Annotated in this window: 82 protein-coding genes and 1 tRNA gene (2 of these 83 running past the window's edge); 37 read left to right on the top strand and 46 right to left on the bottom strand. The window is 45.4% G+C overall.

Annotation, left to right across the window (positions count from 1 at the left end; genetic code table 11):
• Positions 1-2,757, bottom strand: partial view of a TonB-dependent receptor gene (locus KDM92_RS05615; RefSeq protein ID WP_212683394.1) — the 5' portion only. The gene continues 255 nt to the left of window position 1, outside the view; only the first 2,757 of its 3,012 coding nucleotides appear in the window; it begins with the start codon at positions 2,755-2,757; its stop codon lies beyond the left edge, outside the window.
• A 1,131-nt stretch (positions 2,758-3,888) separates the two neighbouring features.
• Between KDM92_RS05615 and KDM92_RS05610 the strand changes: the two genes are divergently transcribed.
• From KDM92_RS05610 to KDM92_RS05590, 5 genes are all read left to right on the top strand, one after another.
• Positions 3,889-6,765, top strand: coding sequence for a TonB-dependent receptor domain-containing protein (locus KDM92_RS05610; RefSeq protein ID WP_212683393.1), 2,877 nt, complete (start codon positions 3,889-3,891; stop codon positions 6,763-6,765).
• A 160-nt stretch (positions 6,766-6,925) separates the two neighbouring features.
• Entirely contained in the window at positions 6,926-8,890 is a 1,965-nt protein-coding gene (locus KDM92_RS05605) for a S9 family peptidase (RefSeq protein ID WP_212683392.1), read from the top strand.
• Positions 8,891-9,124: 234 nt separating this feature from the next.
• Entirely contained in the window at positions 9,125-10,720 is a 1,596-nt protein-coding gene (locus KDM92_RS05600; protein ID WP_212683391.1) for an amidohydrolase family protein, read from the top strand.
• A 122-nt stretch (positions 10,721-10,842) separates the two neighbouring features.
• On the top strand, positions 10,843-12,153 hold the full coding sequence (locus KDM92_RS05595; protein ID WP_212683390.1) for an HD-GYP domain-containing protein: 1,311 nt from the start codon (positions 10,843-10,845) through the stop codon (positions 12,151-12,153).
• Positions 12,150-14,048 (top strand): PAS domain S-box protein, encoded by a 1,899-nt coding sequence (locus KDM92_RS05590; RefSeq protein ID WP_212683389.1) that lies wholly within the window; start codon positions 12,150-12,152, stop codon positions 14,046-14,048. Before KDM92_RS05595 ends, KDM92_RS05590 begins: the two co-directional genes overlap by 4 nt.
• 72 nt (positions 14,049-14,120) lie before the next feature.
• On the opposite strand, the gene KDM92_RS05585 is transcribed toward KDM92_RS05590, so the two are convergent.
• From KDM92_RS05585 to KDM92_RS05575, 3 genes are read right to left on the bottom strand one after another with little or no spacing between them, the layout of a single operon-like run.
• Complete coding sequence (locus tag KDM92_RS05585) at positions 14,121-14,765, bottom strand: CAP domain-containing protein (protein ID WP_212683388.1); 645 nt, start codon at positions 14,763-14,765, stop codon at positions 14,121-14,123.
• 10 nt (positions 14,766-14,775) lie between these two features.
• A complete protein-coding gene (locus KDM92_RS05580) occupies positions 14,776-15,240 on the bottom strand; it encodes a nuclear transport factor 2 family protein (RefSeq protein WP_212683387.1) in 465 nt (154 codons plus the stop codon).
• A gap of 53 nt (positions 15,241-15,293) precedes the next feature.
• Complete coding sequence (locus tag KDM92_RS05575) at positions 15,294-15,641, bottom strand: hypothetical protein (protein ID WP_212683386.1); 348 nt, start codon at positions 15,639-15,641, stop codon at positions 15,294-15,296.
• 341 nt (positions 15,642-15,982) lie between these two features.
• On the opposite strand from KDM92_RS05575, the gene KDM92_RS05570 reads away from it, so the two are divergent.
• Together KDM92_RS05570 and dinB are read left to right on the top strand one after the other, a co-directional pair.
• Positions 15,983-16,753, top strand: a complete 771-nt coding sequence (locus KDM92_RS05570) for a DUF481 domain-containing protein (protein WP_212683385.1) — start codon at positions 15,983-15,985, stop codon at positions 16,751-16,753.
• A gap of 56 nt (positions 16,754-16,809) precedes the next feature.
• Positions 16,810-17,868: a DNA polymerase IV gene (dinB, locus tag KDM92_RS05565; RefSeq protein ID WP_212683384.1), complete on the top strand. Its 1,059-nt coding sequence runs from the start codon at positions 16,810-16,812 to the stop codon at positions 17,866-17,868.
• Between the two features lie 80 nt (positions 17,869-17,948).
• Here the strand turns inward: dinB and KDM92_RS05560 are convergent, their stop codons facing one another.
• The 3 genes from KDM92_RS05560 to KDM92_RS05550 all read right to left on the bottom strand — a co-directional run bounded on the left by KDM92_RS05560 (position 17,949) and on the right by KDM92_RS05550 (position 20,558).
• Entirely contained in the window at positions 17,949-19,403 is a 1,455-nt protein-coding gene (locus KDM92_RS05560; protein ID WP_230408181.1) for a pyridoxal phosphate-dependent decarboxylase family protein, read from the bottom strand.
• Between the two features lie 426 nt (positions 19,404-19,829).
• The gene (locus KDM92_RS05555; RefSeq protein WP_212683383.1) at positions 19,830-20,210 is read right to left on the bottom strand and encodes a flagellar protein FlaG; all 381 of its coding nucleotides are present in this window, start codon (positions 20,208-20,210) and stop codon (positions 19,830-19,832) included.
• A 271-nt stretch (positions 20,211-20,481) separates the two neighbouring features.
• A tRNA-Arg gene (locus KDM92_RS05550) sits at positions 20,482-20,558 on the bottom strand.
• Between the two features lie 230 nt (positions 20,559-20,788).
• On the opposite strand from KDM92_RS05550, the gene KDM92_RS05545 reads away from it, so the two are divergent.
• Positions 20,789-21,328 (top strand): c-type cytochrome, encoded by a 540-nt coding sequence (locus tag KDM92_RS05545; RefSeq protein WP_212683382.1) that lies wholly within the window; start codon positions 20,789-20,791, stop codon positions 21,326-21,328.
• A gap of 77 nt (positions 21,329-21,405) precedes the next feature.
• Here KDM92_RS05545 and KDM92_RS05540 read toward each other — a convergent pair whose 3' ends face one another.
• Positions 21,406-23,439: an NADPH-dependent 2,4-dienoyl-CoA reductase gene (locus KDM92_RS05540; protein ID WP_212683381.1), complete on the bottom strand. Its 2,034-nt coding sequence runs from the start codon at positions 23,437-23,439 to the stop codon at positions 21,406-21,408.
• Positions 23,440-23,681: 242 nt separating this feature from the next.
• Here KDM92_RS05540 and KDM92_RS05535 point away from each other — a divergent pair, with 242 nt between their 5' ends.
• The gene (locus KDM92_RS05535; RefSeq protein WP_212683380.1) at positions 23,682-24,350 is read left to right on the top strand and encodes a hypothetical protein; all 669 of its coding nucleotides are present in this window, start codon (positions 23,682-23,684) and stop codon (positions 24,348-24,350) included.
• Between the two features lie 32 nt (positions 24,351-24,382).
• Here KDM92_RS05535 and KDM92_RS05530 read toward each other — a convergent pair whose 3' ends face one another.
• Together KDM92_RS05530 and KDM92_RS05525 are read right to left on the bottom strand one after the other, a co-directional pair.
• Entirely contained in the window at positions 24,383-24,784 is a 402-nt protein-coding gene (locus tag KDM92_RS05530) for a BLUF domain-containing protein (RefSeq protein WP_212683379.1), read from the bottom strand.
• A gap of 89 nt (positions 24,785-24,873) precedes the next feature.
• The gene (locus KDM92_RS05525; protein ID WP_230408180.1) at positions 24,874-27,372 is read right to left on the bottom strand and encodes a zinc-dependent metalloprotease; all 2,499 of its coding nucleotides are present in this window, start codon (positions 27,370-27,372) and stop codon (positions 24,874-24,876) included.
• 333 nt (positions 27,373-27,705) lie between these two features.
• Here KDM92_RS05525 and KDM92_RS05520 point away from each other — a divergent pair, with 333 nt between their 5' ends.
• The 3 genes from KDM92_RS05520 to KDM92_RS05510 all read left to right on the top strand — a co-directional run bounded on the left by KDM92_RS05520 (position 27,706) and on the right by KDM92_RS05510 (position 31,795).
• Positions 27,706-28,494 carry a substrate-binding periplasmic protein gene (locus KDM92_RS05520; RefSeq protein WP_212683378.1) on the top strand — a complete coding sequence of 263 codons (789 nt, stop codon included), beginning with the start codon at positions 27,706-27,708 and terminating at the stop codon, positions 28,492-28,494.
• A 43-nt stretch (positions 28,495-28,537) separates the two neighbouring features.
• A complete protein-coding gene (locus tag KDM92_RS05515) occupies positions 28,538-29,890 on the top strand; it encodes an MATE family efflux transporter (protein WP_212683377.1) in 1,353 nt (450 codons plus the stop codon).
• Positions 29,891-30,286: 396 nt separating this feature from the next.
• Positions 30,287-31,795: a peptide MFS transporter gene (locus KDM92_RS05510; RefSeq protein WP_212683376.1), complete on the top strand. Its 1,509-nt coding sequence runs from the start codon at positions 30,287-30,289 to the stop codon at positions 31,793-31,795.
• 215 nt (positions 31,796-32,010) lie between these two features.
• On the opposite strand, the gene KDM92_RS05505 is transcribed toward KDM92_RS05510, so the two are convergent.
• From KDM92_RS05505 to KDM92_RS05495, 3 genes are all read right to left on the bottom strand, one after another.
• Entirely contained in the window at positions 32,011-33,525 is a 1,515-nt protein-coding gene (locus KDM92_RS05505; RefSeq protein WP_212683375.1) for a YdgA family protein, read from the bottom strand.
• A gap of 270 nt (positions 33,526-33,795) precedes the next feature.
• Positions 33,796-36,231, bottom strand: a complete 2,436-nt coding sequence (locus KDM92_RS05500) for a sensor domain-containing protein (protein WP_212683374.1) — start codon at positions 36,229-36,231, stop codon at positions 33,796-33,798.
• Positions 36,228-37,526, bottom strand: coding sequence for an HD-GYP domain-containing protein (locus tag KDM92_RS05495; RefSeq protein ID WP_212683427.1), 1,299 nt, complete (start codon positions 37,524-37,526; stop codon positions 36,228-36,230). Before KDM92_RS05495 ends, KDM92_RS05500 begins: the two co-directional genes overlap by 4 nt.
• Before the next feature lie 259 nt (positions 37,527-37,785).
• On the opposite strand from KDM92_RS05495, the gene KDM92_RS05490 reads away from it, so the two are divergent.
• From KDM92_RS05490 to KDM92_RS05470, 5 genes are all read left to right on the top strand, one after another.
• Positions 37,786-38,529, top strand: coding sequence for a metallophosphoesterase family protein (locus tag KDM92_RS05490; RefSeq protein ID WP_212683373.1), 744 nt, complete (start codon positions 37,786-37,788; stop codon positions 38,527-38,529).
• Positions 38,530-38,533: 4 nt separating this feature from the next.
• Positions 38,534-40,033 carry a bifunctional serine/threonine-protein kinase/universal stress protein gene (locus tag KDM92_RS05485; RefSeq protein ID WP_230408179.1) on the top strand — a complete coding sequence of 500 codons (1,500 nt, stop codon included), beginning with the start codon at positions 38,534-38,536 and terminating at the stop codon, positions 40,031-40,033.
• 133 nt (positions 40,034-40,166) lie between these two features.
• Entirely contained in the window at positions 40,167-43,487 is a 3,321-nt protein-coding gene (locus tag KDM92_RS05480; protein ID WP_212683372.1) for a ligand-binding sensor domain-containing protein, read from the top strand.
• Between the two features lie 217 nt (positions 43,488-43,704).
• Positions 43,705-45,351, top strand: a complete 1,647-nt coding sequence (locus tag KDM92_RS05475) for a M28 family peptidase (protein WP_212683371.1) — start codon at positions 43,705-43,707, stop codon at positions 45,349-45,351.
• Positions 45,352-45,487: 136 nt separating this feature from the next.
• Complete coding sequence (locus tag KDM92_RS05470) at positions 45,488-45,901, top strand: hypothetical protein (RefSeq protein ID WP_212683370.1); 414 nt, start codon at positions 45,488-45,490, stop codon at positions 45,899-45,901.
• Positions 45,902-46,011: 110 nt separating this feature from the next.
• Here KDM92_RS05470 and KDM92_RS05465 read toward each other — a convergent pair whose 3' ends face one another.
• From KDM92_RS05465 to creB, 5 genes are all read right to left on the bottom strand, one after another.
• Complete coding sequence (locus tag KDM92_RS05465) at positions 46,012-46,491, bottom strand: hypothetical protein (protein WP_212683369.1); 480 nt, start codon at positions 46,489-46,491, stop codon at positions 46,012-46,014.
• Between the two features lie 827 nt (positions 46,492-47,318).
• Positions 47,319-47,825 carry a hypothetical protein gene (locus KDM92_RS05460; protein ID WP_212683368.1) on the bottom strand — a complete coding sequence of 169 codons (507 nt, stop codon included), beginning with the start codon at positions 47,823-47,825 and terminating at the stop codon, positions 47,319-47,321.
• A gap of 389 nt (positions 47,826-48,214) precedes the next feature.
• Positions 48,215-48,685 (bottom strand): TFIIB-type zinc ribbon-containing protein, encoded by a 471-nt coding sequence (locus KDM92_RS05455; RefSeq protein ID WP_212683367.1) that lies wholly within the window; start codon positions 48,683-48,685, stop codon positions 48,215-48,217.
• Positions 48,686-48,905: 220 nt separating this feature from the next.
• On the bottom strand, positions 48,906-50,345 hold the full coding sequence (gene creC / locus KDM92_RS05450; protein WP_212683366.1) for a two-component system sensor histidine kinase CreC: 1,440 nt from the start codon (positions 50,343-50,345) through the stop codon (positions 48,906-48,908).
• Between the two features lie 8 nt (positions 50,346-50,353).
• Complete coding sequence (gene creB / locus KDM92_RS05445) at positions 50,354-51,064, bottom strand: two-component system response regulator CreB (protein ID WP_230408178.1); 711 nt, start codon at positions 51,062-51,064, stop codon at positions 50,354-50,356.
• A gap of 152 nt (positions 51,065-51,216) precedes the next feature.
• Here creB and KDM92_RS05440 point away from each other — a divergent pair, with 152 nt between their 5' ends.
• Positions 51,217-51,846 (top strand): hypothetical protein, encoded by a 630-nt coding sequence (locus KDM92_RS05440; RefSeq protein WP_212683365.1) that lies wholly within the window; start codon positions 51,217-51,219, stop codon positions 51,844-51,846.
• A gap of 15 nt (positions 51,847-51,861) precedes the next feature.
• On the opposite strand, the gene KDM92_RS05435 is transcribed toward KDM92_RS05440, so the two are convergent.
• On the bottom strand, positions 51,862-53,052 hold the full coding sequence (locus KDM92_RS05435) for a serine hydrolase domain-containing protein (protein ID WP_212683364.1): 1,191 nt from the start codon (positions 53,050-53,052) through the stop codon (positions 51,862-51,864).
• A gap of 80 nt (positions 53,053-53,132) precedes the next feature.
• On the opposite strand from KDM92_RS05435, the gene KDM92_RS05430 reads away from it, so the two are divergent.
• Entirely contained in the window at positions 53,133-54,473 is a 1,341-nt protein-coding gene (locus KDM92_RS05430) for a glycerate kinase type-2 family protein (protein WP_212683363.1), read from the top strand.
• 118 nt (positions 54,474-54,591) lie between these two features.
• On the opposite strand, the gene KDM92_RS05425 is transcribed toward KDM92_RS05430, so the two are convergent.
• The 3 genes from KDM92_RS05425 to KDM92_RS05415 are packed head-to-tail and all read right to left on the bottom strand — an operon-like array spanning position 54,592 to position 56,023.
• Positions 54,592-54,828 carry a hypothetical protein gene (locus tag KDM92_RS05425; RefSeq protein ID WP_212683362.1) on the bottom strand — a complete coding sequence of 79 codons (237 nt, stop codon included), beginning with the start codon at positions 54,826-54,828 and terminating at the stop codon, positions 54,592-54,594.
• Between the two features lie 56 nt (positions 54,829-54,884).
• A complete protein-coding gene (locus tag KDM92_RS05420; protein ID WP_212683361.1) occupies positions 54,885-55,628 on the bottom strand; it encodes a tetratricopeptide repeat protein in 744 nt (247 codons plus the stop codon).
• A gap of 29 nt (positions 55,629-55,657) precedes the next feature.
• A complete protein-coding gene (locus tag KDM92_RS05415) occupies positions 55,658-56,023 on the bottom strand; it encodes a VOC family protein (protein ID WP_212683360.1) in 366 nt (121 codons plus the stop codon).
• 216 nt (positions 56,024-56,239) lie between these two features.
• Here KDM92_RS05415 and KDM92_RS05410 point away from each other — a divergent pair, with 216 nt between their 5' ends.
• Positions 56,240-56,836, top strand: a complete 597-nt coding sequence (locus KDM92_RS05410) for a methyl-accepting chemotaxis protein (protein WP_212683359.1) — start codon at positions 56,240-56,242, stop codon at positions 56,834-56,836.
• 52 nt (positions 56,837-56,888) lie between these two features.
• Complete coding sequence (locus KDM92_RS05405) at positions 56,889-57,632, top strand: oxygen-binding di-iron domain-containing protein (protein WP_212683358.1); 744 nt, start codon at positions 56,889-56,891, stop codon at positions 57,630-57,632.
• Between the two features lie 115 nt (positions 57,633-57,747).
• On the opposite strand, the gene KDM92_RS05400 is transcribed toward KDM92_RS05405, so the two are convergent.
• The 4 genes from KDM92_RS05400 to KDM92_RS05385 form a co-directional block, all read right to left on the bottom strand.
• Complete coding sequence (locus tag KDM92_RS05400; protein WP_212683357.1) at positions 57,748-58,515, bottom strand: class II glutamine amidotransferase; 768 nt, start codon at positions 58,513-58,515, stop codon at positions 57,748-57,750.
• Between the two features lie 234 nt (positions 58,516-58,749).
• A complete protein-coding gene (locus tag KDM92_RS05395) occupies positions 58,750-60,363 on the bottom strand; it encodes a M20/M25/M40 family metallo-hydrolase (RefSeq protein ID WP_212683356.1) in 1,614 nt (537 codons plus the stop codon).
• Positions 60,364-60,571: 208 nt separating this feature from the next.
• Positions 60,572-62,719, bottom strand: a complete 2,148-nt coding sequence (locus KDM92_RS05390) for a TonB-dependent receptor (protein WP_212683355.1) — start codon at positions 62,717-62,719, stop codon at positions 60,572-60,574.
• A 361-nt stretch (positions 62,720-63,080) separates the two neighbouring features.
• Positions 63,081-63,944, bottom strand: coding sequence for a D-hexose-6-phosphate mutarotase (locus tag KDM92_RS05385; protein ID WP_212683354.1), 864 nt, complete (start codon positions 63,942-63,944; stop codon positions 63,081-63,083).
• Between the two features lie 287 nt (positions 63,945-64,231).
• On the opposite strand from KDM92_RS05385, the gene KDM92_RS05380 reads away from it, so the two are divergent.
• Complete coding sequence (locus KDM92_RS05380; RefSeq protein WP_212683353.1) at positions 64,232-65,485, top strand: head GIN domain-containing protein; 1,254 nt, start codon at positions 64,232-64,234, stop codon at positions 65,483-65,485.
• A gap of 161 nt (positions 65,486-65,646) precedes the next feature.
• On the opposite strand, the gene KDM92_RS05375 is transcribed toward KDM92_RS05380, so the two are convergent.
• On the bottom strand, positions 65,647-66,051 hold the full coding sequence (locus tag KDM92_RS05375; protein WP_212683352.1) for a hypothetical protein: 405 nt from the start codon (positions 66,049-66,051) through the stop codon (positions 65,647-65,649).
• Positions 66,051-67,055, bottom strand: a complete 1,005-nt coding sequence (locus KDM92_RS05370) for a TraB/GumN family protein (RefSeq protein WP_212683351.1) — start codon at positions 67,053-67,055, stop codon at positions 66,051-66,053. The genes KDM92_RS05375 and KDM92_RS05370 overlap by 1 nt, the downstream gene beginning before the upstream one ends.
• A gap of 578 nt (positions 67,056-67,633) precedes the next feature.
• Here KDM92_RS05370 and KDM92_RS05365 point away from each other — a divergent pair.
• Entirely contained in the window at positions 67,634-69,082 is a 1,449-nt protein-coding gene (locus KDM92_RS05365; protein ID WP_212683350.1) for an amino acid permease, read from the top strand.
• Between the two features lie 148 nt (positions 69,083-69,230).
• Here the strand turns inward: KDM92_RS05365 and KDM92_RS05360 are convergent, their stop codons facing one another.
• The 6 genes from KDM92_RS05360 to KDM92_RS05335 all read right to left on the bottom strand — a co-directional run bounded on the left by KDM92_RS05360 (position 69,231) and on the right by KDM92_RS05335 (position 76,096).
• Positions 69,231-69,836, bottom strand: coding sequence for a response regulator transcription factor (locus KDM92_RS05360; RefSeq protein WP_212683349.1), 606 nt, complete (start codon positions 69,834-69,836; stop codon positions 69,231-69,233).
• A gap of 2 nt (positions 69,837-69,838) precedes the next feature.
• Positions 69,839-70,987 carry a sensor histidine kinase gene (locus KDM92_RS05355; protein ID WP_230408176.1) on the bottom strand — a complete coding sequence of 383 codons (1,149 nt, stop codon included), beginning with the start codon at positions 70,985-70,987 and terminating at the stop codon, positions 69,839-69,841.
• Positions 70,988-71,152: 165 nt separating this feature from the next.
• Positions 71,153-72,079, bottom strand: a complete 927-nt coding sequence (xerC, locus tag KDM92_RS05350; RefSeq protein WP_212683348.1) for a tyrosine recombinase XerC — start codon at positions 72,077-72,079, stop codon at positions 71,153-71,155.
• 18 nt (positions 72,080-72,097) lie between these two features.
• Positions 72,098-72,757: a DUF484 family protein gene (locus tag KDM92_RS05345; protein ID WP_212683347.1), complete on the bottom strand. Its 660-nt coding sequence runs from the start codon at positions 72,755-72,757 to the stop codon at positions 72,098-72,100.
• 85 nt (positions 72,758-72,842) lie between these two features.
• On the bottom strand, positions 72,843-73,712 hold the full coding sequence (dapF, locus tag KDM92_RS05340; protein ID WP_212683346.1) for a diaminopimelate epimerase: 870 nt from the start codon (positions 73,710-73,712) through the stop codon (positions 72,843-72,845).
• 26 nt (positions 73,713-73,738) lie between these two features.
• A complete protein-coding gene (locus KDM92_RS05335) occupies positions 73,739-76,096 on the bottom strand; it encodes a methyl-accepting chemotaxis protein (RefSeq protein ID WP_212683345.1) in 2,358 nt (785 codons plus the stop codon).
• 494 nt (positions 76,097-76,590) lie between these two features.
• Here KDM92_RS05335 and KDM92_RS05330 point away from each other — a divergent pair, with 494 nt between their 5' ends.
• From KDM92_RS05330 to KDM92_RS05315, 4 genes are all read left to right on the top strand, one after another.
• The gene (locus tag KDM92_RS05330) at positions 76,591-80,196 is read left to right on the top strand and encodes an indolepyruvate ferredoxin oxidoreductase family protein (protein ID WP_212683344.1); all 3,606 of its coding nucleotides are present in this window, start codon (positions 76,591-76,593) and stop codon (positions 80,194-80,196) included.
• Positions 80,197-80,360: 164 nt separating this feature from the next.
• Entirely contained in the window at positions 80,361-80,741 is a 381-nt protein-coding gene (locus tag KDM92_RS05325) for a DUF423 domain-containing protein (RefSeq protein WP_212683343.1), read from the top strand.
• 100 nt (positions 80,742-80,841) lie between these two features.
• Entirely contained in the window at positions 80,842-81,324 is a 483-nt protein-coding gene (locus KDM92_RS05320; RefSeq protein WP_212683342.1) for an SRPBCC family protein, read from the top strand.
• Between the two features lie 26 nt (positions 81,325-81,350).
• Positions 81,351-82,400 carry a polymer-forming cytoskeletal protein gene (locus KDM92_RS05315; protein ID WP_189345209.1) on the top strand — a complete coding sequence of 350 codons (1,050 nt, stop codon included), beginning with the start codon at positions 81,351-81,353 and terminating at the stop codon, positions 82,398-82,400.
• Between the two features lie 133 nt (positions 82,401-82,533).
• On the opposite strand, the gene KDM92_RS05310 is transcribed toward KDM92_RS05315, so the two are convergent.
• Positions 82,534-83,094, bottom strand: coding sequence for a GNAT family N-acetyltransferase (locus tag KDM92_RS05310; RefSeq protein ID WP_212683341.1), 561 nt, complete (start codon positions 83,092-83,094; stop codon positions 82,534-82,536).
• A gap of 168 nt (positions 83,095-83,262) precedes the next feature.
• Between KDM92_RS05310 and KDM92_RS05305 the strand changes: the two genes are divergently transcribed.
• Entirely contained in the window at positions 83,263-83,949 is a 687-nt protein-coding gene (locus KDM92_RS05305) for an HAD family hydrolase (protein ID WP_212683340.1), read from the top strand.
• Between the two features lie 63 nt (positions 83,950-84,012).
• Here the strand turns inward: KDM92_RS05305 and KDM92_RS05300 are convergent, their stop codons facing one another.
• Both KDM92_RS05300 and KDM92_RS05295 read right to left on the bottom strand, forming a co-directional pair.
• A complete protein-coding gene (locus tag KDM92_RS05300) occupies positions 84,013-85,116 on the bottom strand; it encodes a proline iminopeptidase-family hydrolase (RefSeq protein ID WP_212683339.1) in 1,104 nt (367 codons plus the stop codon).
• Position 85,117: 1 nt separating this feature from the next.
• Entirely contained in the window at positions 85,118-85,699 is a 582-nt protein-coding gene (locus KDM92_RS05295; protein ID WP_212683338.1) for a TMEM175 family protein, read from the bottom strand.
• Between the two features lie 113 nt (positions 85,700-85,812).
• Here KDM92_RS05295 and chrA point away from each other — a divergent pair, with 113 nt between their 5' ends.
• The gene (gene chrA / locus KDM92_RS05290) at positions 85,813-87,177 is read left to right on the top strand and encodes a chromate efflux transporter (protein WP_212683337.1); all 1,365 of its coding nucleotides are present in this window, start codon (positions 85,813-85,815) and stop codon (positions 87,175-87,177) included.
• Between the two features lie 74 nt (positions 87,178-87,251).
• Here chrA and KDM92_RS05285 read toward each other — a convergent pair whose 3' ends face one another.
• The 3 genes from KDM92_RS05285 to KDM92_RS05275 form a co-directional block, all read right to left on the bottom strand.
• Positions 87,252-89,507 (bottom strand): PhoX family protein, encoded by a 2,256-nt coding sequence (locus KDM92_RS05285; RefSeq protein WP_212683336.1) that lies wholly within the window; start codon positions 89,505-89,507, stop codon positions 87,252-87,254.
• A gap of 272 nt (positions 89,508-89,779) precedes the next feature.
• Positions 89,780-92,995, bottom strand: a complete 3,216-nt coding sequence (locus tag KDM92_RS05280) for an efflux RND transporter permease subunit (protein WP_212683335.1) — start codon at positions 92,993-92,995, stop codon at positions 89,780-89,782.
• A gap of 2 nt (positions 92,996-92,997) precedes the next feature.
• On the bottom strand, positions 92,998-94,194 hold the full coding sequence (locus tag KDM92_RS05275) for an efflux RND transporter periplasmic adaptor subunit (protein ID WP_212683334.1): 1,197 nt from the start codon (positions 94,192-94,194) through the stop codon (positions 92,998-93,000).
• 395 nt (positions 94,195-94,589) lie between these two features.
• On the opposite strand from KDM92_RS05275, the gene KDM92_RS05270 reads away from it, so the two are divergent.
• The 4 genes from KDM92_RS05270 to KDM92_RS05255 all read left to right on the top strand — a co-directional run bounded on the left by KDM92_RS05270 (position 94,590) and on the right by KDM92_RS05255 (position 98,466).
• Positions 94,590-95,123: a GNAT family N-acetyltransferase gene (locus KDM92_RS05270; RefSeq protein WP_212683333.1), complete on the top strand. Its 534-nt coding sequence runs from the start codon at positions 94,590-94,592 to the stop codon at positions 95,121-95,123.
• 193 nt (positions 95,124-95,316) lie between these two features.
• A complete protein-coding gene (locus KDM92_RS05265; protein WP_212683332.1) occupies positions 95,317-95,637 on the top strand; it encodes a hypothetical protein in 321 nt (106 codons plus the stop codon).
• 419 nt (positions 95,638-96,056) lie between these two features.
• Positions 96,057-97,466 (top strand): hypothetical protein, encoded by a 1,410-nt coding sequence (locus tag KDM92_RS05260; protein WP_212683331.1) that lies wholly within the window; start codon positions 96,057-96,059, stop codon positions 97,464-97,466.
• Between the two features lie 730 nt (positions 97,467-98,196).
• Entirely contained in the window at positions 98,197-98,466 is a 270-nt protein-coding gene (locus KDM92_RS05255) for a hypothetical protein (protein ID WP_212683330.1), read from the top strand.
• A gap of 151 nt (positions 98,467-98,617) precedes the next feature.
• Here KDM92_RS05255 and KDM92_RS05250 read toward each other — a convergent pair whose 3' ends face one another.
• From KDM92_RS05250 to metH, 3 genes are read right to left on the bottom strand one after another with little or no spacing between them, the layout of a single operon-like run.
• Positions 98,618-98,872: a hypothetical protein gene (locus KDM92_RS05250; protein WP_212683329.1), complete on the bottom strand. Its 255-nt coding sequence runs from the start codon at positions 98,870-98,872 to the stop codon at positions 98,618-98,620.
• 23 nt (positions 98,873-98,895) lie between these two features.
• Positions 98,896-99,312, bottom strand: coding sequence for a hypothetical protein (locus KDM92_RS05245; RefSeq protein WP_212683328.1), 417 nt, complete (start codon positions 99,310-99,312; stop codon positions 98,896-98,898).
• A 30-nt stretch (positions 99,313-99,342) separates the two neighbouring features.
• Positions 99,343-103,092, bottom strand: a complete 3,750-nt coding sequence (gene metH / locus KDM92_RS05240) for a methionine synthase (protein ID WP_212683327.1) — start codon at positions 103,090-103,092, stop codon at positions 99,343-99,345.
• A 519-nt stretch (positions 103,093-103,611) separates the two neighbouring features.
• Here metH and KDM92_RS05235 point away from each other — a divergent pair.
• Positions 103,612-106,866, top strand: coding sequence for a DUF4214 domain-containing protein (locus KDM92_RS05235; protein ID WP_212683326.1), 3,255 nt, complete (start codon positions 103,612-103,614; stop codon positions 106,864-106,866).
• 714 nt (positions 106,867-107,580) lie between these two features.
• Here KDM92_RS05235 and KDM92_RS05230 read toward each other — a convergent pair.
• Together KDM92_RS05230 and KDM92_RS05225 are read right to left on the bottom strand one after the other, a co-directional pair.
• A complete protein-coding gene (locus KDM92_RS05230; protein ID WP_212683325.1) occupies positions 107,581-108,537 on the bottom strand; it encodes a TerC family protein in 957 nt (318 codons plus the stop codon).
• An 88-nt stretch (positions 108,538-108,625) separates the two neighbouring features.
• Entirely contained in the window at positions 108,626-109,312 is a 687-nt protein-coding gene (locus tag KDM92_RS05225) for a Bax inhibitor-1/YccA family protein (RefSeq protein ID WP_212683324.1), read from the bottom strand.
• A 146-nt stretch (positions 109,313-109,458) separates the two neighbouring features.
• Here KDM92_RS05225 and nhaR point away from each other — a divergent pair, with 146 nt between their 5' ends.
• On the top strand, positions 109,459-110,424 hold the full coding sequence (gene nhaR, locus KDM92_RS05220) for a transcriptional activator NhaR (protein ID WP_212683323.1): 966 nt from the start codon (positions 109,459-109,461) through the stop codon (positions 110,422-110,424).
• Between the two features lie 66 nt (positions 110,425-110,490).
• Here nhaR and KDM92_RS05215 read toward each other — a convergent pair whose 3' ends face one another.
• Positions 110,491-112,629, bottom strand: a complete 2,139-nt coding sequence (locus KDM92_RS05215; protein ID WP_369123442.1) for a S46 family peptidase — start codon at positions 112,627-112,629, stop codon at positions 110,491-110,493.
• Positions 112,630-113,149: 520 nt separating this feature from the next.
• On the opposite strand from KDM92_RS05215, the gene KDM92_RS05210 reads away from it, so the two are divergent.
• On the top strand, positions 113,150-113,983 hold the full coding sequence (locus tag KDM92_RS05210) for an amino acid ABC transporter substrate-binding protein (protein ID WP_329603130.1): 834 nt from the start codon (positions 113,150-113,152) through the stop codon (positions 113,981-113,983).
• 7 nt (positions 113,984-113,990) lie between these two features.
• A protein-coding gene (locus KDM92_RS05205; RefSeq protein WP_230408175.1) for a TonB-dependent receptor crosses the window boundary here: on the top strand, positions 113,991-115,343 show its 5' portion. Its footprint extends 1,095 nt past the window's final position; 1,353 of the gene's 2,448 nt are visible here — the first part of the coding sequence; its start codon is at positions 113,991-113,993; its stop codon lies off the right edge, out of view.

Genomic DNA, 115,343 nt, shown 5'->3' with positions numbered 1-115,343 from the left:
TCCGCGAGGTACCAGAACAGATTTGCCTTCTTTATTCAAACAATAGTAAGACGAAGCTGTTGTGTAATTCTGGGCATCACTGTAGTCAGGGCGATAAGAAGGTACGAAACCGATACAGCTAGTTGGACGGCCCGAAGTCACCATCGCATTGAAACCAGCACGTAAGGTATCAGTAATCGCATAATTACCAAATACTTTGAAAGTATGACGGCGATCATTCGACAAACGACCATTTGAGCCATCTGTTAAGGAACCAAAGTCGAAATCTTGCGTAATACCAGCATCTTCTTGGTTAATAACAGAGTTTACATAACCTTCGGCTGTACCTGTGGTTCTAGATAATACATAAGAAGCACTCATCCCCCACTTGCCATCATATGGACGATCCAATGTGAATTCCAATGAATTGTGCAGACGTGTGTACTTTGCCAAGCCTAAGTACTTAGCTGGTACAGTCGATTTAACCAGTTTCCCATCATTGTTCACGTCGATCATCAAAGTAACGTCATTACCAGGATTGACCATCATGCAACTAGCCATGGTGCTTGAGTCAAAGTTCGTGTAGCCCTTGTCTTTTGCCCAATTTTCAAAGCCAATATGTGAACAGTAGTCATCCATACCATCATTAATACGACGGTGTATGCCTTTGACGCCAACAATCCATTCTTTCGTGATAGCACGTTGGAAACCAAGCATCACTTCGTCTTGGTTCATAGGCTTCAAGTTGATGTCAGCGATCGTTGCTGGATTTGGCAAAGAGCCATCACTTACAACTTGCGGCGTACCGATAGACGCAGTGAGTCCGACTGGTGCTTGAGTGACTGGATCTTTCGAAGTGTAGCCATAAAACTGCTGAACGAAAGATTCGCCACGTGTTGCACGAATATTTGTATTCGATGCGACCGGGATAAAGTAGCGTCCCAAATTACCGAATACTTTGGTATCGCCAGCACCTGTTAAATCATAAGCGAAGCCTAAACGAGGAGCAAGCATACGATCTTTTTTGATAAAGCTAACACCGTCAGCATTTTTGTTATCAAAAGTTTCAGCGCGCAATCCACCTGAAACGAATAAAGCCTTGCTTACTTTCCAGTTATCTTCGATATAGATAGCAGAGTTGTTAACTTCAAACGCACCTGAAGTTGAAGAACTTGTACGACCACGCACATAGCCCTTACCAGGAGCAACGGCACCGGCTACACCATTAACAGTGCCAGTTGCATTACCAGGGTAATAACGCCAGTAAACGCCACCGGTGTATGGTGTTGAGCCTGCTTGTGTTGATGTGAATCGTTGGTTATCTACACCCGCGCGGATATTATGATTGCCAATGTTGTAGTCAATATCAAAACGATACGCACGGCGCTCATCTTTGTCGTCCCCTGCATTCGTATCACGAACAGAAGGACCTGGGAATGGGCCAGACCAGCAACCAACTTCGTTTAAGGCTTCATCAAGAACAACAGGGCAGCTTAAGGATTTGCGTGAATCGGTCACTCGACCCAAAAGATGATCAACTTTACCAACCAATCCAGATACGGTCAGATTATCTGTTACGTAGGCCGTGTATTTACCAATCAACACACTACCACCAGACTCAACATTCTGAGTGACTTTTTCACCAACGTGACGAGTTGTATAAAAATATTGCGGATCTGAAACGAGCACACCTTCAGCATTTTTAACTTTTGGATGAGTATAAGAATAAGTATCAGACTCGTTCTTATTGGAGATCGCCGTCAACTCTAAACGATGCATATCAGACGGCGTAAAATCCACCTTGATCATGCCATTTGGCTTGCCGCCTTTGGTGTTGCTACTGCTGTCTTTACCGTAGCCATTTGAACTAAAGCGATCCGCTGTCACTAAACCGTAAACAAACAAGGTATCCTTAATGATCGGTCCACCGATATAAGCATTTGCTACAACGGAGTCGGAAGTTCTGCCTTCATTGTAAATCGACCATTTACTGTCAGGAAACTCTGTATCAAGATTTCTAACGTTTTTACGGTCACTTACGAATGCATTTGGATTCCAATAGACTGAGGCACCACCCTTCCATTGATTTGTACCACGCTTAGTGGACAAAGACACAATACCACCGAGTGAGCGGCCATATTCCGCGCCATAGCCGCCGGATTTAATTTGCTGGGAGCCAATTGCATCAAACGGCAAGTTTGCGTAAGAAAGGAAGTTACGGATATTTGTTACGTCAAAGCCATTAATATAATAACCATTTTCCGCGACCGATGCACCACCAAAGGAAGGCAAATTACCTGCGCCTAAGTTAGGATCGCCCTTAGAAACGCCTGGAGCCAACATTGCAACAGCGTTAGGATCTTTAGCAACTGGCAAAGCAGACATTTGTTCTGCAGTAAATACCGTACTAGTTTCGGTGCTATTCAAGTCGATCATTACGCGACGACCAGAAACAACCACTGTTTGCGGCGCATCATTGGTCGTCATAACAACGCTTGTGCCTGAACCAATTGCTACAGTGATTTCTTTTGTGATACCAGCAGATGTGATTTTATAAACCCCAGGAGGCATCTTGGAAACGCTGAAACTACCATTACTATCGACGGTTACTACACGGCTCGATCCATTTTCAGGACTCACGATTGTGACTTTTTCACCCGCCTTGCCTTTACCATTGATTGAACCCTCGGCGCTTTGACCATATGCAGTGCCAGCGGCAAGCATACTTACAGCGATTGCAATCGCACTTAGGCGAATACTGGAAGCTTTAAATTTCATTATTTCTCCTGGAAAACCGTTTGTTAAGGTTATTTATGGCATTTTGCTAATTTACTGGATCAATCTAAGCAAAAATTGCAGAATCCCATACTTAAAAGTGGCCAGGGTATATGAGGCCACTTTTGCTTTCTAATTACTTTTAGGTCAAATAAAAATTTTTATTTTTGCAAGCCATTAATTTAAACGCAAAACAATTGGCTGTTAACTTTCAGCAAATAATTAGAACACCGCCACATGAAATCATTTTTTGTCTTTATATGTCAATTTTTTTGCCGCAAAAAAAGACAATCGAATACATTTAAAAGACATATTTAAATAATATTGAAACTAAAGCAATTGTGAACAATATCCTATTGCGAGTGACATTTTCAGATTTAAGTTCGGCAAGTTTAAGAAATTTCAGAAGTTTGCATTGAATCGATACTTGGTAAGCCAATTAAGTAAGCTGAAAATATTTGCTTTTGCTTGCTCCCTTAGTGAGACATGTGCAAGAAAACAACAATCTGAATGCCAAATAGGTGACTGACATTTACTCAGACATACTAAGGATTCTCGCTCTGCTTTCTCAAATTAGATCAATACAATAATTCAATAATCGTGAACTTATGCGACATTCTAAGATGGGCATGTTTTCCTTAATTTATATCTGGATTGCTCAATAACAACTATTCCGACCACTATTAGTTTGACTCTTGATTCGATCAAAGCAAACGAATAATTCCGAATTGCAACCAAAACAATCATTAAAATAAATAATTCATATATAAACAACATGGCACAAACCATTTCCACTTGGAATTTAAATTATTAAAATGTCTAATAATAAAGACATTGCAGTGAAAAAAAACAAGAAAATCAACATTTTGTTGTCGCCTACCAACCACAAATTCTTACTACTCAGCGAGAAGCTTGCCATAATCTTTCAAGGTTAAAAACCTCATCAGCAAAGTGCATTACTGGCAATGTCTATTTTGCAAAATAAATTTCAAAACGATTGTTTATTCACTTTTAGGCAAACGAAACGATAGGCATGCCATTCATGTACCTCATGATTTTCTAGATCAATCAATTTAGAAATCAAGCACAGTAACATTGTGCAAAAACTCAATAAAACACATCGAGGAGTAAATCTTGGCTAGTCAATTCACTTTAAAACGCAGCGTTATCGCTGTGGCGCTAACTTTAGCGTCGTCACAAGTTGTCTTCGCGCAGCAAACAGCTAACGAGCCAGTCGTGCAAAAAATTACGGTTACTGGTTCTAACATTAAGCGTGTTGATAAAGAAGGCACATCCCCAATTCAAACAATTACAGCCAAAGAAATCGCTGAAAGTGGTGCAGGTAATATCGCTGAATTAATGAAGCAAGTCCCATCGATGGGCGCAGATATCAATCAAGATTTAACTGGTGGCACTTTTGCTGCGGGTGTTTCTACAGCGTCTTTGCGTGGATTAGGCTCTACTTCAACATTGATCTTGTTGAATGGTCGCCGTATGACACCATCGGCTTACGCTGATCCAAACAATGGCAATTCAACACTGTATGACTTAAACAGTATCCCTCTGAGCGCGATTGAGCGTGTTGAGATTTTCAAAGACGGCGCATCTGCTGTATACGGATCTGACGCGATTGGTGGTGTTATTAACTTCATCACAAAACGTAATTTCCGTGGTGCGGAAGGCGGTATCAATATTGCAGCTAATGATGATGGCAAATTTGGTCGTAAACGCGCCAATGCGACTTTTGGCATGGGTGACTTCGAAAGCAATGGCTACAATGCCTTCTTCGCAGTTGATTATTCCAAACGTGATCGCGTAGCACGTGCTGACGTGACAGATATCGAATATGACAAGTATTTGATTATGAATGGCCGCTATGCGTCTCCATATTCCAGCACTGTCTCCAAATACCCTTGGTTCTACAAAGAAACCGCACCAGGAAGCAAAAATTTCGGTGTAACCCGCGCGACAATGGCTACAAATCTAATCACTGATTTAAGCTGCCCTGACTCCCAAAAACTGACACTAGGTGCTCGTGAAGCGATCTTGCCAACAAGTATTCTGTTCGGTCGTACAGTTTGTAATTACAACGCTGACTTATATAGCGAGGCACAAGGTGAAGCAACTGATTTAAGCTTCATGGGTGTAGGCAGTTTAAAAATTACTGACAATGTAAGTGCGTTTGCCGAAGTGGCGTATACAAAGTCCGAACGCCCATACACTGGTGCAGGCGCGACACTGGGCACTGGTCAAACAACGAACTTTAAGTCTACGGGTATTGCTGATCCATTCCAAATTATTTTGCCAATCGGACACCCAGACAATCCGTTCCCGACTGCACGTGCGTCTGTTTCGGTTCGCTTAGAAGATAAACTGCGTACTCAACCAACAACGAATGAAAATGCCCGAGCGCTAGCTGGGTTAAAAGGCTCTAATTACGGCTTCGACTGGGAGACTGCAGTATTGTGGAATCGCTCCGAGCGTTTGCAAGAATATCGAAATATGTTCTATATCCCGACCTTGCAGAAAATCAATACTGGAACCTCCATGGCGACTTTGTTCAAAGATCCAACTTTGACGAAAGACGTTAAGAACACCGGTAGTGCAGAAATCTTACAATGGGATGCAAAAGCAACCACTGAGTTTGGCAAGTTAGGCGGTGGCGCAATTGGATTGGCAACGGGTGTTGAGTTCCGCGAAGAGCGTATCGTGTTGACTCCTGACGCGGATCTGGCTGCTGGAAATATTTTAGGTTTGGCAAACTCTGTGATCGATGGTAGCCGTAAAGTATCTTCTGCATTCATCGAATTGCGTACACCATTCTTGAAAAATTTTGAAATGGATTTCGCGGGTCGTTTCGATAAATATCCAGGCATAAAAGTTAACTTCGTTCCAAAAGTTGGTGCTAAATGGAACGTTAATGATAGTTTATCTTTCCGCAGTACTTATGCTGAAGGTTTCCGTGCTCCAGCATTGGTACAGGTTCTACCAGGTGGCTCACAGTTCTTCCTGAGTGGTTTGTGGGATCCAAAACGTTGTGAAGATGACGAACAGACACCAAAACCAAATGCAACAGCAGCGGACTGTGCCAAAGGCGCTTCCGGTACTGGCGGTGCAAATCCAGAATTGAAACCAGAAACCGCAAAAAGCTACTCTTTCGGTTTAATTTTCTCACCTACACGTAACTTTGACGTGTTAGTTGATTGGTACAAGATCCGTAAAGAAGGCGAAGTTATGCTGGGCAGTGCATTCCAGGCCTTGAAAGACGAAGACCGCTTTCCACAAAATATCATTCGCGATCCTAATCCAGTCAACTGGGTAACAAAAAATGGTGTCCCAGTTCCAGGTACTGGTCCTCTACTTTCAGTAAAATTACCGTGGATCAACCAAGGCGCAACAGAAGTGACTGGTCTTGATTTTGAAATGCGTATGCGTAATAACTTAGGTACTTGGGGTAATTTATCCTCCACGTTCCGTGGCTCTTACCAAATCTCTTACAAAATCGCACAAGTACTCGGTGACATCGAGCATAACGTCGCTGGTAAGCGTCCAGGCTTGTACGACTGGAACTTAAGTAGTGGTCCTGATACACCACGCTTCAAAGGCGGATTATCAACAAATTGGTCTCAAGGTCCACACAGCGTTTCTGGATCAATTGCCTATGTCGGTAGTATTTCTTTGATGCGTAACCGTGACGCAGCAACGATCTATCCAGCAGAGTTCTGCTACTATGGTACAAGAAAGGCAACAGATGCAGTGCCAAATCGCAATACTTCTAACCCACGTTTTGAAGAATTCGAAGAAAGCTGCAAAGTACCAGATTGGACAACTGTTGGTTTGGGTTACACCTACACTGGTTTCAAAAACTTAGGCTTGTCTATCAATATCGCCAATATTTTCGATTCCAAAGCACCATATGACCCTGGTTATGTAACATCTGGCTACAACACAGGTTTGCATAATAACCGTGGTCGCTACTTCACATTGAGCGCGAACTATAAATTTAACTAAGTTTGCCCTCAGTATAAGTTAGGTCCTAATAAGACTTGGCTCGCAAGATCAAACGCCCCGGCAACGGGGCGTTTGTGTTTACACCGTATGAATATAAATGCTTACTTTTCTCAAAAGGAATTTTCTAAGCATTCATCAAACAAAAAATCAGGAACTTCATATGAAAAAACCAAATTGGAAATACCTCTTGATTGCAGCCTGCCTTTGCTACAGTTCGATAGCACAAGCAGAAACTAAAGCTGTTCCAGCCATTGAAAGTTTTTTTAAGCTAGATAATTTTGGCGGAGCAAGTTTAGCTCCCGATGGCAAGCATGTCGCCATCCTCTTGGCTGGACCTGATCAGCGCTTAGCGCTGACCATCATGGACACCGCGACAAATAAATTACAGGTGATCGCGAGATACTCCAATCTCGACATCACTAGTGTGTCTTGGGTTAACAATCACCGCGTCGTTTATAGCATGGGTGATCGTCAACTCGCTGCAGGCCAACAAAGAATGGGGCCAGGTCTGATCGCAATCGACATCGATGGTAAGAATGAACGTGAAATCATCGAACGTACCAGCACTGGTAGCGCAAAATTTCGTGTACTCGGTGCTCGCTACCAATTCTATAGCGTCGTTGGAACGCCAGACTCCAACGATATCTTCGTGATTCAAGGAAGTGGCACGCGAAAGAATCCGTCCGCCACTTTAATGCGCGTCAACACCGTTGATGGTGTAATGACTGGAATTAATAGTCCTATCAATACCAGTGGATTCTTGATGGACTATCAAGGAGAACTTCGCATCGCCGTCCGTCGTATCGAAAAACAAACCGCGATTCTTTACAAAGATCCTAAAAATGACACTTGGCGTACACTAACTGAGTTCGATAACGTCAATGAAGATGGATTCTCTCCTTTAACAATTGGACCAGATGGCAGTCTCTATGTGGTCTCACACAATGGTAATGATACAAAATCCGTCTACAAATACGACTTAGAAAACAATCGCATTATTCCCACTCCTTTAGTCGAGCTTGCCGGATTCGACTTTAATGGAAGTCTGATTTTTAGCAAATCAAAAAATAAACTGATCGGTGTCCGCTATGAAACCGACGCACAAGGTACGACTTGGTTAGATGAGAACATTCAGAAAATTCAGGAAAAGGTAGACGCTCTGCTGCCAAATACCATCAACCGCATTACCACTCCACGCAATAGTGGGGAAATAGTACAAATCAATTCCTTCTCCGACACGATCCCTGGATTATCGTTTATCTACAACACGGTTAGCGGAAAATTATCACCGCTAGGAATCAACCGCCCAGAAATAGATGAACGTCAAATGTCTTACAAAAATTTTGTCAGAATCAAGGCACGTGACGGCTTAGAAATACCAAGCTACATCACCTTACCGCGCAATTCCAACGGCAAGAATTTACCCTTAATTGTGATGGTTCATGGTGGCCCTTATTTACGTGGCGGCTCATGGGGTTGGAACCCGCAAGTTCAGCTGTTAGCATCTCGCGGCTATGCAGTGATCGAACCAGATTTCCGTGGCAGTGAAGGTTACGGCAAAAAATTATTCCAATCTGGCTGGAAGCAATGGGGATTAAAAATGCAAGACGACCTTGACGATGCACGTCAATGGGCAATCGATCAAGGTTATGCCGATCCTAACCGCGTATGTATCGCTGGTGCCAGCTATGGTGGCTATGCGACCTTGATGGGTCTCATTCGTAACCCCGGTTTGTATCGTTGTGGCATTAGTTGGGTTGGTGTCTCTGATATCAATCTCTTATACGATGTTTCTTGGAGTGACAATTCTGAACAATGGCAAAAATATGGCATGCCATTCTTGATTGGCGACCAAGAAAAAGATGCTGCACAGCTCAAAGCTACTTCACCATTAGAACAAGCCGCTCGCTTGAAAAATCCTTTGCTGTTGGCTTATGGTGCAGCGGATTACCGCGTGCCTTTGGTACATGGAACCAAGTTTTATGATGCGATCAAAGACCATAATAAAGAAGTCGAGTGGGTCGTGTACAAAGATGAGGGACATGGCTGGCGTCGCTTAGACAACAATATTGATTTTTGGAGTCGTGTTGAAAAATTCTTAGATAAACATCTAGGTAAAAAATAAGCAAAAAAGGCCGCAAACAGAAATGTATGCGGCCTTTTTTACATGCCAATATTTATCAATTTTTTCTACATCAGCTATTCAACTGCAAATGCGCGAACAATCGTGACACGCTTTGATCAAATTTCCACATATCGCAAGTGTATTGCTTGATGAAAGCGGACTTATGTTTGATACTCGATATACGAGTTAAATAATCAGTTCCAAACATAGATGTTGTGATCTTAGGGTTTCATCATGAATACGAAAAAATTCTACCAATACACCGTCCTATTTGCCTGTCTGCTAAACATCAATTTTGCCTTAGCCGATACCAATCATTTCCAAGTCACTCCCGCCCCAGCGCGTCAAGAAGGACAAGGCCCCTATTCTCAATTGATCTTGCGAGAAGTTACTGTCATCAATGGTACGGGTGCGCCTGCATTTGGCCCTGCGGATATCGTGATTGAAGGTAACAAGATTACACAAGTAGCGATCGTTGGTACGCCGACTTCGACTGTTCGAAGTGGTCGTCCAAAATTAAAAGAGGGCGGAAAAGAGTTAAATCTTGCGGGGCATTACGTGATGCCGGGCATTGTGGATATGCATGGGCATATTGGCGGCAGCGAACAAGGTACGCCAGCAGAATACGTCTACAAACTGTGGCTAGGGCATGGCATCACAACGATTCGCGATCCGTCTTGTGGTAATGGTTTAGCGTTTTGTTTGAATGAAAAAAAGCGCAGCGCCGATAATCAAATCACTGCACCTAGAATTCTCGCCTATCCATATTTTGGACAAGGTCAAAAGGTCGCGTTTACAGACCCCGAACAAGCGCGAGCTTGGGTGCGCGAAATGAAAAAGCAAGGTGCCGACGGTTTGAAATGTTTTGGTTATCGTCCAGATATCTTGCAAGCCGCTTTAGATGAAATTAAAAAACAAGGCATGCGTTCCGCATGTCACCATGCCCAAATCGATGTTGCGCGCGTTAATGTTCTGAACACAGCACGCTGGGGATTGACCACAATGGAGCATTGGTATGGTTTACCTGAGGCCTTGTTTGATGGGCAAACGGTACAAGACTATCCAGCCGATTACAATTATCAAAACGAACAACAACGCTTTGGACAAGCTGGACGCTTGTGGGCGCAGGCGGCAAAACCTGGTAGCGCCAAATGGAATGCGGTGATGGATGAATTGCTGAAACTTGATTTTACGATTGATCCTACTTTTACGATTTATCAAGCCACACGAGATGTCATGCGCGCTCGTCGTGCTGATTGGCAGGACGCCTACGCGCTGCCGAGTTTAACGAGATTTTTCACCGCCAATCCAGATTCACATGGGTCCTTTTTCTTCGATTGGGGAACCGAAGAAGAAGTCGCTTGGAAAGAAAATTACCGTCTATGGATGCGATTCGTCAATGAATACAAAAATCGTGGCGGTCGTGTGACTGTGGGCTCTGATTCTGGCTACATTTATAAAGTATATGGTTTTGGCACCATAGAAGAATTAGAGCTATTGCGTGAAGCTGGTTTTCACCCGCTCGAAGTCATGAAAGCGGCGACATTGTCTGGCGCGGAAGCGCTTGGTATGCAACAAAGCATCGGCAGTATCGAAGCTGGTAAATTAGCTGATCTAGCGATCTTAGTTGAGAATCCCTTAGCGAACTTCAAAGTTTTATATGGCACAGGTCATATGCGTCTCGATAAAACTGGTAAGGTAAATCAAGTTGGCGGCGTAAAATACACAATTAAAGACGGTATCATTTATGACGCAAAACAATTACTTAGCGATGTCAGAAATATCGTTACTAAAGCGAAGCAAGCAGATCAAAGTAAGGCTGTTCAATAATCAGGATGGATCGCATTGACAAAGATTAGATACATGTCACGAAGTGAGGAAATGCGCATCGAAAAAGTTACCCATCAATGCTATCCATTTCAAACTGCCGAATTTATCGATGAAAAAATAAAATGTCCGATGACGCAAAACTGATCGCGATTGATCAACTCAAAATTGGCATGTTCATTAAGCTCGACTTGAGCTGGTTTGAGCATTCGTTTCCTATGAGTTCGTTTAAGATCACCAATCAAGATCAGCTGAACGAGCTGCACGCGCTGAAATTGAAGCATGTACGCTACTTCCCTTCCAAATCAGACTTATTGCAGGTGAATGCGCCAAGCAACGCGAATGTCGCAGGTAAATCGACCACAAACAATCTTCCTCCAACCGCACAAGTTTTCAACAATATTATCGAAGCAAAACGTGCACGATTTGAGAAGTTAACCAAACAGAGGGAAGAGCTAGCACGTTGTGAAGCAAAATTTGTTGAAGCGGCAACGGTGGTAAAAAGCATCAACAGAACCATATTCTCACAGCCAGAGCAAACCATTAAGGAAGCCAATAAATTAGTGGACAGCGTAGCTGAGATATTTCTCAATTCAAATGATACGGTAATGCATTTGATTCAGCAGACGGGCGCCAATGAAGAGTTGTATTTTCATACGCTAAATGTCTCAGTATTAGCGATGATGCTGGCAAGTGAAATGAAATGCACCGAGGCGCAAATCAAATCGGTCGGCTTAGCCGCCTTGTTCCATGATTTGGGCAAAGTAAATGTGCCAGAAAAAATTCTAAATAAAACAGAAGCACTGACCAAACCAGAACAAAATTTCTTCGAACTACACCCGCAGTATGGTGTAGAGGTCGGCAAAAAAGCGGGCCTTCCAAATATCGTTTTAGAAGTAATCGAAAGCCATCATGAACATCTGGATGGCAGTGGCTATCCAAAAAAACTTAAAGCAGATGCGATTCGGATGCCAACTAGAATTGTGACGATAGCCAATGTGTATGACAATCTCTGCAACCATATCGATCCCAACCAATCACTAACGCCACACGAAGCACTATCAACCATGTATGCGCACCGACGCGCGCAGTTTGACCCTGCAGTGATGGCCACCATGATTAAAAGTTTGGGCGTCTATCCACCTGGCACCATCGTGCGGCTTTCGAATGAAGCGATAGGTTTGGTGATGAACGTGAATGTCGGGAAGCCATTGCGACCTCGCGTATTGGTCTATGACGCAGATATCCCGAAAGAAGATGCGATTATTTTAGACCTTGCCGAAGAAGGAAGTGATCTATCCATTAGTGCAAGCATACGCCCAGGACTGTTACCAAAAGCGATTTTCGATTACTTAAATCCGCGGAAACGCGTCAATTATTATTTCGACTCTTCATCAAAACAATCGGGCAACCAATCGCAAGCTGGTAAGGTATGAGCAATATGACCTCGACCACGTTCACCTCACTTAGTCAGCATGTATTGCAGCATATCCTGCAGCATGTCGATCAAGCTTTGGTCGTTGTATCTGCAGGTGATTTAGTCATTCTCGAATTAAATCAAAAGAGCTGCGAACTTCTAGGCCGCACACGTGATGAGCTTCTGGGCCAAGCATTATCAAGTATTGAATGTGCCTTGCAGGACCTCTTTTTTTGGGATGATATTAGTGCAAATCCACCGTTGAGCGGACAACGTATCGCGGAAAGCGAATGGCTAACAGCAGATGGTGTGGCGCTTCCCATCGAGAAGCGTGTATCGGCTTTTCAAGATGGCGAAACGCATTATTGGTTGATTCAAGCAGAAGATCTCACTGCACGTCGACACATCGTGCAAGAACAAATTCAACTTGCTTCGCAATTACAAAGTTCCTTAGAGGCGACTGCCGAAGGGATTCTCTCTGTTGACTTACACGGTAAAGTGGTCAATCTAAATCGCCGCTTCAGCACGATGTGGGGGCTCAGTGATGATTTGATTGTGACGCGCGATGAAGCAGCAATGATGGCACACGTGCAGACTTGTCTATGCGATGCCGATTCGTTTGCTGCGCGCTTAACGTATTTAACAGAAAATCCCGAATCAGAGAGCGAAGATCATCTCAGTTTATTAGATGGGCGGCATTTTATTTCTGTATCCAAACCAGAGTATCTGCGTGATCGTTTGGTCGGACGGGTTTTTAGCGTACGCGACATCAGTGCCATGAAAAAAGCCGAAAATGAATTAGTCGATGCGCTAGCGCTAGCCGAACAAGCTGTGCAAGATAAATCACAAATGTTGGATGCACTCAAACTAAGTGAATCACGATTACGCCGCTTAATTAATTCGAGCATGATCGGCATCTTTCAAGGCGATATGAGTGGACAGTTAACGCTCGCCAACGACGTGTTACTCGATCTGCTCGGCGTCGAACGACATGAGCTGTTGAGCAAACAAGTACAATGGCTGCAATTGACATCGCCAGCGTATCACCAAGCACACCAAGCAGCGCTCAAAGAATTGCAAGAGTACGGGCATGCAGAACCATTCGAAGCTGAATTAAGTCGATCTGACGGCAGTAAAGTACCAGTGATGGTTGGGCTCGCGCAACTCGAAGGCTCTCGCTTTGAGTGGGTAGGATTTGTACTTGATCTCACCGCACAAAAAAATGCGGATCGTGTCAAAGCCGAATTCATTTCCGTTGTCAGTCACGAACTGCGCACTCCGCTGACTTCAATTCGTGGCGCCTTAGGTTTACTTGAACATGGCGCTGCTGGAAATCTTTCACCCAAGATCCAACATTTAATTCAAATCGCGCACAGAAACAGCCAGCGTTTAGGCAGCTTAGTCAACGATTTGCTCGATATGGAGAAATTGGTATCCGGCAAGATGGAATTCAAATCAGAGGTGATTGATTTAATTCTACTCACGCAGCAAGCGATTGAAGCAACCAGCAATTATGCTGCGGCACTAGAAGTGAGTTACCGCTTTCAAGAGCCAACTCAAGCAGCGCATGTTCAGGGCGATCCACAACGCGTCATGCAAGTCTTCGCCAACCTCTTATCGAATGCCGCTAAGTTCTCGCCGAAATCGGCGTTTGTCGAAGTTCGTCTGATTAAAGAGCAAAGTCACTGGCGTGTGGAAGTAGAAGATCGTGGCGCGGGCATTCCGCTTGAGTTCCGCGACAAAATATTTTCTAAATTTGCACAGGCTGATGGCTCAAACACACGACAACAAGGAGGCACTGGATTAGGCCTCAATATTGCAAAATCGTTTGTTGAAAAAATGGACGGCGAGATTGGCTTCGAAAGTGAAGTTGGAAAAGGTAGTTTGTTTTGGTTTACCTTACCTGCAGAATAAGTTCAATCAAGGATTATTCTTTGCTTTCGAGCGATGGAACGAGTTTGGCTTCTTGTCTCGGACGTCCCAAATTCATCGTCCAGTACGTTTTGTAAAACGACTTTTTTTCGCAACACAAGCGACCGCAAACTCAGTAAATTCCGCAGACAACATTTGCTTAAAATGCGGCCCACTGCTATGCCATGCCTGCATTGCAGTCATCAAATTGGCGGGTCGAGTAGTAATGTTTTCACCAATTACTTGAAATTTGTATCCAACAAAATTCACTCGATCACGTAATTGACGAGAATCTAAGCTGGTGTGAGAAACCAAATTGCTTGCAGCCATCTGCACGGAATGTTCAAAAGCAGCTGCTTGTAGCTTAACATTCCAACTCAATGCTTGTGTGGCAGGCATTATTTCAGTTCCACAAACCTGCTCTCTTTCTCGTAAGGTATTAAGTGTACGAATAGCTTGCTCTTGAAACTCCTCTGCACTTTGAAGATCACAGCGGGCGTTACTGAAGTCTGTAGAAATATAATTGGAAAGCACCGAATCTTCTGAGAAAACTTCAATTTCCGGTGGGGTCGAAATTGCGATCGTTGTTGCTTGTGATGAGGCAGCGCTGAACCTAGTTTGATCTACACATCCTGTTGCCAACTGCGCCAAAAATCCTACGTAACTTGCCAAAATCAACTGATGTCTAACGCGATAAGAAGTCAACTTCAAGTCAATCATTTAGCATCTGTTACTTGGATGAAAACTTCTGCAAATTCTTCGCGGCCTGCGCACGAATCTTATTCTGAACAAAGGGTAATCCGCCTAATAGCAAACCCTTCATGCCCATCGCTTGTTGACTCCATTTCCACAGATCGAAATGATCGCGATGACGGCAAATTTTTCCATCACGGAATTCGAATTTAGCGTGGATATCATTCACAATAAAACGTCCTGTTTGACTAAAACTATAGCTAGCGACCCAATGTGCACTGCCTTCAACATCGTTGGCCTCTATCGAATCAAAAACTAAAGAAAAATCCTGTGCCCGTGCAGTTAACATGCGCCACATATTTCCTGCTTGCACACCGCGCAAATCTGTGAAAACCGGATCAGAAAATTGAATATCGTCGGTATAACATGCACACATTGCCTCGGCGTCTAAGCGTTGAAATGCCTGATAAAACTGTGCTATCAATTGTGCATTCGGGTGCATAAAATTCCTCTTATTCAATCAAATATCCTATCAAGATCTTTAGTTCAAGATCTTCAGTGCGCACTGGCAGAAGCAGATGCCGAAGCGGATGCAGAAGCCGCCTCCTCAGAAGCTGCACTTGCCGCGACTTCGACGCTAGGTTTAACTTCAGCGATATTATTTTCGCGCATGTAGTCGTTCATTTCTTTCCAACCCGCATAAACCGCGGCACGAGCTGCCTGCGGATTCAAGGCGTAACAATCTTCAATACCACGTCCAGCATGTCGACATGCACTACCCGTGGCACGCGCATCAGCTTCCAGTATTGCGGCTTCTTTGGCAGGATCAGGAATGCCCAAACGATCACAAGCGGCCAAGCTAAAACAAGCTACGCTGAATAAGATTTTGAAATAGGTCGTCATCGTGTCACCCATTGTTATATCAATTTGACATAGAAAATTCATGCTATCACAAAATAGTTGCGAAGCATGCCTCAAACAAATCTATCTAATGCGGCTTATTTCCACATCTTATAAAAAATCAAGCAGCCAAGACTTGGATTTATCTGCAATCGCATCTATCGAACTTACTTACATGAGCACTGTCCTAAGTTCGGTCGCTATCATCTGTCAACCAGATCAAATTCGCTAGCGTTAGGCAGTGCCAACTCAGCAGTAAAAATACACGGTCACAATTGAGTTATATAATCGACCGCCATTAGCTTTAATTCGGCTTTAAATTGGCTTTATTTTAGGATCTTTTCATGTTTCAAATCCATCTGCGTAAATCGCACTCCGCTCTTGCAATCGCTTTTTGTTGCCTCTCCTTCAGTCAAATCGTTAGCGCTCAAACTTTACAAGATAACCAATGGCATGGAGGTATCGCGATTGGTGGAAGTTACGCATCAAGCAACAATGTCGCCCAAACATTCAACTTAAGTGCGAATGGAACCAAGGCGACGATGGAAGATAAGTTAGGCCTTTATTCCGTCATTAATTACGGCAGTAACACGGTCAATAAAGTAAAAACCAACACAGCACAGTTACTACGTATTGGTGGTCGATATGACTACAATATGTCTGCCAATAGTTTCTTCTTTGGTGGTAGTGAGCTTGAAACCAATAAGATCCAGAACATTGACTCCCGTTACTCATTCAATACGGGTGCGGGTTTTAAATTGATCAAAACCGAAGATACTTCATTTGATTTATTCACGGGTCTTGGTTATTCGAATACACGCTTTGGGACCACCATACCACCGTCCCCCTCAAGCAAAAAAGGTGTTGAATTTTTGCTCGGTGAAGAATCAACGCACAAACTCAGTAACACCTCTAGTGTCAAACAGCGCTTAGCAATTTATCCAGGTAGTTCGGATATTGGTACACGCGGTACCTTCGATGTCAGTTTAGCGACAGTCGTTGCAAACGGTTGGACACTCAATGCGAGCGCAGCGGTTAGCTACACTAGCAAACCCAGCAATAACTTCAAACGCACCAACAGCTTGGTGACGTTTGGCTTTGGCTACAAGTATTAAAAATCTCGACGATCGGTTAAAATACTGTATAAATAAACAGTACTTTAACCGATCCTATGAAACCCGTTCAGCGCAAAATTATTCACTGCGATTGTGACTGTTTCTACGCGTCTGTGGAAATGCGCGATGATCCTCGCTTACGTGAAGTACCGTTAGCGATTGGTGGACAAGCTGATCAACGTGGGGTTATCGCAACCTGTAATTACGTCGCACGTAAGTTTGGGGTGCGCTCTGCAATGCCAACCTCACAAGCTTTAAAGCGCTGCCCTGATCTTGTCGTAATGCGGCCGAACATGGAAAAGTATCGCCTAGCTTCACGCACAATTCTCGACATTTACCGCGACTACACCGATCTTGTAGAACCGTTGTCCTTAGACGAAGCTTATCTCGATGTCAGTAGTACCAAACAATTACATGGAAGCGCCACCCGTATCGCTCAAGAAATACGGCAACGTATATTTAAGGATGTCGGCATCACCGTATCTGCAGGTGTAGCACCCAACAAGTTTCTCGCAAAAATTGCCAGTGACTGGAACAAGCCAGACGGCATGTATGTGATTTTGCCTGAGCAGGTGGAGGGGTTCGTCAAGCAACTTGAAGTTGCGCGTTTATTTGGCGTTGGTAAAGTCACTGCAAGTAAGTTACACCAACTTGGCATTCGCACTTGCGAAGACTTATTGCAATGGTCGTTGCCCGATTTATTAAAACAATTTGGCAAACTGGGCGCGAGTTTATTTTCACTATGTCGCGGCATTGATGAACGTGCGGTAGTGCCAAGTCATGTAAGAAAATCCGTCAGCATCGAAGAAACTTACACACGCGATTTACTTGATTTTCAGCATTGTATCGCAGAGCTACCGATGCTGTACGCCTCGTTACAAAAACAAGTGGAACGTACTGGTAGCGCCAATCTAATCCACAAATTAAATATCAAAATCCGCTTCAATGATTTCAAACAAACCACCGTCGAGTGCCGAGCCAATCAATTAGATCAGCAAATATTCGCTGATCTATTGCAAATCGGCTACCAGCGTAAGCAATTACCCGTGCGTCTAATCGGATTGGGAATTAGTCTTTGCGAAGAAAAGAGCGACGAGCAATTACCATTGTTTTGATTCAACTATCAAGGTCACACGACAGCAAGGTTTATGCTTGGTAAATCTACAGTTTAATTAGACGAAGCAGCGTCAACTCCTCAAGACTTCGGAAGCTGGCTCAACTGCTCACCAAATCGCAGAACCGCATCCAACATTTCATGGATGTCTTCTTCACGCGTGCGGTGATTCACAAGCGCTGCTCGTATCGCCAAGTGTCCATTCACTTTGGTGGTAGAGGGTGCGGCAATACCTGATTCATGCAATTCAAAAACAATGTCACGATTCAATGCATCCAAATCGAGCTCACTATCTCGGTAGCGAAAGCAAACAATATTCAAGTTCACTGGCGCTAACAATTCTAATTTAGGTTCATTTCTTATCCGCTGCTGCAAGCGCTGCGCCAATGCACAAGTGTGTTCAATCATCCGTCCCAAGCGTTCAACGCCATAAACTTGAATCGTGAACCAGGCTTTTAATGCACGAAAGCCGCGCGATAAATCAGGACCAAAATCACAAGGCCAACGCTCACCAGCAGCAATACCGCGGGTTTCACGTTTCAAGTAACTTGTAGGCGTAGCAAAGGTGTCGAAATGGGCTTGACCATCTCGCACTAAAATATAACCTGCGTCGTATTGCACCTGCGCCCACTTGTGAAAATCAAACGCAATCGAATCAGCGCGTTCAATCCCTTTTAGGCGCGGCGCAACTACGTCAGACAACATCGCTAGAGCACCATAAGCGCCATCAATATGAAACCATAGTCCATGTCGCTGCGCGAGCGTTGCAATCGCATCTAAATCATCGATCGCTCCAACATCGACCGTGCCTGCGGTGCCTGCGATGAGGAAGGGAGACAATCCAGCTGCACGATCGGCTTCAATCTGTTGTTCCAATTGCTGCAAATCCATCGAGAAATCCGGGTTAACTGGAATCAAACGTAAAGCATCGATTCCAATGCCTGCCATATCAATCGCCTGCGACACACAAGCATGCGCACCGACCGACGCATAAGCAACCAGATTTTTTTCGCTGTTTACAATGCCTGTCCGACGGCTGGCCAAACCCAAGGCCTTGGTACGCGCAACTAACACAGCAATAAAGTTAGCAATCGAGGTACCCGTTACGAAAAGTCCGCTAGCGGTAGATGGAAACTGAAATAACTCTCGCATCCACTGTGTTACTTGATTTTCCACCTCAATCGGCATTTGATCGCGGCCACCCAAGTTGGCGTTCAAACCGGCAGCCAACATTTCCGCCAACATACCGACCGGGGTACCGCCACCTTGCACCCACCCCATAAATCTTGGATGCGAATTCCCCACCGCATACGGCAATACATCTTGCATAAAACGTTGATGCACTTGCGCCAAGTCATTCGATTGCTTAGGCAAGTTTTGCCGAAACTTGCCTCTAACTTGCTCAGGAATATTTTGCCAAACGGGTCGCTCACGAATGCCTTCGATGTAATCGAGCATATCATCGAGCATACGATGTCCTTCAGCACGCAGGCTGGTCCAATCTTGTGGGTCTAAGCTATGAGATGGTTCTGTCATGACGCAGTTGTCGCTATAAAAATCGCCCAAATCATCAGGCAAAATCGAATGAAGCCGAAGAATAGCAACTATTTTGAGTTTCTGCCGCAAAGCTAGCGGACAAATCGTTTGAAAAATTTAATAATGATTAAACTTATTGCATTTTTTGTGAGTAGAGCGGCGAGTACAATCGCATTCGATTAAATGCAAGGCAAGTTTTGAATGTAGATTTGAATTTTGATTCGAATTTGTAAAAAGATTGTTTTTACTCAGTATACTTGCTGTACTTGCCATTATGGCCACAATAGCAAGTGGTTTAACTGCGCACAAATCATGTCGACGTCCGTTGCAGTGCAAATTGTAGATATGGGTTATCTAACAAGATCACCACTCACCTATTTAAGGATACAAAATTTAAAGGTGGGCGAAAAAATTCAATCAAGCTTATTAAGCTTGTTCACGAATGAACATGCCATTTTTTTTATCAAGATCTTTTGCCATCTCGATTACCTCTCTCGAAGGAATTTGACGGATAACAGTATTAGTTTCTTTATCAACAATCTGGACTAAAACTTTACCGGTCTCTTGATCGACATTTAAATTGACGCTGTTATTAGCGTTTAAAAATCGATTCACTATTTCTACCGATTTTTTTAACTCTGCATCGCTAATTGGATTCGATGCATCAGCGACCAAAGGCGCTTTAACATCTGGTGATTTCCCTGTGTCTTTTGTCGCTACGCGCGACTCTGCGGTAGAAGAAGCCCCAACAACAGCCGCAACGCCAGCAATACGCGAGACCGCCGAGCTAATTTGATTGATGCTCATTATCTTCCCCAATACTTAATGACTAATAAAAAATTTGTGCGGATTTCCCCATATAGTGATTATCGGAACGAATCACGAAAAGTTTAGTGACTTGTGCGAATATTCAGCACCATCAGACTTCCCTAATGAATAAATGAGTACCGTGTGTTGCGAGAGAGTTAACGCATCAACTTCTGGAGTCATATGCATCGCTTTCTATGCACCATTAACCAAATGACACTAAGAAAAACTTTGCAAGAAAAATGATGAGATGTCGTCGAGATGAGACTAGTGGCGCGCCAGACACGATTCGAACGTGCGACCCCAGCCTTCGGAGGGCTGTACTCTATCCATCTGAGCTACTGGCGCTATGAGAAATACAAAAATAGGCGCGTATTCTACCCCAATTTACCCCACAGCTCTTTAGCAATTCTTGGCTATTTTGTGGATATATTCTTTAAATGAACCGACTCCAATGCTGCAAAACCCTATTTTTCATTCCAAAACACTGGCTTTAGCTCTATAATCTGATGTTTTACGCTTGGTATGATTTGTCATGCTAAGAGCAAACTTCACATTATTTTTGTATCGAGGAAACCATGAGCGACGCCCACGACGAACACGAATCAGCGATTAAGACGCCTAAGCAACTGATCGTTGCCGTTCTTGCTGGATTTATAGTTCCTATTATGATTATTGTTTTGCTAGTAAAATTCGTTTCTAGCAACAACACTGTTGGTGCAGGCTCAAACGCACAAACGCCAGAAGCTATTGCTGCAAGAATTAGCCCAGTTGCCAACGAAGGTTTCACCTTGTTGGATGCAAATGCACCAAAAGTATTACAAACTGGTGAAGCTGTTTATAAAGCCGCATGTGCAGCTTGCCACGGTACTGGCGCTGCCGGTGCACCGAAGTTAGGTGATGCTGCTGGCTGGGGTCCACGTATTGCACAAGGTTACGATACTGTACTGAAACATGCGATTGATGGCATCCGTGGCATGCCAGCAAAAGGCGGCAATCCAGATTTGGACGAAGTTGAAGTTGCACGCGCAGTTGTACACATGGTCAATGCAAGTGGCGGTAAATTCAAAGAGCCTGAGGTCAAAACGGCAGCAGCTACTGAAGCATCTGCAAAATAATTCACCAAATTTTCTGCGATAAAAAAGCCAGTCCTTGACTGGCTTTTTTATTTTATCAACCTGAAATCACAATCAATTTACAAAGACGCAGCCAACTCAGCGCCTTCTTTAATCGCCCGCTTCGCATCTAATTCCGAAGCTAAAGCAGCACCACCAATCTTATGAAACCGCGGCCCTGCCTCACTGGCTTGCACTGGCATAAGTTCAGTCAAGGATTCTTGTCCTGCACACAGAATCACATGATCTACATCCAGCACTTGGTTTTTTCCGCCAACGCTAATATGCAAACCTTGGTCGTCGATTTTTTGATAATCAACACCCGCTAGCATTTGAACATGATTCCGCTGCAAAGTGGCGCGATGTACCCATCCTGAAGTCTTACCCAAACCTGCCCCTACCTTACTTGCTTTACGCTGCAACAAATAGATATCGCGAATTGGATGTGCTTCTTCTGGCTTGATCAAACCACCATTTTGTTTTGCTTGTAAATCAATGCCCCATTCACCTAGCCAGGTTGACAAAGGAATTGGCAAGGGCGTTGCTGGATCATGTAACAAATACTCTGCAACATCAAATCCAATACCACCAGCACCAATGATCGCTACTTTTTTGCCCACCACTTTTTTGTGCAACAACACATCTAAATAAGATAGCACTTTGGGGTGATTGATACCTTCGATACGCGGTGTCCGAGGCGTAATGCCAGTGGCAACGATAATGTGGTCGAAACCTTGTGCCAACAAATCTTCACGTGTTACACGCTTGCCCAGATGAAGCTTAACGCCGGTCACTTCTAAACGTTTGGTGAAGTAACGCAAGGTCTCTTTGAATTCTTCTTTGCCGGGAATTTGCATCGCGATCTTAAACTGACCACCAACGCTGTCAGAGCTATCAAACAAACTGACATCATGTCCACAAGATGCCGCCACTGTCGCAGCAGACAAACCGGCAGGTCCAGCACCAACCACGGCGACACGTTTTGATACCGATTTCTTTAAATACTGTAATTCAGTTTCATGCGCGGCACGTGGGTTGACCAAACAGCTCGCCCGTTGATTTGAAAAAGTATGATCCAGACAAGCTTGATTACAAGCGATACAAGTATTGATCTCATCAACCCGACCTGCTGCCGCCTTGTTGACGAATTCGGGATCTGCCAAAAATGGTCGCGCCATTGACACCATATCGGCTGTGCCACTAGCGATAATCTCCTCAGCCTGCGCCGGCATATTAATACGATTAGACGCAATGACAGGGATAGAAACTGCTTGCTTTAAACGACCAGACACAGCGGCAAAAGCAGCACGAGGAACCGATGTAACAATAGTTGGCACGCGGGCTTCATGCCAACCAATCCCTGTATTGAATAAAGTTACACCGACTTTTTCCAAAGCCTGCGCGACCGCAACCACCTCATCCCAACTATTGCCACCCTCAACCAAATCGAGAATCGAATGACGATACATAATAATAAAATTTGGACCTACCGCGGCTCGTACACGACGCACAATCTCTACTGGCAAGCGCATACGATTTTCAATTGAACCACCCCAACGGTCAGTGCGGTGATTAGTGCGTACGCACAAGAATTGATTCAGCAAATACCCTTCACTGCCCATGATTTCCACACCATCATAGCCAGACTTTTGCGCCAATTTAGCGCAACGTACATAGTCACGAATCGTACTTTCTATGCCCGCTTCGCTTAAAGTTTTCGGTTTGAATTTGGAAATGGGCGCTTTTTTATCGGAAGCAGAAACGATGAATGGTTGATAGCCATAACGACCAGAATGCAAAATCTGCATCACGATCTTGCCACCCTCTTCGTGGACTGCACGCGTCACTTTGCGGTGATTGAAAATGTCACCCAAGCTATTCATGGTGCCGCCAAATGGCAACAACCAACCACGTCGATTCGGCGAGATTCCACCGGTCACGATCAAGCCCACACCACCGCGCGCACGCTCTCTAAAATACGCGGCTAATTTTCCGTAGTGATAGAAACGATCTTCTAAACCGGTATGCATAGATCCCATCATCACGCGATTGCGCAATTGAGTAAAGCCTAAATCCAATGGTTCGAGCAAATGAGGAAAATGTGCGTTAGCCATACCTGAGCCTATGTAAAAAACAAGATCGAATAAGAATACACAAGCTCAGCCTAAATGGCGACGATTTAGCTAGGTGAGATTCTCTAAATTGCACAGCGCGATAGCGTCAAGACGAAATCAAACAGAATTGCCTTTTTCTTAAATGATGAGCACAGGAAGAAATTTATACTGGCAAGCACCACTTATCACTAAATTTTTGTATCAACTGTAAAGAGATGTAATAGTTTTTGAAATCATTCGATATGGCAACTAATCTGCGTAGTGAAGTTTCAATCTACGTCATCGCTATGCAGAATATTTTCATCAATCAGCTACCTCCGGGGAAATTATCCGACGATCTGACCCAGCTCGTCACCGATTTCGACTATCTTGGTCTATTCGACGAATACGGGTGCTGCTGCCTTTTTATTAATCAACTTCTGCAGCAAGTTTTACAGTCAATGAACTATGAAGTGCGGCTAGTCGAATGTTATGCAAAGATGGAGAGCGGGAACCAGCGTATATTTTTGGGGCATCGTGATTACATCCAAGCAGGCCAATTGGCTGGCCACCTAAGCTGCTTAGTAAATCAAACCTATATTGTCGATTTTGGATTAGGCAATTTACACAAGCTTTGCAATAGCGCTCCACAAGCAATTGCCAGCCAAGCGACACTAAGTCACGAGCCTTTCGGCGAACTCTATTTCGATAACGTGACCAAAATAACTTGGCACACACTCACGCATATTCCCAATTTAGAATATGAAATCTTGCGACAACAGATCAAGCTGTCTGAAGTATTCAAACGACTACAAGACTATCAACGGAATCGTCTCAAGTTCGCTATCCATCGAGCCTTATTTAAAAAGCGCAAAAAATCAAACGCAGCCAAAATACTTACGCGCACCAATTTTGATGAAACTTATTTTTAGGCTCCAGAATTAAGCTCGAAAATTAAGCCAAGTTAAACAAAGGTATTGATAATTTCCAAAGCGATCAAGGGTTGTATTTGTAACGCGGAAAAATCATCTTGAAGATAGGCTTTATACGCGGGATATTGCTCAAGCTCCTGCTCTAGCACATGCCGAAAGCCCATATTCCAATGCGCATAGGCGCGTTCACTAATGGCTTGCTCCATCAATAGCGTGACATCACTATGACGTGGGTCCGCTTTGATATGCTCAAACGTGCGATGAACTTGCGCAGGCTCTCCTTCTAGCACTTGCAAAAATCGACCACTGCAGTACAAAAGTTTGCCTGTGATTACATGCGCCGTATTGTTTCTAACCGCATGACTATGAATAGAATGCAGTACAGATTCATCTCCCACTAAACGGCTTGCGTAGACCAATTGTATTAAGTGCATATTGCTACTCCAGCGTAGATTGATGAACATCATTCTACGCTCGAAGTTAACGAATCACTAGTCGGTAATTGGTCCCTCGCACGAGCTAATTAAATGGGTGCGCCAGGTGGAATTGGTGGCAATGAGCGCAATTTGACACTTGCGGGATCGCGTAAATAATTCAACACCATGTCAGCTGCTAGTTGACGACTACTTGCGGTACTGCCCTTGCCAGGATTCTTTTGCATCCATTGTGCCAATTCACTAAGACTTTGACGCACCTCTGCCTGCACTTGCGGATGCAGTCGACCGCTATCAATTAAATTTAATATGGCATCGAGAATCACCCAATTCGAAGCGAGCTGTACCGTATCCGCAGCCACTGCCTTTGTACCGACTTCGTTACGCTGCCAAGTTTGTTTAAATACTTGTTGAAACAACTCACGCACACCCAACTGTTGCGAATCAACTGCATGTTGCCAGGCTAAACGATTGATGCGCGCAGCGTCGAATAAAAACAAACTACTCTGCGCAGCACCGGCTTCGACTGCCGACAGTGCATCGAACACGACATTCATACGCCCCGAAAAATACTCCGGTGTACGGCTATAGCCTTCTGAAGGCGGCGTCAAAATATTGAGCACATTTGCTGGCAGCGCCAAATTCTCTGCGCGCAAGCTATCAATCAGTTTTTGTAAAGCTTGTCGTTGGATGCTAGCCGCAACAGGTTTGGTGCCTGCTGTAATTCTTCCTGCATTCGCATCGCTTGCTAGGCCATATTCATATTCCGCGCCACCGATTAATCGCGCTACCGCTTCGGTTTGATAACGATGCAGTAAATACACAGGAACTAGGCGAGCTTCGAGTTCACCCACTTGTCGTTGCGGCGGCAATACCGCCAAAGAAAAATTATCTAAGGCACGTTGTCGCACCTGCATTAATTGCTCGTAGGTTTTTAAGGAATCAGCGCCGAAATCCCACAGCAATCCATTTGGATGTGCTGCGCCAGCCGCGCGCGAATCTGTATCCGAAACATATTGCAAGCCTTGCGCCTTCGCTTTCTCGCGTAAGCTTGCCAATGCAGCATCTTCATCTTGTCCTGGGAAAGTTGCGTACAAATGCTTAACGACAAAATCATCCCAAGGTCCGACACCAACACCATAAGCGTTTTTCAGTTCTACTTCGCCTTTGCTGTTTAAGCCCAGCATAGGATGCGGGTAATCCATCACTGAGCCATTGCCATGACGACTAGGCGCAAAGTTGTGTGCGATACCCAAGGTGTGTCCAACTTCGTGCGCAGACAACTGGCGCAAGCGCGCCAACGCCATCTGTTCAGCTGCTTGTTTTTTCTCGGCGCTAGTGGATTTGCCATAAGGCGCAAGCAAACTCTCAGCGATCAAAATGTCTTGTCGCACGCGTTGCGATCCGAGTGTTACCGCTCCCTTAATAATTTCACCGGTACGCGGATCAGTTACCGCATTCCCATAAGACCAACCACGTGTCGCGCGATGTACCCACATAATGGTGTTGTAGCGAACGTCCATGGGATCCACACCTTCGGGTAATAACTCGACTCGATATGCATCTTTAAAGCCCGCTTTTTCAAACGCACTAGTCCACCAACGCGCCCCTTCCAACAATGCGGTACGCACTGGCTCTGGTGCACCGCGATCTAGATAATAAACAATTGGTTTTTTCACCGTGCTAATTGCCGCGTTTGGATCGTTTTTTTCTAAACGATATCTGACCTGCCACTGCACATTAATACTATCTGCTAACGGCGTTGCAAAATCCATTTGTTCGCTATCTAAACCACCTGAACCGGGGTGATAGACGCGCGGTTTGTATCCTTCCGGCAGACGAATCAAGCTAACATGTTGGTGCACACGCAGACTTTTTGGATCGGCGGCGACTTGACGTACGAACTGCCCCTCACCCTGCCCAGCAAAAGTGAGTAAAGCTTCCAGTTCAGTATTATCAGGAAAACTCTTCGCTTGTTGACTTAGTACCGCACTGCGCTTGTCGTCAACCATGTAATTTCCTTGACGCGTGCGGCTAAGTGCATCGGCGACGCCGTGTCGGTCCGCGATCAGGAACGAAGAGAAGTCGATTAGGTTGGTGTTATTTTCAGTTGCGATGATATCGCCAGCCCACAGCACTGCTCCCGCAAAGGCTTCGCGTACCGAGGCACGCTCATCAGGATTAGTTGACTCTGCGACGAAACGCGTATTTTCTTGTACCAAAAACAAACGTTTGCCGTGGCGTTCGAATTTAACTAATTTACTTCTCCCTGCTTGTCCTCGGTCTAAGCCAACATCATTCGATCCCAAACCAAAAGGAAGTGAAGTCACCAACAAGAACGGCTTATCTGATTGTGGTACTGCCATCAGTACTTTCGCTTGCTCTTGGCTAGTCCAAATATCAAACAAACCGCTGTGTTTCTTCATCCCCACAGTTTGCGCAGAAAAACTGATAGCGCTAGCTGAATTCGCTACTGGCGCAGAAGCAACTTGTGCCTGCAAGGAGGAAGACGCAAACATTCCGCCACACAAGACGATGCTAGCAGAGATCACGTTCAACACAAATTTGGATGGTAACGACGATGGCATAAGAAGTCCTTTAAGCAAAATAAAGAGCGTTGGTCGGAACTTAAGTTAGCTTGATTAGACACCCAAGTACTGCAATTAGTTGCGTCGATTTACATTCGTTTTGCTGCAATTTGATTACTTCTATTTTGATCAAATAGATCAATTCGATCGAAAGCACACATTCTCAATACTCGGATTCAACATCATTAAACAGCATAACAAAAAATCTAACCAATCTAAAAAACCGACGGATAAGCAACATCAAAATGATTTATACAATATTTATGCAGACAAATAGTTGGCATTACTAGAGGCTTTGCTACAATCAATTATCAAATCCGAGACTTAAGTGCTATGAGTTTCCAGACCGCTCTTCGCTGCTGCATCGTCGTACTAAGTTTGCATCTTAGCGGTCTCTCACATGCCCAAGAAATTGTGCAGCTACAAACCATCGAAGAATTTGATAAAGATGGCAGACCTCTCGCGCTCAACAAAACCAGTCGTGATTTACTCAATTACATAGAGAAAACGCTCCAAATACGTTTTGAAGTCAAACGAGTTCCATGGAAACGTGCGCTGGATAACGCCCTACACCAAGATATCTTGTTAATGGGAATGTCCTACACCAAGGATCGCGCGCAACGCTATGCGTTTTCAGAACCAATCAATGCCAACGGCAACTGGTTAATTACACGATGCGATGCCACCTTCAAATTTGACAGCATTCAAGACCTCAAGGGAAAACTCATCGGTATCGTGCGCGGCACCAGCGCTGGTGAAGATTTTGATCGGCAAATGGGTGTTCTATTTAAAGTTGAAGACGACGTTGGCGCCGGTATCTCTCGCTTAAAAAAGCTAATGGCAAAACGCATGGATGCGATCGTTTGGTATGGCGTCACCGGAAATCAACGCGATATGCAAGCATCTCTCAATCAAAAATATGCGGCACTCAACCAAGCAACTCACGCAGCCAATCAAACCAACTTTTGTGTCTTACCTAAACCAATTGCGATTGTAAATAACCATTTTGCCATGCGCATCAATCCCCACAATCAAGCTTTACTTAATCGTATCAGTCAAGCCGTTTCAAAAGGACGCAAAGAAGGCGTGATTCCGCCCGTCCAAACAACAATATTGGATTAATCCGTTACACTGGCGACTTCATGTTGTGTAGGCAGATGATGTCATGACCAGTACCCCAACGATACACGGAAAATTTGTACAAGGCTCAACCATGCGCCACGTCATTAATATGACTGCGACTGGTTCGATAGGATTAATTGCTGTGTTTTTAGTCGATGTGTTAAACCTGCTCTACATCTCCCAGTTGGGCAAACCTGAACTCGCCGCAGCGATAGGGTATGCAAGTACTCTACTATTCTTTCATACCTCGATTGCAATTGGCTTATCGATTGCGACTACCGCAACCGTATCGCGCGCCATCGGCAGCGGTGACAATGAATTAGCGCGCCAGTTTGCTGGCACATCCTTGATTTTAATTGCTGTCATTTCAGTATTCCTTACCATCATTACCTACCCCTTGCTCGATAGCTTACTCACGCTACTTGGTGCGCAATCAGAAACTGCATCGCTTGCCAAGCGCTTTTGCCAATTCGTACTGCCATCAATTCCGTTAATTAGTGTAGGCATGGGGTTAAGCGCCTTATTGCGTGCGCTGGGTGATGGTAAAGGTGCGATGTACGTGACTTTGGGGGCCGCTTTCGCAACCGCAATCCTCGATCCTTTGTTTATCTTTAGCTTGAATCTTGGCTTAGATGGTGCTGCTTTTGCGAATGTATTGGCGCGCCTTGTTTTAGTCAGTATTGGTGCATACAGCATCTTTTTAAGCCATCGCTTTTATAGCAAACCAGAGCCAGCGGTTTTTCGTCGCGGGGCAAAAGCCTTCGCCACGATCGGCATTCCTGCCATCTTAACTAACGTTGCCACGCCTGTTGGAAATGCGGCAGTCACCTCCGTAATTGCGAAGTATGGCGATCAAGCGGTAGCTGGTTGGGCGGTTGTTTCGCGTTTAATTCCAATGGCGTTTGCTGGGCTATTTGCGTTATCTGGTGCGGTCGGCCCAATCTTGGGACAAAATCTTGGTGCCAAACGCTTCGACCGCTTACGCTCAACCATGCGCGATAGTTTGAAATTAACGCTGATCTACGTCCTGATTGTCTGGTTTTTGTTAGCAATCTTTAGTCACCTGATTGCCCGTGCCTTCGATGCGCAGGGCGTTGCCGCTGATGTGATTGTGTTCTTTTGTGTTTTTGTTGCTGGCAGTTTTCTATTTAACGGTAGCTTATTCGTCGCCAATGCAGCATTTAATAATCTAGGTTATCCCTTGTACTCGACCATGCTAAATTGGGGTCGATCCACACTAGGCGTCATTCCATTCGTTTGGTTTGGTGGTCTATGGTTTGGTGCGCGTGGTGTGATTGCTGGTTACGGACTTGGCGTAGTGTTGTTCGGAATTGCTGGCGTCTATTTGTGTTTTCGGGTTTTAGGTAAGTTAGAGCAGCAAGCACTTAACCATTAACTTGGTGTTTTCCGCATCTTTTCAATGGCGCTAAATCAGACAGAGAAGTAGTTGGCTTTCTAATATGATGCTCGCCACGTTTTCATAAAGACATTTCTTTTAATACATTTCCATCCTATCCAAGCGATTAGCAAAATATACAAATCGATTGAATAGAAGCGCAGAAAATTGCGGCAATGCGCAACAAATCTTCCTTTCCTACATACGACAAATTGGTCTCACTGCGCCCATTTCTAGTTTAGAATGCACCGTCGTTGAAAATCCCTGTATTTTTTACAAGCTAAGAATACAGTCGATCTTGTCTGGCGAATGGGAAAGCCTAGCCATTTCAACGGAAATCTAAGCTTTTAATAAATTCAACAAATGTTTTGCAAAATATAAACAGGAGAAAATTGCATGAGCGGTGCTGCAATCACACCGGGTCAAGAGACCCCAATTCCAGAGTTTAAACAAATCATGGGGCATCCTGCTCCACTCTGGATGTTATTCATGTCCGAATTCTGGGAGCGTTTCGCGTTCTATGGTATTCGTTGGGCCTTGGTACTCTACATCGTCGAGCAGTTTTATAAAGGTGACGGTTCCGGCCAAGCGGCAGCGAATTTGACCTATGGTTCCTATCTCGCCTTGGTGTACGCAGCAGCTTTGTTCGGTGGTTATGTGGCAGATCGCGTAATTGGTTATCAGCGTTCTATCTTAATCGGTGCGGTCTTTATGGCATCCGGTTTGTTCATGATTTCTATCCCGAATGAAGAGATTTTTAAACTTGGCTTGGCAACGATTATTATTGGTAACGGCTTATTCAAACCAAATATTTCAACCATGGTCGGCAAGTTGTACAGCATCGGTGATACACGTCGTGATTCTGGTTTTACTATTTTCTACATGGGTATCAATGTTGGTGGTTTCTTGGCACCAATTTTCACACAATTCTTAGCGCAAAAAGTATTCAGCACTGGCGATACACCTGCGTACAAGATCGTGTTCATCGCTGCTGGTATCGGGATGTTATTGAGTTTGATCTGGTTTGCGATTGGTCGTCGTACATTAAAAGGTATTGGTGCACCAACAGAAGGTACGGAAGGCATGTCTCGCGTCATCTACGTTGCGCTTGGTGGCTTGTGCGTAATTCCTGTTGCGTACTTCTTGCTGTCTATGGGCGCTGCAAAATTGCAAGGTATTTTGACGTTATTGTTCATCGGCTTGGCGGTAATGTTAATGATTGAAGGTATTCGTAACGGTAAAGTAGCGCGCGACAAAGTCATCGCGATGTTATTGATCTTTACATTCAATATTTTGTTCTGGATGTTCTTTGAACAAGCAGGCAGTTCTTTCACGTTCTTGGCTGAGAACATTGTGGATCGTAACTTGGGCGGTTTCGTATTCCCAACTGCATGGTTCCAAAGCGTGAACTCCTTAGCGATTATTGGTTTCGCACCAATCGTTGCAGCTATCTGGGTGATGTTGGGTCGTCGTAATTTGAATCCATCGATTCCACGTAAGTTTGGCCTCGGTTTGATCGGTAATGCTCTAGCGTTTGGTTTGTTAATGTACGCGCTAACATTCTTGGTCGATGACAATAGCAAAATTCCATTCTGGACTTTGTTCATGGTCTACGTCATTCAATCCATCGGTGAATTGTGCTTGTCTCCAATCGGCTTGTCGATGGTGACAAAATTAGCACCAGTACGCTTGGTTGGCTTGGGCATGGGTGGTTGGTTCTTATCAACAGGTATCGGTAACAACTTGTCTGGTATTTTTGCCAGCCACGTGAGTGGTGATAGCGGTATGTCAGTCGCTTCTGCATTGAGCGGTTACACCTTCGGTTTCTATTCATTGTTAGGCGCTGGTATTGTCTTGTTCTTAATTGCACCTTTGATGCAGAAGTTGATGCATGGTGTGAAGTAAGCTGAAACGCTAATCGTCTCAAGTAATAAAGTAAGAAAATATCCACCGAACACAGAAGGACTTCCGTTTTTCTGTTAAGGTGGAACAAAGAAAAAGAGCTGGAGTCCTAGGACTCTAGCTCTTTTTTTATGCTTCATCGAACAACTTATTCATTGAGAGATAACTTCAAGCGCTCTCAATGGCGATCAACTAGCCAGCAAATTTCAAACACACTGTTATCGCATTTCCATCGGTGCAGCTTCTGCGCCAAGTGCGGCTGGATCAACAGCTGGTTTTGGTGGGAATGCCTTGCCATTCACCATTAGCTGCCCATTCTTCCAACTGATTTTAGAATTCAAAACTTTACCTTCACGTTTCAAGAAACCTTCTTTTTCCCATGCATCAATCTGCGCATAGTATTGGCTGCGCATCATTGCGCGTGCATCAGGATCAGTCTGGCTACCATCAATCAAATCATCGATCATCGCATCGGCCAAGCTGACTTCACCTGCGCTTTCGATTTTTGATAAAAGCAGCATAGGATTATCAAAGTCTTGCGCTTGCACACCGTTAAACTGGAATTTTGCAGAGGCCTTAAACTCACCATTCTTACCAGTTAGACTGAGTCGATCAAGTGAGATCACTGGATTATGTTTCAAAATTTCTATGCCATATTCTTTCCACTGCTTCTGCATTTCTAGCATTTTTTGTGGATCATTTTTATATTGATCGATAGTCGACAATTCAATAAATAATTTATTCACGCTCGGACCATGCAAGCGTTGCAATGAATAATCGTAGTGAAAATTACCGATTTGCGTATCGTTCATCGTGATGTTGGCGATGCCAAACTTTAAGCCAGAATCCAATAAATCATTCTTCGCGCTTGTCGTACTTTCCAAACTAATGTCTTTAATGCTGAAGCCTTTGTTTGCGGCTTGTGCGTTTGAGAAACTCATAGACGCGATGCTCGCTTTTGAGGTGCCGAGATAGATAAAGCCGTCTGGATAGATGCGCTCTGCATCACCTTGCATTTTGATCTCGCCGACTTTTACTGAGGTTGCGCCTTTAGCGGCCAACACATCCAATCCTGCAGAATACAAATCGAACTTCAATTTTTTGTAAGCAGCATCAAAAGCGACTTCCAAATTGACGCCTTTCCAATCCAATTTGTCTTGATTCATTCCAACTGTGGTATTCACAGCAGGGCTACTAATCTGCAATTTACCACCACCACCGTAATTCAAAATGGTGCGAATTTCCAAGAATTTTTTGTCGCCAAAAATACGTTTGATCTCTTCCTTAGTCGTCGCATCGAGCACAAATTCGGTTTCTATCTTGCCAGCCGCCACGCCAAAGATCGCTGGAACTGGTCCATGCTGAATGTAGTTCACGACTTGAAACTGCAAAGGCTTGATTAATTTGGGGGCTGGCATTGCCTGTTGTTCGTCGAGCGCCACTTGCGGATCAGCAGCATCTTGTTCACCCTGTGCACCTTGATCTTGCAAACTCATAGGCGCTGCTACTGGTGACATGCTCGCTACATCAAATTCAATCGTACTCTCTTGCTTTGATGAGAAAATTCCGCGTGTATAGGTTTGCTTCACAATTTTAAAATTGCTAAACAAAACATCCTTTTTATCGGCTTGTGTCAGCTTGGTTTCCAGACGTTTTCCGGTCACCCATGAAGCGGCCGGATAAGCAATCGCTAGGGCGGCGACAACGGCGAGCGCAACTGAACTTTTTTTCATGCGAAGAAATCCTTCATTTAAGTAAGTGAATAATCGATCAATGCTTTTAAAACAAAAAAGCAAAATACATATTGAAATAACAAAGCAATAGTGTAACGACAAATCCACGCAGGATGACGTGAATGTCCATAATATTTACGGTATGCAGACGCTGATGACGAAATTTGTGGCGAAGTTGGCGACGACTAGGGCGAGCAAAATGGCAAAAGAACCGAAGTGGCAAACCACAAAAAGCGATCAAAAGCAGCGATCACAAGCAAAGAAACTCGTTCACGGCTTCACAATACTCGCTTGTTCTAACGCCGTTTCGCTCTGCAAAAATCTCGCTTCAAACTCATGCGGATTGAGTGCTTTAGCAATCAAAAATCCTTGAATCTCATTACAACTTAACTGACATAGCAGGTCTTTTTGCTCTTGTGTTTCGACGCCTTCCGCGATCACCGCGAGCTTTAAAGCATGTGCCAAGCTAATAATCGCGGTCACGATGGCAACATCACTTTCATCTTTCGTCAAATTCATGATGAAAGAACGATCAATCTTTAGTTTGTGTATCGGGAAGCGCTTTAAATAGCTGAGACTCGAATAGCCGGTGCCGAAATCATCAATCGACATTCTGACACCGAGCTTTGCAATCGCATTGAGTTTCTTCAGCGTTTCTTCGACATCGCGAATCAAGATCGACTCGGTTAGCTCCAAAGCGATACAACTAGGATCGAGATGTGCATCATCTAAGGCGTTAGCCAGATTATCTACAAAATTTGCTTGTTGAAACTGTAAAGCAGACACGTTGACTGATATACTCAGTCGTCGTCCATCCTTGTTCCACGCCGCTGCTTGTGCGATCGCGGTGTGGATCACCCAATTTCCGATTGCGACGATCAAACCGCTTTCTTCCGCAATGGGAATAAACTTAGCTGGGCTCACTTCCCCCATATCTTTGTCATACCAGCGAATTAAAGCTTCAGCACCAAAGACTTGATTGGTCTCTAAGCAAAACAAAGGTTGGTAGTACAGGCGGAACTCTTGATGTTCTAAGGCCTGTCGCATTGCATGATCAATCTTCATACGCGACAGCAAACCGATATTCATTTGACGCTGATAGAAACGGAAATCCGACCGACCGCGCTCCTTCACGTAATACATCGCGCTATCAGCGTTCTTAATCAAATCTTCGATTTTGCTACCATCGGCAGGGTACAGCGCAATTCCAATACTACAGGTCACACTAAATTGAATGCCATCCAAACTAAATGGCGCAGCTAAATCCGCTAACACTCTACGAGCACAAATCTCCGCGCCACTTGCATTTGCTTGATGTAGTAGCAGGACAAATTCGTCACCACCCAAACGTGCTGCGGTATCAACTTGACGCAGACAATTTTTTAAACGCTCGGTCACTTCAATCAAGACGCGATCACCAAACGGATGACCTAAAGAATCATTGATCTGCTTGAAATTATCGAGGTCAAGAAACAGCAGCGCAAACTCACCATTGGATCGACTGGCATGCGTAATCGATTGATTGATGCGTTCTTCCAGCAAAAGTCGATTTGGCAAACCCGTTAAGGCATCTGAAAACGCTAGCTCTTCTATCTTTTGTTTGGCGTTATAGCTTTCTGTACGATCTTTAAAAAAGCCTATCGTGTGCAACACTCTGCCGTGCTCATCGTGTACACGCACCAAAGAAATCATGCATAAATAAGCATGTCCGTCTTTACGTCGATTCCAAATTTCACCTTCCCAAAATCCATGCAGATCTAATTCGCGTTGTAAAGTTCTGATTAACTCTGCGTTGCTTTGGTTCTGTAAAAACTGTTCAATACGCAAACCCATCATATCGCTCTCAGCAAATTGCGTGAGCCGTTCGAAACTTGGATTGATGGTGATAATTTTTTGATCTTGATCGGTAATAAAAATCGCGTCGGTGCTGGCTTCAAACACCTTAGAAGCAAGTTGAATCCGTGCTTGATCTGCCAACCGTTGCGAAATATCTCGGAAAGAATAAACGCGCCCAATCGGTCTGCCACGTGCGTACTGCGGCAGCGTCACGCGCTCCAATACTTTGCCGGAATGCAGCACCAACACATCACTTGACTCCAACAAAGGCGAACGGCGAATGATCGCTAGGCGTTCATTGTAATGGCTCGCATCAACGATGCATTGATCCATCCACGCATAGACCGCGGCGTCTGCTCTTTGCGTCAATAACTCCTCGGGAAGGTTCCATAACTTGGCAAATAAGTGGTTGTAACTGCGTATGCCGCCATCGAGGTCAGTCACTAAGATCCCGTCGGCGGTCGATTCTAAGGTCGCACGCAATTCCGCAATCAATTTTTCAAGTTCAGTTTCGACATGACGCTGATCGGTATGATCACGAATTGCTACCACATACAGTGTCGTTTCAATATCTAAATGCACCAAACTCACGCGGCGCACTACGTGCACGATGCTGTCATCCGAACGTTTTAATAAGGTTTCAGAATAAATATTGTTTGATAAACCAGCTGCCACGTCTTCCCAAAAAAACACATCTTCTGGCGATGAGGCTAACTCAACAACAGGCGCACCAATTAGGCTATTCGCTGGCGCGCCCAGCAATTTATGCGCCGACCGATTTGCCGCAATAATATGTAGCTGCAAGGGATCAACCAGCAATACACCTTCGATCATGCCTTCGATCAAGGCTTCCCATTGACGTTGCATCATGACAATGGTCCCTTCATATGATTCGCAAGCGAGAGCGGATCAGTTGCACGTTCAAAGAAATAGCACAAGCGTTTACGTGGCGATAAGTAATCGTAGGCGGCTTTCGGCAGTTGTATCGGCTTTAAACTACGACGAATGCCGATGCTGGTTTCATGTTCCAAATTAATCACCAAGGCTTCTTCGGGTGGGATAGATGGATCATGAATAATCACCTTAGGCTTAATTGGTCGTTCAGAATTGACCGAGACCACCAAGGCATAGCGTTCATCACTTAGCTGGACAACCGAACCAGGCGGATAAATGCCCATCATTTTGATAAACGCCGTCAAGGTTTGCGTATCTGACTGGGTTTTACTCTTGGTAAATAATTGGGACAAGGCTTCATGTGGCGTAATCGCATGTGCAACGTTGATTGGATTACATAAATTATCAAAGCGGTTTACCAAGGAAATGATGCGGCTTAAGACCGTCATCTTTTCTCCTGAAATATGTCCTGGGTAGCCGCTGCCATCCGCATATTCGTGATGTTGTGCAATCAATAGCATTGCATGTGAGGACAGCTGTAATTTGCGCGCGATATTCACCCCATGCGCTACATGGCTTTGATAAAGCTGACGTTCAGCCGCGCTACTATGTTCATCTAACCAACGCAAACGATCTGGCAATTCCATCTTGCCGACATCGTGCAATAAAGCACCGATGCCTAGCTCTAACATATCCTCTTTCGACAACTCCAAAACTTTGCCCAAGAGTAGCGAGATCAATGTCACATTCACGCTATGCAAGGCAGTTTTTTCTCCGGCTTTTTCCGATAACAAACGAATTGCCGATTCTTCCTCGTTGAGAATGCCTTCCAGCATACCTTGCACTAACTTGGTTGCCGATTCGCGCGCTAGTTGTGGTTGTGCGTGCACAATTTCGGTTAGGTGTTTGAATTCTTGCGTGGCATGTCCGAATTGTTTTTCGGCTTGCAGCAAACTTGCTTGTTGCTGATGCAATAATGCACGGCGCTGTTTAAGCGCTAACTCTTCTGCTGATTCCTGCGGCTGACTTGCTTCTTGCGAACTCGGTTTGACTGAAGACGCTTCTGCATTTGCTTTGTTTAGATGGCTCTTCTCCGGCGCGTAGCGAATTTTTTGCAATCCCAACTCGCGCAGTTTTTGTATTTGCTCTTGCGTGCGCACTTCAAAACTATTCACTGGAAACGGATGTTCCATCCATCCCATATCAAGATAGATGTACATGCCAATCTGCAAATCAGCTGGGCTAACAAATTGAGGATGAGCTTCGGTCATTGCGCGCACACTGGGAGAGTGAGTTGTGAAATAAGAAAAGTTTCCTTAAATCAATTTTTTAAGTATAACTTAAAATAGTAAAAATACTCCATTGCACCAAATTAAGCTGTGAAATTTATGCAATTTCATAAATTAGCGTTGTATTCATATCGGTGAATTCCGTCTTTTTTTATCTCATTTGGCAGTTGTCTGATTTCCACTCGCAACTCGCCCTAAAATGCAGTCTGTTCACTATTTTCAAGAATGAAGGTTATTCCCCATGTTACTTGCTGTACTCACCGACTTACATGCGAACCGCGAGGCTGTCGAAGCCTGTCTTGCCCACGCCAAAGAACGCGCTGCAGATCAATATGCTTTTCTCGGTGATTTGGTTGGATATGGCGCTGATCCGGGCTGGGTCATTGATACCGTCATGGCATATGTGAATCGCGGTGCTTATGTCTTAATGGGCAATCATGATCTTGGCGTATTACAAGACGACCGCAAGGATATGAATCCAACTGCTCGCTTTGTGGTCGAATGGACGCGCCAAAACCTCAATGAAGTACAAACCAATTTTATTCGTGAATTGCCGATGCAATTCGAGCTTGATCAATGTTTGTTTGTACATGCCAATGCGTGGGCGCCGGAGCGCTGGGAATACGTCGATGGCGCGATGGAGGCCGCAAGAAGTATGCGCGCTACCAATGCACAAATTACTTTTTGCGGCCACGTTCATACTCCTAGCTTGTATCACATGAACCATGCAGGAAAAGTCGCTACATTTACACCGAGTCCTGATGTCAGTGTGCCTTTAAGCAAATTACGTCGATGGCTTGCGCAACCAGGTTCAGTCGGGCAACCGCGCGATGGCAATCCTGCTGCATGTTACGCACTATTTGATACACAACAATTAGAGCTAACTTTTTTTCGCGTACCTTACGATACAGAGACCGCATCGCAAAAAGTATTGGCAGCAGGCTTGCCTGCCAGTTTAGCCCATCGTTTAATACACGGAGCTTAGAACCATGTCCGCAGATATGCCGCCAAAAGACCTCAGCCAAATGACTGAAAGTGCAGTGCTGGAGAATAAGCCACCAGTCGCAAAAAAACTCAGTCGCTTACAAGCGGGTATGATCGTCGATGATTATCAGCTTGAAGAGAAACTTCACACCGGTGGCATGGCAGCACTGTGGCGAATTACGGATTTGCGACAACGGCATATCAACCCAGATGGCAGCTATCCGGCATTAATCATGAAAGTGCCGCTGATGTTTAGTATTGATGATCCGACTGCGATCGTCGCCTTTGAAGTGGAACAAATGATTATGCCGAAACTCAAAGGTCGGCATGTCCCCAAGTACTTCGCTGCGGGTGATTTTGATACCCAACCCTTTATCGTGATGGAGCAAATCGGCGGCGTCTCTTTGCGTGCTCGCTTTGATGCATCACCACTGCCGATTGATGAAGTGGTCAACGTCGGTATCAAAGTTGCGACCGCTTTACAAGATCTACATCGGCAACACGTGATTCATCTTGATCTAAAACCGTCAAATATTATGTTTCGCTCAGATGGTGAAGCGGTGCTGATTGATTATGGTTTATCACGCCACGACAAATTACCTGATTTACTCGGCGAAGAATTTCGTCTGCCGATGGGAACCGGTCCTTACATCGCACCGGAACAAGTGCTTGGTATACGCAACGAGCCACGCAGCGATCAATTTTCTTTGGGAGTCCTGCTGTATCATCTAGCCACTGGCGAACGGCCCTATGGACACCCGACTTCGGTATCGGGTTTGAAGAAGCGCTTGTACCGCGATCCGATTCCTCCACGCAGTCATAATCCTGCGATCCCTGATTGGTTGCAAGAGATCATTCTGCGCTGCTTAGAAGTTGATCCTAAAGCGCGTTTTGATACTGCCGCGCAGTTAGCTTTGATGCTGCAAAATCCAGAGCAATTGCGTTTGACCGCACGCGCTGAAAAAAATAATCAAGACGGTTTCATGTCGGTTTTAAAACGGCGTTTCCAAGCAGCGGGAGTTGAACCTTTTGCCCAATACAGCGTTTCGGATCAGTTATCACAAGCGCCTATCATTATGGTCGCCTTGCATCTGAGTGAGAGCAACACAGAACTAGCAGATGATATTCGTATGATCACGCGCCGCTTACTACAAACCGAACCAGGCGCTCGACTCGCTTGTGTGACGATACGCAAAACCAGTCGTATCGGGCTTGACGATGGCATGGTGCAAGATGGACAAAATGTTCACGTTAAACAGTTAGTAGAACTTAAACATTGGGCACGCCCGTTGCAGGTGCGCAACGATAAAATTACCTTTCATGTATTAGAAGCACACGATCCTGCCGCTGCGATTATCGACTACGCGCATAATAATAATGTCGATCAGATTATTATTGGTTCGCGTGGTAGTTCGACTATCCGTCGTTATCTCGGTAGCGTCTCAGCACAGGTTGTCGCTGAAGCCGAATGTACGGTAACGGTAGTCAAGCAAAGGCGTGAATAGATTTTCCTTTTCTCTTGTTGGAAGATAATGCATGTCTTGTTTCGCGTACTTTAAGCCTAGCTTGTATCGATTTTCGAGGTGCCCGCGTCTTCGCTTTTGTTCCCACATTCTGCGTAGTTTTCTGATCTGCAGCTTGTTTGCAGCGAATATCAACACGCAGGCGCATGCTAATTATATTGACGGTGCTCAAGGTGCAGAAAGCACAGCAGCAAGCTCCGACAAAGCCAAATCTCCTTCACACAATTGGAATAATTTAGCGGACATAGTGTTCCGCCATTTCACAACCCAACAAGGTTTGCCGCAATCCAGTGCCACCGTCCTAGCGCAAGATGGTGAAGGTTTTATTTGGGTCGGTACGCAAGGCGGTTTAGCGCGTTGGGATGGCTATCGCTTTCGTAATTATTTACCTATCCCCAATGATCCAACCAGCTTGCCCGATAACTACGTGCTGTCGCTATTTAAAGACCAACAGAATCGTTTATGGATAGGTACCAATGGTGGTGGCGTCGCGCGTTACGATGCACAAACAGATAGCTTTGTCAGAATCCCGGTTGGCGTCAATGGTAGTAGTCATGTCACCGTCAATGCGATTGCCGGTGATCGCGATGGTGGTTTATGGTTCGCCAGCCGTGGTGGACTTGATTATTTTCACCCAGACACCGGTGCGATCCAACATTATCGGCACGATCCAAATAATCCGAATAGTTTGCCTAGCGATTTCACCCGCGCTGTGCTGGTCGATCAACAAGGGATTGTTTGGGTGGGCACCAGCAAAGGCTTGGTTAAATTTGATGTGGCGAACCAACGCTTCACCCACATACGCTTACCCGTCGATGACAGCAAAGTACAAAGAATCATCAGTTTAGGATCAAGCAAAGACGGCAAACTTTGGATAGGTTCATTTGATTCTGGCGCATTCTATTTGGATACCAAGGACAATGCGGTCACACCAACGGTAAAAGCCGTGATGGTGAAAAAACCCGGCAGCAGCAATTTAGTCGGTGGCTCAGAAAATGTGCATACGTTTCGCCAAGTCGCCGATGATGAAGTATGGATTGGCACCTATGGCAAAGGCATACTCACCGTCAATCTGCACAGTTTAGAAACGAAATGGATACGACACGAACCAACCCGACAAAGTAGTTTGGCAGATAATGCCGTCTGGTCAATCATACAAGACCAATCGGGTCTAATTTGGATAGGCAGCCAACGCGGTATGAGTATGCATGATCCATCCTCCAATGCCTTCATCAGTATTTATGGTGGAGAAAACCGTCACCACGGTTTAGCAGGACTGGATTTTTTCTCTATCACTGGCTTTAACAACGGCGATATCTGGGTCGGTTCACAAAATAATGGCGTCGGCATTTTGAAAGCGGGTAGCGACGAGTTCGTTGCGATCGAAGCCGACGATAGCAAGCCACAAACCGCCTTGCCACAAAGCGCGATCTTTATTACTTATGCGACCAAAGACGGACAAATTTTTATCGGCACGGACAAAGGCTTGTATCAAACCGTCAACGGCAGCCGCACCGTTAAGCATTTAAAGCTAAGTCCGCGCAATCCAGTGATGCGCGTCGCCACGATGTTGCAACTTGGCGATCAATTATTGATTGGTGGACCGGAAGGTTTATGGCAAAAAGATTTAACTCAACAGAAACTAGATCAAGCCACTCAACCAGCATGGGCCGCGCCGATCGCGACCAAATTTGTCACCGATATTCAACAAGCGCCAGACGGTCGGATTTGGATCGCCACTTTGCAAGACGGTTTATATCGCTATGACCAGCGCGATAATGCCTTACTCAATTTGGCTCCTGAATACGGCAACAAACTGAGCCTTGCCCACAGAAATGTTTCTAGTATTTTGTTTGATTCGCGCGGCTGGTTATGGGTAGCAATGCAAGGTGGCGGACTTGATTTATTACGCACGCCAACTGCCAATCCACCATTCATATTTGAACATTTTGGCAAGCAGCAGAAGTTGCCAAACGAACTAGTGAATAAAGTGCTGGAAGACAAGCGAGGCAACATCTGGGCGAGTACCGATGAAGGCTTTGCGAAAATTGATCCGAAGACGCTGCACGTTAAACCCTTTGTTGAATCCGATGGCGTCGCCATCACTGGCTATTGGAGTAATTCTGGCGGTCGAACCAAAGATGGTGAACTCATCTTTGGCGGTGTCGGTGGTTTAACCGTGATACGTCCAGAGCTAGTCAAAGATTACATCTATCGTCCACCCGTTGTGGTCACCAATATTCAACTTGGCGGCAAAACGATTGCGGCAAATCAGGCTGGATTTCAACAAAACAAAGGAAAAAAATTAGTCGTACAAGCCGATGCGAATAGCTTCGTCGTTGAATTTGCCGCTCTCGATTTCTCCGCACCAGAACGCAATCGCTACGCCTATCGCCTAGAAGGTTACGATAAAAACTGGATAGAAACCGATTACACTCGCCGCCTTGCCGCTTATACCAATCTGCCGCCGGGCAATTATCGTCTGTTATTGCGCGGCTCAAATCGTCACGGTGAATGGAGCGAAGAACAATTAAGTTTATCGATCAAAGTCTTACCAGCATGGTTTCAAACTTGGTGGGCATATAGCCTGTATTTGCTGTTACTTGCCTGCCTAATTTTTGGTGTTGTCCGCTGGCGCTTGTGGCGTTTAAACAAAGCCAACAAAACACTAGAACAACTAGTACAAGAACGCACCCGCGAACTTGAACAGTCACGCAAAATGTTAGAGGAACAAAGTCTGACAGATCACTTAACTGGCTTGCGCAATCGACGCTATTTGAGTCTATACATTGGCGAAGATATCGCACGCGTTCATCGTAGCTACCAAGCTCTACTGAATCAAGATGTGCATCGCGCCGCCTTGAATATCGACATCATTTTTATGATGGTCGATATCGACCACTTCAAATCAGTGAACGATGAATTTGGTCATGCTGCTGGTGACCGCGTTCTGATTCAAACTACAGAGATCCTGCGCGAAGCGGTGCGAGAAGCAGACACTATCATTCGTTGGGGTGGTGAAGAATTTTTGATCGTTGTTCGAAATACGAATTATCTTGAAGCAGAAGTATTAGCAGAGCGCATCCGTACCCGCATCGCCGAACACAGGTTTACGTTAGGTGACGGTAAAACACTGCATCGCACTTGCTCGATCGGACTTACCACCTATCCGTTTATTCCAAGCGCAGTCGATCTATTCACTTGGGAACAGGTGGTGGATATTGCCGACCAATGTTTATATGCAGCCAAACATGGTGGCCGCAATGCATGGATAGGCTTGTTCTTGATGAGCGAAAACAAAACCATCACAAGTGAACATGCATCTGGCTTCACTAGCTTAAATGTCGAACAACAAATCGCACAAGGACAAATCGTCGTAAAAACCTCGCTGCCAGCAGATACCAAACTCGATTGGTCACACGGACGCGGCAAATAATTCGCCTCACGTCTTCCTCAAAAGCGCAGATCGCACCAATTAGACGGTAAGCAGGTAAAATAAGCCGCTTGCTGAAACCAGTGGCACTTAGCAACCAAAAAAGAAATCCAACGAATGATGTTGTGGCGGATGATTTTCTAATAACGACTCGTGCTTTACGGTCGCCAACTAGTCAGTAACTCCACGGCAAATTTGCAGAAAAACCATTAGGAGAATCATGAAAAATATTTTGTTACCAAGCGCAATTGCGCTCAGTTTGGCGCTCGCGTTTCCAATTCATAGTGCACAGGCTGCCGGCACCAAAAAAGCAAGTGCAGTAGCATCGCATGTAGCAAAAGTCGAAGAAGCGCCGTTGCGTGCACACTTGGCACTCTTGTCATCGGATAGTTTTGAAGGACGTGGTACCGGTCAACGCGGTGGCGATTTAACGGTGCAATACTTAGAGAGCCAATCAATGGCACTCGGTTTGAAGCCAGCAAATGGCAACAGTTATCGTCAACTAGTCAAAATTGCTGGCGTAAAAGCGCTGCCAGAACAAAGCTCAGTGGAATTGGTCGCCGGTGACAAAGCCTTAGCGATTGAGTTTGGTAAAGATTGGGTATGGGCGCCAGGCGATGCCAAACCAGAACATCAATTTGATACCGAACTCGTATTCGTTGGCTATGGCATTTCTGCACCAGAAGAAAAGTGGGATGACTACAAAGGTCAAGACGTCAAAGGCAAAATTTTGGTGATGATGGTCAACGATCCACAGCCAACTGCTGAAGACAGTAAACGCTTCGGTGGTAAAGCGCTGACTTACTATGGCCGTTGGACTTATAAATATGAAGAAGCAGTACGTCGTGGCGCGGCTGGTGTTTTATTAATTCACACCGATGCATCGGCAAGTTATGGTTGGTCTGTTGTACAAAATGGCGGCACCGCAGAAAAATTCCAGTTACAAGGTGCGGCTTTGGGTAGCAGCATTCAAGGCTGGATTAGCAACCAAACAGCGCAACAATTATTTGCTGGCGCAGGTCAAGATTTAGAAAAAATGCGCGCCGCCGCGGAACGTAGCGATTTCAAACCAGTGACTTTGGCAGCTAAATTGAAGGGCACGGCAAAAGCCGACATTCGTACCGTCGATCAATACAATGTTGCCGCTGTCGTACCTGGCACAGATCCAAAGTTGAAAGATGAAGTCGTAATTTACAGCGCGCACTGGGATCACCTCGGCAAGCAAGGCACAAGCGGCGACACCATCTACAACGGCGCAGTCGACAATGCATCCGGCACAGCAGGTTTATTGGCAATGGCGAAAGCAGCGATGCAATCACCAGCAAAACGCAGTCAAATGTTCTTATGGGTCGCTGCAGAAGAACAAGGCTTGTTGGGCAGTGCTTTATATGCAGCACAACCCTTATGGCCTTTAGATAAAACCGCTGCCAATTTGAATTTAGACAGCTTGAACTTTATCGGCGAAACCCGCGACATCAGCACACGCGGCAGTGAACGCACCGAACTTGGCGCGATTGCAGAGAAAGTGGCTAAATCGATGCAATTGAGTATTTCACCAAGCGAACCAGATTTGGCTGGTGGTTATTTCCGTAGCGACCATTTCAGTTTCGCGAAAGCTGGCGTACCAGCGTTTTCTATCGGTGGTGGTAAAGACTACATCAAAGATCCAGAAGGTGCTAAAGAAAAAGCTAAGGCTTATAGCAAACGCTACCATCAAGCAGCGGATGAGTATGATCCAAGCTGGGATTTATCAGGGATGGTGCAACAAGCACAATTCACTTTGAACCTAGGTCGCGCTGTTGGTGATGCCGCCAAGATGCCAGCATGGAAAGCCGGCGATCCTTTAGGTAAAGCACGCGCCAAGTAATTGCTAGCCATCAAAAAGCATGAGGCTTCGCCGCCTCATGCTTTCTTTTTTTATCCATCAAGCAGCAACCAATTAGTCGGCAAGAATGTTGGCAATTAGGTCGACAAATATGTCGGCAAAAAAAGCAGGAAGTCTCATGTCAAGCACCAGCTCACGTCCTAGCGAACGTGTACTCTTACAACGCGTTAGAAATCAATTAATCGATTACCTAGAAATCGCCGCCTCATTCCAAGCGCAGCACGATTTTCAAGCGCAAGCGCCACAAACCCATGTCGCCACCGAAGTGTTAGAGCAATGGGCAGACTGGGTTAGCCCGAATTGGCAACAAGAGCTAAAAGCGCCCACGTTTTCAGAAGCAGAAAGAAGCGCCATCACGCAGTTTCAATTAATCTGGCAAGACACCGACAACAAACTCGTGCGCCCACTGCCAGCGCTCGACTACATACAACTAGCACCTGCATGGCAGCAACTAAGAGCGGCGGCAGAAGAATGCTTGCGCGTGTTTATGTTGCGGGGGAAGTTATCGGATGTTGAGGAAGTTATTGGGTAATATTGAACTTTGCAGCTAAACAACCGACTATCGTTTCAAAGAAAAAATATTTTCTTAGCTTGAATGATTTTCAAAGTGTTCCATATTAAGGTCTTGGCTTGTTTTCTGAACTATTGATAAATATCCAGACGCTTGAATCGGTTTTGAATAGTGGTTAAGGTTAATGAGTCTGTAAAGTTACGACACTCCACGACTCGTGTGAATCCCGCATTAGCTTGAGAGACCCATATCTCGGTTTTACCAGCCAATGGTTCGGTTATTGTGTAAGTGAACTCATCGTTTTGGAATGTAAGCTGGGCAGCTCTCGCTAGAAGATTGAACCTAAACTTCCCAACTGGTGGAACACGCTCAAGGGGATATACAAATTCAAGCTTCTTATTAATTCCAACCCGATACTGCATATAGCCCGTTGCTGCGCTAACATCTCTAGACGCACATATTTCAATCGTTTTTCGTTTTGCCTCACAAAAGAAGAGCACCTCTTCATCAGTCGAACAAAGCGATCCGGACGCAGCCATCGCGAGCGCAGGGACTTCGATAAAAACGCAAGCAAATACCATGAACCTAGCGCCAGTGAATGTTTTTTTCAAAGCCCTACACTTTTCCATAACCAATGATCAACTCCTCCAATGTGCATTACGGGTGTTCAACGATAGCTTAACTATTAACAGTTAATCGACGAAAGAAAGAAAAAATCACAAAAACAAGAGATACAAGTCCTACGAGGAATAGAAAGCCAGTGACGATGTATCCACTATCACCAAATACCACTTTAGTTCGGAAAATTCGGTTAAATACTTTAATGACAAAGTGCCCTAGACCGCCTAGCAAAACATCGAACAGTAATTCCATTGATCGAACAATCTTTAATTTTCACGCTGACAATGTAAACACATAATTGCTAACATCAATTAGCGTACATATTCATCGCACAAACCTCAACTTTTTTACAAGGCAGCAGGTATCAAGACTGTGATGATGAGTCATTGTCTTTCTTCTTTTTCTTATTCGACATCGCTAAGAATACACAAAAGAAAGTAACCATTAAACCGATAGCTGCGGCGCCTAAAGCGATAAAAGTTGCATTCGACAAGTTGACATCTCCGTAGTTGTAAAAGTCTTGGCTCTACCCAATCTTGCTGCGAAAGCGTAACAAACAAAGACCGATGTTGATGAAGGTATTGTTGATGAATATTTTGAATTTATGATAGGGCTAGAAAAAAGCCAATTCATAAGGAACAATTCTTCCACAACTCTGATTGAGGAAGCAAGCCGAGTGAACCAGAAAGAGACCTAAGCGTGGTCGATAAGACATCGGAATGTGGTATCAACACACAATGCAAAGGTCGATGCATTAACGCTCAATAATTCCCAATAAGCGGCACGCACACCTACACCATCGACAAATCAAAACAGCTTAACGTGATGCTGCTATCTCATCGTTGATCAGCTTTCGAACCGCGAGGATGAATAAAGCCAATACACCAGCCCCGAAGCAAATCCAATGTAAGGTCGACAGAGAAACAATACGCAACAGGGGATTGATGTCGCTAAAAGGCGCAAACGGTGTGATATCCATATGCATGATGCTGTCGAGTACGATGTGCGAATAGGTGCCGATGATCGCACCGACGGCAACTTGTTTAGGCTGCAAATCCTGCCACCCAAAAAGATTGGGCAACCAAAAGTGTCGCGCAAACGCACGACATCCAAAAAAGAGTAAGAGCGTCGCCAACGCAACCAAAGTCGCCCCTACATAAGTATGAAAAAATTGATGCAAGCGGTCATGACGCGTAATCATGAAATACAAAGGCTCAACATCGATCATCACGTTAGCCGCACAAAAAGCAAGAAAACTCACCTGCTTAGGAGCGATCGCGTGAATCACGGCGCCGGGGCCGAAATGGAATGGTGTAAATGGCATAGAGCTTGTTGATGGGCTTGGAATTAGAGACCTGCCTAATACTCAGAATGTTCTACGAATCCGATTTGGCGTCAACTATGAAATCAGAAGTACCATCAAAAATAAGTACTTCAATTTTTCGAATGTGAATCTAAACCGATACGTTGTAATACAAGTTCAAATGCGGAATAAATCTTTCGCTAGGTAGAAATTGGCAAGCACGCAACAATTTTATGAAGCTCAAATTAGTATTAAAAACTACCTAAGAGACAACAATTTCTCGAATATTCAGGTTACAGAAATACGTCATGTAAAGGCACGCCCCAATTTTTCACAAATTTATTTGTATAGTCGCAATGACCGGAGGGAGCGCCTTGACCATAGCATTTGGTATTGTAGGTGGTAATTGACTAGACATCTGGAATCAAACTACAAATATCGGCAACCAACTCAACAATATCACCGAGGCCTGAAATGTCCGAAGTTGGCGCGGGGTTCGATATAGATAACGTGCCCAAGCACCCACTTGCTTTTAGCGGATCTGATTTATGAGGGAAGCCAAGATACGCAATAAGCTTGTCATACTCACCGCGATCGAGCCAAACACCAAAGCATTTTGAGCAAATATCGATCTCAACGCCTTTAAACAGAAGCGATATCATTTGACTTTCATCTTTCGGGCAAGCGACTTTAGCCTGTTGTTGTGCAGATTTCTTGATGCCTTTGGATTTTTCCTTATGTATCTCGAGAGCGGCTTTGGCGCGGACTTCACGGAAGAAATCACCGGGTACGAAAGTACCAGAACACGTCCCACATTGGTGAACGACATAATTGCCAATGGGTATTGGATTTAACGTCGATTGGTCAAGCGCGCAATACATTTGTGAGGACTAAAGTAATTTAATTTTCGTTTTGAAAAGATAACCGAACACCTGAAAAAAGACAATTTGTTTCAACTAGCTCGAAACCCACACAGCGCCTAACTAAGTTTGGTTGTACCTAATAAAAATCAGATCTAAACAAATCGACAAATAGTGCAATTTCTTCCTTCATTTGGCAAACTCAAAAAACCAAAGGACGAAAGAACCATCAACTATCGGCTCACCCCAAACTCAAGCGCACTTCAACTCGAACACCGCCTTCTGCCAAGTTCTGCAAACTTACCTCGCCGCCATGCAGGCTAATCACCTCGCGTACAAACGGTAATCCTAGTCCTGTACTTTTTGCGGCATCGGCTCTAGGTAAGGAATAAAAGCGATCAAAAATTTTGGCTATGGCATAGTCGGGAATACCACTGCCTTGGTCGTCGATGAATAAAGTGAAGTATGTGTCATCGACTTGTTGATGCAAGCGAATTGCCGAACCATGTGGGCTAAACGCGATCGCGTTGTCGAAGAGATTGCCGATTGCTTGGCGTAGCAAGAGTGGATCACCTTGTATAGTTTGTGCTTGTACATCGAATTGGATACGTAGATTTTTGCGGGCGATGGCGTCGCTAAAATCGGTTAGCACTTGATCGAGTAAATCGACGATGTTGATATTAGTGATTTGGCTGAGTTGCTGTTGCTTCTCTACTTTAATCAATTCCAAAAGTTTGTCGATCAGTTGTTTTTGGCGCTGGTTTTGCTCGATGATATTGTTGAGAAACTTGCTGCGTTCGGCTTCTGGTGGGTCTTCGCTGAGCAGTTCTGCCGAGCCTTGAATCGCAGCGATCGGGCTTTTGAGTTCGTGCGCTAGTGTGTGCATTAGGGTTTCTACATATTGTTTTCCTTCTAGCTTATGCCGCATGCTTTCTAGCGCGCGGCCGAGTTCGCCGATCTCGTTATTGCCGAGTTTTGGCAAGCTGACTTTATCATCGCGTTCTACTGCTTGTGCGTAGTTGCGTAACTTTTGCAATGAGCGATTCAGCCACCAAGAAAATCCTATGCCTATCATCAACGAGGCGAGCAAAATCCAAAAGCTGCGCTGCAAGATTTTTTGCTGGCTACGTTCGATGAAAGGGCCGATAGTGGAAGTGGCTTTGGCGACCGTCAACACGCCAATGATTTTTCTGGCTTGTCCGCTTTGATTGTTATCAAGTATCGGTGCGGCGACATGCATGACCGAACTGTTTTCATCATTCGGATCGGTGCGAGTGCTACGCGCACCATATTGACCGCGCAAGGTCAGATACACATCATTCCAACGCGCATAACTTTTACCCACGTCTTTTTGCTCGGTATCAAAAATCACGATACCTTTGGCATCGGTAATATAGATGCGGTAATCGAGACTGGCTTTACGCACGCCACTAATTTCGACATCGACACTGCGATCAGCATAATTTTGCATACGCTGTAGCAGCGCCAGATGTTGGATGTCGCCATTTTTAACATCTTCTGCCACCAGTTGCGCGAGTAATTGCGCGGTATCGACCAAGGTGTCTTCTAAAGTGGCACGCACGCCGGGGCGTACTTCGGCGACGAATACATTCAATACAAACCAGGCTGCCAAGCCTAGAATCAGGAAGTAACTCAGTAAAATTCTTAGGCCGATTTTCATAGCAGTGATTAAGCTAGCGTAATGCTATATCCCATGCCGCGATGGGTTTGGATTGGGTCGTCTTGATCATTGATCAGTTTGAGCTTGGCGCGGATTGATTTGATGTGGGTATCGACCGTTCTATCCATGGTGTTGGCGGCATGCGTCCAAACCAAATCCATCAATTGCGCACGCGAGAACAATACATTCGGTCTTTCAATCAAGGTTTTGAGCAAAAGATATTCGTAACGGGTTAGCGTTAAGCAGTTTCCATAATAAAAAATGCGCGCTTCATCTGCACGTAATTCAAACCGCTCAGGCACTTGATCGATTGGTACTTGATCAATTGGCGCTTCCACCGTTGCTGGCAATAACTGACGACGCAATACTGCACGTACTCTTGCCACTAGTTCGCGCGGTGAAAAGGGTTTCGTTACATAATCATCGGCACCAATTTCTAAACCGACGATGCGATCAATCTCGTCGCCACGTGCGGTTAAAAAAATCACTGGCGTTTGGCAAAATTGGCGTAAGCGACGGCAAACTTCAAACCCGTTCAAATCTGGCAAACCGACATCCAATACAATCAAGGCGATCTTACTCTGATCCGTTTGTAATAAATCCAAGGCAGCTTGCCCTAAGCTCACGTGTAAGGGCGTGAAGCCATCTGTCGCCAGTGCGTAACATAAATTTTGCGCAATCGCGACTTCATCTTCGACAATCAAAATAGTTTGCGACATAATCTTGGTAAATTTATTCAGTAAAAATAGTAGGTATTATCTTGGCAAATGGTAGCAGATACGCAGCCAATCAAGGTAGGCTAATTCTGCACCACATGACTATAAAACATGGCTATAAAAATTGCCGAAGATCTGTTTGATAAGGAACCAGTATGTCACAACTTGTTCGCGTTGCCATTGGTGAAAATTTTCCTGAGATTCAGTGGCCAGCTTGCTGCCCCGAATGTGGCACCACCAAATCGCTGATTCGCAATACTAGCCGCTTGGGAAAGGTGAAATCGATACGCCCCAATTTGCAAGGTGGCTTAACCATGAAAAGCGAGGTCATGTATTTGAATTATTGGATTTGTCCACAGCATGCCGCCGAGACCCGATGGGCAAATCGCCTACTAGAAAAAAGCCCTGTCATGCACTTGATTCGCTTCATTTTTTACGTGGGCGTGGTGTTTGCGATTGGGCTAATTTTTGGTCCGCGTCGTCTAGAAACTTTTCCAGACTTGGGGCCTTTATTAGCCCTACCGCTTCTTGGCATACTGGGCGTTGCCAGTTTAATCTGGGCAAGAATCGCAACCAGCTTATGGCCGATTCGATTTGATCCTGATCAGGATGTGATTGAAATCCAATTTCGACAAGCGCCTTACGCCACCCGCTTCCGCGTGATGAATCGAGAAGCAACCAGTGCACAAAATACCGAAGAAACGCCGTGGTACAAACGTGCGCTGTTGTGGAAAGTGATCGTCATCGTGCTGTTTTTTATGTTCATGGCGCGCTTGATGAAATAAGTTATCACTTACAACCTATTTCAGCATGGCCGCATACGCCAGTTTTTTGAACTCGAACGAGTAAGGATGCCAAAACGCCATTTGGCGCTGTGTCATCAATAAGCCAGCGATATTATGACGTGATGAAATCCACCAATGCGTACCCGCAATGCCGCCCCACTCAAACTCACCTTCGGCATCCGCCGGATCATTTTCCCCTGGACGCAAAGTGACCGCTCCACCCAAACCAAAACCTTTTCCCGGCACATCGCCCACACCGGGGAAGGCGATGCCCCAACCTGCTGGCAAATGATTTTGCATCATCAATCGTATCGACTCTGGTTTTAATACCATATGACCACCAGGTAAAAAACTGCGCATCAGTGCCAGCATATCGTGCATGCTAGACACTAATCCGCCACCGCCAGAATAGCGAGGAATCGGTTTCAAAAAGGCTTCGGGATACGGCGACTTTTCTAAGCGCTTGAGATCACGATTTAAGACATTCATAGGATCGGTGCCGGCATAGTAGGCGGTTAAGCGTTCATGCTTATGCGGCGGCACCCAAAAGCTGGTGTCGTTCATGCCTAAGGGTGACAAAATATGCGCGTGCAAATACACATCAAAATTGTCGCCGCTAACGACTTCGACTAAGCGCGATAAAACATCGGTCGCAATCGAATATTCCCAACGCTCACCCGGATGAAAGCTGAGCGGCAATTCTTCGAGGATGTTGATGAGTTCGGATAAAGGTTCAAACGCGTTTAAGACTTTACGTTCAACATAAGCTTTATAAATCGTACTACCGTGATCGAGCAAACCGTAGCTGAGGCCAGAGGTATGCGTTAACAATTGGCGCACGGTGATCGCGGAGCGCGCGGCTTCGGTTTGGCTGATGTCGGTTGCGCCGGGAATTAAGACTTGGCGTTGACCAAGTTGTGGCAAATAAATTTCTACAGCATCGTCCAAACCCAATTTGCCTTGTTCGATTAACTGCATAATCGCCATCGAGGTCAGCAATTTAGTATTAGAAAATACGCGGAATAAGTGATCGTGACGCAAAGGAATTTGGTTTTCGATATCGGCCCAACCCGTGGCATGGAAATGCACCAAATCTTGCCCCGACAAAATCGCTGACGACACGCCAGATAGAATCTTTCGATCAACATAGGTTTGCATCGCTGGCGCAATCGCGCTGAAATCGTATTGGCTGGGGCTGATGATCATGACTAATTTCGCTGAAAAGTTTCGCGATAGGCGCGGAAAGCTGGTATTTTAGCCGCTCAAGGACACACTTCCAAATCAAGATGACAATCTGGAATCAAGCACAAGCCGATACACAAGCACCTGCATTTTTACGCGATTTGTTTGCAGTCGCTCTTGCGGCAGTTGATCCGCATCATTGCCTGCCACCGCATTTGCCGCCTTTTCCTGCAAGCGGAAAGTGTATCGTCATTGGTGCTGGCAAAGCAGCGGCATCAATGGCGCGAGCTTTAGAACAGCATTGGTTTCCCTCCGGCTTGGATACAACTGCAAATGACGTAGCGCGTTTTAGTGGCATGGTGATTGTGCCGCATGGCTATAGTTTGCCATGCAAGTACATACAAGTTCGTGAAGCGGCGCATCCCGTTCCAGACGAGGCAGGCTATCGAGCTGCACGCGACTTACTCGATTCGGTAAGTAATCTCAGTGCAGACGACACGGTGATTTGCTTATTATCCGGGGGCGGTTCTTCGCTGATGAGTTTGCCAGCTGCAGGCGTCAGTCTGGCGGAGAAGCAAACCATCAATCGCGCACTACTGCGTAGCGGTGCACGCATACACGAAATTAATTGCGTCCGTAAACATTTATCAGCGATCAAAGGTGGGCGCTTGGCCTTGGCGTGTGCACCCGCCAAGGTGTTGACCTACATCATCTCGGATGTGGCGGGTGATGATCCCAGCATTATTGCCAGCGGACCGACGCTGGCCGATGCCAGTACCCGTTTTGATGCTTTAGAAATTTTGCAGCGCTATGCGATTCCAACTTCAGCAACTGTTCTCGCACATTTGCAACAAGTCTCATCAGAAACGCCAAAACCAAATCACGCGGGATTCGTTCAAACCCACGTTCAAATAATTGCGAACGCGCAAATGGCCTTGCAAGCAGCCGCGAATTTCGCGCAATCAAAAGGTATCTGTGTACAGATTTTGTCGGATCGTTTAGAGGGTGAAGCACGTGAACTCGGGCATAAGCATGCCTTGATGTCGACTGCTATTGCGACGACACGGGCGACAGATAATTTCCATCACCAGCAAAGACAAACACATTTACTGTTATCTGGTGGCGAAACGACCGTCACGGTAAAAGGTAATGGACGCGGTGGTCGCAACTCTGAATATCTATTAGGGCTCTGCCAAAGTCTCCAAGGCCATACAGGCATCTATGCACTAGCAGCAGATACCGATGGCCGCGATGGCAGCGAGCGCAACGCTGGCGCTTGGTGTACACCCGATAGCTTACAACGCGCAAACGGTTTATCAATTTCTGCCGATGCCTGTTTGGCGAACAACGATGCATACAGCTTCTTCGCAGCCTTAGACAACTTATTAGAAACCGGACCGACCTACAATAATGTGAATGATTTTCGGGCGATTTTGATTGTGTGAGTATAGAAACAAGGGATTTGAGGTTTGGTGCAAGTCAACGGATTTATTAGCAGATACATCGTGACTATTCATTTATATGGATTCAATCGTCTCTATTGAATCATTTAACTGTACGCGACTACACCTTGTTAGGTTTGGGGGACAACAACAAACTAACAAAGAATGCGAGGATAGACCAAAACGCGATAACGTAAAAAAACGAACCACCATCAGAAATGCCCAAGAGCTTTATCGTCAACGAAAAAAAGTAAATAACTGGTGGAATCATCATAAAAAACCCAACGATACCAACAAAAATCAAAACCCCAGCTGTGATTGTGGCTGCGATGAATGCGTTAAAGATGCGTTTTTTCATGTTCTTGTCATTCTCTTATACCTATCTAATTTAGGCGAAATCATTCCATGTAGCATTTACTCGAATGAATTTAGTAAGGCCCGCGTTGCTCCCAGTCCTGCCTGCGCTTGCAGACTCAATGGCGTTTTACCCGTTAACCACGATGCACGGAATGCCTCAGCTTCTGTCTTTTGCTCTGCGCTTAGTTTTGTTTCCAATTGGGCGATATGTGCGAGTAATTCTTTGGTCGGCTCTGGCGCCATTGATTTGAGCAATACTGCCAGCGCATAACTTCTCACCAAATCTGGTGCAGGTGATGCGGGGTTTGAATAATAATTCGCCAGATAAGCGGTTGCAGCTACGTTGCCTTGGCGCGAAGCGCGTTCCCACCAAATGAGCGCTTTTTGAACATCGCGCTTCCTGCCGTAGTAAGTACCGACATCTTGCTGCGCCAAATCATAGCCAGCCTCCGCCGCACGAAGTTTAAATTTCAAAGCCTCAACTTCATTAACAGGAACCGTACCGGGAAATTGGCCAGCGAGATAACAGCCCACTTTATACGCAGCAAGTTGGTTTCCTAATTCTGCAGATTCAGAAAATAATTGGAAAGCTCTTTTAGTGTCTTGCGGCGTGCCTATGCCATTGTTCAAAAACATACCGAGATGATATTTAATCTCCGCATTACCATTCGAAGCCAACTCAGATAGACGTTTGAAAATCGCTTCATTCGAGCGATCATCGGCATTGACCGGATTAAAAAGATGGATGGCGACGAAACCAGCTGCGATGAAGAATTTGCTTAGCGATTTAGTGAAATACATACATGTCCTAAAAAAAGAGAACTTTTATATCAAGCTAAATCTTGTCCGAACATAATGCGATGACCGTCAACCGTCGTCAGCCCAAATTCACGCATACCCCAAACTTCATCACGAATTGTTTTAATGAAGCTGACACCTCGCTCATCAAACTCTTGATAGAGACTGCTCGCGTCATTAACTTCGATATAGGCAAAATAAGAGTGATCGCCAATTTGCGCGGCGGGCTTTTCTTCTGTGCATTCGCCTAGCATCAAGACCACATTGTCTCGCTCAAGAAATGTCCAACCTGGATATTCGTCGAGCAAATGAAAGCCTAGCGACTTCATGTAAAAATCTTTGGATACAGCCAGATTTTGTACTGCTAAAACATATCGCGGCGCGAATAAATTTTTCATACTGTTCCTTTACAGGCTATATCCATTTCTTAAGTGACTCGTTTGATTTACGCAACGAATCTCATGTGTCATAGCAATCAACGCGCGATTCACAACACGCATTCACAACACGATGCAAATCAAAATCCAACACTCTTGCCGTGATTGACCAAAATCATGGTATTTTTTGTTAAATACCTCTACAAGTTAAGCATTCTAAAGCGATTGGAGTTACTTGTGACTAAGTTAACACAGCCAAGATCAGAATTGTTTTTATCGGTATCGATTAACGAGGGCTTAAAACAAGTCGTCGAGATTTCGCACCAAATCAATTTGGTCGCGATTAATGCTATTTTGGTTGCCAAGCGTGCGGGAACGCAGTCGGCGGGATTCAAAGTAGTCGCCATGGAACTACGCCTGTTCAGCCAAAAGATGGAAGAGAGCATGGCGCGCTTGAGCGACATGATTTTTCAATTAGTGCATCGCATTGCTGCTTTGCGTAAATTAGAAAAAAATTTACATTCTCTCGATATTACGCTACACAAATTAGCGAACGATAATCCGCAAATGCAAGCTACTTTTGCCGACAAACAAGAAGCTTACCAAGGCTTAAAATCGGCTACCGACGCCGAGTGGGAAAGCTTAGAAAAAGAAATCCGACGTTCTTTAAATCTGTGTAGCGCTGGCGCGATGCTTTCGCACAATGCACGTATCGAAGCAGCCTATGGCGGCACTATGTTAGCCGACATGCAGCAGGTAGCAGGACGGATTGAAGAAATGATGCATCTCGCAATTACGCATTTAAAGCAGTTAACTTATTCCGCTAGAACTTAGATCAGCAAATAAGTCGCGCGTCGTGACTACAGTTTAGAGAAAAGAAAACCATATGAAAAAATACCAAACGATCTTCGAACAAGGCGATCATCAATGGGCTGTCATCACGCGCGATCCCGATAAACCAGACCATTTGATTGATACCAATGAATACTTGGTGATACAAGGTGAACGTGCCATCTTAACTGACCCGGGTGGTATGGAAATTTTTCCTGAAGTTTTTTCAGCGATTAATACCGAGTTCGATGCACGTAACATCGTTGCCTTGTTCGCTTCGCATCAAGATCCCGATGTGATTTCTTCGCTCGCTTTGTGGTTAGATTTTAATCCGAACTTGCAGTGTTACCTGAGTTGGTTGTGGAGCTCCTTCATTCCACATTTTGGTGGAAATAAATCGACCTTTGTATCACTTCCCGATGAGGGTGCGGAAATCAATTTAGGTTATTTACACTTACAAGCCGTACCCGCCCACTATCTGCATTCGTCAGGAAATTTTAATTTGTATGATCCTGCTGCGAAAATCTTGTTTTCGGGCGATGTCGGTGCCGCTTTATTGCCGGCAGGCGAGGATCATTTGTTCGTGCAAGATTTTGATCGCCACATCCGTCATGCCGAACGTTTTCATCGTCGTTGGATGGGTTCAACTGAAGCCAAATTAGATTGGTGTCAACGAGTGGCCAATATGCCAATCGACATGCTCTGCCCGCAACACGGCGCGATTTATCAGGGTACAGATGTGATGCGTTTTATCAATTGGTTTGCCGATCTGCCGATTGGTTCTGGTATTCGCCGTTGATGATGACGCTTATCTGCTAAGTATGTAAAGGCTGCTGATTTATTATTGCAAACGCCCTCGCTTCAAACGAAAGGCGTGATGCCCTTTTTTGATCACTAGTGCAACCGAACGCTATTCAATCCAAGGCACATCCATCAACAAACACTTTCAGTTCACCTGCTTGCAAAGCCGTCCATTGTTCATTGGTAGTTAAGGGTTCAGTCACAATCACCGCAACCCGATCTTGTGGTGTAGTGACTTGCGCAAAATCGACGGACACATCTTCATCAGAAAGCGCTGCGGTATTAAATGGATGTTGGCGTTCTATGTAGTGTAACTTACTGGAGCAATAGGCGAACAAAGCGCTACCGTTAGAAAGCATCATATTGAAAGTGCCATGACTGGCGATTTCTCGGCAAATCTCGCTCAGAAACGCACGTAAAGCTGGCAGTTCTGGCACTTGCGCAGCAAAGCGTTGACGTAAACTTTGCATCAAATAACAAAATGCGCGTTCACTATCGGTGCTACCAATCGGCAAATAACTGCCGTCGAGTTGCGGATGAAATTCTTTCAAATCGCCATTATGTGCAAACACCCACTGATAACCCCAAGCTTCGCGCACAAAAGGATGACAGTTTTCTAAAGCGATCACACCTTGCGTTGCCTTACGAATGTGGGCGATGACATTGGTCGATTTGATTGGATAACGCTTAATGAGTTCGGCAATCGGCGAATCAATTGCTGCTTGATGATCGACAAAATGCCGTACTCCTTTGCCTTCGAAAAAGGCGATTCCCCAACCATCTTTATGTTCGTCAGTTCGGCCACCGCGCGTGGCAAAACCTGTGAAACTAAATACGATATCGGTCGGCGTATTGCAATTCATTCCTAATAATTGGCACATGGCTTGCGGGTTCAAATAAATTCAACAGAGCATCTACCTTAACATCGAAAATCAATCCGATAAAAGATTGAGTGGCGATTTGCTTATGCCGAGTTCGCATAGCTGTTCTGCTATTCCAATCACTTAAAAAATGCCCACAAAAAAGCCAGTATGACGCGAGTTCATACTGGCTTTTCATAATTTTCTAAGAACAGCGCGCCAACTCTATGGCGCGCCTTTAGGTTAATTTTTCAATTAACGTGCTGCTGGTCTTGCTGGTTCTGGTGGCATAGGCTTACGTGGGATCAGCTCGTCACGGTTTGCTGTATGCGCAACAAAGTTGGCCATAACCATCGCTGCTTGCATCATGTCGCCTTTTTGGATCTTGTCAAACAAATCCATATTGCTGTGATGGGTGCGCGTGAAATAGTCCATTGGTTCTTGGATAAATTGGAAGCCAGGAACACCAACTGCATCAAAGCTCACATGATCGGTGCTGCCTGTTTTGCGCAATGTCGCGGTCTTCGCGCCGAGGTCATGGAATGGTGCTAACCATGTATCAAAGATCGCTTTTGCAGCCGCATTGTTTTCTGCATAGATACCACGGATTTTGCCGCCACCATTATCGAGATTGTAGTAAGCAGAAATCTTGCCGTGCAAAGGTTTCAACATCAATGGACCAGTAGGACGACGCATAAAGCTAGGCAAGTCTTTTTCTTTTGGATCGGTTGATTCAGGACGTGCAGCAACATTTTTGTTGATGAAATCACGTGACCCTAACAAACCTTGTTCTTCACCGCCCCATAAAGCGATACGGATCGTGCGACGTGGTTTGAAGTTAATCGCTTTTAACAAACGTACCGCTTCCATCGCTACCGCGACACCGGCTGCATTATCAGTTGCGCCAGTACCTGCGTGCCATGAATCTAAGTGACCGCCGAGCATGACGATTTCATCTTTTTTGTCAGTACCTGGAATGTCAGCAAAGACATTGATGGAATTGGCTGGGTCTTCATCACCAAAGTTCACCGCCACTTCGACTTCAACTTCGACGTCTTTTTTCTTTTCGATCAAACGGAATACACGGTTATATTGTTCAGTCGACATCACCAACGCGGATGGGCCAGTTGGCTCGCCTTGTTTGTAAGAACCGCCACCTGCAACGAAAATCGTACCATCATCACCACGTGACACGTTGACGGTAGCAATCACGCCTTCTTCGGTTAAGTAAGGATTAATTTTTTTAGCAAAGGCCATGCGTTTTGCCAGTTCCGCCATATCTGTAGGTGGGCGCGCTGGAGCTCCGCCTAAATCCATGTGTTCTAGATCATGCAACTCTTGATCGGTATAACGCTTGGCATCTGGTGTCGTATGCAATTTGGTCGGTGTCATGGCATCGCGCAAAACGATCGTGCCTTTCAACTTGCCTTTCCATTTCGCCAAATCCTCATCGTTTTCTAATTTGGCATACACCACTTTACCGCGCTTAACACCATCGGTGCCTGGTGTCCATGCTTTTGGAATTGCCACCAGCTCTAAGTTGGATGGCGCAACCATGCGCATTGCGGCTTTTTCTAATACCCAGCTACGACCAAATGGCGCGATACTTACCACTTGTGCATTTTGCAGACCCCACTCGGTCAATTGCGCCTTCGACCAATCACCAGCTTTTTTCAGACTTGGTGAGCCTGTTAAACGCGGACCAATTTCGTCAGTCAACACGCTTAGGGTTTCCATAATCTTGGAGCGATTGGTTCCTTCGTCACGGATTTTATTCACTAAAGCCAAATCGACTTTTTCGTCGGCTGCCAAGGCCGGCAAAGTGCTACTCACTAATAGCGAGCACACCAATAGACTGATTAAACGCATCTTATTATTCCTTATCGTGATTAATTTCGTTGATTAGGATGAAACAGCTTTTCCCTCATCCAGGCAGGTTCGATAAGCAAAGTGTAAAAATGGTTCCCTTGAATAGCGAAATTCATAAAAAAAGCCTTCCGCGCCTAGATCAGAAGCGGAAGGCTGAAGTGAAGTGAAATCGTTGTGCTAAATAGTTAGTAAGCAGCTAAAGCGATGTTTAGTATTTGAAATGCAATCCCAAACGTACCGCACGTGGCGAACCTGGTGTGATGTTGTTATTGCTATGCGCTGCGGCGTAGTAAGTCTTGTCTGTGATGTTTTCTACATTCAACTGTAATTGCACATGCTTATCCCAAGCGTAATACAAAGCAGCATCGACGCGTGTGAAACCTGGCAACATCACCAAATTGTCGGTAGATGGATAAATCGCACCGCGATACACCACACCAGCCGCGACACCCCATTGGCTGTTCAAATCATAACGATTCCAAATCGAAGCGCTGTGCGTTGGTACTTGCGCTAATTTTGCACCGGCTTTGGCAGTCGCAGATTGGGTACGTGTAATAGTCGCGTCTTGATAAGCATACCCCCCCATAATGCTCCAAGCAGAGCTTAATTTACCACTGACAGCCAACTCCACGCCTTGGCTACGTTGACCATCAACCAAGATAGTTTTTGTCGAATCACTTGGGTCGGTGATCGCTACATTGCTGCGATCTAATTGATATACCGCAGCGCTCAAAGTTAAGTCTTTTGCGACATCCCATTTAGCGCCGACTTCGATATTTTTAAACTTCTCTGGATCGAAGGCTTGGTTAGTCACTGTGAGTGATGATAATTGTTCACCTGCACGCGGGGCAAAAGCGAGGCTATAACTCGCGTACAAAGACATCTCCGTAATGGGCTTATAAACCAAGCCAACACGTGGAGAGATCGGTGTGTCGGTGTTTTCTAATTTTTGCGCAGTGCGCTTATTGGTGAAATCGATATCGAAGTTATCGTAACGCAATCCTAAAATCGCCTGCCATTGCGGTGAGAACTCGATTTGATCTTGCACATAGACGGCCATGTTTTTAGCGACGCTGTGATTGTTTGCATCGGTTGTCGATTGACGGAAAGTCACGCCATCTGCATAAGGCTTTGTAATTGCCACGTTGATGCTAGTCGCATTGGCGCCAACCGCCGGGAAGTAGCCAGTTTGACGCAAGTTATCCGTGGTCTGTTGACCGATTTCAATACCAGTCAAAATTTTATGCTTGACACCGACTGCGACTACATCAAAAGTCACATCCGTTTGATTGAAAAAATTCTTGCGTTGTGTGTCTTGGTTATACGCACTAATTGCCACACTGGTTGCCGTGCTATTCACCGCACCAGGGAAAACATTTTGATAGAACTTATCGTAATCGGCGTAACGTGTGCGATTACGCAGGCTAACACCATTGCCAAAATCATGATCGATGTTCGCACTTAAGGCATCCACTTTCGATGTAGTTGGACTCAGCGAAGCATTGCCAAAGAACACGCTATTACCGACGACTAAGGGCTTGCCTTGGAAAGAAGGAATACCACGATCGGCAACACGTTCATCATTGAAATGTTCATAGCCAAGCACCACGCTGGTATTTTGTCCGGCACGGATGGCGAATGTTGGGTTAATACCAGCACGCTTGATGTTCACGCCATCGCGGAAACTGTCTGAGTTTTCAACCATGCCGGTGACACGGAAAGCGAGGTCTTGATTGATTGCTTGCCCCACATCAGCGGTAGCACGACGGTTGTTCCACGAACCCAAAGTAATCGACGCTTCACGTATAGGTGTCCATTGCGCTTGTTTGCTGACGCGATTGATGATACCGCCCGACCCGCCACGGCCAAATATCATCGCGTTCGAGCCTTTCAAAGCTTCTACGCTTTCGATATTGTAAAAATCGCGATAGTACTGCACGTCATCACGGATGCCATCGATAAAGAAATCACTGGTAGAGGCATTGCCACGAAATACCGCAGTATCACGATTCCCTTCGCCTTGCGCAGTAACTACGCCTGGCACGTAACGGATCGCATCGGCCATGCTTTGCATTGCCTGATCTTTCATCAATTCTTTGGTGATAACGGTAATTGCTTGTGGCGTGTCGCGCAACAGCGTATCGGTCTTGGTTGCAGTGCTGCTGATTTTTGTCACATATTTTTGTTCTGCCGCGCCAACCACTTGCACTTCTGGCAATTTGGTTTCTTGCTGCGCATTATTGGTGGAACTAGTAGAAGAATTAGTGGCTGCATTTTGGGCGAGCACGGGGAAACTGATCAAAGCCAACAAAGCTGGCAAAGTCGCGAGGGCGAAACGAGGGGTAGTGCGTTGCATAACATTCTCACAAAATAATGAAATCAATTTGATGCAGACTGCCAGCCTTTTGCTGGAAAAACAGTCAAGTTCAATAGATCGACATTATAAATGCGAATTATTATCATTACTAATCAAATGGTGCGATATCCCTTGCTAGATATCAAGAAAATACCGGTTCAGATCCAATATAAGATAAAAGAAAATTAAGAATTTGGCCTTTTCACAAGGCACTCATGCATAAAGCACTTTATTGATTCGCACTATTTCTGCACATCTAGCTCCAATAACTCGCTCCAAAATCGAGCGCTAGCCGATAGCGTACTGTGCACACAATCGTAAAATTGAATCACTAAGATGGGTGCTGGCGGCACCCATGCATTTATTTAGCCCGCACACTCATCAATTGCATACCTGTCCAAATTTGATCTGGTGCCAAGACGATGGGTTTCACAATTGATGCGGCCTCGACGCAAATCATTCGCTGATAAGCATCTGCTTCTAAATCGCTAATTTGTGCAGTCTTTTCTACCCATGGATTCCACACCACGGCATCCGTAAATCCTGATTGCCGTATTTGTACCAACTGATGAGGCTGTTCGATCTCAACATCCGCAACCAGATCGGTATAAATTCGGTCGGTCTCGGCAGCGATAGTGAGCACTTCCTCAATCTGAGTACAACCATCGATATTCGTGACAGTATCTCGGTAGGACAATCCTTGCAGACCATGGATGCGGGTTGCGTTGATATTGTCGACTTGAAAATAAGTATGTAAGGCACTTTGAAATTGCAAAGTCGTCTCACCCAGATTCTCAACCGAGAAATCTAACTGTAAACTTTGCTCGGCAACGGTGACGATCAGCTCGGCACGAAAAGCATGTGGCCAGATCGCTAAACTAGCCGCGCTATGTTTTAGTTCAAAAACCGCCTGTGCCGCCCCTTGCTCGATCTGCCCAGTACGAATCAATTGCCAATTAGCAGTGCGCGCAAAGCCATGTTTAGGCAGCGAGCCAAGATTAGAAAATTGCGGGAACACAATCGGCACACCACCTCGAATTGCTACGCCTTCACCAAATTCGGACTTTTTACTCAAAAATAACTGCTCCTGACCATTGGCAGGAATCCACGAGCACACATGTGCGCCATGCGTGACTATTTCTGCGCTGGCGCCATCTCTGGCTTGAAGTCGAATCTTTTCCATGAAGTACAAACTTTCTGCTAAATCAGCGGTGATGATTAACATACCTAGTCTAATCGCCGCGAGCGGCAGCGAACTACAATCAACTACAGCGAACTCTAGTGAATCAAGGTGAGGGCGTATTTTATCCTTTTTGCCGTGCGCACTTATCGCTTATTTTCAACTTGCCAGTCGCAAATCTGGACTTCATTTCGCTCATATTTGACCATTGGAGCCATGAATTTTGCATTCTGTCGTTAACTGCCAGCAGCAGCTTCATGCTTCCAGTAAACTTCAAACATCGAAATTCCATTGAATTTTCAACTTAATTTCTACATCAATCGGGGGCGGATATGTTTAAGAAAATCGGTATCGCGGCAGCAGTCGCATCAACCATGTTAATCAGCTTGAGTGCTTGCGAAATCAGTATTAATGACGACAGCGTCAAAGGCAGCGGTAATATCATCAGTGAAAAACGCGATGCCTCCAGCTTTGACAGTATCAGCAATCACTCTCCCTTCGATATCGAATTAGTGGTCGATGGTAAAAATAGCGTTGAAGTGGAAGGCGACGACAACTTTGTTAAAGAAGTCGAAACCGTGGTTGAAGGCAACACCTTGGTCATTCGCAATAAGAAAAAAGGACGCTTCCATTTTGCTTGGAAAAATTCGCCAACCACCGTTAAAGTTAGCACCGCTGCCCTAGTCAAAGTGCTCAACACTGGTAGCGGTGACATGCGTTTAAGTCAAATCAAAAATGAAAAACTAGAAATTATTAGCGAAGGACCTGGTGATATTCAGGTATCAGGTTCCAGCAATGAATTGAACTTCCATGCTAGCGGCAGTGGCGATATCAGCTTACGTCAACTCAATACCAAAAAAGTGACTTTAGAAATGAGTGGCCCTGGAGACACCGAGTTTGGTGAGGTCTCACAAAGCTTACATGCCAAGTTAAGTGGCAGCGGTGATTTAAATATCGCCAAGCTGCAAAGCGAACAGACTACGATCTCTATTTCTGGCCCAGGTAATGTGAATCTACGCGGTGTGACTAAGAATCTCGAAATCGACATGTCAGGCTCGGGTGATTTATCAATTGATGAAGTGCAAGCAGAAAAAGCCAACATTGAAATGTCTGGTCCTGGCGAATTGAGCCTGTCTGGTGAAGCGAAATCTTTGAAATTAAGAGCCAGTGGCTCTGGCAACGTTGATGCCTTACGTTTAAAAGTTGGCGATGCTGATATCCGCAACTCCGGCCCCGCCGATTTGCAATTTAAAAGTATGAGCGGTAACGTGATTATCGATGCGTCGGGTTCGGGCAACATTGAAGCAGACTTGTCTTCTGCCAACCAAGTTGAAATTAGCTCGGATGGCCCAGGCAACATCACCTTGCACGGCACAGCTAAAAAATTAATTGCGAACCTAAACGGCTCTGGTGACTTGCATGCAAGTGAATTATTGCTTGAACATGCTTCTGTCAAAGTGAATGGTCCTGGCGAAGCGGCAGTAAATGTTAAAGCTGCGGGCACTCTATCAACGCAACCAAGTACAATTAAGAACGGCTCACGTCTAGTTACGATTGATAGAAATGGCGTTGTACAACAAGAGTAAAACTGTCGCTCTCAAATGAAAAAGCCATGCGTCTTAAAAACGCATGGCTTTTTCTTTTATTCATGGCTAATAAAACAAAGCAGGAGGTGAAGGCCGCTCGTCAACAAATCTGCTTTTCGCCAACGGGCTTCTGCGGCAATCCTCACTTCAAACTAATCAAGCTATTTCAGAATTCGATAAGCGTGTTTCAACACCAATCGACTGCTTGCAATCAAAGGATTTAATCCCATCAGCAAGGGCAACAAAACATGCTGCGGCAGTAACCAAATCTGGCCTTTCGGTGCGCTCAATTTACTGACAGCAAGAATCACTGGCGTCACCCACTGTGCCTCAGGTGTCACATCTAACAGTACGTCACCATCTGCATTGGTATGAAAATAGATTTCACCACCGTGGGACAAGCTCAAACAAATACCTTGCCCTTGATTTATCGGTGATGCATTTTGCCCCAACAGTTTTTGCAACTCTTGATTATTGAGCTCCATCCATCCTTCTAACTCTGCGGGAGATTCCAACATCACCCATGGATGTTCAATTGGCGTTTGAATTTCTTCTGTGGACTTCATTAACGTATCTGCTTCACCTGTAGACCTTGCTGCTGCAACAACGCAAGTAAATTATTTTCGCCAGCTAAATGACCAGATCCCATCACGATAAATAGCTTCTTACCAGCCAACATCAAGTCTTGAATCTTTTTTGCCATCGCTGGATTTCTGTCATCCATCAATTTCTGCGTGATTTTTTTTGAGCCGATATCACGATTACTCGCATCGAGATTAATTTGTGCAAGCTTGTCGGCATCTCCGGCTAACCACGCCTCGCTCATACGATTAAATTCTCTACTGATATCGCCGTTCTTAAATGAATTTAGCGTGTTGATTAAGATTGCATCGCCTTCTTCATCATTCAAGCCAGCCAAAACATCAGCTTGATAATGCACGCTATCAAGCTCTATTAAATTTTTCTTATCTTTTTTTGCTGCCGTAATGAAATGACGGTCTAGTACGTGCGCCGGATCATAACCAAGCTGCATTCCTGCACTCACCGTTAGACCCATCGCCACTAGCACTGGCTTATAAAACTGGAACTGCTGCAAAGACTCTGCTGCCATTTCCCCCAATGTCATCCAGGTACTAGGCGTTAAATGGTTTTGCAATTTATCACCTACGCCATAACTCAATTTGCCAATCACCGAACGATTTGATGACTCATCCGAGGTATCGGTCTCAACCACCACCGTGTTTGACTGTGCATAAGCCTTACGGACTGGGGCAGAAAGTGGATAGAAATTTGCCTTAGCGATATGAATCGTGCCATATAAATAGGCAACCACCGGTTTGCTGGCATTTTTGGCTGAGGCTGTTGCCTGTTGCGCATCTTGTGGCAAGCGAATTTCATATAGCAAACCCGTGACCTTTTGCGATGCAGGCGAGGCTGGTTTGGCTTTTTTGACCGCTTCCTTGTTTTGCAAAGGTTCAGCGCTAGCAATGTGAGCTACACCAAATTGCGCTACAGCAATCAAGCTAAGCATCAGCTTCGCTGGCATCAAACGAAAATTCTGATATGACATGATGTATCCAAATAGAAATAAATTGGATGGCAAGCAAGGGCATGCCATTGGGAGCGCTATCGAATATACACTAATTCATCTTTCGATAAAGCAAGAACACCGGACCAATCTGATTAACGGTGGCTTTTCCGCTGTCTGTGGAATTTCTCTAAAATGAGTTCTAAAAATGAATGCTGAAAATTCTGCACTTATTTCGGCTTAATTCGCAATCCAGTAAGCAAAGATAACAATGAGCCTAGTGGTTCATTTTTAACATATTATTTCACTACGGAAATTTATCGGTTCTCAGGGAACTAAAATTCGACGAATCAATCGAAGACGCGCGTCAAATAAAGCGTCGCAGTCCTCGGTAGCTGCACTACCACAATTCAGGACTATGTTGCTATGCAATGAAGAAATTTTGTCTGAAACATGCGCATAACGTGTTTTTTAGCGGATTTACTCTTTACTGTTTAGCTATAAATCGCTTATGTTACGCAAGTTTCACAAAACAGATCCCTTTTGCTATTTTTTACTTAGAAAAACGTGGCAAGCGGGAATAAGAAATTCAATTATCGTATTTGCCTTAAGGAAACACTATGCTTTTTGATCGCGTAAAGTCGCTGGACCAGATTCTGGAATCCGCAGAAAAGAAAGGTCTAAAACGCCAGCTAGGCTGGTTTGACCTGATGATGCTTGGCGTTGGTGCCATCATCGGTACAGGTATTTTTGTTTTGACATCTGTTGCTGCGAATAAAGCAGGCCCGGGCATGATGTATAGCTTCGTCATCGCAGGTTTTGTTTGCGCATTGACCGCTTTAATTTATGCAGAAATCGCTGCGATGGTGCCTGTTTCTGGATCGGCGTATACCTATTCTTACGCGGTCTTGGGCGAATTGGTTGCTTGGATTGTTGGCTGGTCTTTGATTCTCGAATACGCGATTGCTGCTGGTGCGGTTGCGGTTGGTTGGTCTGGCTACGCAAACGGTTTCTTGCACTCAATCGGCGCAGGTCTGCCATTGGCGTTAACTGCGGGTCCTGGTGATACGATCACTTTGCCAGACGGTACAACTGGCCACGGCGCGTTCAACTTGATCGCTTTCTTGATTTCCTTGTTAGTGACTTGGTTGTTAGTAATCGGTACTTCAAAAAGCGCAAAAGTGACTTCTATTTTGGTTGTCATCAAAATCGCAGCCTTGGCGACTTTCGTTGTATTGGCATTGCCAGCAGTACAAGCAGCGAACTTCGAACCAATGTTACCAAATGGCTGGGGCACACCATTGTCCGGCGTTGGTGTATTGGGCGCATCTGCTTCTATCTTCTTTGCTTACGTTGGTTTCGATGCGGTTTCTACAGCAGCGGAAGAAACAAAGAATCCTAACGTCAACTTACCAATTGGTTTGATTGGCTCACTCGGTCTTTGTACTGTGTTCTATCTGTTGGTTGCTTATGCAGCAGTTGGTGCAGTTGGTGCGCAACCAAATGGTGCTTTATCTCAATCAAAAGAACCATTGGCGTTCATCTTGCGCGAATTAGGCTACCCATTGGTTGGTGATATGGTTGGTATCGCAGCGATCTTGGCATTGCCTTCCGTTATCTTGATGATGATCTTTGGTCAAACACGTATTTTGTTCACCATGGCACGCGATGGTTTGATGCCAAAAGCATTTACAGCGGTTCATGAGCGTTACCATACACCACACATCGTGACGATCGTAACAGGTGTTTTTGTATCCTTGTTCGCAGCGATGTTCCCAGTCAGTATGTTGGCGGATATTTCTAACTCTGGTACTTTGTTCGCGTTCTTCATCGTTGCTTTGGGCGTGATGATTTTGCGTGTAACACAACCAAACCGTCCACGTCCATTTAAGACACCATTTATCTGGGTGGTTGGTCCAGCTGCGTTAGCAGGTTGCGCATTGTTATTCGTGAGCTTGGGTTGGAACCCAACGATCAAGTACTTCACTATCTGGGCGGTAGTTGGACTGGTGGTTTACTTCGCTTTTGCACGTAGAAATAGTGTGATGGGCCAAGCAGAACAGAAGTAACTCCTAGCGTAGGCTGCAAAACAGCATGAAAAAAGCGACGCAAATGCGTCGCTTTTTTTTCGTCGTTTTACGTAGTTTCGTTCAGTTAATGCAAAGTATCGCTATCAAATAAACGTTTCGCACAATTTTGATTTCGCGGTAGCTAAGCTTATAACCATCCCTCGTCACGCGCTAGTCGATATGCTTCAACCCGATTTTTCGCCTGCAATTTGCTAATCGATTCGGACAGATAATTACGCACTGTCCCTTCCGACAAATGCATCAACTTTGCAATTTCCGCACTGCTAGAACCAGTACCTGCCAAACGTAAGACTTGGCGTTCGCGCTCAGTGAGTGGGTCTTGTTGGCCGCCCCAACTCTCCAACGCTAACTCCGGCGCAATCGCGCGACCACCTGCATACACGGTGCGAATCGCCTTAGCTAAATCTTCTGCTGGCGCATCCTTGAGCATATAGCCACGGACACCACTTGCCATCGCACGACGTAAATAGCCAGCGCGTGCGAAGGTGGTTAACACAATCACTTTTGAAGCTAACTTTAATTCAGCGATTTCGGCAGCAAGTTCTAAGCCTGTCATCAAGGGCATTTCTATATCGGTAATCACTACATCAGGCTGCAATCGCTGACACATTTCCAGCGCTTCTTTACCGTTTTTCGCTTGGCCTAAAACGTCAATATCCCCTTCAAGCTTCAACAAAGCGACCAAAGCGCCAGATACCAATACCTGATCTTCTGCCAAAATAATTTTAATCATACCTATTCATTTCCTGATTTTAGTGGAAGCACAATATCGATTGCGACCCCTTGTTGACAGCTAGTTTGTAATTGACCGCCGAGCGCTCTAACACGTTCACTCATACCACTTAGCCCATTTCCTTTTTCAAGCTTAGGGATATCGGTAAGCCCCTCGAAACCATTATCAGAAAGATGGAAATAAACATGCTCATCGTCACTATGAAGCCGCAAATGACAAACCGTTGCTTGTGAGTGTCGGATGATATTGGTGATCGCCTCACGTAAGGCTAAAGCAATAACATTCTCGACGGCAGCGGGTAAAGCTTTGATCTCTGATCCGACATCAAACTCAGCTTCAAGCTCAGTAATGAATTTTACTTTAGCGGAATCTAAGGTATTACGCGCACCGCGCAATTCATGCGCTAAACCCGTATCACGATAACCGAGCACGGCGGCGCGCACTTCAGCTAAAGCCTCACGCGCGGTTTGTTCGATGTCGACGATCTCTTTCTGACAGGCAGCTTGATCACGCCCAAATAATTTACGCGCGAGTTCTGCTTTCAAAGTAATCACCGACAAAGTATGTCCAAGCAAATCATGCAAGTCACGTGCAATCCGCTCACGCTCTGCCAATCGCGCCAGATGTTCGATCTCTTCTTGCTTACGAAATAATTTAGCGTTGGCGCGTTCAAGTCGCTCGCCAATAATCGCACCAATCGTACTAGGAATACTAAAGATCAAAGCTGGCACCCAAAACGTGGCGCTAAATTGAAACACATAACTGCAAATCGCAACAAACGTCCAAACGATCGCTAATGCCAAATAGGCTTGCCGTGGATCGCGTTGAAATCGCGAACACATCGCGGCGGCGAAGATAACGAAAGTCGAGCCACCAGGATTAAACTTTGCCCATAACAATCCAAAGCTACAGGTAATCACAATGCAGACAGCGGCGCGCCAATCATGTACCCAAAAACTGTATAAATAAATCGGCAAGAAAACCAAAATACTCAGCGCAATCAAACTTAGCTCAAGCACACTGGGCGTTACATAAACATACTTCCAAGCAAAAAATACAAACGACAATAGCCAGAAATAGGGTGCTTTGCCGTAACGAGCAGGCATCCACTCTCTGTGCCATAGATCATTGAACTGCATAGAAAGTGACATGATTCTCCTTTGATTTTATTCTTCGATGCCATTCGTAATGGCTACACATCGCCTGTTAAAAAATACACAGAACCTCAGCATAGTGCGGCAATTTTAAGATTTTTCTTAGAGCATTTTGCCATTACATTTACCTGACATTTGTCATGCCAGCAGATACCAGACAAATCATTTTTTTGCCCGTGGATGGGTAGCGTCATACACCTGCGCCAGATGTTGGAAATCTAATGCGGTATATACCTGTGTTGCAGCAATCGAGCTATGGCCTAGCATCTCTTGAACCGCACGCAGATCACCAGAGGATTGCAATACATGCGAGGCAAAAGAATGGCGCAACACATGCGGATGCACGTCAGCGGGAATACCGATTGCTTGCGCATGGGCTTTTAAGCGTAATTGCACTGATCGTACGGACATACGATTGCCGCGTTCATTCAAAAACAGCGCTGCGGTTTCTAGCTTGACTAATGTGGGACGAATCGCCAACCAATCTTGCAGCGCGCTTAAAGCAGCTTGACCTACAGGAACGATGCGTTGCTTATTTCCTTTTCCCGTCACATGCACTTCCGCTTGCGCCAGATCGACCCAACCTAGACTGGTATAGCGCGCATCACTAAAGTCGCGCACATCGAGGCTCACTAACTCAGAGACACGCAAACCGCTTGAGTACAATAGCTCAAACATCGCTCGATTCGCTAAAGGTGTCGCTTCATCACTACCGTGATGCGAAACCAATTGAACCGCATCGTCTGCACCCAAGGCTTTCGGCAAAGACTTCGCTTTTTTGGGCGCTTTAATGCCCTCGACAGGATTCGCTGGCAGTGCAGTTTGTTCTGCTAGCCAGCGATAAAAACCACGCCAACTGGATAATTTGCGTGCGATGCTGCGTGGATTGAGTTGCTGTGCGTGGAGTTGTGAAGTGAGTCGACGAATATCAAAATACGTCAAACTATCCAAGCTTTTTTGTCCAGCAAATTGCTGTAGCTCGGCTAAATCTAAAGAATACGCTTGAATTGAGTGTTCAGACAATTGACGTTGGTGACGCAGAACATCAAGATAAGTGGCTATCCAGTCGCCCTGCGTTGTTGTCGTCATCGTCAACCTATGTAAATGCTAGGCGTCTATCATGCATAACAATGCTGCACTCGAAGTATCAGCAATTTTTGATAAGAAATCGGTCGCCATGTCTTTGGTAAAACGCGCGGAATCAGGCGAACCAAGTACCAATAAGCCAAAACAAGCCTCATCCAAACTCAAGCGCAAAGGCAACATCGCAATCGAGGCCACCGCTTGATCAGATTCTATCCATGCTGCCGCTTCAAAATCATTATTCGCGCCGCAAAATGGAGTACGCAAACCTTTCGCGAAAAGCTGGACATCTTCTGTCGTTGGTGCAGCAAACCAGGTGTGTGTGAAATCTGGCGCCACATTCCATAAACGCAAAGTAGCGTGTGGCAAATCAAAAATTTCTTGCAGACTGCGCGTCAAAATATAAGGTAAGTCGACGTCATTACGTGCTAACAATAATTCGCGCGTCCATTGCTGAAAACGATCCGTAATCACATCATTGTCTTGTGCGACTCGCATCAGATCAGACAAACGCAATTCCATAACTTTTAATTTTTCACGCACGATTTCCATTTGCCGTTCTTGCAAAGAAATCGTGCGTCCCATCACCGGACTAGTCAATTTAATCTGCGCCAGCAGTTCAGCATGTTCTTCAAAAAAATGGGGATGCTGACTTAGGTATTCAGCGATGTCGTTGCTATTCATTGTGTGCTTACTCTATTCTTAATTCAGTTCTTAATTCAATTTTTAAATTTGATTTTGCAATTCGTCGTTTGATTTTTATCGAAACTCAGCTGTTAGTGCTATCAGGGATTTCAATCTCGCCCTCAAAAACTGCCACCGCGGGTCCGCTCAAATAGACGGCTTGTCCTTCGCCTGCCCATGCAATTTGCAAGTCACCGCCACGCATCGCCACCTCAACCGGGCTTTGCAACACGCCACGCCGTATTCCTGCGACAACCGCGGCACAAGCTCCTGTGCCGCAGGCCAAAGTTTCACCAGCGCCACGTTCATAGACACGCAATTTCACATGATGTGTATCGCACACTTGCATGAAGCCTGCATTAACTCTTTTGGTGAATAATGGATGACGCCCTATCACTGAGCCTTCAACTGCCACCGGATGAAGTGCCACATCGTCGACGATTTGTACCGCATGTGGATTACCCATAGAAACGCAAGAAACCTCCACCACATGATCGGCTAAAGGCAACACATACAAGGTATCGTTTGCTTGCTGGCGATTCGCTAAACCCTCTGCGTCAAAATCAGAATCAATCGGTGCAAAACTCGGCACGCCCATATTCACGGTGATTCTGCCATCCGCAGCGATTTCTGGTTCGATGACGCCAGACATGGTGAGTACGCGAATTTTTGACTTGTTTGTTAAACCTTTATCCACAACAAAGCGGACAAAAGCACGCGAGCCATTGCCACATTGTTCGACTTCACCGCCATCGGCATTAAAGATGCGATAACGAAAATCAAGATCCGCACTGGGTGCCGCTTCGACCACAAGAATTTGATCTGCGCCTATGCCAAAACGACGGTCAGCGAGTGCGCGCCATTGTTCAGTTGAAAATTGAACCGATTGATTGATGGCGTCAATCACAATGAAATCATTGCCGGCACCATGCATTTTTGTAAATTGGAGTTTCATACTGTGATTATAACGTGTGTTCTCACTTAGACTGACTTATACACACCACAACCGACCACGATATCGTCGCTAATCCGTTCGATGTAAGAAGTTTTAATCTCGACGCGCTTCAACAGAGGATTTTCGATAGCGTAATCAACCCAGCCGCCTTTTTCGGGTAGATCAAAGGCATCTGCCACCAATTTTCGTCCATCCAAACCGGGCACATTAAACAAGTTCACCTCTAATTTCGCGGCATTGCCAGCAAAAGCCCGATATTGACCACGACGATCAAAAGCAAACACGTACATATCACGATCGGCAAACATTTTGTGCGGATCGCGCGTAATGTAATCCAATAAATCCATACCCTGTGTTTTGAATAGACTCATCGCTTTTTTGACTAAACTATGTGCTTCGTCAGCAGTACCTTGACGTAGCTTAAACGCTGCAACGACTGTGGTTAGCTTTTCTGCACGCGAGCCAAGTTCGGCTGAGGCTGATTTTGCGTTATCCACCATCGCGCTATTGCTTTTGGTAATTTCATCTAGCTCATGAACTGCTTGTGAAATATGAATCAAACTTTGGCTTTGTTCTATCGATGCGGTTGAAATAGCTTTGATATCAGTTGCCAAACTACGAATACCGGCCACGATTTCCGACAGGGTCGTGTTGACTTCGTGAATTTGCTTCACTCCCGTTTCCACCCTATGCACCGAATCATCAATCAAATTGCGAATTTGCCGAGCAGAATCGGCGGTACGCTGTGCTAATCCCCGTACTTCATTCGCAACCACCGCGAAACCACGCCCTTGCTCGCCAGCGTGCGCTGCTTCAACCGCGGCATTCAAAGCTAGGATGTCGGTTTGAAATGCAATTTTATCGATCATACTCACGATCTCATGCACTTTGATCGAACTCGCATGGATGCCCTGCATGGTATCGACTGCTGCACGCATCGTTTCATTACTCGATTCAGCAATCATTCGCACATTCGATGCTAAGTTATCGACCGATTGCGCATTGGCGGCATTATTCTTGACGGTTTCGCTGAGCGTTCCCATATTGCTCGCGGTATCTACCAGGCTATTGGCTTGTTGCTCAGTTCGAATCGCCATGCGCCCAATGTCTTCAGACAATTCTTTGCCTAGCTCCAGCACCATGCTGGCATTGGTACGAACGTTGGCGACCAATGCAGACAAATTAAAATTCGCCTTATCAATCGCAAGTGCAGTCTTCGATAATTCGTCACTACCTTCTAGCTTCGTCGTTGTGGTTAAGTCGCCCGAAGCGACCACTTCTGCGGCATGCTCTAAGTCCTTCACCGCATGGAGCAAATTCAAATAGAAACCAAACGACAAATAAATCGTCGCGAAACTCATGCCCAACAAAACAACAAGCAACATGTAAACAAACCAGCGCAAAGACTTAGCACGCTCTTGTAATAAATCGGACACGCGCTTCTGTAGCTCGACTTGCAAAACATCATTTTTTGTCAGAGCCAGTTGTGCTTGTGTGCGTATCTCGTTGGCTAGATTGGCCGCAATTTGCTCACCACTTATTTTTTGCAAAGATACCAAAAGTTGTTGATTCGCTTGTTGCGCCTCACTGTAAGAAGAAGGAGCTGCATCGCCATTTTGCGACCATGTAAGGTGCATAGACTGACTAACCACAGACGCGATTTGCAATTGCTCTCTTAGCAAAGATAACTGTGCTATTTGTATTGAAGATTTACTTAAGTCCGGCACACCATCCTGCGTGCTGTCCTGTGCCGATTGACTTGCTGACATCACTATTTTGGATAGCAGCACATTCAATGTAGTGAGCTTGTTCAAGGCTAAATCTGCCAATGAATAAGTCGTCGCATCCGCATCTTGCAACAGGCCACTTTTCTGTACTGCACTGTTAGAAAAAACCAACAGCTTTGTTTCTAATTGGTCTAGATTTTGCCTTGCTTGCGCATCGAGGGGGTATTTTTGATTCGAGAAATCACTAGCCAAACTCGACAGTAGACTGCTTAATTCTTGCGCTTCTATGCGCAAACGTCCGTGATCTTGCTGCTTTAATTGCGTCAATACCGTGGATAGCGTGGTGATATTCGACAGCGCAACACGCAATTTTTCTTGATTTGAAGGATCTAGATTCGCGTTTCCAGCAGCACGGATTTGCTGCACGAGACTGAGCGCTCGCCCACTTTGCCGCAATAGTTCAAGACCAGCTTGCCGTGTATCAACACTTTCCAGACCTTGCATCTGCGCAAGTAATACTGCAACGCCAAAACACAAGCTAATCAATAAAACACTTCCCAGCATTCCCAATAATTTGAAGCGCAAACTAAATTTGCCCATCAAATATAAACATGGGCGCATCAAAACGGATAGTAGAGATCGACGAGCAGATGGCATATTGGTTTCTTCCTCTCGCTAAGAAATGAAACTTCGTTCTGCATTCTCGCAGATTTGTATAATTTTTCTAGTTAAATTAGCGCCAATGCGTCCTAAAGAGCTTAGGAATATTACTTAGCTTAACATATCAACCAGTACACTTAGGTAAATTGTCTGCCATACTGTATCGGTCTTTTTGCTAGTGACTGTGCATGGGGAGTCAAAGTGACGCATGTTACTGTGCGAGCCTCAAAATAAATGTGCTTAATTGATCAACTTAATACCAAAGGTAATAAGCAAGGTATTAAGCAAATTAGTAAGCATATTTTGACAGTATAAGCATCCCAAAAAACTCTTTGCATCATCGTGTCAGCACGCTAGCTAACTCAGTGAGTTCGCACAGATTTTTACAGATTGTTTTCCTGCTTTGAGCGTATGATGTAGCCACAAGCTAGCATTTTCCGCTCATGGCAAAGGCAAACCCAAGCCACACTAAAAAAGATTCCGGAGGCAGCATGAATTCACCAAATAAGAACGAGCAATCCGCAATAGCGGATGCCGCCATCAACACCAATATCTCTCTCGACGACAAGTACACTTTAGAACGTGGTCGTGCTTTTATGACCGGTACGCAAGCCTTGATTCGTTTGACCATGTTGCAACGTCAAGCCGATGAAAAAGCCGGTTTGAATACGGCTGGTTTCTTAACTGGCTATCGCGGTTCGCCGCTCGGTGCGGTCGATATGACCGCTGCCAAAGCTAAAAAACATTTGGACAAATATCACGTTAAATTCCACCCAGGCGTGAACGAAGATTTAGCCGCAACTTCGGTGTGGGGTACGCAGCAAGTGAATCTATTCCCCGGCGCCAAATATGATGGCGTGTTCGGCGTGTGGTATGGCAAAGGTCCAGGCGTGGATCGTTGCGGTGACGTGTTCAAACATGCGAACTTGGCAGGCACTTCGCCACACGGTGGTGTATTGGTGATTGCTGGCGATGATCATGCAGCGAAATCCTCCACTGCCGCACATCAAAGTGAACATATTTTGAAAGCATGCGGTATTCCAGTTTTATACCCATCATCAGTACAAGAATATCTGGATTACGGTCTACACGGTATCGCGATGTCACGCTACACCGGTTTGTGGGTCGCGATGAAATGCGTGACCGATATCGTTGAATCTGGTTGCGTGGTGGATATTGATCCAGATCGCGTCAAGCCCGTCATTCCAACCGACTTCGTGATGCCAGCCGACGGTGTACACATCCGCACACCTGATCCAATCTTGGCGCAAGAAACGCGCATGAATAATTACAAATGGTACGCGGCTTTAGCTTATGCGCGTGCCAATAAGCTCAATCAAATTATCTGGGATAGCCCGAACGCGAAGATCGGTATTATCACCGCAGGTAAGTCTTACCTCGATACACGCCAAGCTTTGGCTGATCTCGGCATTGATGAACAAGTCGCGAAAGACATCGGTATTCGTCTGTATAAAATTGGCCTGACTTGGCCTTTAGAATCCGACGGCGTGCGTGAGTTTGCGACCGGTCTGGAAGAAATTTTGGTGGTTGAAGAAAAGCGTCAGATTCTCGAATACGCGCTGAAAGAAGAGCTCTACCACTGGGAAGAAGCAGCACGTCCGCGCGTGGTAGGTAAGTTTGATGACACTGGTGAATGGACCAATATTCAGGGCAGTGGTCACGGCGAATGGTTATTGCCAGCGACCTATGAACTGAGTCCAGCGCAGATCGCGCATGCGATCGCTTCACGTGTAAGTCGTTATTACGCTGGTCATCCAGTCGAGCAACAAGTCAAAGAACGCGTCGCTTATTTAGAAGCGAAAGAAGCGGCCTTGAATTCCGTTTCTAAGCCAGATGCGAATAAAGATCGTATTCCGCATTTCTGCTCAGGTTGCCCACACAATACTTCAACCAAAGTGCCAGAAGGTAGCCGCGCTTTAGCCGGTATCGGTTGCCACTACATGGTGACATGGATGGACCGTGAATCCACGACTTTTACGCACATGGGCGGCGAAGGTGTGACTTGGGTTGGCGCAGCACCATTTACCAACGAGAAGCATGTGTTCTCTAACTTGGGTGACGGTACTTACTATCACTCAGGCCTGCTGGCGATCCGCGCTGCCGTTTCCGGTAACGTGAATATCACGTACAAGATTTTATTTAACGACGCCGTCGCGATGACGGGTGGTCAAGAATTTGACGGCCCACTCGATCCGGGCATGATTTCCCGTCAGATTGCGGCAGAGGGCGTATCACCGATTATTGTGGTGACGGATGAGCCAGAAAAATATCCCGCGAATTATCCTTGGGCAGCGGGTGTCACCGTTCGTCATCGTAGCGAACTCGATGCGGTACAACGCGAATTGCGCGAATGCAAAGGCGTGTCCGCGATGATTTACGATCAAACCTGTGCTTCAGAAAAACGTCGTCGCCGCAAAAAAATCGGTAAAGACGGTAAGCCAGGTTTCCCTGATCCAGCCAAACGCGCGGTCATCAATGAAGCGGTCTGCGAAGGCTGCGGCGATTGCGGCGTGCAATCGAATTGCTTATCCGTTGAGCCTCTAGAGACTGAATTTGGTCGCAAGCGTCAGATCAATCAATCTTCCTGTAACAAGGATTATTCTTGCGTGAATGGTTTCTGCCCAAGTTTTGTGACAGTTGAAGGCGGCAAATTGAAGAAGCCAGCGAAGACCAAGGTCGAAGCGGGTGGCGCATTTGACGTCAGCAGTTTGCCAGCACCAGTGTTGCCAAGCACCGCAACGCCGTATGGCGTGATCGTCACCGGTGTGGGTGGTACAGGCGTGATTACGATTGGCCAAATCATGGCGATGGCAGCGCACTTACAAGGTAAATCTTGCTCAGTGCTGGACATGACAGGCTTGGCGCAAAAAGGCGGCGCGGTGATGTCGCACGTGCGTTTAGCTAACAAAGCGGAAGACATCCAATCGACGCGTGTTGGTACCGGCATGGCTGATTTGGTCATCGGTTGCGATTTGATCGTCACTGCAGGCAAAGATGCGGTTTCTCGTATGGGCGAAGGCCGTACTCAAGGCGCGATCAACGCTAGCAGCAGCCCGACAGCAACCTTCATCAAGAATCCTAACTGGCAATTCCCAGCAGGTTCTGCCGAAGCCGAAATCCGTAAAGCTTGCGGTCAGGACCGTGTTGATATGGTCGATGCAACCACGATTGCGACTGCACTCATGGGCGACAGTATCGCAGCGAATATGTTCATGCTCGGTTATTCATGGCAAAAAGGCTGGGTGCCGTTGAGCGAAGCCGCTTTGATGCGCGCGATTGAATTGAATGGCGTGGCAATTGACTTCAACAAGCAAGCGTTCAACTGGGGCCGTATTGCCGCGAACGATTTGGCAGCAGTACAGCGTTTGACGACGCCAGCGCAAGTCATCGAACTCAAACGCGCTCCAACGTTGGACGACATCATCGCAAAACGCGTTGCTTTCTTAACGGATTACCAAAACACCGCGTATGCACAAATCTACAGCGATTTTGTGAATCAAGTCAAAGCCGCCGAAAGCAAATTAGTCGATGGCAAAGGCTTGCGCCTGACAGAAGCAGTAGCGAAGTATTTGTTCAAATTGATGGCTTACAAAGACGAATACGAAGTCGCGCGTTTGTACACCGATGGCAAATTCAAACAAAAGATTGCCGATATGTTTGAAGGTGACTATGCGATTAACTTCCACCTCGCGCCACCGCTGTTCGCTAAGCGCAATGAAAAAGGTGAATTGATCAAGCAACAGTTTGGTCCATGGATGATGAAGGCATTTGGTGTCTTGGCGAGTTTCAAATCCTTACGTGGAACAGCGTTGGACATCTTTGGCTACACCGAAGAGCGTCGCATGGAACGTGCTTTACCAATCGAATACAAACAATTGATCAATAAATTGTTACCACAATTAAATGCCGACAATTTATCGAAAGCAGTAGCGATTGCTAGTATCCCCGAAGATATTCGTGGCTACGGTCATGTGAAAGAACGTCATTTCAAATTAGCCAAAGAAAAAGAAGCGAAACTGTTGGCAGAATTTGGGCGTACTTCAAATGCCGATACGCAAACGAAATCAGCAGCCTGAGCTAGAACAATGGAGTGACTGACGACATGTTAAAATTCTTCTTGAATCGCAGCTTTGTCTAATTCACTTTGCAGCAGAACGCAGCAGAAAAATGACCGGCTAGCCCGGTCATTTTTTTATCATGGTCGTTCTCATTTACGATCTCATTTACGAAAACAGCTCTTATGCAAGAACGCCATCTAATCGCATATGCATCCATCAATCTTTTTATCGCAATTGCGGCTGGCGCATTCGGCGCACATGGCTTGAAAGCGATACTCAGTGCCGACATGCTGAGTATTTGGCAGACCGCTGTGCAATATCAAATGTTGCACGGTTTAGCTTTATTGGCCTTGGCAAATCTATCCTCACGCTGGCAAGCCAAACCAATACGCCTAAGCGCAATTTGTATGCTGGTGGGCATTTTTCTGTTCAGTGGTAGTTTATATTTATTAGCTTTCACGGGAATTCGGATACTCGGCGCAATTACCCCAATCGGTGGCGTCGCTTTCCTGGCGGGATGGGCAATTTTGCTGTGGGCAGCGTTCAAGCATCCATCCAAATAAAGCACGCTCATTACCTTACAAAATAATCAACCCCTATCGCAAGAAGATGGTGTGGCCTGCATAAGCGGTGTAAACTGCTTTGCTACAACAAGGATTTACTATGAAATTTGAACACTTGGTAGAAATCAACGATTTAAGCAATCCGACCATGGCAATCATTACGCGCGAACAATTGTGGCGTGGGTTGGTGCTAAAGGCTGAAGCGCCAAAACTATTTGTTGATTACATCGATGAATGCACCATCACCGAACGCAACGAAGTAAGCATGACGCGCAGCCTACGTTATGGCGATCTGCTAATTACCGATCAGGTTAGCTTTGTGCACCATGCCCACGTACATTATGACGTTCCCGCACAAAGTGACATTGCAAGGTCAAGCCTACGTATGAGTATCGAAGAACCAAGTCCATCTGCTTTATTTGTGCGATTTGAATACGATAATGGCCAGACTAACCAAGCCAATTCAGAAGACGAAATGTACGAAACCTATCGACGTGAAGCGTATAAAGAAGCTGACATCGATACCATCCGAATTATCCGCGAACTAGCAGATGCAGGACGCCTAGATTCTTTACCATCTTAATTTTTCACCGATACAAAGAGCCCATTATGACCACTTCTGCACCAGCGCCATTTTTAGCAAAGAAACTAAAACGAAAGCAATTCGCTAGCACCGGTGATGCCCACATTCAAGGCGACTTACAAATTACCAATCAAGTCATCATCGGCGGTGATTTATTAGTTGATGGCAATCTCGAAGCAGAAGAAGTTTTTTGTCTAGGCAAATTAACCGTCACTGGCGATATCAAAGTTCAATCGCTATATGTCGGTCAAGCTTTGGATTGCGCTGGCGATATCGAAGTTGAGTTTCTCCTGAAAACAGGCTGTAACGCCGAATGGATGGCACGCTTACTTGAACTAGACCAAGCCAAACCTGCTAAAGATGGTAGCGCTTACATGGATAAATTAGTTCATCCAGCAATCTTAAAGCGCGACGCGCATCACGAAACCTTTGGCGGTTATGGCGACATTCAGGTACTCGGCTATTTATCTTGTGATGTGTTGGATTGCCACGGAAATTTGCAGTTGGACGATGTGTTAGACGTCGCTGAAGTGCAATATGTTGGCGGCCATTTAAGTGCGATTGCGATTGCGGTCGATGGAGATGTCAACGTCAAAGGTGAAGTCTTTAGCGAAACCGATATCGCGATCAATGGCGGCTTGTTCGCAGGCGAAGTCATCTGCCAAGGAAATCTAAACGTAGGTTCGGTACATAGTCACGGTGACATTAGCGCTTGGGGTACGATACGCGCGGTCGGACAAATTACTAGCCTCAATGGCGAAATCCATAGCGGTCGTTGGATCGCCACCAAAGGCACAGTCTATGCGGCAAAGTACATTAAAGCGGGCGAAGCACTGGTCGCCGAAAAAGGTATTACCTGCGGTGCCGATTACGGTATTTTGGCAGCTACCACAGTCAAACGCTCTTTATGGGAAAGCCGCGGTTTTGTCTCAGCCCCAACGAAGCCGAAATTAATCTTGTCAGGCAAATTTATAGAAGACAAAAAACTCAAGCACATCGATGCTTTAGAAAAAAAACGTGATTGGGAATTAGACTGGGAAGTACCACGTCGTTTGCAGCGCGATATGGTGGGTTAATTTACGATCCTAATTGCTTAATGCAGCGCGGCCTGTGACACAACGTTGCATTAAGCAGTCAATTAGATTCCACCACCTTAATAATTCAACCCTTAAATCAACCCATAAATCAATCTGTTATTCAATCCGGAATTCAATTTCTGTCTGACGTCAGTCGCGCGTACGAATCTAAATCTAAGTAAGCATCTTCGCGACGAGCAATTTGACGCCGTCGGCCTTCATGCACAAAGCCTAATTTCTGCAATAACTTTGCGCTTGCGATATTGGCGGGTTCCACTTCAGCATGCACGCGATGCAACTGCAAATCATCAAAAGCAAAATGCAGAATACTCAACAAACATTCGTGCATCACACCTAATCCCCAATACTCGGGCAATAACCAGTAGCCAATTTCAGCATTATTATTCACGCTGTCGATCTCATAGATACCGCAAGTGCCGAATAATTTTTCAGGATGATGGGCATCGCAAATCGCCCACCAGCAACCCGTTTGTGTTTTTTCTAAATACGCATACCAATCGATTTGTTCCTGCGTCGATAATTCACTGGTATAAGAAATCCCATAGTAGGCAATCACTCGCGGATTCGATAAACCCGCAAAAATCTGCGCCCGATCAGATGCCTGAATCTGCCGTAACAAGAAACGGGCTGTGTGCCTAATAGGAAAAGCGTTAGCGAATGACTGCGTCAACATAATGAATCGAGGTAAGTCGCTTTGAAATTGAATTTGAGATGACCACAGTCTAACGGATTACACCCGCTATGCGTCATCAAGTTGTCAACTTATCGGTTTAATATCGCTGCCAACAAGAAATCGACATATCGGTCGACAATCTGTCGATATTTAGAGGGGGGACGAGTGATGTATCCAAACAAACAAAAACTCATTATTTTCGACGCAGATGGCACGATCATCGATGCATTCAGCGCGATAGAACGCACTTTTGCGCGACACGAAATGGCGATTGGTGACCTTGAGAGTTTTCAAAAGCGACACAAATTTTTTAAATATCTTGGCGGCTTAAAAGAGTTTCCGGCGAATATCAAAAAACAGCTGGGTAGAAAAAGCCGGCAACAAATATTAGGCACCTTAACCGAAGTCTATCGAGAAGAAGCGCAATTGTATGCGGGCTTCGCCGAATTAATCCAACAACTAATTGCCGATAAAAACGTTCGCGTCGGACTAGTGACGCGCAATGTGAGTCATGAACCACAAATCACCATGGAAAAATTATTTGCGCGTCATGATATTGATATTCATGAACTGGATTTTTTCGCTCACGTTCCAATTCGGAATAACAAAGCCGATGCATTCAAGGCAGCGCGCAAACAATTCGAGATCAATCCCGCACGCGCTTACGCCTGTGGCGATGAACACAAGGACTACCACTCAGCGCTCGCAGCTGGCATTTATCCATTTGTGGTCTCTTACGGTTTTGAGGATTTCAAACGCTTAACAAAAAAATTTGAAGTCCCAGAAGAAATCATCTCTCGTACACCGCAAGAACTATGTACACGGATTCGCCATGCGCTAGACCTAGCTGATTAGTTATCCAATTTCTTTACATCGAGATTACCAATCAGCTAGATAGCGAATTATCGCTCTTACTGTCTAAAACTTTCCTTGGTCAACATCCTGAATAAAGCGAATCAACCCAGCGAAATAGGCTTCGCTATCGTCATACATCGCCATATGACTGCCATTTGGGCAAGTCAATGAACGTCCACGTTTTACTTTGCTTGCCATAGCCGCCATATATTGTGGATCCATCGTATCGTGTTGCGCGCCTATCATTAAGGTGGGGACATGGATTTGGGATAAGTCTGCGCTGCGATCCCAATTTAATAATTTTCCACTCGCGCCCAGTTCACTAGGTCCTTGCATCGATACATAAATCTTCGCATTGACGTGTTTGAATGAGCGATTCACCGGATCAGGCCACTGCGCTTGTGGCATACGCAAGACATGTTTTTCATAATGGTGGGGAATCAATAATTCCATATAACGTGGATCTTCATACTTACCCGCAGCTTCTAATGCTTGGGTCTCTTTCAGTACAGTTTGATCCATCGCTGGCATCAATACTTTCTTGGCATACTCGTTATAGGCAGGGATGCTATCGACCATATTCGAGACGATCAATCCTTTTAAATGCTGTTGATATTTAAGCGCATATTCCATCGCTAAAATACCGCCCCAAGAATGGCCGAGCAAATAAAAATTTGAATTGTCTAACTTCAATGCTTGCCGCACTTGCTCAACTTCTTCTACAAAACGTGGCAAGTCGATCAAACTTTGATCGTTAGGCTGATCGCTAAAGTGTGAGCCGAGTTGATCGTAGTAGTAATACTCAATATTCGCATTCGGAAAATAACTATCAAATACTTCGAAGTATTCATGCGTCATCCCTGGACCGCCATGTAACAGCAAAACTTTCATAGTCGGATGATTGCCAACGCGCTTAGTCCAAACTTTAAAATCACCTTTCGGCGTGTTCACCGTAATCAGTTTTACACCACCAGATAAGCGATCATCACGCTGGCTATAATCCAAATAGTTGGATTTCTTGATTGGTTCAACACTGACTACCGCTTGCTGTGGTGGCTCAGTCTTTTGGCATGCGCTTACAGCCAGTAGCAATAATCCAGCACCGAGGTAGGCGCTATATTCTTTCACGACTTTTTTGACCTTATCTTTTAGCGAACTACTACACATATTAATTTTCCTCCTCAAGTACTGTTTCAATCCGACGATCTGGTACCAACCACATAAAAGCAACAGCCACATAAATTGCTTGTGACAACAGCGGCAGCTGAAATGCCACGACAATCGCTATTGCATACAAGGCCAAAGATAACTTACCTTTAGTATCTTTCCCAATCGCCTTTCTTAATAATGAACTATCACCCGCCGAACAAATCAAGCTATATTGCAAAAACCAATATGCCAATGACGCCATAAATAAAATGAACCCGTATAAAGCCGTTGGACCTGTACCGAAATGATTCTCACCCATCCACCCCGTCGCAAATGGAATTAATGACAACCAAAATAAAAGATGCAAATTCGCCCATAAATTTCCGGCGCTAATTTTGCGCGTGGCATGCAACATATGATGGTGGTTATTCCAGTAAATTCCGATATAAACGAAACTAAGAATGTAACTTAAGAATACGGGTAACAAAGGCAGTAGAGCTTCAACGTTATCACCATGTGGTACTTTCAACTCTAGTACCATGATGGTGATGATGATTGCAATCACCCCATCACTAAATGCTTCAAAACGCCCTTTTCCCATATTTTTTCCTGTCGTATCAATATGTATAATCAGTCAATCTTGGTTCGGTCGTATTATTGCTGACAATGCATAAGCCATTCCCAAACGATTGCTTTATTTTTATAAATTGCAGCATGCCACCGACTTCGATCGATTTTCCCAAACAAAGCCCACCACCCGTACCCAGCTTTTCTTCCGCTTTTCGATTCTGGCTGAAGTTGGGTCTAATCAGCTTTGGCGGACCAGCCGGGCAGATTGCGATTATGCATCAAGAATTGGTTGAAAAACGTCGTTGGATTTCGGAACAACGCTTTCTACATGCACTCAATTACTGCATGCTTTTGCCAGGTCCAGAAGCGCAACAATTGGCGATTTATATTGGTTGGCTGTTACATGGCATACGTGGAGGAATAGTCGCTGGCGTCTTATTTGTACTCCCTTCTTTATTGATGCTAATTGGTTTATCGTGGCTGTATATTGCTTATGGTCAGACTAGTTTGATAGCGGGATTATTCTACGGAATCAAACCGGCGGTGACCGCGATCGTACTGCAAGCAGCGTACGGAATTGGCGGGCGCACTTTACAAAATATCAGTTTGTGGACAATTGCGATCGCCGCTTTTATCGCGCTCTTTATTTTCCATTTGCCATTTCCATTGATTATCTTGTGCGCAGCATTAATCGGCTATTTGGGAGGACGCTATTTACCTCAGCATTTTCAGGCGCGAGGCGGGCACGCGTCGAAGTCGACTACAACAACATATGGCGCAGCTGTCATCGACGACAATACACCTACACCCGAGCACGCGCGCTTTCGTTGGACTAGTGTAGGGCGAGTTCTGCTCGTTGGTATCTTGCTTTGGAGCCTGCCGATGTTGAGCTTAATTTACTTATTTGGCTGGCAGCATAGTTTGACCCAAATGGCATGGTATTTTACCAAAGCAGCGTTGATGACTTTTGGTGGCGCGTATGCAGTGCTTCCGTATGTGATGCAAGCGGCGGTAGTTGATTATGGCTGGTTAAGCGCAGGGCAAATGATAGATGGTTTGGCTTTAGGAGAAACCACACCTGGTCCATTGATTATGGTGCTAATTTTTGTCGGCTTTGTCGCGGCTTATATGCAAGCACTGTTTGGCCCAGAACAACTTTTCTTTGCTGGCACCGTGGCCGCCATTATCGTCACTTGGTTCACATTTTTACCTTCATTTATTCTTATACTGGCTGGCGGGCCGTTTATTGAAAGCACCCATCATCAATTCAATTTGACAGCGTCATTAAGTGCAATCACCGCCGCAGTGGTTGGCGTGATCGTCAACTTGACACTGTTTTTTGCTTATCACGTGCTATGGCCACAAGGATTCAACGCCGCATTTGACGTGTGGGCTGCTGGTATTGCCTTGTTCTCAGCGCTCGCGTTGATACGCTTCAAATGGAATGTCATCTGGGTAATCGTCTTGGCGGCAAGCGCAGGGTTATTGATTCAACTCAGTCTCACATAATAGAAAAGCGCAACAGATAAACTGCTGCGCTTTTCTACTGATACCGACAACTTTACGAATACCGCGAAGCTGAATTAACTACCAACACGACCACCATCATTTTTCGTGATCACGATTGTTGCAGAACGTGGGCGTTTACCTGCACCGTAGCCAGCATTGCTAGGCCATTGGCTGGTGTATTTGCTTGGATCTGCGATATTTGCTGCTGAGGTGGTTTCACCTGGATGCTGAATATTCACGAACAAAGCTTTGCCGTCTGGTGTTTCTGCAATACCCGTAATTTCACAAGCAGCAGGGCCAACCAAGAAACGCTTCAAGGTATCAGCTGTTGGCTTTTTACCGACATAAGTCGTTACCGCCAAATTCGAACCATCTGCTTTTGTATAATTCAGAGTCACTTTTTCACCATCACCAACTTGGCCTGGCAATCCTGCCAACATCATGCAATTGGTCGCATCGGTATAGGCGCCGTCATCTGTTTGTATCCAGCAAATGCCAGTTGCAGGGCTAAACGCCAAACCATCTGGGCTAGACATGTCTTGATCGTTTGTCAGACTCGATAAGTTGATCTTACCTGCGTCTGCACTTGCTTCAGCGGCGAACAAATAAACGTCCCAAGTAAATGTCAATGCGGTAGAGCCATCAGCACCTTCTTTCATACGCAAGATGTGACCATTTGGGTTACCACTTTGCGCCGTGGTGCCTTTCATATCAGTATAAGCACGTGGGTTCGCTGAATCTGGCGCTAACTGCGAAGAACCTGTTGGGTTCACGTTGCGGTTACTATTGTTCGTCAATGAATAGTAGATCTCGCCGTTCGCTGGATTTACTGAACACCATTCAGGTCTATCCATCTTGGTCGCACCAACTGCATCACCCGCTAAACGTGTGTTAACACAGATGTCCGCTTGATCTGCAAATTTGTAGCCAGTGTAAGCAGCGATCAATGGATTGCTGATCGATAATTCGATCCACTTGCCACTACCATCAGCGTTGAATTGCGCCACATACAATTTACCGCTGTCGAGGTATTTATCACCCATCGCCAAAGCGTTACTAGAATTGGCATCAGCCGCATCCCAGTTGGTGGATGAGACAAATTTGTAGATGTATTCATTGCGAGAATCATCACCCATGTACACTGCCAAAGGCTTACCAGCAACTGGTTTGCCGAAGGCAGCACTTTCATGCGCGAAGCGACCTAAAGCCGTACGTTTTTTCGCCAATTTGGTCTTGTCATAGGCATCCATTTCAACGATGTACCCCATGCCATTCATTTCGTTACGGTAGTCATCGCTACCATTATTTGAAGTGCCGGTTTGGCTGATGTTCCAACGCGCATATTTGTCGTCAGTACCGCCAGTTTCCCAGCCATGACGTGAACCTGCACCTTGTGCGCGACCATAGCGTTTTAAGGAAGTGACGCTCTTATCATTACCACGCGCCGCATCATCAGTGGCGCTACGTGTAAAGTAACCAGCCCAGTTTTCTTCACCAGTGACAAAACTATTCCACGGTGTTTTACCAGTACCGCAGTTATTCAAGGTGCCGCGAGTTTTTGTGCCTGTTGTTGAATATTTGGTGATTGCTAGCGCATTACCGCGTACTGGACCAGATAAGTCCATCTCGGTTAAGCAAGTAAAACGACGATTGAATGCGGAATCTTTTACATATTCCCATTTGCCATTGGCTTTACGCACTTCAACAAAAGAAACACCATGAATCGCGGTTTCTTTATCTACCTCAGCCGCTGGGCGTGGCAAAGTTGAAGTGCCGCCATTTGCGTGTAAGAAGAAAGAAGCATACTTCTCATCCGTTGTTGCTTCGTGATTCACGCCAAGCAAACCACGATCAACCGAAGTGAGTGAAGCTTTACCATCAGCAGACAAACCAAACCATTCCATACCATCATGGTGATCACCTGCACGATTTTCAAAATCGGTATCAGTACCGTCATTCTTATATGCTGGTGTAGTCGCAGTTAATGGATCACCTAAGGCATAAATCGCGGTTGCGGTGTAGCCAACAGGAACAATCACGCTATCTAACAAACTCTTCGCAACTGGTGCAAAACCGAGTAATCTTTCGGTTGGCGTGGTTGGTGTGGTTGGTGTAGTTGGTGTCACTGGTGCTGCGTCACTAGAACCACCACATGCACTCAAAGCACTAGAGCCAAGAAATGCGCTAGCGATAGAAGCAGCGCCACCGCGTAACAAACTACGACGGCTTAAACGTGCATCCAATACTGCACTGAAATGTTGATTTGGAGTGTCGTTGTATCCAATATCATCTGGATCAATCGCATTTAATTTTTCATTTGTCTTGCTCATGGCTTTTTCCTGTGAGTATAAGGATGTGTTTCAGTAAGAATTAATTCAGTAAAAATTAATTCGGGGAAGTACAGAAGCGATGCATCTTAGTTAGTCTGTGTGACTACTGCATGACGGCTTCATGACAATCCGATGACAAAGCCCAACCGAAACAAATCGATAAAAAAAGAGCCTACGAGGAAAACCACGCAGGCTCAAACCGGTACTACTCACAATGACTGACGCAAGAAAGTGGTGCTAACTTGAATCAGTCTTACCAACCACAAGGGTATCTACAGTGCGGCCACCTTCGCTTTCTTGCCACTAATGGCATAAAAGGCTTTCATCACTAAACGATAGATCAAGCGCACGAAGGTTAAGGTCAACAATGCTTCAAACATCGTGACACAGATTGCCAAGGCTTGATGATAGCGATCAGCACGACGGCGCATTTTTGCCATCATCCGATCACGTGCAATTTCAATACTGTCGTAAAAACTTGGTACCACTAACAAGGTCAAGATCGTTGAAGTAATGGTGCCACCAATAATCGCAATCGCCAGTGGACGATAGAACTCACCACCTTCACCCAAACCTAATGCGACGGGAATCATGCCGGCGATCAGCGCAAAGGTGGTCATCAAAATCGGACGCAAACGCACTCGACCAGCATGCATCAAGGCATCTTCACGATTCATGCCTTCTTTCTCCTGCTTACGCGCCGCATCGAGCAAAAGAATGGCGTTTTTAGCGACCAAGCCCATCAACATAATGATGCCGATAAAACTCATCAAATTAATCGTGCTACCTGTCAGCATCAAGGCAATTACCACACCAATCAAGGACAATGGCAAGGACAACATCACCGCCAAAGGTGCTGTGAAAGAGCTAAACTGCATCACCAAAATCAAATACATCAAGCCGATACCAGAGATCAATGCGATCAACATTTCGGTAAACAATTCATCTTGATCCTGACCAGCACCTGCCAACGACAAGCCATAGCCAGGTGGGTAATTAAACGATTTCGCTAATGCCATCGCGTCTTTAGTTACTTCACCGCTAGCACGACCTTGCGCATTCGCAGACACGGTAATCGTACGCTTACCATTACTATGCTCGATAGCAGAAGGACCTTTGCCCATACTAACTGTCGCAATTTGATCGAGCGGTACCATTTCATTCGTACCTGCAACTGCAATCGGCAAACGCTCAATATTTTCTTTGCTGACACGATCAGCTGGATGCAAACGCACCGCCACATCACGTGTTTCGCCAGTTGGATCAACCCAATCACCAACTTCGATACCAGCAAACGCGACTCGCAATGCTTGTGCTGCATCATTGATAGAAATACCCATAGAATTTGCTAAGCCACGGTTCATTTCTATCTTTAACTCTTTCTTCGGATCTTGCTGAGACAAACCAACATCCACCGCACCTGGTACTTTACGCAATTCATCCATATAGGCACTGGTAATTTCTAGTAACTTGCGTGAATCTGGACCAGTGAATTCAATCTGAATTGGTTTGCGGGCACCATTGTTTAAGTCATCTAACACCACATATTCAGCACCAACCAATTGTTTGACCTTCTCACGCAACTCGACCGCAATTTCCTTCGCACTGCGCTTACGTGAATTCTTTTTGCCGATATCAACATAAATACGACCACCCGACGCATTGATATTGCTATTGGTTTCTTTCACCTCTGGAATCGTGCGTGCTAATGCGGCCGCTCTTTCCATCTTTAAGCGTGAATATTCAATCGACGAAGATGCTGGTGTACGTACCTCAATCATCAAGTTGCCAGAATCAGCGGTAGGCAAGAAACTGGTGCCACCAAACTGCGCTTGCAATACCAAGGCACCAACAAAACTTGCCAAGGCAATTGCGCCCATCCAACGACGATGATGTAAAGCCCATGCAATCACATTGCCATAACGATCTGCTTGGCTATCAAACCAATCATTAAACTGCGCCAACTTTTTGCTCAAACCTTTCTTAGGCGCGGTGTGATGATCTGCTGGATCACCCCAATAAGCCGACAACATAGGATCGAGCGTAAATGAAATACCCAAGCTGACCAATACAGAACACGTCACGGTCAACGCAAATGGACGGAACCATTCGCCAGAAATGCCTGGCATAAACGCAACTGGAATAAACACTGCGATAATCGAAAAGGTTGTTGCGGCAACGGCTAAACCAATTTCTGCAGTACCTTCTAATGCAGCGGTACGGCGATCCGAACCATTTTGCATATGACGCACGATGTTTTCTCGCACCACAATCGCATCATCGATCAGCACACCAATCGCCAACGACAAACCGAGCAAAGTCATGAAATTGAGCGTGAATCCACACAGCCAAACAGCGATAAACGCAGCGATCACCGAGGTTGGCAAACTCAAAGCCGTAATCAAAGTCGAACGCCAAGAATTCAAGAATGCATAGACCACGAAAATCGTCAGAACCGCACCGAACACCAGTGACTCAATCACATTATTCAAACTACTTTGTGCGTCTTTACCGCCATCGCGCGTTACTTCTAACTTCGTGCCCGGATTGTCTTTCGCTAAATCCTTATTGATTTCTTCAACCGCTTTCACGACACTTTTGGCAACGCTCACTGTACTTGCTTCACGCGAACGTGTGACTTGGATACCAACATTAGGCTTACCGCTACGAATACTTAAGCTATTGATGTCCGCGAATCCATCTTCAATCGTTGCTACTTGCCCCAAGCGAACGATTTGATCACCACGACGTTTAACTACGATATTTTGGAATTCGGACGGACTTTCAATACGTCCAACCAAGCGTATGCTTTCTTCTTCCAGACTACCGCGTACTTTACCGACTGGCGCATTGGTGTTCTGGCTACGCAATGCCGCTACCACTTCACCGGCCGACACATTAAATTCACGTAAGCGTTCTGCCCGTAACAACACCGACAATTCACGGCGCAGAGCACCGCTAACATTAACGGTCGCCACTCCGGGAATAGCGCGCAAACGCGTTGCCAAAGTATCTTCCGCTAGACGTGAAATCTCAGCATGGGTCTGACTGCTCGAAGACAAAGCCAAATTGACGATAGGCTGTGTCGATGGATCAAAGCGCTGCACGATCGGCTCACGCATTTCCGTTGGCAATTTATAGCGCACGGTAGAAATCACATTGCGTACTTCTTCCGCTGCTTCGATCATGTTTTTCTTAAACGAAAAACGCATTTCAAAGCCAGCGCTGCCTTCATTCGCATACGAATACACTTCATCCACGCCCGACACGCTTTGTAGCGATTTCTCAAGGCGATTCACAATTTCGCGCTCTACCGTATCGGGAGACGCGCCAGGATATGGAATATTGACAAATAAGCCTGGAATCTCGACATCGGGATTTTGATTGACGCGCAACTTACTCATCGCCAACAAACCCATCGCCATCATCGCGATAATCAAAACAATCGTCGCGATCGGTCGTTTAATACTAAAATCGGATAAGAACATGATTAGTTCCCCATCGCGATGGCAGTCGCGGCCATGGCTGTTTTAGTTACTGGAGCCGCCGCCATTTCAACTACTTGGCCTTCTTTAAAATTCGAACTTGGATTGCGCATGATGACATCACCCGCGACCACACCACGACGCACTTCATAGTTACCAGTACGTACATCTCGGCTACCCAATGCCAACTCAACTTTGCTCAAAGTCTTTCCCTGAATTTTCCAAGCAAAAGACTTATCACCAGATCGCACAATCGCGGTTTCTGGCAACATCAAGGCAGATACACTTTCAGCTTCGATATTGCCTTCTGCATATAAGCCAGACACGCGAGGTTGTTTGCTATCGGAGAAAGCGACCAATACCTCGACTTGACGCGTCACATCATTCGCCGCTGGGTCTAAGCGAGTAACCTTGCCGCGGAATTCTTGACCGGCATAGCCATTGATACGGAAGCTCACGTTTTGACCTGGTTTCACCATACCAATCTTATCGGCAGAGACGCGACCAACAAAACGCATGGAATTTGGGTCAATCACTTTGACCAATTCTTTACCTGCCAATGCAGTATCGCCAGGAGAAACCTTACGCTCACTGACTACACCATCAAATGGCGCACGCACCACAGTGCGTTGTAATTGCTGTTGCGCTTGTGCTGCACGCGCTTTGGCGGCAGACACTTCGCTTTGCGCCGCATTTTTACGCACTTCGGCATCGTCTAAGGCTTGCATTGAAGTCATGCCAGACGCACGTAAAGTCTTTAAGCGTTGGAAATTGCGTTCCGCTTGATCCAATGCCAAACTCGCATTGCGCGCTGCATCGTTAGCGGAATTCAAATTATCCCGTATCGAAGTCTCATCTAAGCGCACGATCACATCGCCACGTTTTACTGCTTCACCGTTTTCTTTTAAGACCTGCAATACCACGGTAGAAACTTCCGCTCGTAAATCAGCCTTACGCTCAGGCTGAATCGAACCGGTCACGACCGGGCCCGATGCCAATGCATTGCTTTGCATATTTAAGATATCTTCATTCGCAATGATTAACTTGGCTGGCGCATCTTTATTTTCATTCTTTGCGGTGGTCTTAGCGGAAGCACTAGCTGAGGCGCTAGCATTCTTGGTTTCTGACGCTGCATCAGTACAAGCGCTCAAAACGCCAACGGCAGAAGTGATCGCAACAACGAGTATGGTTTGACGTAACATGGTGAGTACCTGCTTATGTAATTGGAGGATTTGCGATGCTGAGTATTGCCGAGCACCCTGTCTGTTTCAAGCGGCAAAGTTGTGAGTTGCGAAAAAGTGGGGATGAAACGCAAAAAAGTCGGATTGAAATGAAATTGATTCAAACGACCTCACCGGTTTTTAGATCGGCTTGAAACAGATCTTATAGTTGTCTTTTAAGTTAGATCCAAGTGTTTGCGGGCCACACATGATTGAATCACTAGGCATGTTAGCAAAGCCGTATCAACGCCTTAATTGAGGCGCGCTGATTGTTTATCCAGCAGCGTATCGATAAGACAACGTCTGCTATTATTCAAACCTATCCTTCACAATCAATGCAAAAGCTTTTTTGTTTGTACTTTATTTGAGCCTTCTACATGACTACCGACACATCCCCATTAAATTTTCGTTTGGCGCGTAAAGCCGATGCTGATGACATCGTGACGCTCGTCAATAGCGCCTACCGCGGCGACAGCAGCCGAGCTGGTTGGACGACCGAAGCCGATTTGTTAACTGGCGTCAGAGTACAAGCTGAAGATGTCAGAGAACTCATTGAGACTGAAGGCTCGATGATTTTGCTATGTGTACGCGATGGAGAAATTGTCGGTTCTGTCAATTTACTAAAAACCGAGGATAAGGCGTATTTAGGCATGTTCGCAGTCAATCCGCAATTGCAAGGCGCAGGCATCGGTAAACAATTCATGCAAGCAGCCGAAGCCTTAGTCAAAAAAGAATGGCAGTCCCGCGCAATGTGGATGACGGTGATCACCAGCCGTCATGAATTAATCGCCTATTACGAACGACGTGGTTATCAAAGAACTGGCCGCCTCGTACCTTTCCCAGCCGAAGTTCCAGAGGAGTGTCGTTTAGTTAAAGACATCGTGATGGAAGAGCTAGAGAAAGCTTTGTAAGTTTGCAGCACGCCAGCACAACGAGTTCAAGCTAGATTTGCAACTGCGCCTAGTCTTTTAAGTAATAGTTTGTATCGCACAAATCGCCTCGCGAACACAAGCGCTGAACTCAAGCCAATTTGCCCGGTTATTCTGCGCATCATCCGCAAGCACACTCATTTAAGCTAAGGCTTTTCGTGTATGCGGAGCATAGATGTCGATCTCCATCGGTTCAAACCCCGCCAGCGTCGCAGCGCTGCGGGTTTATCAACAAGTCAAACAACACGGCGAACCTACGCCCAGCAGAGCAGAACTACAAGCCAAACTCGATGCGGAGCAAGGGTTATCGTCAAATAATGCTAGTCTAGAAACCGCCCCAACAAACCTAAGCAACCCAGTGCAACTCAGCACACAAGTCAACACTCAAGCCACACCGCTATCAAACGAAGAGCAACTACAACAGCAAAGAGAATTAGAACGGGCTTGGGGTTTGATGAGCGCGGTATTGGGAACTCAGCTGGATGTATATGCTTAACTATCGTCCACACAATTTCGCAAGTTGACTCCCCTACATCAGCAGGCTGCTCAAGCAATTAAATCTAACACGCAAGAAACTTGAGCACCTGCCATCCAATCGCGAATCAGCGATTCACACAACGCGTTACATGTAAAACGCGCAGCTACACGTCAAGCTTGTCTTGATTAGTTAGTTTATTGGTAGCAAAAATAGCTAAATATGCTGGCATGATGTTTGCGAGTAGCTGAAATACCGGCATCGCAGATTTTGGATTTTTTCAATTCCTAGACTGACTACCGGCTATTTCTATGCGTAACGTAGCTAAACGAATTCTGTGGATGCGAGTCATGCATGCTCAACTCAGCATGTTTGTATTCCATCGCTCAGCGCGTTACACCATTCGATCGATTCGCTGCCAGATCTGGAGGAAACCTACCATGCAAGTTCGCACCAACAACACGAGTACGCACAACACCAGCACGAACAATACGAGCACTAAGCGCAGTGCGCTGTCCACCGTCCTCATCAGTCTAAGCCTGGGTCTAGGATTTAGTCACCTAGCCAACGCACAAACCCCAACACCCGTGACACCAAAGGCGACGCCCAGTTTTCGATGTGGCGGCATCAATCCGATTGGTGTCGAATTAAAACCAGTTCCTAAACTCAGTAATGGCGAATTCACAAACCCCGGCGCCGACTGCGCGATGTGGCAAACCTTTATCTATCTGAATTGGCCAGCGAAAGCAGGGCAACGTGGCATCCCTGATACCAATGCCTTGTTTGGCGCGCCGGGCACTACGGTTTGGGAAAGTTTTCTGACTGAAGAACAAGTCTTTCTTCCCAACGGTGCACAACCGCAACCGTGGAATAATCTGGCGCTAAACGCAAGCCTACCGAAAGAAATTGCCAACGATGTAGCAGGTGGTAGCACGCGCTTACTCACGCGCACAGCCAAGGTATCACCGACTGTCGCCAAACTTCAAGCCAGCTTGAAAGCACTAAAGAATACCAGTATTCCCTTAGACGAGATCAAACAAGCGGACGGCAATGTTCTGTACGACCAACAAAAAAATCCGGTCTACTACGATGTCGCCATGAACAAAACCCAATACGACTACATCACACAAAACAGCTTGTATAACGCCACCAAGCAAGCCAGCTTCGCGAAAAAAAGTAACATCGTCTTACCTTTTGGCTCGATCGAAGTGAAGGCCGCATGGAAAGTATTAACCGCAGCAGAAGCCAGTTCTGGTCGTTTTCATGTAGCAAAAGGCTACATCCCTAGCGCACCAGGAAGCCAAGCGGTGACGATAGGTTTAGTTGGTTTTCATATTTTCGCCAGCGGTGGCACAGAGAATGCAGGCCTATGGGCAACTTTCTACCAAGTCGACAACGCGCCTTTGATGGGAGCAACCGGCAAACAAGCCTACAGCTTCAACAACCCCAATAGCAAAACACCCATCAATACAAAAGGCACCAACCCGACTCAGGTAGTACAAGTATTTGCGGACGATGCCAGCGCATCAAAAATCAATATCGAAGCGCAAAAAATGATTACCCAAGGCTATGCAAAATCGCCTTGGCAATACTACGCGATGGTTGATACACAATGGTCGAAAACGGTTCTCAATCTAGGCTCACCGGTACCACAAGCTATCCCACTCTCAGCCGGAAAACCAGGCGACATCAGCACCGATACGCTGATCAATCCGGTGTTAGAAACCTTCATGCAAACCAAAGGCAATAGCTGCATGGGCTGCCACGCCTTCGCCACCACCGCACAGAAAAACAGCAAAACCGCAACCGGCTTCAGCTTCATGTTCGGCAGCGCGCAAGCACCAAAGTAATTTGGTTTAATGGTGTGAATTGATGAGATCGTTGATGTGTCGGCTAAGCGAGTCAGTGGATTTTATTTGGCATATCGGAACGACACGTCGATGCCCAAGGCACTTAACGCAATCGATACAAGCTCCCTTCTCCCGCAAGCGGGAGAAGGGTTGGGGATGAGGGTGCTTGGGTTACTGTGAAAATAGTTAATTTTCAATCGGACTCAGTATTTTTGTATTCTTGTTCTTAAATGGCGACCGCGCATTCTTTGCGTATCTAGGTCGGGTGTGGCCCGACAGCCAATTACCTTTTTTGCTTCGCCAAAAAAGGTAATCCAAAAAAGGCGACCGTAGACTCGCCCCTTCGGGGTGCTTACGCTACGCTTCAGCATAATTTGTGCATGTCAAAAAATGGGGTGTTGCGAAAACTCGCTACGCTCAAACATTCGCAACCCTGATCCCATTTTCTGCCAGTCACAAATTACATCGTCTCAAACGGGGGTAGGTCAAAGTCAAAAGCCACTTCAAAAACAAAGTAAAAAAACAACGATCATCAACGGCTAATGAAAAAATCAGAGCCTGTAGATAATGTAGCCCTTTCAGCTATATCTAACTCTATGTATCGTCATTCCCGCGTAGGCGGGAATCTAGCGGCGTAACAACTTAACGTCACTGGATCCCTGCCTACACAGGGATGACGCCTCGATTTTTCTAGCCTAGTTTAACGCCAAGATGGTCGATACTGTTTGTTTTGCTGTTGCTGTTGCTGTTGCTGTTGCCTTTGACTTTGCTTTTTGTTTTTGACCTTCACCCACTTCTGACACTGCCAATTGTGCAGGACAGAAAATGGATAAAGAAAGCTTCGTTGTTTGAGCCGCAGGCGAGTTTCGAAGCTTTCCCATTTTTTGTCTTGCACAATTGGGAAGCCGAAGGCCAGTGGCAGCGTGGTCGCCTTTCTTTGCTCACTTTCTTTGGCGAAGCAAAGAAAGTGAGTGGCTGTCGGGCCACACCCGACCTGTGAACGATGAGTTTGTGTGAAGGTGAATACAGAAGAGAAAAATGCAGTGCCTCGTTAGCGAGAAGTGGAGCAAGCGATATACGTGATTTAAGCTGTGAGCGGTGGGTTACGCTGCCGCTAACCCACCCTACGAAAATATTGCGACTTACCAAGTTTAGAATATTTTTTCGATCAAACGATCCAACTCTTTTAGAACGTCAATTACTTGCTGACCATTCGAGTCATGAATTTTTTCTAAAAAAGCTAGGACATTTTTTTGGGGAAAAGAATTAAAGGCTTCAAATTGAGGGGCATTTAACTCACCGTCAAATGTAATTTTGACGAGTCGTTGATGTTTTGCAGTATTTGTTAATTCCTTTAAATAATTAAAATTGTGATCTCCACAGATTTTATTCAAGGCATCGCTCAAAGTACTGGAATGGGCAGAACTTTTCAGACTCCTCTTGGCAAATTCAAATTTCGAAATTCATTGTTTTCTGGGTTGTAATCTAATGCCAAACAAATCACATACGAAAGCATATCAATCACTGCATGCTTGCTCTGAATAAAGGCGTAGATATTCGCAGCAATATCGCTACAAACATTTGGGCTACTATAGAATTCTTCGATTTCCTCGGATGTTCTTGCACCAATACGTATTTGAAGAGCCATCTGATTAACCTGATGAATCTCATCTTGATCCTTCAATAAATCAATGATTTGACTAAAATGGTAGTGTAGAAAAAGGTTACGCTGATTGATTGAGCTAATACACTCGCCAATTTCCGAGGCAATCTCAGATCCACGAAGTTTTTCAACATTGAATCTTAGTTTGTCATCTGACCAAGTAGTCGATTTTTGTTTTTTCATACGGTAGAGGAAGTAAAACTCTCAAAAAAATCACAAATTCGGCGCCAACCACCGCTCAACATCCTCCTTAGCAACCCCACGCCGAGCAGCCATATCCTCAACCTGATCCTCAGCAATCTTCCCAACACTAAAATACTTAGACTCAGGATGCGCAAAGTAGAAGCCCGACACCGCAGCACCCGGTATCATTGCCCATGACTCGGTAATGAACATGTCGATTTCTTCGCACTGCATTTGCTTGAACATATCGGTCTTCACCGTATGTTCAGGGCAAGCTGGATAACCAGGTGCAGGGCGGATACCGGAGTAGGATTCTTTGATCAACTCTTCATTGCTCAATACTTCGTCGGAAGCATAACCCCACAAATCTTTACGCACACGTTCGTGCAAATATTCAGCGAAAGCTTCTGCCAAACGATCTGCTAAGGATTTGAGCATGATGCTACTGTAATCATCGTGCGCGTCTTCGAAGCGTTTTTCGTGCTTCTCTATGCCTAAACCTGCGGTGACCGCGAACATGCCTATGTAGTCGGCGATACCGCTATCTTTTGGCGCGATGAAATCACTCAAGCATTGGTTAGGACGTTGGATGCCATCGATGATCGCTTTTTCGGTTTGTTGGCGCGTGCCGTAGTAAGTGAAAGCGACTTCTTGGCGTGTTTCATCGGTGTAGATTTCGATGTCGTCATCATTCACCGTATTCGCTGGTAACAGCGAGATCACGCCGTTGGCAGTGAGCCAGCGGCCTTCGATGATTTTTTTCAGCATCGCTTGGCCTTCGGCATACACTTTGCTCGCCGCTTCACCAACCACTTCGTCTTTCAGAATCGCTGGGAAAGGGCCTGCTAAATCCCAAGTTTGGAAGAATGGACCCCAATCGATGTAATTGGCAATCGTCGCTAAGTCCACGTTTTTGAATACACGGCGACCAATAAATTTTGGACGAACTGGCGCTTTGTCACCAGTGAAAGCTAGCTTCATTTTATTCGCACGTGCTTGCGCCAAACTCACCATCGGTGTCGCTTTTTTGTTCGCATGCAAAATGCGTACACGTTCGTAATCGGTGCCGAGTTCGGCGATGTATTGCTCGCGCGTTTCTGGCGTTAATAAGGATTGCGCCACCGATACAGAGCGTGAGGCATCTGCTACGTACACCACTGGGCCTTCGTAATTCGGCGCGATCTTCACCGCCGTATGGGCGCGGCTAGTAGTTGCACCACCGATCAATAAAGGAATCTTCATCATGCGGAAATGCGGATCACGTTGCATCTCTTTGGCGACGTAAGCCATCTCTTCTAAGGATGGTGTGATCAAACCTGAGAGACCAATGATGTCGGCATTTTCTGCTTTGGCTTTTGCCAAAATTTCTGAGCAAGGCACCATCACGCCCATGTTGACGACTTCAAAATTATTACATTGCAACACCACCGTGACGATGTTTTTGCCAATGTCGTGCACGTCGCCTTTGACGGTAGCGATGACGATTTTTCCTTTCGGTTTATTATCGCCGCTACGTTTCTTTTCTTCTTCAATAAAAGGCACCAAATGCGCTACCGCTTGTTTCATCACGCGTGCCGATTTCACCACTTGCGGCAAGAACATTTTTCCTTGGCCGAACAAATCACCAACGATATTCATACCCGCCATCAGCGGGCCTTCGATCACTTGAATCGGGCGACCGCCTGCATTCATCACATTCACGCGCGCTTCTTCGGTGTCTTCGACGATCCAATTAGTGATGCCGTGCACCATCGCGTGTGCCAAACGTTTTTCAACCGATTCATTACGCCATTCGAGTGTGGCTTCTTCTTTTTTGCCACCGGCTTTTAAGGTCGCCGCGAATTCAATCATGCGCTCGGTGGCGTCTTCTCTGCGGTTCAAGACCACGTCTTCCACGCGTTCGCGCAATTCTGCATCGAGTTCGCTATACACGTCTATCATGCCGGCATTGACGATGCCCATGGTCATGCCGGCTTGAATCGCGTGGTACAAGAATACGGTGTGGATGGCTTCGCGCGCAGGGTCATTGCCACGGAAAGAGAAACTCACATTCGACACGCCGCCACTGATTTTGGCGCCTGGCAGATTTTGATGTATCCAGCGAGTCGCTTCGATGAAGTCGACTGCGTAGTTATTGTGTTCTTCAATCCCCGTCGCCACCGCGAAAATATTCGGATCAAAAATAATATCGTAAGGGTCAAACGCACATTCATTCACCAGCAAATCGTAAGCGCGTTTACAGATTTCTATCTTACGTTCGTAAGTATCAGCCTGGCCTTTTTCATCAAAGGCCATGACAATCACCGCCGCACCATAACGCTTACAGAGTTTGGCGTGATGCAGGAATTGTGCTTCGCCTTCCTTCATGGAAATCGAGTTGACGATGGCTTTGCCTTGTACGCATTTCAGACCCGCTTCGATCACTTCCCATTTGGAAGAATCGATCATCAAAGGGACACGAGCGATATCAGGTTCAGACGCAATCAAATTCAAGAAGCGCGTCATCGCTGCTTGCGAATCGAGCATCGCTTCATCCATATTGATGTCGATAATCTGCGCACCGTTTTCGACTTGCTGACGTGCCACCGCTAAGGCTTCGTCGTATTGTTCATTCAAAATCAAACGCGCAAATGCCTTTGAGCCAGTGACGTTGGTGCGCTCGCCGACGTTTACGAACAAAGATTGCGCATCAATCGTGAATGGCTCTAAGCCTGACAAGCGCATCGCTGGTTCGATAGTCGGAATAATGCGTGGCGTTTGTGTTGCGAGGATATCGGCAATCGCTTTGATGTGGCCAGGGGTGGTACCGCAGCAGCCACCAGCGATATTGATGAAACCCGCTTCGGCAAATTCTTTCAACAAAGCGGAAGTATCGGCTGGCAATTCATCAAAGCCGGTATCGCTCATAGGATTCGGCAGACCTGCGTTCGGATAAATACAAACGAAGGTATCCGCAATCTTGGACAACTCTTCGGCATACGGGCGCATCAAAGCGGCACCAAGCGCACAGTTCAGACCGATGGTCAAAGGTTTCGCATGACGCACAGAATTCCAGAAAGCGGGTACGGTTTGGCCGGACAAAATACGCCCGGATGCATCAGTCACGGTGCCAGAAATCATAATCGGCCAGGTCTTACCGCTTTCTTCAAAATACTGATCAATTGCAAACAAGGCGGCTTTGCAATTTAAGGTATCGAAAATCGTTTCAACCAACAGCACATCGGCACCACCATCGATCAAGCCACGTACTTGCTCGTGATAGGCGGCGACCAATTGATCAAAAGTGACATTACGCGCGGCGGGATCGTTGACATCGGGAGAAATCGAAGCAGTTTTTGGCGTAGGCCCGAGTGCGCCAGCGACAAAGCGCGGCTTATCCGCACTCGAATATTTATCACATGCAGCACGCGCAATTTTTGCCGACGCCACATTCATCTCATACGCCAGATGCGCCATATGGTAATCGTCTTGCGCGACCGTGGTAGCACCAAAGGTATTGGTTTCGATCAAATCCGCACCGGCTGCCAAATACTGTTCGTGAATTTCTTGAATCACGTGTGGCTGCGTCAATGACAGCAATTCATTATTGCCTTTAACGAACAACTCACGAATCCCTTCTGGGCCAGTAAAGTCTTTAAAGCGCTCGCCGCGGTAATCGGCTTCGGTCAATTTATAGCGCTGTATCATCGTTCCCATCGCACCATCAAGAATCAGGATACGTTGCTGGAGTAGTTCGCGCAGACGCGCTTCGGTGGCGGAAGATTTCAGAACGGTGGACATAATGTGTGGATGATGAACGCTAAAAACAAAAAACCCGATCGGGCTGACAATAGCGGATCGGGTAAGAAGTGGGCGATTTGGTAAAAGATTACTACCTTTAGCTGCACTTATTACGCGCCCGCAATCTGAGTCTCAAATCGGCGCAGGAAAACAAAGATAATATTATACGTCAATTCATATGACGGAATATGGAACACGTCACCAACCAAACACTTTTGCTCATCACTAGTCCCCCTCGCAAAAAAAATCAATATCACATATTTAACTACTAGCAAGCCTAGAATAATTAAATAAAAAATTAATCTATTCAAATACGGACTCCATCCGCCGTCGATCATCGAATGTTGAAATAAGGAAAAATTTATTTCTATTCAATGGTTATTTGGATATAATCGACCAAGAAGTGCAAATAAAGAATCTAAATTTGCTCACCAGATTACCATTACCTCTCTTTTACATCGTGTATACAAAAGTGAATGTTGAATGGATTGATGTAATTTCTTGAAGGAAGTTGGACACATGGGTCTTAACGCTAGTTTTGTGCAAAAAATTTACATTGCCTATTTTGGCCGTCCAGCGGACGTAGCAGGTTTGGCTTATTGGGAGGAGCAACTTGATAAGAAAATCATTTCCATTGAGAAACTTGCTGAGTCCTTTAGTTTGCAAACTGAATATCAGAATATTTATAGAGGAAAAAACTCAAAGGAAGTTCTTTCCGACATGTACCGAAATCTATTTGGACGTGAGGCGGATGTTCCTGGTCTTAACTATTGGTCCAAGGAAGTTGAAATTGGCAATATTAATATAGGCTTGGCGGCACTTGCCCTCGTGAACGGAACAACTCCCGGAAGCACCGATGAGAAGACCATTTCAAATAAATTACAGTATGCCATCGATTTTACGCAAGGGTTACGCTCAACACCTGACATAACAAACCTTTACAAGGATCCACAAGCATTTATCCAAGTTCGCGAAAACCTAAAAAAAATTAACAGTGACTCTGCAAGCGTAACATCAACAATCCCTGTTTTAAAAGCCAAAATCGATATTCCGGCTGCAGTATCTGGAATTAATTGGAGTGAAGCGCAACAACCCATCAAAGTAAATATCGACTTAACCAGTCTACTCGTGATGCCTGGCTATAAAATTGAAGTTTTAAAAAATAACTCGCCTTTTAGCAATGCTGTCACTTATACATTGACCGAAACAGACATCAAAAACAAAAAACTATCCATCGTTATCCCAGCAAATGCGGGCTGGGGTCCCGATGGGATTCAAACGCTTGCTGTACAGATAAGTGACCTCGCGGGACAAAAAGGGGAAATTGGAATTGGTACAAACGTAATGATTGATACGATTGTTCCAAATTTGCCGAGCAAAGGCTTTTTGACCACAAGTAAAGCGCTCTCAGGAACTAGTGGTGGCGACTATTTTGTAAGTAATTTGAAGTTCGATATTTCACCTTCATCACAGAATGGCAATCAAGCGATACTTAAAATTGGCGATCGAATAGTGAGTAGTCAGAACGTAGTTCAAAATGCCGCAACAAGCTTAGACTTCATATTTGACTACGCACTTGGTAAACAACTCTATGAAGCTTATTCAATTAATAAAAATTTAATTTTTACAATTATTGATCCTGCAGGTAATCAACAGCAGATCAATCTGTCCAGCGGTGCCATTCCGTTAGAGCAGCTGTCAGCAACTATCACGCCACCATCAAATATCAAAGTTATACCAATTGGCGGTATACTCCAAGAAAATGCTGTTAACTCAACTAATATTAACCTTAAATTTAGCGCCGAAATCGATGGAGCGTCTTTTTCTGGTGGGAAGGCGACTCTAAAATTAAGTGGGCGAGAAATCGCATCAGACTTAGAGATTCTAGCATCGGACAAGACAGTTGATTTTGACCTTAGAACTACATCGAATGCGGCGCTTACAGCGATTCTTCAAACAGGCGGCGATTTATCGGTTTCAGTGATCAACCAAAACAATATCGAGATCAGCACAACGCAAAGTGTTGTGCTTAGAGTCGATAGCTCACCCCCTACGCCAACTGCTATTCTCACGCCACCAAACAACATCCAAATATTACCAATAGGTGGAACACTGGTACCCAATACGCTAAATTCTAGCAATACTGGACTCAAAGTAAGCGCCAATATCACACCAGGCACTGCTGTTGGTGGTGTAGCAGCTTTACGCATTGGAAATATTGTTATCGACACTGACACTACAATCAATGCGTCAGACAATATCGTTACTTTCTCCATAGCTGGTGATTCTTCTTCCCTACTTCAGAAGACAATCAAAGCTGGTGGCACTATCACAGTAAGTTTAAGTGATATCAACGGCAAAACCGTTACAAGTACCAACAATCCAGAATTACATGTGAAATATGACGATCTTTCATCTGAGCCCACAAGTGTAAGTGGGAAAATAAATGCGTTCGAACTATTCGCAATAAGGTCAGTCAATTCGCAATTTCCAAGCTGGGACCAACTCGCAGTGCAATTGAAAGCGGTGGTTCCTCCTTTGCCCAGCAATGTCGCGAGTGCTTCGCTACTTCTCGGTGGTAGAAGTATCGCAACCGACACTAATGTATTGAAAGGAGATGAGCGCTTAGATTTTCAGTTCGCATCAGTGAATAAAAACCAATTTGGGTACGCAGGTTTCAAAATAGTATTCTTTGACGTCAACATGAAAGAACTAGCATCCAGCCCAGATTTACGTAGCCAATGGGGAGAAAGTAGGTATATGGTAACTCACATAGGTCCCCCAGAAGCATCTGGAGTAACTTTAACGGCGGTTGGTGGAAATGTTGTTTCTAATAAATTCAATGCCTCAAATACTGGGATTTATGCTGAAGCGACCATCGCGGCTCAAGAACTCATTGGTGGGAAAGTTGAATTGCGAACTACTGGTGGCGACAAGCTGTTAGCATCGGTAAACATCACCAAAGATAGCGGAAATCTTGTCAAATTTGATTTAGCTAATTTAGGTGCGAGCGGATTAAAGTCAGCCATCTCAAGCGACACTGGTTTTACAATTAGAGTTGTAGATAAAGACGGTAGCTTTTCACCAACTAACAGCCCTATCTTTAATGCTGATTATCTACCCCCAAATTCCGCCATTAAATTAAATATTGTCGACAGCGGGCAAAATAAAAGTTTGGAGGCTTCGATCACAGCGGGACAGATTCAAGGCGGGAAAGCAATCCTCACTGTCAACGGAATTAATATTGCAAGCGACCTCACCATCGGCGCAAATGACGGGCTAGTAAGCTTTGCATTAAGTCCAAATGACAGCCTAAACATTTCGAACTACATCAGCGCAGGAAATGCTCAAATAAGTCTATATGACCTAGCTGGAAATCTAACCTCGACAAATCTTCAGACTTTGCCAGTTACAGTTAATGCTAATCCTGACCGCGACATTTCTCCACCAAGCGCGGCTGTCAGCAATGCATTAACCATCATAAATAATGGACAATACACCTTCGAGTTCGGTACAAAAGCAATCCTTAAATTTAATGAACCAACATCAAAACAAATAAATCTGACTAACTTGCATATCGTCCCAACCGGCGGTACTTACATTTCAAATCCTAACTTTGGTGTGGGTGCAACTGGGATCTGGAATGCGGCAGGGGACGAATTCACTATAACTTTAGGATCTAGTTCCACTGTCATGTTAGGATCAAGTACCATTATTGTGGTTGGTGTCCAAGACCTTTCCGGAAATAGCGCAGATGTGTATTTCAACCGATAACTACGCATTCTGGGTGACATTAATGTTTGTTGTCACTCAATAAATTCGCTTTTAACCGATTTGCCGCCAGTCCAATCTCAAAGAATACTGAAGAACGCTCTTAAAATTCGTTAGCGCTCTTCAGTAACAAATATTAATAAATAATTAAAGCAAATTCAAATGCTGAAATTAGAAGATGAAATATCTAGCTTAGGTATAAAGTGTTTCGCCGTGGCGAACTAAAATAAATTGCAAAAAAAACATACCGTTCTATGCAAAATTTCTTAAATGTTCACCTCAGTCAAAATTACTTATCCAAACACTCGTCTTTGACTAATCAACAGCTACTCGTTAGGTGTACCTTAAAACAACAATACATGGATCATTGATACCCCATTCAACTAGGTTCGATGTTTCGTTATTTTTCATAACTAGAGACTTATATAGTAAAACAGAATTTTTGGCGAGCCTAAAACCAAGTACGGTATACAAAGCTGCAATGGAAGCACATCACTCAAAAACTTTAATGGCGGTTCCTTAAAAAATCCGAATACAATAAAAAAATAGGCGTATGCTAAATTAGCCATACGCCTTAAGGAGGGAACTGGTTTGAACTAGCTGATATCGATTTTGTTTATCAAGCTAACTAGTTCTAAAAATACTGTCTTTGTATTACGCCACTCAATTCCCGCTTTCGCGGGAATAAGTGATTAGGCTAACCAAGTATTCGAATAATTAATTCGCTTTCTTACGCGTTGCGATCAAACTTGCGACCACAGAACTAATCAAGATCGTGCCAATGACGGTTAATGAAATCGTCGTTGGTACGTGTATCCATTTCACGATCAACATCTTCACGCCAACAAACATCAACACTAAAGCAAGACCAAATTTCAATAAGTGGAAGCGATCTGCCATATCAGCGAGCAAGAAATACAAAGCACGCAAACCCATAATCGCAAAGATATTCGATGTGAATACGATAAACGGATCGGTTGTTACCGCAAAAATCGCAGGGATAGAGTCCACCGCAAACACCACATCAGAGATCTCAATCAGAATCAGTACTAACAATAAAGGTGTGAAAACACGCTTACCGTTTTGAATGATGCTGAATTTTTCTTCGTGATACTCCTTCGTGAACGGCAGCATTTTCTTCGCAAATTTCAGTACCGGATTCGCTTCTAAGTCTGGTTCTTTTTCCGATGCAACCATCATGCGTAAGCCTGTAATCACCAAGAAAATACCGAAGATGTACAGTACCCAAGCAAATTGCGAGACTACCCAGCTACCTGCCAAAATCATGATGACACGCATCACAATCGCACCCAACACGCCGTACAACAAGACTTTACGTTGATATTGTTCAGGCACGGCGAAGTGACCAAAGATCATTAAGAACACGAATACGTTATCGACTGACAGGGATTTCTCAATCACATAACCGGTCAAGAACTCCATCGACTTGGTCATCGCAATCGTTTCACCGACGATATCTTTGAGATAAAAATACATCCCAACATTAAACAGTAAGGCTAAGGCAACCCACACGATGGACCAGGATGCTGCCTCTTTCACGCTAACTTTGTGCGACTTGGAACCACCAAGCGCAAAAATATCCAAAGCCAGCATACTGAGTACGAAGACAATAAATGCCACCCACATCCAGGGCTGAGCAACTGTTTCTAACATAAAATTCTTTCGATCAGAGAGAGTGGTGGGATAAAGCCTATCCCACCAGAATTACTTGAATAGGAAGATAAGATTCGTGATTGACGAATTATTCTTTTTCCATAAATCCTAAGATTTGCAACAAGCTAGTGAACAAGTTAAAAATCGTGATGTACAAGCTGACTGTTGCCATGATGTAGTTCGTCTCACCACCGCGCACAATATTGCTTGTTTCGAACAAGATCATACCGGACATCAACAAAACGAATGCGGCAGAGACGGCGATCGATAAGGCAGGAACTTCAAAGAAGATCGCACCTAAGCCAGCCACGAATGCAACCAACACACCAACCGCCAAGAAGCCACCCATGAAACTGAAATCGCGCTTGCTAATTAACACATAAGCAGACAAGCCCATGAAGATCACAGCAGTCAAACCCATCGCGCTCATCACGATGCCACTACCGCTTGGCATGCCTAAGTAACGGGTAATGATTGGACCTAAAGTCAAACCCATAAAGCCAGTCAAAGCAAACACAGATGCAATACCCCAAGCACTGTTACGTAACTTAGTAGTCAAAAATAACAAGCCAAAATAGCCAAGCAAAGTGACGATAATGCCCATACTTGGCAAAGCGAAAGCGATACTAATGCCAGCAGTAATTGCGGAAAACAATAAAGTCATAGACAGCAACATATAAGTGTTGCGCAGTACTTTATGTCCGCTGATCGCGCTACTATCTACATAATCGACTGTTTGCGCATCGCGCATCGTGCTACGGTCTAAGATACTCATGGTTCTCTCCTAAAAACTGTTTTAACTTTTATCCCTATTTGGGTGACGCAAGTGTAGGCCAGTGCATTTATAAAGAAAAGTCGAATATAATTTCTATATAAATCGAAAAAACCGATGTATCTAAAAAATCCTTCAAAGGCTCAGGCATGGCACATTTAAATTACAAGCATTTGTATTATTTTTGGATGGTCGCCAAAACCGGCAGTATTGCGCGTGCCAGCGAGCAACTGCACGTAACGCCACAAACGATTAGCGGTCAACTCAGTTTGTTTGAAGATTTACAGGGCGAAGCTCTATTTGAAAAAGCTGGGCGCAATTTAGAACTAACCGAAGCGGGTCGTCTAGTTTTAGCCTATGCCGAAGAAATCTTCTTATTAGGGCAAGAATTGGAACAAGTGCTCAGACATCATCCCACTGAGCGCACAGTGCAATTACGGGTCGGTGTATCTGATGCGGTGGCAAAAGCCGTCGCTTACAAGTTACTCGCGCCCGCCCTCAGCTTGCCGCAAACCTTAAGGATTAATTGTCGAGAAGGCAAACTCGACGACTTATTGGCAGAACTTGCACGTCATAAGCTCGATATTGTGATCACCGATACGCCGATGCCACCAAGCGCAAATGTGCGTGGCTTTAATCATCCGCTAGGCGAATGCGGTCTAAGTTTTTTTGCCACGCGCGGTTTACGCGAACAATACCCCCAGCCATTTCCCACATGTCTTGATGGTGCGCCGATTTTATTGCCAGGTGAAGATTCGGCATTGCGTTCACGTTTGATGCATTGGTTCGAGACACAAGGCGTACGCCCACGCATTGCAGGTGAGTTTGACGATAGTGCTTTGATGAGTGCGTTTGGCGAAGCTGGTGTCGGCTTTTTTGCAAAACCGAGCGCCATCGCTGATATGGTGATGCGTCAATATGATTTGGAACTGGTTGGCACTACTGAGGACATCACCGAGCAGTTTTATGCGATCTCAGTACAACGCAAGATCACCCATCCTGCAGTTTTGGCGATTAGTCAGGCAAAACCTTTAACCACGTTTGGATCTGATACTAGTCACGCAACTTCGACAGCAAACAAATCTTTCATCGGCAAAAAGAACACAAAAAGATAGCGATCAGCTTGTAACTGACCGCTATTTCTAAGATGAAAATGAAGCGAATATAAAACGATTAAATAATTACTTCGGATACTTAATTGTCATCTCTTTCAATACATTATCCGCACGATCAACTTCTTTCATGATCCACAGCATGTAGCGAATATCGACGTGAATCGCCTTCGTAATTGCTGGATCGAAGTACCAGTCTTTGGTAATCGATTCATAGGTTGAATCAAAATTCAAACCAATCAATTCGCCGCGCTTATTCATCACCGCTGAACCTGAATTGCCGCCAGTAGTATCTGCGCTGGATAAGAAATCGACAGGAACCGTACCCAAAACTTTGTCTTTGAACACACCATAGCGTTTTTCTTTGATCGCTTGTAGCAACGGCGCTGGGGCGATGAAAGGATCTTTGCCAGTGTGTTTTTCAACAATGCCTTCAACCGTGGTAAATGGCCCTTTGGTGATGCCATCTCGTGGCGAGTAAGAACCGACATTACCAAAAGTTACACGCAGCGTTGAATTCGCATCTGGATAGACAGGCTTGCCTTGAGACTTCTTCCAATCAATCACTGCTTGCATGTATTGAGGAATGATGAAATCCAAATTGCCATCGACTTCTTTACGACGATTTTCCAAAGACATGCCAATGTCATGCAACTTCACGGCTAACTGGATAAACGCATCATCCGATTGCGTGAACGCTGCGCGATCTTTATCCATCCACGCTAAGCGCTTTGCGGTATCGGTCAATTGGGTTTTCTCATACAAACCTGCTGCGGCTTCTACTGAAGGTAACAAGGCGTCCAAACCTGCAGGATGGACTGCTAACTTGGCATAACGTGCTAATCCTGCTGTCAAACGGGCGCGATCTACTTTGGCAAGGAAAGATTGTTCCAAGCGAGTGAGACGGCCTTTGATAAATGCAAGATCACGCTCTTGATAACCGCCTTCACGCTGCGCGTTTGGCTTCTCTTTTTCAATTGCCAAACGGTACAAGCTACGTGCGCTCGACAACAAATCACTGTTGGTCGCCACTGCATAGGCCAGCTCTTCTTGCGACAGCGCCATGTCTTCAGCAATCACCGCATCGAGCTTTGATAATAAGGCTTTCGCTTCTGTTGGATTTTTGCTTGATCCGATCAACCAATTGCGGAATTGCGCATCCTGTGCATCTTTAATCGCGGCAATATCTTTACGCGCGAAACCATCAATCAAACCTTGGGTCTTTTTAAGACGGTTATTGATGCCTTTAACGACGCTGGCATAGCGCACTTCATCATCCGCATTCCCTTTAGTCGCCGCTTCGATGGTAGCGATGTCCGCTAACATTTCGGCAGCACGTAAAGGATAATCAGTATCACGTGCGAATCGAATTTCAGCAGGCAATTTATAGCGGCTAGTACGACCTGGATAGCCAGCTAACAAAATTGGATCGCCATTCTTCAAACCTTCGGCAGATACCACTAAAAAGTCTTTTGATTTATATGGCACATTTTCAGGAGAAGGATCTGCTGGACGACCATCTTTACCGACGTAAGCACGCAAGAAAGCGAAATCACCGGTGTGGCGTGGCCATTCGAAATTATCGATATCGCCACCATAGTTACCAATCATATCTGCTGGTGCATATACCAAACGTACGTCACGAATCATCATTTGACGAATACGATAGTATTCTAGGCCACGATGAAAACTTGGCACCGAGCAGCGATAGGCTTTATCTTGCTCGCAATCTGCAATGATCTTTTTGATTTTGCTTTGGATCATTTCACGACGCTCACGGCCGGACATTTTATCGCTTAAGCCGGCAGTCACTTCTTTCGTGACATTTTCTACTTTATCAGTGATGTAGACACGCGCACTTGGGCCCGCGGCTAATTCTTCCGCGCGCGTCTTGGCAAGGAAACCATCGGCAATATAGTTTTTCTTCGCACTAGAATTACGCTGAATCGCATCATAAGCGCAATGATGATTGGTGACGATCAAACCTTCGGGTGAAACGAAAGAAGCCGAACATCCTCCTGTAGAAACAATCGCACTCATTGGATGCTTGGATAAATCTGCTAATTTTTCAGCTGGGATAGTAATGCCAACTTTCTTGAGTTCTGCTTTTAGCTGCGTCAATTGATACGGTTGCCACTGACCTTCATCGGCGAACGCGTATTGGCTGATGGCGAGTATCGCCGCTGGTATCACGAGTCTTTTGAACAATTTGATCTCCTTCATTAAGCTAAGTGCGGGAGTATATCGCTGTTCAAAGATCAAACCAAACCATCTGCAATAGATTTGATTTGCTTCATACCGCCGATCTAGCAGACAACATAAGATAATGCTAACGCTTGTATTTCAATACACAGATCATCGCAACAACACTGTGCAGTATTTCAGGTCACCGCCTTAGGGTCACCACTATTAAACGAGAAATACGTTTGACAACTTTAAGAGAGATAAACAGAGGTTTCAGATAAATCAATAGCACTGGTAGTAAAAAATTATCGCTTGTTCGCACTGTCTGACTGTGGTTGTTTTTCTTCACCAAGCATGGATGTCATCAAATCTTCAGGATAGGTGTGCTACATTTGGTCTTGCCTTGTAGGAACAGCGATTCGATAACAGGCTTGATAATAATAATTGCAGTTCTTCGGTTAGTTCAATGCAGACGACTCATTTTCGACAAATATTCAAACAACAGCTCATCGCTGTTTTTACACTGCTTACCCTTGCTTGTAGTGTGTCCCCTTGCGTTGAAGCGAAAGGTGTCACTGTAGTCATCCATCCTGCCGATGAAGAAAAAGGCGACCCACGATTTAACGATGTTAAAGAAATCTTAAAGACTGCTCTAGAAAAGACGGTTACCGAATTTGGTCCTTATGAATTACGCGCATCCAAGCAACACACCAATGGCTTGCGCTATTTAAATAATCTAGCTAATGGCTATGATTTGAATGTCGTTTGGAGTTCCACCACAGAAGAAAAAGAAAGCAACTATCTACCAATCCGTATCCCACTACGCAAAGGGCTACTTGGCTATCGGATTTTATTAGTGCACAAAGACAAGAAAGACTTACTCAAAAACGTTCGTACCTTAGCAGATCTAAAAAAATTCTCGGTAGGGCAAGGTGTAGGCTGGGATGACGTTAAATTATATGAAACCAATGGCATTGCCGTTGTCGAGGCAAAATACAGCAATCTTTTCCGTATGCTCAGCTATCAACGCTTCGATTTATTCCCACGCGGTATCAATGAAATTTTTAGCGAGTTTGAAAAAGAATCAGCACAAAATCCCGAGTTAGTGATTGATGAAAATATCCTGATTCACTACCCATGGCCGTATTATTTTTTTGTGTCCAAAAATAACCAAGCACTGCATAAACGTCTTGTGGCCGGGCTCAAAAAAATGTTGAAAGACGGTTCGTTTGATGCGATTTTCTGGAAATACAATGGCAAGGCGATTGAAGCGGTGAATTTTAAAAATCGTCGAATTATTGAAATACAAAACTACTTACTACCAAAAGCAACGCCACTTCATAATCCATCTTTGTGGTTTCATCCCAAGATGAAATGAGGACGCCATGTCAAAGCTAGTCACCCATCCCAAATTAAAACCATGCATAGTTGCCCTTGCGGTGCTGGGGGGATGGTCTTTGTTTTGCGCTATGCCAGCGCTGGCACAAACCGATGCAGCGAAGGCGAGCAATGACACGAATGCGAGCGCGCGTGCGATAACAGAGCCAGAAGCGACTGATAAAGATATACCTGCAGTAGTGATTCAAACCCAAAGAAGTCGTTCCAGTCTAAGTCTACCCGGAAGCACTTTGCAAAGTTTATTGCCAGGCATGAACCCGCTCAAAGGCTTACAGCAATTAGCTGGTGTGACTTTTCAATCGGCTGATCCTTGGGGTAATAATGAACAAAATTTCTCCTTATTTATTCATGGATTTAGCGCACAACAATTAGGCTATACCTTAGACGGCGTACCGCTTGGCGACCAACAATATGGCAACTACAATGGCTTGTCGCCGCAACGGGCGATTAGCAGCGAAAACTTGCGCAGTGTCATGCTGAACTCTGGTGCTGGCGACTTGGCGACGGCCTCAACTAGTAATTTGGGCGGCACCATAGAAAATTTTTCTAGCGATCCACATAGAACGCAGCAATGGACTTTGACACAAAGCTTAGGCAGCTATCACGCTAACCGCAGCTATTTGCGTTTCGATAGTGGTGAAGATGCCTCCTCGAATCCGCAATCTTTCTATATTTCAGCCTTACGCCAACGGGTACGCGCTTGGGATTTTGAGGGTGTACAAGGTGGCGAACAATTGAATGCCAAATGGGTCAAGCATTTTAATCGTTCGAAATTGATCGCTTACTACAACTTTTCAGACAAAACCGAACCAAACGAGGACAGTATCGTTCGTAATGCAAGAGAAGAATTTGCCCCCTACACGCGCCCAACCACTTATCCCGATTTTACTTTTGCAAAAGATTATTTAAACCCCAAAGGCGAACCTCCGCGCCGCGATGGTCCAAATTATCGAAATTATTTTGGCGTTGCTCAACGTCGAGACCATTTAGCTTATCTCAAGTTAGAAAGCGATATCGATACAAATACGAGTTGGAATAATCAAGTGTATTGGCATCAACACGATGGTCTTGGTGCGGTCGCCGGCCCGATCGAAGTGGCTGGCTTGCCTGCACTATTTAAAGTTTATTTTCCTAACCAAGATTTAAAGCAAACCTTTGGCGGCTCTGGCTATGCTGTCAGAACCACGGAATACACGATCAATCGCGGTGGCTTGATCTCAAACTGGCAAGCTCGAAGCGGTGCGCATCAATGGCAGGCCGGCATTTGGATAGAACAAAATCGCTCAGATGCATACCGACGTTGGTACGGACTCGATCAGCAACGTCCGCTTAGCCCTTAT

The sequence above is a fragment of the Affinundibacterium baiyunense genome, assembly GCF_018139645.1.
Classification (GTDB): Bacteria; Pseudomonadota; Gammaproteobacteria; order Burkholderiales; family Burkholderiaceae_D; genus Undibacterium; species Undibacterium baiyunense.
This window is presented reverse-complemented; position numbering and strand designations above follow the sequence as displayed.

Coding starts and splice junctions, on each gene's coding strand:
- KDM92_RS05345 (WP_212683347.1), bottom strand. CDS start 72,757: ATGAATAGCAACGACATCGCTGAATACCTAAGTCAGCATCCCCATTTT.
- KDM92_RS05285 (WP_212683336.1), bottom strand. CDS start 89,507: ATGAGCAAGACAAATGAAAAATTAAATGCGATTGATCCAGATGATATT.
- KDM92_RS05490 (WP_212683373.1), top strand. CDS start 37,786: ATGTTACTTGCTGTACTCACCGACTTACATGCGAACCGCGAGGCTGTC.
- KDM92_RS05535 (WP_212683380.1), top strand. CDS start 23,682: ATGGCAACTAATCTGCGTAGTGAAGTTTCAATCTACGTCATCGCTATG.
- KDM92_RS05320 (WP_212683342.1), top strand. CDS start 80,842: ATGAAATTTGAACACTTGGTAGAAATCAACGATTTAAGCAATCCGACC.
- KDM92_RS05275 (WP_212683334.1), bottom strand. CDS start 94,194: ATGTTACGTCAAACCATACTCGTTGTTGCGATCACTTCTGCCGTTGGC.
- KDM92_RS05560 (WP_230408181.1), bottom strand. CDS start 19,403: ATGACAGAACCATCTCATAGCTTAGACCCACAAGATTGGACCAGCCTG.
- KDM92_RS05235 (WP_212683326.1), top strand. CDS start 103,612: ATGGGTCTTAACGCTAGTTTTGTGCAAAAAATTTACATTGCCTATTTT.
- KDM92_RS05390 (WP_212683355.1), bottom strand. CDS start 62,719: ATGCAACGCACTACCCCTCGTTTCGCCCTCGCGACTTTGCCAGCTTTG.
- KDM92_RS05270 (WP_212683333.1), top strand. CDS start 94,590: ATGACTACCGACACATCCCCATTAAATTTTCGTTTGGCGCGTAAAGCC.
- KDM92_RS05575 (WP_212683386.1), bottom strand. CDS start 15,641: ATGACGACCTATTTCAAAATCTTATTCAGCGTAGCTTGTTTTAGCTTG.
- KDM92_RS05245 (WP_212683328.1), bottom strand. CDS start 99,312: ATGAAAAAACAAAAATCGACTACTTGGTCAGATGACAAACTAAGATTC.
- KDM92_RS05530 (WP_212683379.1), bottom strand. CDS start 24,784: ATGCACTTAATACAATTGGTCTACGCAAGCCGTTTAGTGGGAGATGAA.
- KDM92_RS05300 (WP_212683339.1), bottom strand. CDS start 85,116: ATGTGTAGTAGTTCGCTAAAAGATAAGGTCAAAAAAGTCGTGAAAGAA.
- KDM92_RS05395 (WP_212683356.1), bottom strand. CDS start 60,363: ATGCGTTTAATCAGTCTATTGGTGTGCTCGCTATTAGTGAGTAGCACT.
- KDM92_RS05475 (WP_212683371.1), top strand. CDS start 43,705: ATGAAAAATATTTTGTTACCAAGCGCAATTGCGCTCAGTTTGGCGCTC.
- KDM92_RS05355 (WP_230408176.1), bottom strand. CDS start 70,987: ATGTCACTTTCTATGCAGTTCAATGATCTATGGCACAGAGAGTGGATG.
- KDM92_RS05430 (WP_212683363.1), top strand. CDS start 53,133: ATGACAATCTGGAATCAAGCACAAGCCGATACACAAGCACCTGCATTT.
- KDM92_RS05605 (WP_212683392.1), top strand. CDS start 6,926: ATGAAAAAACCAAATTGGAAATACCTCTTGATTGCAGCCTGCCTTTGC.
- KDM92_RS05515 (WP_212683377.1), top strand. CDS start 28,538: ATGACCAGTACCCCAACGATACACGGAAAATTTGTACAAGGCTCAACC.
- KDM92_RS05230 (WP_212683325.1), bottom strand. CDS start 108,537: ATGTTAGAAACAGTTGCTCAGCCCTGGATGTGGGTGGCATTTATTGTC.
- KDM92_RS05505 (WP_212683375.1), bottom strand. CDS start 33,525: ATGAAAAAAAGTTCAGTTGCGCTCGCCGTTGTCGCCGCCCTAGCGATT.
- KDM92_RS05225 (WP_212683324.1), bottom strand. CDS start 109,312: ATGAGTATCTTAGACCGTAGCACGATGCGCGATGCGCAAACAGTCGAT.
- KDM92_RS05570 (WP_212683385.1), top strand. CDS start 15,983: ATGTTTCAAATCCATCTGCGTAAATCGCACTCCGCTCTTGCAATCGCT.
- dapF (WP_212683346.1), bottom strand. CDS start 73,712: ATGAAACTCCAATTTACAAAAATGCATGGTGCCGGCAATGATTTCATT.
- KDM92_RS05325 (WP_212683343.1), top strand. CDS start 80,361: ATGCAAGAACGCCATCTAATCGCATATGCATCCATCAATCTTTTTATC.
- KDM92_RS05365 (WP_212683350.1), top strand. CDS start 67,634: ATGCTTTTTGATCGCGTAAAGTCGCTGGACCAGATTCTGGAATCCGCA.
- KDM92_RS05470 (WP_212683370.1), top strand. CDS start 45,488: ATGTCAAGCACCAGCTCACGTCCTAGCGAACGTGTACTCTTACAACGC.
- KDM92_RS05380 (WP_212683353.1), top strand. CDS start 64,232: ATGTTTAAGAAAATCGGTATCGCGGCAGCAGTCGCATCAACCATGTTA.
- creB (WP_230408178.1), bottom strand. CDS start 51,064: ATGTCGCAAACTATTTTGATTGTCGAAGATGAAGTCGCGATTGCGCAA.
- KDM92_RS05600 (WP_212683391.1), top strand. CDS start 9,125: ATGAATACGAAAAAATTCTACCAATACACCGTCCTATTTGCCTGTCTG.
- KDM92_RS05520 (WP_212683378.1), top strand. CDS start 27,706: ATGAGTTTCCAGACCGCTCTTCGCTGCTGCATCGTCGTACTAAGTTTG.
- KDM92_RS05510 (WP_212683376.1), top strand. CDS start 30,287: ATGAGCGGTGCTGCAATCACACCGGGTCAAGAGACCCCAATTCCAGAG.
- dinB (WP_212683384.1), top strand. CDS start 16,810: ATGAAACCCGTTCAGCGCAAAATTATTCACTGCGATTGTGACTGTTTC.
- KDM92_RS05260 (WP_212683331.1), top strand. CDS start 96,057: ATGCAAGTTCGCACCAACAACACGAGTACGCACAACACCAGCACGAAC.
- KDM92_RS05420 (WP_212683361.1), bottom strand. CDS start 55,628: ATGTATTTCACTAAATCGCTAAGCAAATTCTTCATCGCAGCTGGTTTC.
- KDM92_RS05595 (WP_212683390.1), top strand. CDS start 10,843: ATGTCCGATGACGCAAAACTGATCGCGATTGATCAACTCAAAATTGGC.
- KDM92_RS05455 (WP_212683367.1), bottom strand. CDS start 48,685: ATGTATTGCGCGCTTGACCAATCGACGTTAAATCCAATACCCATTGGC.
- KDM92_RS05485 (WP_230408179.1), top strand. CDS start 38,534: ATGTCCGCAGATATGCCGCCAAAAGACCTCAGCCAAATGACTGAAAGT.
- KDM92_RS05385 (WP_212683354.1), bottom strand. CDS start 63,944: ATGTTAATCATCACCGCTGATTTAGCAGAAAGTTTGTACTTCATGGAA.
- KDM92_RS05335 (WP_212683345.1), bottom strand. CDS start 76,096: ATGCCATCTGCTCGTCGATCTCTACTATCCGTTTTGATGCGCCCATGT.
- KDM92_RS05585 (WP_212683388.1), bottom strand. CDS start 14,765: ATGATTGACTTGAAGTTGACTTCTTATCGCGTTAGACATCAGTTGATT.
- KDM92_RS05405 (WP_212683358.1), top strand. CDS start 56,889: ATGAAAAAATACCAAACGATCTTCGAACAAGGCGATCATCAATGGGCT.
- KDM92_RS05440 (WP_212683365.1), top strand. CDS start 51,217: ATGTCACAACTTGTTCGCGTTGCCATTGGTGAAAATTTTCCTGAGATT.
- KDM92_RS05525 (WP_230408180.1), bottom strand. CDS start 27,372: ATGCCATCGTCGTTACCATCCAAATTTGTGTTGAACGTGATCTCTGCT.
- KDM92_RS05590 (WP_212683389.1), top strand. CDS start 12,150: ATGAGCAATATGACCTCGACCACGTTCACCTCACTTAGTCAGCATGTA.
- KDM92_RS05280 (WP_212683335.1), bottom strand. CDS start 92,995: ATGTTCTTATCCGATTTTAGTATTAAACGACCGATCGCGACGATTGTT.
- KDM92_RS05305 (WP_212683340.1), top strand. CDS start 83,263: ATGTATCCAAACAAACAAAAACTCATTATTTTCGACGCAGATGGCACG.
- KDM92_RS05555 (WP_212683383.1), bottom strand. CDS start 20,210: ATGAGCATCAATCAAATTAGCTCGGCGGTCTCGCGTATTGCTGGCGTT.
- KDM92_RS05330 (WP_212683344.1), top strand. CDS start 76,591: ATGAATTCACCAAATAAGAACGAGCAATCCGCAATAGCGGATGCCGCC.
- creC (WP_212683366.1), bottom strand. CDS start 50,345: ATGAAAATCGGCCTAAGAATTTTACTGAGTTACTTCCTGATTCTAGGC.
- KDM92_RS05315 (WP_189345209.1), top strand. CDS start 81,351: ATGACCACTTCTGCACCAGCGCCATTTTTAGCAAAGAAACTAAAACGA.
- KDM92_RS05435 (WP_212683364.1), bottom strand. CDS start 53,052: ATGATCATCAGCCCCAGCCAATACGATTTCAGCGCGATTGCGCCAGCG.
- KDM92_RS05360 (WP_212683349.1), bottom strand. CDS start 69,836: ATGATTAAAATTATTTTGGCAGAAGATCAGGTATTGGTATCTGGCGCT.
- KDM92_RS05370 (WP_212683351.1), bottom strand. CDS start 67,055: ATGTCATATCAGAATTTTCGTTTGATGCCAGCGAAGCTGATGCTTAGC.
- KDM92_RS05425 (WP_212683362.1), bottom strand. CDS start 54,828: ATGAAAAAACGCATCTTTAACGCATTCATCGCAGCCACAATCACAGCT.
- KDM92_RS05540 (WP_212683381.1), bottom strand. CDS start 23,439: ATGGCTAACGCACATTTTCCTCATTTGCTCGAACCATTGGATTTAGGC.
- metH (WP_212683327.1), bottom strand. CDS start 103,092: ATGTCCACCGTTCTGAAATCTTCCGCCACCGAAGCGCGTCTGCGCGAA.
- nhaR (WP_212683323.1), top strand. CDS start 109,459: ATGGCACATTTAAATTACAAGCATTTGTATTATTTTTGGATGGTCGCC.
- KDM92_RS05265 (WP_212683332.1), top strand. CDS start 95,317: ATGTCGATCTCCATCGGTTCAAACCCCGCCAGCGTCGCAGCGCTGCGG.
- KDM92_RS05500 (WP_212683374.1), bottom strand. CDS start 36,231: ATGATGCAACGTCAATGGGAAGCCTTGATCGAAGGCATGATCGAAGGT.
- KDM92_RS05580 (WP_212683387.1), bottom strand. CDS start 15,240: ATGCACCCGAATGCACAATTGATAGCACAGTTTTATCAGGCATTTCAA.
- KDM92_RS05310 (WP_212683341.1), bottom strand. CDS start 83,094: ATGTTGACGCAGTCATTCGCTAACGCTTTTCCTATTAGGCACACAGCC.
- chrA (WP_212683337.1), top strand. CDS start 85,813: ATGCCACCGACTTCGATCGATTTTCCCAAACAAAGCCCACCACCCGTA.
- KDM92_RS05295 (WP_212683338.1), bottom strand. CDS start 85,699: ATGGGAAAAGGGCGTTTTGAAGCATTTAGTGATGGGGTGATTGCAATC.
- KDM92_RS05375 (WP_212683352.1), bottom strand. CDS start 66,051: ATGAAGTCCACAGAAGAAATTCAAACGCCAATTGAACATCCATGGGTG.
- KDM92_RS05495 (WP_212683427.1), bottom strand. CDS start 37,526: ATGACCGAAGCTCATCCTCAATTTGTTAGCCCAGCTGATTTGCAGATT.
- KDM92_RS05400 (WP_212683357.1), bottom strand. CDS start 58,515: ATGTGCCAATTATTAGGAATGAATTGCAATACGCCGACCGATATCGTA.
- KDM92_RS05545 (WP_212683382.1), top strand. CDS start 20,789: ATGAGCGACGCCCACGACGAACACGAATCAGCGATTAAGACGCCTAAG.
- xerC (WP_212683348.1), bottom strand. CDS start 72,079: ATGACGACAACAACGCAGGGCGACTGGATAGCCACTTATCTTGATGTT.
- KDM92_RS05460 (WP_212683368.1), bottom strand. CDS start 47,825: ATGCCATTTACACCATTCCATTTCGGCCCCGGCGCCGTGATTCACGCG.
- KDM92_RS05415 (WP_212683360.1), bottom strand. CDS start 56,023: ATGAAAAATTTATTCGCGCCGCGATATGTTTTAGCAGTACAAAATCTG.